Below are 81,082 nucleotides of genomic sequence, written 5' to 3' on the forward strand. Positions count from 1 at the left end.
GAGCTGATCGGGTACCACGAACGTGCCGGGACCGAGTTCCGGCCGCAGGCCACCGACGGCGCACGGCGCGAGTATCTGGCGTACCCCGAGCGACCGCAGCGCCCACAGGTTGGCCCGGTAGGGAATCCGGTGCGCAGGATGCCGGTGGTCGCGGCCGTGTCGAGGGAGGAACGCCACCCTACGGCCGCCGACGTCGGCGATCGTCACCGCGTCGGATGGCGCACCGTACGGCGTCTGGACAACGTGTTCGGTGGCGCCGTCGAGCAACGCGTAGAGACCCGAGCCACCGATGACGGCAAGGTCGGCGGACGGGGACACGGTCTGCGGATTCACGAGCAGTCCCGGCCCTTGTTGATGCAGGTGACGATGTGTTTCATCGTGCGGGTGGAGTTGACGTTGATGAAGTCGTCGTGGTCGGAGAAGGGATTGTGGTTCTCCTCCGGGAAGGAGTCCAGCGCGTACTGACCCTTCTCCTGCACGTCCCGGGGGATGTCGTAGGAAATGGTGATCCGCAGCTGCGGGATCGCTCGGAAGCCCTGCGGGCAGGCGCCGGTGGCCGGGTCGGTGAAGGCGACGTGGCTACGGTGGTTGTCGCTGTCGATGTTCCGGCCGTCCCAGCAGCCCGGAAAGTCGTGCACGCGCTGCACCTGGCTGCCGACCGGGCAGATCGGGTACTTGTCGGCGAGCCGGTCGGCGAAGCCGGAGCACGTCCAGGACGGGCGGGCGTTGGCCGGGCCACGGCTGGTGGGCTTGGCGTCGCCGGTGAGCGCCCGCAGGAACCTGGGCATCGGCACGACCTTGCTGACCGGGTTGCCCCGGTACTCGATGAGCACCTGGGCGGGGCGGACAATGCCACCGGTGTTGCCGGGCAGTTCGAAATCGGGCCCCTGGGGTTCGGGCAGCGCGGACGCCGTCGGGCTGGGTGCGCTGCCGGGCGTGGTGGGCCCCGGGTCGCCGGCCGCCTGGTCGACGGTGCAGGCGGCGAGCGCTTCCAGACCCTGCGGCCGGGCGGTGTGACGTCCGATGGCGATGCCGATCCGGTCGAGCACGGCGATCCGCTTGGCCGTCAGCGGGCCGACGATCGCGTTGTCCACGAAATTGGGGCCGCCCTGACCTCGACTGGTGGCGATCCGTTCGGTGGCCTCGGAGATCTGCCGGTCGAGCTCGTCGAGGTTACGGTTGACCTCGGCGACGGCTGGGGCCGGCACTCCGGGCAGCCTGCCGCGCACGGTGGGGCAGCGGAGCCGCGGGTTCGCGACGCGGTCCGCCGTGGCGCTGGCAGCATGGCTGGGGCCGTGCATCGAGGCGTGCATACCGTCGTAGCTCACATCGCAGTCGACAAGCGACACCAGGCCGGCCGGCCGAGCCGTGCCGGCGGAGCGCAGGGCGTTGCTGATGTTCTTGATCACGATGGCGCGGCGGGTCCGCAGCGCGTCGAGGACCTGCCTGTTGAGGGCGGCGTCGACCCGACCTCGGCTGGCGGTCATCCGCCGGCCGGCCTGGGCGTTCAGGCGGTCCAGTTCCGCGAGTCGACGGTCGACCGTGTCGCGGACCCGGAGGGGTACGGCGGGCAGCCGGTCCCGCACGGAAGGGCAGACGATCATCGGTTGGGTCCGGGCGAGGGCCTGCGCGACCCGGTCACCGCTACGGACCGTCCGGTCGATGCGCACGACCGGCCAGAAGTACGACGACCTGTCGCCGTTCTTGCAGGTGGTGCCGGACGCGGCGAGGTCGGCGTTGGACGAGTCCGCGGTGATGGCCAGGTTGCCGACGAAGTCGTGCACATGTTCGGCGCCGTTCTTGACACCGGGCTGTGCGACCGGGTTGTCCGGGCTGAACTTGCCGTTCTCGTTGGTGCCGCAGTCCACAGTGAACCGACCGGTGGCGGCGCCGACGGTCGGCTTCGGGTTCGACACGTTCGGCCGTACGTCCTCGATCGCCACGAACTGCGCGAGGTTTGTCGCCGCGTCCGCGGTGCCGTTGCCGCCGCCGGAGACGAAGGTGACGGTGAGCGCGCCGGTGGCGGCGAGCACCACCGCCGCCATGGCGATCCGGACCTGTCTGGTCTGCGTCGGCCGGAAGCGCCGCTGTCGGTTTGTCATGGCTTCTCCTGAACGTCACTGGCACGTCGGCTGCCGTGGTGCGCCGACGCCTCGGGATACGGCCCTTGTGTGATGAAGGGTCAGCATCGAGCGGGTATGTCATCGTTCGGTAAGAAGTGCCCTACCACGTCGTCAGGAGCAGGTGATTGATCGCGAGGGCCACCGCTGCCTGCCCGGCGAGCCAGGTACGGCGGCCGGTGGCGGGAATCAGGGCGGCGCCCGCCATGAGCCACCAGGTGAAGGGCAGCCAGATGCGTTCGACCTCGGCCTTGCTGTAGCCGGACAGGTCCGCGGCGACGATCGCCGCCGCCGCGGCGACGGGCAGCAGCCAGGCGGCGTACCCGACGGTGCCCTGCTGCGGTCGCGGCAGACCGCGGCCGGGCCGCAGCGACGAGACCGCCTGCCATCCGGCGACCGCCGCGCGGCGGAGGATGACGGCAGCTGCCGGGCCGGCGGCGACAGTGAGGATCGCCAGGTTGGCCCAGACCCAGTAGCCGTAGGCGCGCCGACTGGCGATGCCCTGGTAGTAGCGCTCGATGACCAGGTGATAGCCGGTCAGCCAGTCGAAGCCGGCGACTGTGAACGCGCCCACCACGAGTGCCGCACCACCGAGCGCCCACCAGGCGGCGGGCCGGCGCCGGTGGCCCAGCATCACCACGGCCAGCACGATCGGGACCATCAGCACCAGCCCGTAGGAGAGGTAACAGCCGAAACCCAGCAGCGCGCCGCCGCCGAGCGCGCCGACCGCGCTGCCCCGGGTGAGGCCGTACGCCAGCAGGGCGACCCCGGTGGCGGTCACCCCGGCGAACAGGCCGTCGGCGGACACTCCGGACCAGACCGCTCCCGGGAACAACGCCGCGAACGGCAGCACGGCCCGCGCCGCGTCGTCGGTGCCGAGCAGCCGCACGGTGTGCGGCACGGCGACGGCGGTGAGCGCCGCCGTCAGGATGCACAGCACCCCCGCCCAGCCGCCCCCGCCCAACCCGACCCGGTCCAGCCAGACGAACACCAGCAGCGCTCCCGGCGGGTGGCCGGACACGTGGGTGGTCCAGGAATCCGGCTGGAAGTCGAGGATCCGGGAGGTGAAGGCGCCCAGCATCGCGGAGATGTCGGTGACGCCGGGAACCTCGTGCAGATACTCGTGGTGGGTGGTCAGCCGGCCGGCGATGCCGCGTTGCCAGCCGTCGACAAGTGCCAGTGACAGCGTCCAGGCCACCGCGGTGGCGTAGGACAGGACGAGCAGCCGCCGCCACGGCAGCCGGCCGGCCAGGGCGGATCCGCGCCAGCAGACGAGTACGGCCACCGCCACCGCCAGCGGGGTGCCGGGGCCGAGGTGCGGCCGCCACTGCGCGAACAACGGTGCCGCACTGGCGTGCACCGGACGTCCCAGCAGGTGAAGCAGACCGCCGACACCGGCGGCGGCGGCGAACAGCCCGACGGCGACCCCGACGGCGATCAGGTCGGCCCGTGCGGTGGTGCGCCGCAGCCGGGCGAGGAGCGTCGTGCTCATCCGCGCAGTGGTGCGTGGGCGAACTGCCGGACTCCGTCGGCGAGGCGGACCGCCGCGCGGAATCCGAGTTCGGCCCGGGCACGGGCCGGTGAGGCGACCACGTGGCGTACGTCGCCGAGCCGGAACTCGCCGGTGACCACCGGCCTGGGACCGCCGGCGGCCCGGGCGAGTTCGGCGGCCATCTCCCCGATGCTTGCCGGATGCCCGGAGGCGACGTTGTAGGCCCGCCAGCCGGTCCGGCTCCCGGTGGCCGTCACCGCCGCGAGGTTGGCCGCCGCCACGTCGTCGACGTGGACGAAGTCGCGTCGCTGGCAGCCGTCCTCGAACACGCGCGGAGCCCGGCCCGCCGCCAGCGCGGACCGGAAGATCGCCGCGACACCGCTGTACGGCGTGTCGCGCGGCATGCCGGGCCCGTAGACGTTGTGGTATCGCAACGCCACCACGGTGCCACCGGTCTGCCGGCACCAGACCGCCGTCAGGTGTTCCTGGGCGACCTTCGTGGCGGCGTACACGCTGCGCGGGTCCAGTGGTGCGTCCTCGTCGATGAGTCCCGGCTCCAGGGCCGTGCCGCAGTCGGAGCAGGCGGGCTCGAATCGCCGGGCGGCCAGCTCGGTGGCAGCGCGTGGGGCGGGGCGTACCGCACCATGCCGGGCGCAGGTGTAGGCGCCCTCGCCGTAGACGACCATCGAGCTGGCCAGCACGAGCCGGTGGATACCCGCGCGGGCCATCTCGGCCAGGAGCACGGCGGTGCCGAGATCGTTGCAGCCGACGTACTCGGGCAGGTCGTCGAGGTCCACGCCGAGCCCGACCATGGCCGCCTGGTGCACGACCACGTCCACGCCGGTCAGGGCTGCGGCGACGGCGGCCCGGTCACGCAGGTCGACCCGGCACAGCGGGGCGCCGGCCACGGCGTCCGGTAAGGGCGCGCGATGCGCGCCCGGATGGCCGGCGTCCACGACGGACACCTGATGACCGACCCGGTGCAGCGCGGCGACGACATGGGTACCGATGAAACCGGCTCCGCCGGTGACGAGTACGTGGGTCACGGGCCGACGCTAGAACCAGCCGGGCGCCGGAGGCGGCCCTGACGGGCAGCCGTCAGCGTCTCGTAAGACTTCATCATCGGCTGGTAATACCTGCTCCGCTCGATCCTGATTAGCGTCCGCGACATGACCGATGTGGTTCTTCCCTGCCGGAACGAGGCACCGGCACTGCCCGGCCTGCTGGCCCGGATACCGGCCGGCTACCGGCCGATCGTGGTGGACAACGGCTCGACCGACGGCTCGGCCGAGGTGGCCCGCGCCCACGGCGCGGAGGTGATCAGCGTCGCCGAGCCCGGCTACGGCGCCGCCGTGCACGCCGGTGTCGTGGCGGCCGACCCCGCCGACGGGGTGGTGTGCGTGATGGACGCCGACGGCTCCTTCGACCCGGCACAACTGCCCCGGCTGGCCGCGTACGTGCGCACCGGTCAGGCGCAGTTGGCCACCGGCCGACGCCGCCCGGTCGGACGGGGCGTGTGGCCGCTGCACGCCCGGGCAGCCAACGCCGTCCTCGCCCACCGGCTGCGCCGCAGCACCGGCCTGGACGTTCACGACATCGGCCCGATGCGGGCGGTACGCCGCGACGACCTGCTGGCGCTGGGGCTGCGCGACCGGCGGTTCGGCTACCCGTTGGAGCTGCTGATCTCGGCGGACCGGGCCGGTTGGCGGGTCATCGAGATCGACGTCGACTACCGCCCGAGGGCGGCCGGCACCCGCTCGAAGGTGACCGGCACCGTGCTCGGCACCGCCCGTGCCATCCGCGACATGAGCGCGGTGCTGGCCCGGTGAGCGCCGCCCAGATCCTGGTGCTGGCCAAGGCGCCGACACCCGGGCGGGTCAAGACGCGGCTCTGCCCGCCCTGCACCCCCGAGCAGGCCGCCCGGGTCGCCGCCGCCGCCCTGGCCGACACCCTCGACACCGTCACCACCGCGGCGGCAGGTTCCCGCGTTCTCGTCCTCGACGGCGAGCACCCCGCCCCGCCAGGTTGGGCGACACTCCCCCAACGGGGCGACTCGCTCGGCGACCGCCTCGCCAACGCGTTCGCCGACGCCCGCACATTCGGCACACCCGCCGTGCTTATCGGCATGGACACCCCACAGCTCCTCGTCGATCACCTCGACGAGGCCCGAGAGCTGCTCGCCACAGCGGGCGGCCCGGACGCGGTGCTCGGCCCGGCCACCGACGGCGGATGGTGGATATTGGGGCTGCGCGACCCGGGCCACGCCATCGTGCTGCGTACCATCGCCACCTCCACGGCGACCACCGGCCGATCCACCGAGGTGGCGTTGCGTCGGCGCGGCCTGCGGATACGCCTGCTGCCCCGCCTGTCCGACGTGGACACCGCCGCCGACGCCCGCGCCGTGGCGAGCTTGTGCCCGCCGGACAGCCGGTTCGCCCACGCCGTCGCCGCCGAGGTGCCGCGTCCCGCACCGGTCGCCCGGTGAACGCCGTCGCGGTCTTCGACACCGCGATCGACCGGGCCGCGGCGGGCATCCCGGCCGCCTTCACGGCCCGGCATCCCAGCGGCGGTGTCTACCGATTCGACCCGGCCGCCTGGTGCCGGGACGTGATCGACGGAGACGATGCGCTGATCGAGTGCTGCACCGGCCACACCCTTGACGTCGGCTGCGGCCCCGGCCGGCTCACCAGCGCCCTCGTCCACGCCGGCCGGCCGGCCCTCGGCATCGACGTCAGCGCCAGCGCGGTTCGGCTGGCCCGCCGTCGTGGCGCACCCGCCCTGCACCGCGACGTCTTCGGTCCGGTGCCCGGTGCCGGCCGCTGGCGGCACCTGCTGCTGGCCGACGGCAACATCGGCATCGGCGGTGACCCGTACCGGCTGCTTCGCCGTTGCCGTCAACTGCTGGCCGCCGACGGGCACCTCCATGCGGAGCTGGCACCGGCCGGCACACCGGCCTGGTCCGGGACCGCGACGGTGCAGACCCCGGACGGCGCCGACCGCGTGCTGCCCTGGGCCTGCGTACCCGTCGACGAGCTTCCCGAGCTGGCCGACGCCACCGCGATGCGCGTGCTCGACACCTGGATGGAGGCGGGTCGGTGGTTCGCCACCCTGACACCCCGGTGACCGGCCGCGCGGCGGTGCTGCGCCGCCTCGCCCGGTGGTGCCTGACGCCGTTGCCGGCACCACCGGTGGCGCTGCGGCGCGGACCGCTGCGCCCCGGGCGGTTCCGGTCCCGGCTACGGTCTACCCGGCTGGCCAGTCAGCTCGGCGTCGCGCTCGGCGTGGCCTTCGGCATCTGCTTCGCCACCGGTCTGCTCAGCCACCTGATCCAGCACCCGCCGGGTTGGTTCTGGTGGCCGGCCCGCCCGGTCGGGCTCTACCGCTTCACCCAGGGTCTGCACGTGGCGACCGGGCTCGCCTCGGTTCCGCTGCTCGGCGCCAAGCTGTGGTCGGTGTACCCGCGCCTGTTCAGCTGGCCGCCGGCCCGCTCGATCGCGCACGCCGCCGAACGCGCGAGCACCGGCCTACTGGTCGCCGCCGCACTGTTCCTGCTGGTCAGCGGCGTCCTCAACATCTCCCGCTGGTACGCGCCGATGCCGTTCTTCTTCACCGCCGGGCACTACTGGGTGGCCTGGCTGGCGGTCGGCGGTCTCCTGGTGCACATCGGCGTACACCTGCCGGCGGTCCGCGCCGCGCTCGCCCGTCCGATGGCCCCTGAGCCACGGCAGGACGGCCTGGACCGGCGTGCTCTGCTCGGAGGCGTCGCCGCCGCCTCCGGACTGATCACCCTGACCACGGTCGGGCAGACGATCCGGCCGTTGGCCGGTCTCGCGGTGCTCGCCCCACGCCACCCCGACGTGGGACCGCAGGGCCTTCCGGTGAACCGGACCGCGGCCGGCGCCGGAGTGCGCGCCGCGGCCCTCGACCCGGCGTACCGGCTGTGGGTTACCGGACCGGTCCGCAGCGTCAGCCTGGACCTCGCCGCCCTCTATCGACTTCCGCAGTACCGCGCGGACCTGCCGATCGCCTGCGTGGAGGGCTGGAGCGCCGTCGGCACGTGGACCGGCGTGCGGCTGGGCGATCTGGTCGCGCTCGTGGGTGCCGATCCGCGACGCTCGACGGCACTTGTCGAATCACTGCAGGTGGGCGGGCGATACCGGGCCTGCACGGTGCCACCGGAATATGTGGGAGATCCGCTGACCCTGGTCGCGCTGCGGTTGGGCGGCGAGCCCCTGCACATCGACCACGGCTATCCGGCGCGGCTGATCGCGCCCAACCGGCCCGGGGTGCTGCAGACCAAGTGGATCAGCCGGATCACCGTTGCGGGGACACCGTGAAGACCCGGGCCGGGTTGGTCGCCGGCGGTTGCCTGCTCATGGCGTACGCCGTCGGCGGCGCCCTCACCGACGCCGACGTTGCGCCGGGCGGGGTGCTGCTCTTCCTGGCCGCCGTGCTGGTGGGCCACGACGTCGTCTGGATGGCGACGGTGCTCGCCGTCGGCGCCGCGCTGACCCGCGTTCCGCCACGGTGCCGGTCGACCCTCCGCGCTGCGGCGATCACCGCCGCAGCGGTCACCGTGGTGGGACTGCCCCTCGCCCTGGGGTTCGGCCGCTCGGCCGACAACGCCTCGGTGTTGCCGCTGCCGTACGGCCGCAATCTGGTCGCCGTCCTGCTCGCCGTCGCCGGCACGACGCTGTTGGCCTGCGTGGTACGGCGACGCGCGACGGCGGACCGTAAGGAATCCGAAAGACCCGCCGAGGATCGCCCGTGATCCCCGGTCGATAGCCTGGTCAGGATGGGACACCGGGTGTTAGTGGTCGACGACGACCCCACGGTCAGTGACGTCGTCCGACGTTACCTGGAGCAGGCCGGCTGCGAGGTCCAGCTGGCCGCCGACGGCGCCGACGGCCTTGCCGCGATCGCTGCCCAGCGACCCGACCTCGTCGTACTCGACCTGATGATGCCCGGCATCGACGGCCTCGAAGTCTGCCGCCGGATCCGGCGGCAGCTGCCCGACCTGCCGGTGGTCATGCTCACCGCGCTCGGCGAGGAGGCCGACCGGGTCCTCGGGCTCGAGGTCGGCGCCGACGACTACGTCACCAAGCCCTTCTCCCCCCGCGAACTGGTGCTGCGGATCCGCTCCGTGCTGCGCCGCACCGCCGCGCACACCGCCCACCCCACCGTCTCGGCGAAGCTGACCGACGCGGCGCTGACCGTGGACGCCGCCCGCCGCGTCGCCACCATGGGTGGGACACCGCTGTCGTTGACCGCCCGGGAAATAGATCTTCTGATCTTCTTCATGCGACATCCGGGCCGAGCGTGGTCGCGCAGCGACCTGCTGGACAAGGTCTGGGGATGGCAGTTCGGCGACCAGTCGACGGTCACCGTCCACGTCCGTCGGTTGCGCGAGAAGATCGAGCACGACCCCGCCGACCCGCAGCGGATCCGCACCGTCTGGGGCGTCGGATACCGTTACGACCCGCTCGACGAGGAAACCGGGCAGTGAGCGACACGCTGCTCATCGGGCTCTACGCCCTCGCCGCCGGAGGCGTCGTCGGCCTGGCCGGCGCCGCAGCGCTACGGCTGCTGCGCGGCCGGTCGATTCTCGTGCACATCCTGGTGCTGCTCACGGTCACCGTCCTCGCCGTGGTCGCCGGAGTCGCCACGGTCGCGCAGGCGATGTTCCTGTCCGCGCACGACCTGTGGGTCGTTCTCGTCACGGTCAGCGCCTCCGCGGTGATCAGCCTCGCCGTCGGCGCCACCTTCGGCAGCCGGCTGGCCGCCGCCGCGGTCTGGGCCCGGGCTGCCCGGGAACGCGAACGGCGGCTGGAGGCCGGCCGCCGTGAACTCGTCGCCTGGGTGTCGCATGACCTGCGTACCCCGCTGGCCGGGCTGCGAGCCATGGCCGAGGCCCTGGAGGACGGCATCATCCACGATCCGGCCGTCATCGACGAGTACCACCGGCGGATCCGGGTGGAGACCGACCGGATGGCCCAGCTCGTCGACGACCTGTTCGAGCTGTCCCGGATCAACGCCGGCGCGCTACGGCTCATGCCCACCACCGTGCCGTTGCGCGACGTGGTGTCCGACGCGATCGCCGGCGTCGCGCCGCTGGCCGCCCGCCGCCGGATCCACCTGGTGGCAGCCGACAGCGGCTGGCCAAACGTGCGGGCCGGCGAACGTGAACTCGCCCGGATCGTCAGCAACCTGCTGATCAATTCCGTCCGTTACACACCGGAGGACGGCAGCGTGCACATCGCCGCCGGCCACGAGACCGACAACGTGTGGCTGGCCGTCTCCGACACCTGCGGGGGCATCCCCGGCGAAGACCTGGACCGGGTCTTCGACGTCGCGTTCCGAGGTGAACGGGCCCGCACCCCGGGAGCTGCCGACTCGGGCGGTGGCGGCGGACTCGGCCTGGCCATCGTGCGCGGACTCGTCGAGGCGCACGGTGGCCGGGTCAACGTACGCAACACCGACCGCGGCTGCCGGTTCGAGGTACGCCTGCCCGCCACCTGAGGCGAGCCCGCGCCAAGGCCCCGACCGCCCGCCGATCGACGGAACCGCCCTACCACCGGGCCGGCTGCGGAATCCCGAACAGCGGCACCAGCCGGTCGGCGTCGAGGTACGTGACGATGCCGGTGATCAGATCGTCGGTCACATCGAGCAGCACGAGCGCGAACGGCCGGTGGTCCCCGGCCGGGTCGGGGCGCGTCTGCCAGAACGCCGGTGATCCGTTCGCCCGCACCGGCCACAGCCGAGCCCCCGCGCACGACGCCTGCGGGTCCAGCAACGCCAGACGGATCTCGTCCCGGCCACGCAGCCACCACGCGAACGGCGGCATCGACATCGTGGCGTCCTGGTGCAGCAGCGACACCAGCGTGTGAATGTCATGGCGTTCGAACGCGGTGCAGTAGCGGTCGAGCAGATCCTGGTGGGCCGGATCGGCGGGCCGCCACGGATCGCTGGGTGTGGGTTCGTTCGCCCGCAGCGTCGCCCGGGCCCGTTGCAGCGAGCTGTTGACCGCGGCCACGGTGGTCTCCAGCAGCTGTGCCACCTCCCCTCCCGGCCAGCACAACACGTCGCGCAGGATCAGTACGGCGCGTTGCCGGGGCGGCAGGTGTTGGAGCACGGCGACGAACGCCAGCCGGATGGTCTCGCGTTGAACGGCCAGTTCCTCCGGGCTGTCGGTCGCCGGTAGGGCACGCCCGTCCGGAATCGGATGGATCCACCGCTGGTCCGCCACCGGCGCGCCGAGGGGGGCGCCGGCCCGGGCAGCGGGGCCCAGGTCCATGGCCAGAACCCGGCGCTGCGCGCTGCGGAGCATGTCGAGGCAGACGTTCGTGGCGATCCGGTACAGCCAGGTGCGCAGCGATGCTCGTCGCTCGTCGTAACGGTCGTGGGACCGCCACGCCCGCACCAGCGTCTCCTGCACCGCGTCCTCGGCCTCGAAACCGGAGCCGAGCATCCGGTAGCAGTAGCCGGTGAGTTCCGTCCGGAACCGCTCCAGCTCGGCACCCTCGTCGGTCGACGTCTCGAACATCCTCCCGACCCTACGCATCGGGAACGACAAGGGCCGACCGATGAGTTCGCCGCGCCCCGTCCGTACGTCATGCAGCACGTCCCTCCGCAGACGTACCGCGACGATGAAGGGCTGACAGTGACTGAAGAAGACATCCGGGCGGCGGTGACCGCGGAACGGAGCGAACAGGTGGACCTGCTCGCCACCCTCCGACCAGACCAGTGGGACGCGCCGACCCTGTGCGCCGGCTGGCGGGTCCGCGAGGTCGTCGCCCACACCACGATGCCGTTCCGCACCTCGCCCGGCCGGACGCTCGTGGAGCTGGTGAAGGCAGGCGGCCGTTTCAACCGGATGGCCGACCGGTGCGCACGACGTGACGCGGCGCGCATGACCAGCGCAGAACTCCTGGCGACGCTCCGCGACAACGTCGCCCATCCCTGGAGACCGCCGGGCGGTGGTGCGCTCGGAGCCCTGTCCCACGACGTCATCCACGGGCTCGACATCACCGTCAGCCTCGGGTTGGGCCGGAGGATTCCGCCGGACCGGATGGCTATGGTCCTCGCTGGGCTGGCGCCCAGGAACATCGCGTTCTTCGGCACGGACCTGACCGGGGTGACGCTGCGGGCAACCGACCTCGACTGGTGCCACGGCAGCGGAACGACGGTGCGCGGGCTGGCCCAGGATCTCCTGCTCGTGATCTGCGGACGCCGCCTCCCACCAGGCCATCTGGAAGGTGAGGCCGCCAACCGGTTCACCCGATGATTCGCCGGCTGGGCCGAGCGTGGGTAGCTCGGCCCAGCCCGGTCGGGTCACCCGCTCCGCGCTGGTCGAGGCACCTCCGCCGCCCCTGACCCCGACACCTGCCGCCAGGTCTCCGCGAGAAGGGCGTACGTGTAGCCGTCCACCCAGCCCAACTCGGCGTGCCAGGAGTCACCGACACCGTGCTGCTCACGACGCATGCCGACCTTCTCGAGGATCCGCACCGAGGCCAGGTTGTCCGCGAAGCAGCCGGCGGTGATCCTTCGCACGCCCAGCCGGTCGAACGCGTACGCCACCATCGCGGTGACCGCCTCGGTGGCGTAACCCTGGCCGCCGTACGCCGGGTCGAAGATGTAGCCGAGCTCGGCTTCGGTCCGCGCCGGCATGCCGGGCTGCCCCATGCCGTCGATCACGTCGAGCGAGACGGTCCCGATCACCACGCCGCCGAGCACCACCGCCTTGCTGTGGTCGTCAGGATCCTTCGCCGCGCGCTGCCACGCCGCCCGGAAGGACGCCGGGTCGACCTCGGTGCGCACCAGCCAGCGGGTGACCTCCGGCAGGTTGCGGTACTCCAGGATGCGGTCGATGTCCTCGTCCTGCACGGGACGAAGCTCAAGACGCTCGGTGCGGAGGTTCGTGCTGCCCACGAGGTGGCACGCTAGCGACGTACACCGCCGCGACGCCTCCGATTTATCGGGTCGACGCCGTCACGCCGGTCGGCCGCCCGGCGATCGTCGTGGGTCACGGCCTGCGACGTAGCTCGCGCAGCATGCCGTGTCGGCGCAGGGCCCAGGCAAGACGTCGTACGCTCGAGTGCCGCACGAACAGCAGCGCCGCCCGCCGGATCAGTCCGAGCCGGTCGTGGCTGACCTGGTTGTCGATCGCCTGCCAGATCAGCTCGCGCACCCGGGCACTGTCCAGCACCGCCCGCACCTCACGTCGCACCACCGGATCCTCGGCCGCCGAGGCGATGGCCGAGGCCTGACCCGGTCGGTCCACAAGTGGCCCCACCGCGGCGACGAGCGGCCGGCGTACCTCGTCCCGCTCCAGCAGCAGCAACACCGCCTCACGAACCTCGACCGCGTCCAGGCCGGACCGCAGCAGCGTCAACACGCTGCGTTCCACCCCGCGGTCATGTTCCGGACCGGAGAGCGTGGCCAGCAGCACCGACACCTCGTCGAGATCGATGAGATGTCGCAACCCACTGCGAAACTCCGGCAGACCCCACGCAACCTGCAGCCCCTTCGCGAGATTGCGGTTCATGCGCCCTGCGCTACCCGGATGCGACGGTCAGCGAAACCTGCGGCCTGTCCGGTGCGGTCGAGTGTTCAGTCGGTGCCGTCGGCCGGCAGACGTTCCGGTAGCCCGAGCCTCGGGAACTGATCGTCGTGGAAGGTGATGATCTCGCTGATCGTCCCGCCGGTGACCCGCAGCACGTCGATCGTCAGCGGCAGGTACGCGCCCTCGCGCTTCCGCCAGTGGTAGAAGGCGACTGCGGGCTGCCGATTCACCCGGGTCTCGACGGCACGCAGGCCGGTCATGCCCACGAAGCCGCTGCCGACCCAGTCGGTCACCACCGCGTCGCGGCCGACGTGCAGGCCCGGGGTGGGCGGCATTGAGCAGCGGACGTCGTCGCGCAGCAGTGCGGCGAGCCGGTCGATGTCCGTGGCCACGCTGGCGTCGGTGTAGCGGCGCACCAGTTCCCGTGTCCCGGCGTCCTCCTCGCCGCCGGTCCAGTCCTGCCGCTCGGCGGGCAGATGCTCCCGCATGCCCGCGCGGGCCCGCTGCAACGCGCTGTTCACGGAGTTGACCGAGTCGCCGAGCAGTTCCGCGACGTCCTTCGCCGGCCAACCGAGGACGTCCCGCAGGATCAGCACCGCCCGCGGGCGCGGCGCCAGGTGCTGGACCGCGACCAGGTACGCCAACTCGATCGTCTCCCGCGCGACGGCGACGACCTCCGGCTCGTCCGCGACGGCCGCGGCCAGCTCGTCGAGCAGCCGGTCCGGGTAGGGCTGCAACCACCGCACCTCACCGCCGGTCGCCGGTTCCGGGCGGCACTTGGCCAGCAGATCCAGGCAGGCGTTGGTGGCGATCCGATACAGCCAGGCCCGGAACGACGAGCGCCCCGCGAAGGTCTCCCGCCGCCGCCAGGCACGCAGGAACGTCTCCTGGACGGTGTCCTCGGCATCCTCGAACGACCCGAGCATCCGGTAACAATGCACGTGCAGCTCGCGCCGGTGCCGCTGCGCCAGCCCCGAGAACTCCGACTCGTCGATCTCATCCAGCCCGCACACACCCAGCTCCTTCGGCCGCGTGTTCGCACCCATCACGTCATCCTTCCGTCGGTGTTCCGTCGTAGGTATGACGGATGCGGGCGCGACAACTCATCATCAGGGTCGGTCGGCACCTCCGAAGCGGGTCAGCGTCCCAGCGTGCGTACCGCTGTCGAGGACAGCCTGGTCAGCTCGGGCTGCGCTGGCAGCAACACCGTGGGGACACCGAGCGACTGGTTCATCGCGGCAAGTCGGTACTCGGCCTGAAGGTCGGTGGTGTCCCGCACGCCCCGCACGATCACCGCCACGTCATGGCTACGGCAGTAGTCGGAGGTCAACCCGCTCCAGGCCACCACGGTGACAGAGGTCCACTCGACCGGCAGGGCAGCCCGGACGGCGGCGGCCCGCTCCTCCTCGTCGACGCCTGGGCGCTTGTCGCTGTTGACGGCGACCAGCACGACCACTTCGTCGAAGAGGCCACGTGCACGGTGCACGACGTTCACATGCCCGGCGGTGAAGGGATGAAAGCTGCCGGGGTAGACGGCGCGTACGGGACCGGCGGGGGCTGCTGTCGCTCCTGACCCTGCTGACGTTGCGGGTGTCACGACCGCGGCCGAGGCAATCGGAGCCGCATTCCGGCGTCGGTGCTCATGGTCCGACTGTAGGCTGCCGGCTCCGCTGTCCCCTGGTGGGACGGGCTTGACGCGCCAACCTCCGTGAAGCATGGTCGATTGACCGTCTCGAATGCCTTGCTTCGGGGAGAACTGATGAAGGTCCTCGTCACCACCACACTCGCTGCGGCTCTGCTGCTCCTGACCACGGGCAGCGCGCCCGCCGGCCAGCCGGCAGCCGACCCGCCCTGCACCGGGCAGATCCATCCCAACCCCGGGTTCGAGCGGGGCACCACCGGCTGGGAGGCCGGCCCCCGCATTGTCGTGCTCGGCGACACGACCCGGCCAGCGCGCACCGGCCGCGCGTACGCCACCTTCGCCGGGTTGGACGTCACCCGCACCGACCTGCTGCGCACCACCGTCACGGTCCCGGCCAACTGCGACCTGACGGTCCGCTTCTGGGTCCGGACCACCACCACCGAAACCCGCCGTGGCGATTACCTGAACGTCGGGCTGGCAGTAACCGGCATCCCCCCGAAGACCCGGTTCTCCCTGGCCTTCGACGGAGGAGCAGAGTGGCGGCAGTACACCATGTCGTCCGGGACCGCGACGACCGAACGCGCCGCGACGGTCAGCTTCCTCGCCAGCGAGACGGCCGGCAACGGCGTCACGACCTTCGACGTCGACAACGTGGCCTTCAGGTTGAGCTGACGCGTCCACCCCGGCCCGCACCACCGCGCTCGGTGTCGCCAGGTGCGGTGTCCAGAAGCGTTGCGAACGTCGCTGGACACCGCACTACGTGCAGATCAGGAGCGCTTCGGCTCCCACCGGCCGGAAGCCAGCCGCCTGGAAAGCGCGGACGCTGCGTGCGTTGCCGGCGGCCTGCTGCGCCCAGACAGGCTGGCCGTCGGGCACCAGGTGCCGGGCGGCGGTCGCCAGTGCCCGCCCGAGGCCCCGGCTTCGATGACCTTCGTCGACCTCGATCGCCGTCTCCCAGCGGCCTGCCACACCGCGGCCGAGGATGACGATTCCGCCGTCGGCCGCCCAGACGCGCAGCCCGTCACGGCGCTTACCGGCCCTGATCCGACGTGGATGATCCGCGTTGGCCACCTCTGCCAGGTCCAGCGGAGGCTTACCGGCCAGCGGGCTCGCCACGGTCAGGAGGTCGATCGTGTCCATGGCGCGCCGGGTGCGGTCGAGCAGCGCGTGCAGAAAGGCCGGATTCATCGTGGCCGCCAGGGGGTCGCAGTCGAGCGACGCGAGGATGCGGCGCACCCACAACGGGTCCTCATCGGTGAAGACCACCGAGTGGGCGGTGAAGGCGACCACTCCGGCATCACGACTGCTCGGCTGTGGCACCACGGTGACGCCGCCGTCCGGCGCCGGGAAGTGCCCCTGGGCTGCCGCATCCAGGATGTCGGCCAACTCGGTGCCCATGGTGGTCCCTTCCCGGCGCCCGGCGGTTCCCCCGATCAGTCCCGACACTTCCCAGAGCATGCCAGCTCGACAGTCACCGTGGTGTCCGCGAGCTCACCACCAGCACCAGGTCAGCGCGGGACGGTCCCGGTGGCTCCGGTCACCTCGGCCGGTGGTGCGGGGCGGCGCTTGGGGCCGCCGGCCAGGACGACGAGGAACATGACAGCCATGACGGCGGCGCCTACCACCATGGCCTGCCGCCACCCGTCCACGAACGCCTGCTGCGCGGCGTGGATCACCTGCGGGCCGTGGGAGCTGGATTCCCCGGCCACGTCCAGGGCGTTGGCGACACCCTCACGGGCGGTACTGGCGGTGTCGGCGGGAATGCCGTGCAGCTTGTCGTCGATGGAAACGCGGTAGCCGGCGGACAGTAGTGCGCCGAGCATGGCGACGCCGAGCGCGGTGCCGAACTCACGGGTGATGTCGTTGAGGGCGGAGGCGACACCCTGCTTGGCAACGGGCAGGGAGCTGGTGATCGCCTCGGTGGAGGGAGCCATCGAGAAGCCCATGCCGATGCCCATGGCGAGCATGCCGGGCAGGACGGAGCGGTAGCCGCCGTCCACGGAGACGACCATGGCCATGAGGGTGAGACCGACGCCACCCAGAGCGACACCGAGGGCCACGGTGGATCGGGAGCCGATGCGGGCGGCAAGGTGCGGGGCCAGCGCGGACGTGATCATCATCAGTACCGCCATGGGCATCATCGCGAGGGTGGACAGCAGTCCGGACCAGCCGAGCACGGCCTGGAAGAACGGAAAGAGGACCACGGCGATGCCTGCCTGGACGCCGAAGACGACCAGGAGCGTGAGCGAACCACCGGCCAGATCCCACTCGCGGAACAGGCGGACGTCCAACAGCGAGGCGTCCCGACGCCACAGTTCCCAGGTCACGAACGCGATGAGTGCGGCCAGGCCGACGACGAGGCTGATCATGGTGACGCGGTCGCTCCAGCCGCGTTCCGGTGCCTCGTGCAGCACGTAGATGAGCCCCACCACGGCCACGCTGGAGGTCAACGCGCCGAGGAGGTCGAAGGGGTGGGCGGAGAACTCGCGGGAGTTGGGCACCGACCGCACCGCCATGGCCAGGGCCACGATGCTCAGGGCCACGGGCAGGACGAACAGCCAGCGCCAGGAGGCCACGTCGACGAGCAGGGCGGAGAGAAACATGCCGAGGATGCCACCGCCACCGGCGACGCCCGTCCAGACGCCGATCGCCTTGCCGCGTTCGCGCTCGGGGAAGGTGGAGGTGATCACCGCCAGGGTGATCGGCATGATCATCGCGGCGCTGACACCACTGAGCACCCGTGCCGCGATCATGATCTCGGCGTTCGGCGCAAGGCCCGCTGCGACGCTCGCCGCAACGAACACGACCAGCCCGGCGATCAGCATGGGCTTGCGACCCAACCGGTCGCCCAGGGCACCGAGCGGGAGCAGCAGCGCAGCCAGGGTGAGGGTGTAGCTGTTGATGATCCAGAGGACGGTGGTCTGTGCGGCGCCGAAGTCGACTGCGAGATGGGTCTGGGCCACGTTCAGGCCCGAGACGGAAGCGATCACGGCCATCAGGGCGACGGAGACCGCGATCAGGATCAAGCGAAGCTGACGGGCATCTGGCGCGCTTCCGCTGACCACAGCATCGTCCCGCGCCGCTGTGCTCAGCTCCGCCGGCTGGTACGTACTCATGAATTCCTTTCGGCAAGGGGGCGCGGTATCGATCGGCGAACCGAGGGCAGGCCCCGGAGCGGGTCAAGGGCCTGCGGAGTGCGGCGTAGGGTGCGCCGTACGAAGGTCATCGGTCTTTCCCTCTGCGAACGGCCCGAATGGTCCGGGCCTGGTACGCACGACGCTAACCACGCACTGCCCCAGGGGCATACGATGTTGCTTATGACGCAAGATGATGGTGACCTGGACAGCCTCGTACGCAAACGGATCCGCGCTCTGCGGGTCGCCCAGGGCTGGTCCCTGGAAGAACTGGCCACCCGGGCCCGGCTCAGTCAGTCCTCGCTCAGCCGCATCGAGAACGGCCAGCGCCGCCTCGCCCTGGACCAGCTCGTCACGCTCGCCCGCGCCCTCGACACCACTCTGGACCAGCTCGTGGAGACCGCCTCAGACGACATCGTCACCAGCCCGATGATCGATGGCGCCCACGGGTTGATGCGCTGGCCCATAAAGGCCGATCCGGGCATGTCCGTCGTCCGTCAACGGATGACCGAGCCGCCACCGGACAATCCGGCCCGCATGCGCGCCCACCCTGGCCGCGAATGGCTCGTGGTCCTGTCCGGCACTGCGGTCCTGCTGCTCGGCCACCGGCGTTTCCGCCTCGAGACCAACCAGGCCGCCGAGTTCCCCACCATGCTGCCGCACGCCATCGGCGCCGACGGTCGCCCCTGCGAGATCCTGGGCATCTTCGACCGCGACGCCCGCCGCGGACACCAGCAGCGCGAGAACGAGAACCCGCGACGGTGACGGCTCGTCCCACCACCACAGGCGCCGCGCAGACGATCGTTCTTGCGTGTCAGGCCACTCTCTCGCCCACCGTCTTGCGTAATCGGGAAGCGATCGTGCCGCGTGCGCATGACCGTCTTAACGTCGGGGTATGACCCACGCAGCCCACCGCGCATGCCACGATGCCGGACAGGCGGAGATCCTCGACCTGGACGCGGAAGTCCTCGCGGCGCACCTCACCGAGATCACGGCCTGGCTACCTGTCGACACTCCCCCGCGCCAGATCGTGGATCTGGGCAGCGGCACCGGAGCGGGAACCTTCGCCCTCCTCGACCGCTTCCCCGAAGCGCACGTGACCGCTGTCGACTCCTCGGCCGGGCACCTCCAGCGGCTGCGGGACAAGGCGTACGGCCGAGGTGAGACGAAGCGGGTGCGGACCGTCCAGACCAACCTCGACGAGCCCGGCTGGCCCGACCTCGGCACCCCGGACCTGGTGTGGGCCTCCGCTTCGCTGCACCACATGACCCACCCCGACCAGGTCCTGCGCGCGGTCCACGGCCTGTTGCCCCCGGGCGGCCTGTTCGCCGTCGTGGAACTGGCCGGCTTCCCGCGATTCCTCCCCGAGAGCGCCCCGGACGACCGCCCCGGCCTGGAAGAGCGCTGCCACGCCGCCGGCGCCCGCGTCCACGCCGCGCACCTTCCCCACCGCGGCGCCGACTGGGGGCCGCTGCTCACCGCCGCCGGATTCACAGTCGAAGCTGAGCGCCGGCTGACCGTGCGGGTCAACGGCTCGAACGACACGCGGGTCGGCGTCTACGCCCAGACCAGCCTCCAGCGCATCCGCCACAGCGTCGCCGACGCCCTCGCCCCCGAGGATCTTGCCGCACTCGACCGGCTGCTGGACACCGACAGCCAGCACAGCATTCTGCGCCGCAGCGATCTCGCCGTCCGAACCGAGCGCAGCGTCTGGGCCGCCCGCCGACCGACACGGTGAGTCCACCACCCCACCCGCTGCGTGCACCACAGGCGGCGACAACGGCAGGAGCCCTGCCACAGCGACGGCAGGGCTCCTCGGACGAGCACGGTTGGGTTCTTCCTAACCGGTGATCGCCGGCCAGGCGTAGGCCAGCAGGGCGCACGCCGCGCCGAGCAGCGCGAGCGAGACGCCCCGGGTAGGCAGGGGCAACGCGGCGAGCACGAGCAGGATGACCGCGACGACATAGAGGAACGCCTGCACCGACATGACCGTCTCCTTCGGGGGTTGGCTGACGAGCGGACGCTCTCTACCCCCGTCGCCGCAGTCGCCAAACCCCGCCTGCCTGGCATGACGACGGCACGACGCACCCCGAGAGTTGCCGCTCGAACCGGAAAGTCGAACATCGACAGCCCGGCCGTGCGTCGATCGGTTGACTCTCCTTCGTACCGCAGCGGGAGCCGGATCTCCCGCCTGAGCAGGATGTGACCAGGGTCGGACCCGGTGAGCATGTCTGTATGTCACGTACATTTCGGACACTGAAGATCGTGGCGTCCAGCGTGGCGCTGGCAACCGCGATCGCTGTCGTACCCGCATCCGCCGCAGCGCAGCCGCGTCCGCCAGCCGGGCCAACCGCCGGCGGGCTGGACCGCGCCGAACTGCGCAACGCACTCGCCGCGGTACCCGAAGCCGGCGCCCCAGGCGTCCTGGTCGCCGTGCGCGATGGCCGGCGCGACTGGCGTGACGCCGCCGGCCAGGCGTTCCTGACCAGACCTCGGCCGATGCAGCCGCACCTGCGGCACCGGATCGGCAGCATCACCAAGACCTTCGTCGCCACCACCGTGCTCCAACTCGTCGACGAGGACCGGTTGGGCCTCGACGACCCGATCGGACAGTGGCTGCCCGACGTCGTGCCGGGTGAGCTCGGCGACCAGGTCACCGTCCGGATGCTGCTGAACCACACCAGCGGCATCGGCAACTACACCAACGCCATGCTCGACTCGTACGCGGCGATCAACCAGATGCAGGTCACCACGTACGCTCCGGCGGACCTGGTCACCATCGGCCTGGCCATGCCGCCGACAAACGCACCCGGCGCCCGGTTCAGCTACTCGAACACCAACTACGTCCTGGCCGGCCTGCTGATCGAGAAGATCACCGGCAAGGATGCGGCAGCCGAGGTGCAGCGGCGCATCCTGCGTCCGCTGAAGCTCACCGGCACATCCTTCCCCGGCGTCGACCCGAGGATCCGCGGCCCGCACAGTGGTGCCTACTTCGCCCCGTTCGGCGTACGCGACCTCAGCGATTTCAACATGAGCTGGGCATGGACGGCCGGCGAGATGATCGCCACCACGGCAGACCTGAACACCTTCTTCCGGGCGCTGCTCGGCGGTGACCTGCTCAGCCCGACCACCCTCGACGAGATGCTCACCGGGGTGCCGATGCTGCCGGAGCAACCCGAAGCCGGCAGCTACGGGCTCGGCATCTACTCACTGCCCACGCCGTGCGGCGAGTTCTGGGGCCATGACGGCGCGGTCATCGGTCACCTGACGTACTCGATGCACAGCCGCGACGGTGCCCGCCAGGTGTCCTCCGGGATCAACCTCAGCCACTACCAGATCGGCCTGCCCGATCCACACCCGATCGACATTGCCTGGTACACGTTGCTGCAAACCGCGATCTGCCCGACCGACGAGGCGAGTCGACGATCGGCAGTGACCGATCCGCTCCTGCCCAGCGTGACCCGGATGCCGGGCAATGACGACGCGGCGGTGGCGGTGCTCTGACCCGACTCCGCGGTGATCCCCTGACGGCCTGTCGATCCCGTCAGGGGATCACGCCGTTCCACCGCCGCCGACCAGTCGGGATGGCGGCGGCAGGAAGTGAGGTGAGCCACGCCAGTCACACCTGGGGCTCTGCCGGTGTCTCGGGGGTTGAACCGTCCGCGAAGGGAGTCAGACATGGCAGGGAACACCAGGGTGGTAGTGGTCGGCGGCGGATTCGCCGGCGTGATGGCGGCCAATCGCCTGATGCAGCGCGACGACGTCACCGTGACCGTGGTGAATCCGCGACCGGACTTCGTCATCCGGCTCCGGCTGCACCACGTGGTCGCCGGTGTCCACGGTGCGGTCGTGCCTTACCGGCAGGTGCTGGCCGAAGACGTGCGGCTGATCCAGGACACCGTCACCGCAATCGACGCGGCTCAGCGCAGTGTGACTCTGCTGGGGGCCGGCACACTCGGCTACGACTACCTTGTCTACGCGGCGGGCAGCGCGAGCGCCGAATCGCGCGTTCCCGGCGCGGCCGAGTTCGCCTACCCGATGGCCACCCTCGAGGCAGCGCAGCGGCTGCGCTCGATCCTCGACGACCAGGGCCCCGCGACTCCGGTGACGGTCGTGGGCGCCGGGCCGACCGGCATCGAGACCGCCGCCGAGTTGGCCGAGCGGGGGCACCGGGTCAGTCTGGTCTGCGGGGGTACGCTCGGCGCGTACCTGCACCCACGGGCCCGACGCGCCGCCGCCAGGTCGCTCACCAGGATCGGCGTGGACGTCCTGGCCGGTCCCGGCACCGAGGTCACCGAGGTCACGCGGGACGCCGTGCGGCTCGGTGACGGTCGTACGCTGCCGAGCACGATCACCATCTGGACCGCAGGCTTCGGGGTACCGGATCTGGCCACGCGCAGCGGGTTGCGGACCGACGCCCTCGGGCGCCTGATCACCGACGAGACGCTGACCAGCGTCGACGACGAACGCATCGTCGCGGCCGGAGACTCGGTGGCGCCGTCGGGCGTGCCGTACCGAATGAGCGCGTACACGGCGAGTTGCCTCGGCGCGCACGCCGCGGACACGGTGCTACGGCACATCGCGGGTACGCCCGCCGAGCCGGCGAGTGTCTTCTTCGGTGCCATGTGTGTCGGCTTGGGCACCCAGGCCGGCATCTACCAACTGGCGGGCCGGGACGACACCGCGAACAGGATGTACGTCGGCGGCCGCTTCGGCGCGAAACTGAAGGCTCTCACCTACCGGTTCGCCGTTGCCCACCTCACGAACGAGGCCCGCAAGCCCGGATCGCACCGGTGGCTCAGCAACAACAAGCGCCGCCAACTGGTGGAGGCGGAATCGGGCCCGGCACGGGCTGCCGCCGAACGCTCGGCGTAGCGCGACGAGGTCTGCCCGGTCGCTAACGGGGGCGGCCGGGCAACGCGATCTCGAAGTGGACGGTCTGGTAAATGTCGTCGCCGCCGTCACGCGGGTCGTGGATCGACGTGGCCAGGCTCCGCCAGAACGGCTCGGCACCATCGATGCGCGGATCCGTGTGCAGGTAGAGCGCCTGGTAGTGCGGTTGCCGGGTGACGAAGTCTATGGCGAGGCCGACGAGTGCCCGGGCGAGGCCGTAGCGTCGGTGTTCCGGCCGGACGTAGACCCGGAACAGCTGCGCGGTGGTCACGTCCGGGTAGCGCTGGGCGAGGAAACGCGGGTGTGGTGGGCTCTTGGGCCCACCGGCCCGCACCCCGGTGGTGCCGACGACCTCGTCGCCCTTGGTCGCGACGAACAGGGCGTGGTGCTGCGGCGTGAGGTAGGTGCCGTCGAGGTCGATGACGTCCCGGTGCCAGTCGGGCCGGTAGCCGTAGCCGAAGTCGCGGTAGAAGGTGTCGAGCATGACGCTTCGCGCTCCGTCGAGGTGCTGTTGGTCGGCCGGCTGGACGTCGTACGGGCCGACGTTGCGTCGGTACTGCTGCATGGTGCCTCCGGTCATGGGTTCGACGGTGCCGCGGCGGTCGCCGGGTGGATGTGCAGAAGCGCGCGGGTCAGCGGGTGGTGTGCGTGGTTGAGCAGAGCGTCGGCCGGTCCGCTGTCGACGACGGTTCCGTCGTCGAGAACGACGATGTGGTCGGCGAGGTGGGCCACGACGTCGCGGTCGTGGCTGATCATGACCACGGTCAGTCCGAGAGTGCGTCGCAGCTCGTCGAGAAGCGTGAGGATGCCGTGCCGGGTGACGCTGTCGAGTCCGGCGGTCGTCTCGTCGCAGATGAGGACGCGGGGCTCGCTGGCGAGGGCACGAGCGAGCGCCGCGCGGTGCAGTTCGCCGCCGGAGAGCCGGTCGGGACGTTGGATCACGGTGTGTTCGGCGAGACCCACCCGTTCGAGCAGGTGCAGGGCGGTGTGACGGGCCTGGTCCGGCGCGGCGTACCGCAGGCGTCGCGCGGGCCCGGCGATCTGGTCGAGGACCGGCCGGTAGGGGTTGAAGCTGGCACGGGCGTCCTGGAACACGTACTGGACCGCCCCGAGTTCGTGGGGCTGGCGCTGGTCGAGCTGTGCCGCGAGGCGGTGCTCGGCGAGGATCACCTGGCCGGTGCGGGCGGGGTGCAGGCCGGCGATGCAGCGGGCGAGCGTGGTCTTGCCACTGCCGGACCGGCCGACCACCGCCAGGCACTGCCCGGCGGAGACGGACAGGCTGACGTCGCGGAGCACGTCGCGGTGTCGACCGCCGTCGCGGTGGGCGGCGCTCAGGCCGGTGACGCGCAGCAGCGGCCGGTCCTCGCCGGCCACCGCCGGTGGCCCGGCCGGTGGCGTCGCGAGCAGTTGCCGGGTGTGTCGGTGCTGCGGCACGGCGAGCACCTCGGTGGCCGGGCCGGATTCGACGGCGGCACCTCGGTGCAGCACGAGGATCTGGTCGGCAACGGCTCGTACGAGGTGCAGGTCGTGGCTGAGCAGGATGACGGCGATACCGTCGCGGGCGAGTTTCGTCAGTTCCCGGGCGACGGCGTTGCGGGTGATCGCGTCCTGGCCGGTGGTGGGTTCGTCGGCGATGAGCAGCACGGCGTGGGCCAGCAGGGCGTGGGCGATGACGAGACGTTGTTGCTGACCGCCGGAAAGCTGGTGTGGGAAGCGGCGCAGGAACCGGCGATCGGTCGGCAGGCTGACGTGTTCGAGGGTCGCCGTCACCGCGCTCCGATGGGCGCTGCGGCTGTCTTCGGGTGCCTGGTGCCGGGCAATCTCATGGAGCACCGCGCCGATGCGGCGTACGGGGTTGAGTGCGGTGCCGGGTTGCTGGGGCACGTAGCCGACGGTGCCGGGCCGGGGCGGGCTGACGGTCGTGACCGGCTGGCCGGCCAGGGTGATGCTGCCGGTGAGAGTGACGCCGGGGGCTACCTCGCCGAGCAGGGCCCGGGCGGTGGTGGTCTTGCCGCTGCCGGATGCGCCGATCACGGCGAGGATCTCCCCGGCCGGCAGGCTGAACGAGACGCCGTCGACAAGCGTCCGGTCGACGGCCAGGGCCGTCAGCTCCCGCACCTGAAGGAGGGCGTTCTGCGCGTGCGGGCGGTCGCCGGTCGTGGCTGGTACGGGCGGTGGTGCGGGGCTGGGCACGGCAGGGGTGACCAGCATCCGGTCGGTGACCAGGTTGAGACCGACGGCCAGGCAGATGATCAGCGCGGCCGGCACGGCGACGGCCCAGGGTTGGAGGACCAGGCCGGTGCGATTGCGGTCCACCATGACGGCCCAGTCCGCGGCGTCGGGTGCCACGCCGATGCCCAGGAAACTCGCGGTGGCCACCAGGTAGATGGCGCCGATGAACCGGACCCCGGCGTCGGCCAGCAGGATCCGCCGGATGCCGGTACCGATGTAGCCGGGACCGCGCCGCCACCAGGTCTCCCGGTAGAGGCGCATCGCCTCCATGGCCGTCCCGTGGGCCAGCGGCAGCGCGGCGGCCCGGGTGATCCGGGCGATCTCCGGCAGCCCGATCAGCGCGACGATCCCGACCAGGGTGAGGGGCCCGGGCGGCGCGGTGGCGGCCAGCAGGATCAGCAGCAGCAGCGACGGCACCGCCAGCATCAGGTCGAGGGGGCGCATGAGCAGCTCGTCGACCCACCGGCGGCGGGTGGCGGCGGCCAGCAGCCCGACCGGCACACCGACGAGGTACGCCAGCAGCGTCGCGCAGACGGCCACCACGACGACGGACCGGCCGCCGAGCAGGACCTGCTGCCCCACGTCGCGGCCGACAAAGTCGGTGCCCAGCGGACCGTCGCCGGAGAACGGGAACGTGCGGTCGCCCGCCTCGCCGGCCAGCAGCGGGCCGAACACGGCCAGCGCGAGCGGCACCGCGAGCAGCAGTGCCCCGGTGAGGGTGCGCAGCCGCCTCATCGGACAGCCCCGATCCGGGGTGCGAGGCGGAACGCCACCAGGTCGGCGGCCAGGTTCACCACCACGGTGGTGACGGCTACCAGGACGCACAACGCCTGCACGGTCGGGATGTCCCGGGTGGACACGGCGTCGACCAGAGCGGTGCCGAGGCCGGGGATGACGAACACCGCCTCGACGACGATCACGCCGCCGAGCAGCCAGTCTGTGGTGCGGGCGAGTTGCTGCACCACGGGTGCCAACGCACCAGGCAGGGCGTGGCGAAGCCAGAGCCGGCTGCCGGTGATGCCGAGCCGTCGGGCATGGCGCACGTGCTCGCCGCGCAGGGCGTCGAGCATGCCGGCGCGGGTGAGCCGGCTGATGGTGCAGATCGGCCGAGCGAGCAGCACCAGCAGCGGCAGCACGAGCACGGACGGACGGGCGAGCAGGTCCGCGCCGAACGCGGTGGGCGGCAGCCAACCGAGTTGGACGCCGAAGACGGCGATGAGCAGGATCGCCAGGGCGAATTCGGGTACCGCGTACAGCGCGACCGACACCGCCGACACCATCCGGTCCAGTCGTCCCCCTTCCCGGCGGGCCGCCAGCATGCCCAACGCGATGGCAAGTGGTACCAGCACGAGGAGGGTCACCGCCGCCAACAGCAGAGTGGCCGCCGCGCTGTCGGCGAGGCGTTCGACGATCGGCCGCTGCGAGATCAGCGAGACGCCGAGGTCACCGCGGATCAGGTCGGTCAGCCAGTCGAGGTAGCGCTGCCAGGCCGGTCGGTCGAGGTCCAGTTGTGCCCGGATCGCGGCGATGCGGGCCGGGTCGGGCTGGTCGCCGGCGATCACCACGGCGGCGTCACCGGGCAACGCCTCGGTGAGCACGAACACGATTGTGGTGATCCCGGCGACCTGCCCGAGGCCGAGCAGCAGCCGACCGGCCGCGTAGCGGGGCAGACTCACCCCAGCCAGACCTTGTCGAAACGGGCCCAGTCGAGGGTGTTGGCCGGGGCGTCGGAGGAGACCCCGCCGACGCGAGGCGCGGTGGCGACGAGGAAGTCCGCGAAACCCCAGATCAGGAATCCGCCCTCGGCGTGCAGGGTGCGCTGCATGTCACCGTACGCCTGCCGGCGGGTCGCCTCATCGGCGCTGGAGATGGCCTTGGCGTAAAGGGCGTCGAACTCGGGGCGGGCCCATCTGGTGGCGTTGGTGGTGGAGTTGGTCAGCAGCCGCTGCGAGATGTGCGTTTCGATCGGCATGGCACCGGAGCGGTACGAGGCCAGCACACCGGAGTTGAGGATGTCCTTCCAGTAGGTGTCCTTGTTGCCCATCGCCGTTTCGATGACGAGCCCGGCCTGCTTGGCCTGTTCGGCGAAGACGCTGGCGGCCTCGACGAAACCGCTGGCCACCGACGCGGTGTCGAGCGGGATCCGCAGCCCCTTGGCGCCGGCCTTGTCGATGAGGAACCGGGACCGGTCGAGGTCGCGGGTGCGCTGGGCGATGTCGTCGGCGTAGTACTGGTAGCCCTTGCCGAACAGGTCGTTGCCGACCTGGCCGGAACCGGCCAGGACAGTGTCGACCAACTGTTGGCGGTCGGTGAGCAGGAACATGGCTTCGCGCAGGTCGCGGTTGTCGAACGGTGGCCGGTCGACCTTCATGGCGAACGACTGCATGGTGCTGTTCGGCATCCGGGTGACGGTCATCCGGCCGCCGTCGGAGTGGGTACGGGCGGTGGTGGGGGTGATGTCGTGCGCGTAGTCGACCTGGCCGGCGAGCAGGGCGTTGACTCGGGCCGACTCCTCGTTGCTGATCAGATACTCCAGCTCGTCGAGGTGCGCGGCGCCCTCCCAGTAGCCGTCGTACCGCTTGAGCAGCAGCGACCGGCCGGGTTGCCAGGAGTCGAAGGTGAACGGCCCGGAACCGACGGGCCGCTCGAAGCTGTCGGCGCCCTCGGGGACGATGTACGCGCCGAACGCGGCCAGGGCGTTGGGGAACTCCGCGAAGGGCTGCTTGAGGGCAAACTCCAGGGTGCGGTCGTCGACGGCCCGGCTGTTGGGCAGGTCGAGCAGGCCGAGGCTGGCCTTGGCGCGGAACGCCCGCTTCGGGTCGGTGATCCTGGTGTAGCTGTAGAGCACGTCGGCGGAGCGGACCGGCCTGCCGTCGTGGAAGGTGGCCTGGCGCAGGGTGATCCGCCAGCGGGTGAGGTCGCCGCTGGGCTCCCAGCGTTCGGCGAGGCGGGGCTGGATGGAGACGTCCGGGCCGTAGTCGGCGAGCTTGTCGAACATCGCCTTGGCGCGTGATGCCTCGTTGAACAGGTTCGCCAGGTGCGGGTCCAACGTCTCGTTGACACCACCGCCGGCGAACGCCACCCGCAGCCGGCCGCCGCGCTGGGGCTGCCCGGACGAGGTGGTGGCCGGGTCCTGACCCGGGCCACAGCCGGTGAGCAGGGCGGCGGAGACGGCGGCGGCGCCGCCGAGCAGGCCACGGCGAGATACTCGCGGCGCGGTGACGGGAGGGTGAATCATGGGGATGTCCTTTCGATACGCAGGTGCGAGTTACGCCGCCTCGTTGCGGCGGCGGGCGACCAGGTGCAGACGGTCGCCGGACAGGGCGTCAGACAGCGCGGCCGCCGGATGCCAGGGCGGGTCGGTCCGTGGCCCGGGGGTGTCGAACAGGGCCACCACGTCGAACCCGGCGGTGTCGAGCAGGTGCCGCAGTTCGGCGGGGAACAGCAGCCGCCACGCCGAGGTCTGTACCAGCGGTTGCGGGCAGTTCGGCCAGGTCCAGACGCGTTCACGGCGCAGCAGTTGCTCGCGGTGGTCGATCCACAGCCGCGTAGCGGAGGTGTACGTGACGTCGCGCCAGGTCACGCTGCGGGTGCGGGCACCGTCGAGGAGTTCGGTGCTGCCGAGGAAGAAGGCGCCGTTGCGCATTTCCGCCACCAGCAGCCCACCGGGCCGCAGGTGCCGGCGGCAGCGCTGCAGGAACGCGGTCAGGTCGGCGTTGTGGTGGCAGTACAGCAACGCGCTGTCCAGGCAGGTGATCACGTCGAAGTGGCCGGTCAGGTCGAAGGTGCGCAGGTCGGCGTGCACGAACCGGACTCCGGGATGGCGGCGCTGCGCGTAGGTCAACATCGGCACCGAAATGTCCAACCCGGTGGCGGTGTAACCGAGGGTGGCGAGGTGCCCGGCGTCGCGACCGGTGCCACAACCGACGTCGAGCAGCCGGGGCGCGGCGACGGCGCGGTCGGCGAATCGGCGTACGAGGTCGTGGACGAACCGGGCGGCGATGTGGCCCGGGTCGGGAAACTGTTGTTCGTACAGCTCCGGGTTGTCGGTGAGCAGGTTCTCTCCGCTCATGACACGCCCGCCGACGCCGCCGCCGGTGTCGCCGGTGCCGGGGTGAGCAGGCCGCCACGGCGCAGCAGCCACACCGCGCCTGCCGATGCCAGCCCGACACCGGCGGTGAGCAGCCACGCCGCCGCGGGCACACCGGCGCCTCCGGAGCCGCCCACCGCCGCGCCGACGGCGGTGGTGCAGCCGGCGGCGAGAATCCCGGACACCAGGTAGAACAGGCCGAAATAGGTGCCGGTCAGTCCCGGCCCGGCGAAGGTGGGGATCAGCTCCAGAACGAACGGCTGGGTGATCATCACCCCGACGGTGAGCAGAACGGCAGCGGCCAGTACGGGCAGCAGCCGCAGCGCCGGAGGCGCCGACTCCACCCGCAGCAGCGGCAGCAGGAAACCGGCTCCCATCACGGCCATGCCTGCGGTGATGCTCGTACCGCGGCTGACCCGGCGATGTAGCCAGCCGGTCAGGGGCAGTTGCAGGGTGAGCGTCACGACGGTGGAGACGACGAACAGCACCGCGACCGCGACCGGCTGCCCGGTGACGTGTTCCGCCTGCACCGGCAGGATCAGATACAGCTGGGTCTGCAATGCGAACATGCCGGCCAGCGCCACACTGAAGGCCAGGAACCGGCGGTCGGCGATGCCGGTGCGCCAGTCCTGCCAGACGGTGGCCGCGCTGGACGTCACCGGTTGGGCGGGCAGCCAGACCGCCTGCGCCACGGTGAGCGCGGCGAACACCGCCGCGGCGGTCAACGCGGCGACCCGGAAGTCGACAAGCAGCAGTGCCGAGCCCAGCAGTGGGCCGAGTAGCGCGCCCGCGCTGGCGAACACGTTGAACAACGCGAACGCCTCGGCGCGCCGGTCGGCGGCGGCCTGCGCCACATAGGTGCGCACCGCCGGGTTGAACAGCGCCCCGGCCAACCCGGACAGGATCGACGCGGCAAGCAGCAGCGGCAACGAGGTGCTGAGGGCGAACAGTCCGAAGCCGACGGCGCGCAGGGCGCAGCCGGCGATGATGACGCCGCGGGCACCGAGCCGGTCGGCGGCCGAGCCGCCCAGCAGGAACAGGCCCTGCTGGCTGAGGTTCCGCACGCCGAGCACGACGCCGATCACGGCGGCGGACAGGCCGACGTCGTCGGCCAGATAGCCGGCGAGGTAGGGCAGCAGCAGGTAGAAGCCGATGTTGACGCCGAGTTGGTTGACCACCAGCAGTCGGATCGGCAGCGGAAAGCTGCGCAGTGTGGCCCACGTGTTCATCGGGCCGCCCGCACGCCGAGACCGGGTTCGTCGGTCAGCCGCAGGACACCGTCGTGGCCGCCGATACCGGTCCACGGATCGTCGGCGAGCAGCAGATGCCCGTCCAGGTCGATCCAGCGGGCGTCGCCGGTGAGGTGCACCGCTGGTGCGATCCCCAGCGAGCTGGCCACCAGGCAGCCCAGCATCAGATCCATGCCGTACGCGCGGGCGGTGGCCGCGATCTGCTGTGCGGCGTGGATGCCGCCACACTTCGCGAGTTTGATGTTGATGCCGGCGACCGTGCCCGCGAGCGCGTCGAGGTGCGCCACCGTGGCGGCGTCCTCGTCGGCGATGACCGGCACCTCGGTGCGCGCGCTGATCCAGGCGAGCAGCTGCGGTGTTCCGGGCGCGATGGGTTGCTCGACGGCGTCGATGCGGTACGGGCGCATCGTGTCGAGCAGCCGCACGGTCTGCTCGGCTGTCCAGGCGCCGTTCGGGTCGAGCAGGAGCCGGGCCTGCGGCGCGGCAACGCGTACGGCGGCGATGCGGGCCAGGTCAGCGGCGTCGCCGCACTTGACCTTGACGAACTGGAAGCCGCGCCGCCCGAGCGCCCGAGCGGTGGTGGCCGCGTCCCCGGGGGCGACCAGGCCGATGGTGTGAGCCGTGGGCACCGGGGCGAAATCCGGCCGGCCGAGCCACCGATGCACCGGCATCCCGGCGCTCCGGCCCACCAGATCGTGGACGGCGGCGTCCAGGGCCGCCAGCACCCCGGCGGGCAGCTCAGCGGCGAGCGCGGGCAGGTCCGCCACCAGCGTCTCGGGTTCGCCGTAGCCGCGCACCCGGTCCCTGAGCCCGGCGAGCAGGTCGAGGATGGCGGCCAGGTCGAGGCTGTAGTAGACGCTCGTGACGACCTCGCCGTGGCCGGTGAAGCCGTCGTGGGACAGCTCGACCTGCACGGCGTCGCGGCCCGGCATCGTCGAGCGGGAGATCCGCAGCGGCTCGCGGAGCCGCAGCGGGTAGCTGCGCCAGCCGAGCCTCATGCCGGCACCGCCAGGCGGCGCAGCGGGTCGCGGACGGTCCGGCAGCGACTCCACCGGGTGACCTCGACGGCGTCCGGGTACGGAATCTCGATCGGGTGGCCCGGTGCGGGGGCGAACAGCCCGTGGGCGGCGCAGAACGCGTCGTCGAAGATCGAGTCGAGGTAGCGGTGCGGACCGTCCGGGAAGATCGTGACCACCCGCGCGCCGGGCTGCATGCGGCTGATCCACGCGGCGACCCGGGCCACGGCGCCGGTGCTCCAACCGCCGGTGACGAACGCCGAGCGTGCCAGCCGGCGGCAGGTGTCCACCGCCTCCACCGGGCCGATCCAGTGCACCTCGTCGAAGGCGGTGTAGTCGACATTGCGGGGGAAGATGCTGCTGCCCAGACCGCGCATCAGCCGTGGCCGCGCGGGCTGACCGAAGATCGTCGAGCCGACGGTGTCGACGCCGACGAGCCGCATCCGGGGCCAGTGCCGCCGCAACGCCCGGGCCAGGCCGGCGCTGTGCCCGCCGGTGCCGACGCTGCACACCAGCACGTCGACGGCCTCGACCTGCCCGGTCAGCTCGGCGGCGAGAGTGCGGTAACCGGCGGCGTTGTCCGGGTTGTGGTACTGATCAGGCCAGTAGGCGTCCGGGATGCGCGCCAGGATCTCGTGCAGTCGGTCCAGGCGGGCCTGCTGCCAACCGCCGACCGGGTGCGGCTGCTCGACCACCTCGACCACCGTCCCGTAGGCGGTCAGCAGCGCCCGCATCGGTCGTTCGATGTCGCGGTCCACCACGAGGATGACCGGGTGGCCCAGGGCCTGCCCGGCGAACGCCAGCCCGATCCCGAGGGTGCCGCTTGTGGACTCCACCACCGTGGCTCCCGGTCGAAGGTCACCGCGCTGCCGGGCGGCCTGGAGCATGGCCACGGCGGCGCGTGCTTTCATGCCGCCGGGGTTCAGATACTCCACCTTGGCGTGGAAGCCGCCGTGCGGGTGCGGCAGCGGGGTGTCGACGTACGCCACCGGGGAGCGCCCCAGCAGGTCCAGCAGGTGTGGTGCGCACGTTCCCGGCGCGGCGCCGGTCAGCATGGCGACCCGGCGGCGGCGCGGTAGCGGTAGACCGTCGTCGGCCCGCCGTCGAGCCAGAAGAACGGGTACGGTTCGGCGGACACGGCGCTGAGCCCGGCGCCGAGGAAGCACGGCAGGACGGCGCTGCCGGTCTGCGCGAAGGCCACCATCGGTTTGCCGGTGGCCCGGGCATGCCGCAGCAGTGGCTCGAAGGTGCCGTTGCCCAGCGTCATTCCGGACACCAGCAGAGCGTCACAGCGTTCCAGCAGCGCGTCGGCGTCCGGCAGACACGGCTCGTCCCACTCGGTGCTGCCGCCCGCCAGATCGCAGGGCAGGTAGCCGATGCCGCGGCGGCGCAGTTGGCCGAGCAGGGAGTTGACCACGCCGACCACCAGGACCTGCTGCCCCCGGGCCACCGGCAGCAGGTCCACCACCGCGGCGGCTCTGGCGGTCGACTTGGCCAGCGAGGTGCCGGCGGGGATGGTGACCGCGTCGTCGGCAGCGTGCGCGTGCGGACGGGCCGCGGCGAGGTAGGCGTCCAGGGCCGCGACGCGGATCGCCGGCACCGGGTGGGTGAGCAGTTCCGCGACGCTGCGACCCACGCAGTCGTACGCGACGTCGTCGGTCAGTTCAGCCGGCTCCGTCGAGCAGGAACCGACGGTGGCGCCCACCCGCAGACTCAGTACGTGGTTGCGGTAGCTGCGGCCGCGTCCGGCGTGCCGGGCACCCTGCCGGGTGGTGAACGCGACGCTGACCTGCTCGGTGGCCGGATCGGGACCGAATCGGGCCGCGTTGACGGCGTCGATCAGGTCCGTCACCGACATGAACGGCTCACCGGTCTCCACCGGCGTCGGTGTCGTCACGCCAGCGCCCCGGCCAGCTCGTCGGCGTACCGCACACGCAGGCCGGCGATGAGTTCCTCGGCGCGAGCGCGGGCGCCGAGGCCGGTGGTGTCCACAGTCATGACATGGCCGAGGTAGGTGTTGTTGCTCACCGCGTCGCCGGTGCGGTGCCCAACGGGTTTCACCGCCCAGTCGACGACGTCGGGCGCTGCGGCCACCGTGGCCGAGCCGTCGATCCCGGCGACGGTCCCGGCGCGGGGCGGCAACAGAAACGAGATGGCCGCGCTGCGCACGCCCGTGTCGGTCACTGTGACGTCCGGTTGTTCACCGAGGGCGAGCTGCGCGTACACCATGGGCAGATCCACCCCGGTCGCCCGCCGCACCAACTCGGTGATCTGGTTGCCCGCCGGGCGTGGGTTGATCTCCACCACCCGCGGCCCGGCGGCCGTCAGCCGCAGCTCGGTGTGCGCCACTCCTCGGTCGAACCCGACCGCGGCGAGGGCGGCGACCGCCGTGTCGCCCACCGCGGTGACCGTCGCGGCGTCGAGGGCGGCGGGGAACATGTGCCCCGTCTCGACGAACCACGGCTCGCCGGCCAGGCTCTTGTCCGTCACGCCGAGCACCGTCGTCGTGCCGTCGATGGTGACGGTCTCGACGCTGACCTCCGGCCCGACCAGCACCTCTTCCAGCAGCACCTGTGGTGCGCGCTGCTGGCCACGGGCGTTGACCGGGAACGCGTCGAGGGCGTCGAAGGCCTCGCGCAGTTCGGTCCGGTCGGCCACCAGCCGGACGAACATTCCGGCGCACAGGTCGACCGGCTTGATCACCAGCGGGAAGCCCAGCGTACGCGCGGCGGCCTCGGCACCCGGCCAGTCCTCGGTGATCGCGAAACCCGGGCCGGGCAGGCCGGCCGCCTGCATCCGTTGCCGCGCCAGGTCCTTGCGGCAGGCGTACTCGACGGCTTGCGGCCGGGCACCCGGCAGACCCAGGTGTGCGGCCAGCCGGGCGACGGTGCCGAGGTAGTAGTCGCAGGAGGTGACGACACCGTCGAAGCGCAGTACCTCGTGCAGCCGCTGGACCTGGGGCAGCAGCAGGTCCGGGTCGTTGGTCTCGGCGGTGATCACATTGTCCGCGGTGAGCAGCGGGTGCACCCCGTCGCCGCTGCCCCGGCCCAGGTAGTGGTGCAGGTTCCTGGTCAGGAAGGTGAACCGATGTCCGGCTTCCCGGATCGCCCGGGGCAGCAGGGTGCTCATCGCACCGACCCAGCTCTCGACCACCAGCACATGTCCCACCGCGCACTCCCGATGTTCAGGGGATCCCCGACCACCAGACGATAACGGTTGTCATTTGCGATGGCTAGCCGGGGTCTCCTCGGTCACCACCGCGAACCCACCCGCCGCGACCGGCGCCGTGGTCACGTGCCGTGGTACGCGGCTCGCATCAGCTCCTGCATGTCGTCGAGCATGGGCATCCTCGGGTTGGCCGGAGCGCACTGGTCCTCGTACGCGTTGAGTGCCTGTTGCGGCAACGCGGCGAGGAAAGCCTCCTCGTCGACACCGACAGCCTGGAAGGACGGCTCGATGCCGACGGCGTCGCGCAGCCGCTCCACCGCGGCGGCGTACGACTCGACCCCCTCCTGCGCGGTGGCCGCCGGCAGGCCCAGCATCCGGGCGATGTCCTGGAACCGCTCCGGCGCCCGGTAGTCCTCGTACCTGGGCCATCCGGTCAGCTTGGTCGGTGTGGTGCCGTTGTAGCGGATGACGTGCGGCATCAGGATCGCGTTGGTGCGTCCGTGCGCCACGTGGAAGGTGGCACCCAGGGTGTGCGACATGGCGTGCACGATGCCCAGGAAGGCGCTGCCGAAGGCCATGCCGGCGATGGTTCCCGCGTTGTGCATCTTCTCCCGGGCCTCGGCGTCGGCCGCGCCGTTGCGCACCGCGCGCTCCAGGTAGGTGAAGATCAGCTTGATGGCCTGCAACGCGAGACCGTCGGTGAAGTCGTTGGCGTAGACGGAGACGTACGACTCGGTCGCGTGGGTCAGCGCGTCGAAGCCGCTGTCCGCCGTGATGGTGGGCGGCAGGTCGGCGGCGAGCACCGGGTCGACGATGGCCACGCTCGGCGTCAGGGCGTAGTCGGCGAGGGGAAACTTCTTGCCGGTGGCGGTGTCGGTGATGACCGCGAACGGCGTCACCTCGGCGCCCGTGCCGGAGGTGGTGGGGATGCAGACCAGGCGGGCCCGCTCCCCCAGCGTCGGGAACTTGAAGGCCCGTTTGCGGATGTCGAAGAACTTCTCCCGCATGTCGGCGAAGACCACCTCCGGGTGCTCGTAGCGCAGCCACATCACCTTGGCGGCGTCCATCGCCGAGCCGCCGCCCAACGCGACGATCGTGTCGGGTCGGAAGGACCGCATCAGCTCCGCGCCCCGGTCGACCGTGCCGACGCTCGGCTCCGGTTCGACATCGTCGATGATCTGCAACGCCACCCGCTCGGGCCGCCGCTGCAGGACGGTGATCAGTCGGTCGACGTACCCCAGCCGGGTCATGGTGTGGTCGGTGACCACCGTGACCCGGTGCACGTCGGGCAGGTCGGCCAGGTAGCGGATCGCGTTCGGCTCGAAGTAGATCTTCGGTGGAACCTTGAACCACTGCAGGTTGTTGGTCCGACGGCCGATCCGCTTGACGTTGAGCAGGTCGACCGCGGTGACGTTGTTCGACACCGAGTTTCGTCCGTAGCTGCCGCAGCCCAGCGTCAACGACGGCAGGAACGCGTTGTACATGTCGCCGATGCCGCCCTGCGACGCGGGAGCGTTCCAGATGATGCGCACCGCCTTGACCCGCCGCCCGTACTCCTCCACGAGGTGCGCGTCCTCGGTGTGGATGACCGCGCTGTGCCCGAGGCCGTTCAGCTCGACCATCTGCTCGGCGTGCCGGATGCCGTCCTCGGTGGACTCGGCGCGCAGCACCGCCAGGACGGGGCAGAGCTTCTCCCGGGTGAGTGGTTCGGCCGGGCCGACCCGGTCCACCTCCACCAGGATCACCGACGTGTCGGCCGGCACCGTCAGGCCGGCGCGCTCGGCGATCCACACCGCGCTCTGGCCGACGACCTCCGGGTTGAGCCGCGCACCCGCGCAATCGGTGCCACCGGCGGCGGCCCCGAAGATCAGCTCCTCGATCCGGCGCTTCTCGTCGGGAGCGGCAACATAGGCGTGCAGTCGCTGGAACTCGGCCATCACCGCCGGATACACCTCGGCATCGATGATCACCGCCTGCTCGGAGGCGCAGATCATGCCGTTGTCGAACGACTTCGAAAGCACGATGTCATGCACCGCCCGGCGCAGCTTCGCACCGCGATGGACGTACGCCGGCACGTTGCCGGCACCCACGCCAAGGGCCGGCTTTCCGGACGAGTACGCCGCCCGCACCATCCCGTTGCCACCGGTGGCCAGGATCGTGGCGACCCCGGGGTGCTTCATCAGCGCGCCGGTGGCCTCCACGGAAGGCTGCTCGATCCACTGGATGCAGTGCTCGGGTGCGCCCGCCGCGACGGCGGCGTCCCGGACCACCCGGGCCGCCTCGACACTGCACCGCTGGGCGGCCGGATGAAAGGCGAAGATCATCGGGTTGCGGGTCTTCAGCCCGAGCAGCGCCTTGAAGATGGTCGTCGACGTGGGATTGGTGACCGGAGTGACGGCGCAGACCACGCCGACCGGCTCGGCGATCTCGACGATGCCGTTGATCTCGTCACGGGAGATGACCCCGACCGTCTTCAGGGCCGCCATGTGATTGGTGACGTGCTCACACGCGAAGATGTTCTTGACCGCCTTGTCCTCGAAAACGCCCCGGCCGGTCTCGGTCACCGCCATCCGAGCCAGCTCGGCGTGCCGGCTCAGCGCCGCCACAGAGGCCTTCGCCACGATCCGGTCGACGCGCTCCTGGTCGAACGCGGCGTAGTCGTCAAGCGCCTTGAGTCCATTGCCGACCAAGGTGTCGATGGCGGTCCCGGGCGTGCTGGCCGCCCCGCGCTGCGGCGGCGGGGCCGAGGTTGGCAGGAGGCTCGTCGCGGTGGCGGCGGTCATGCGGATCACTCCGATCGTCGATGCCGGTCACGTCGTCCGGTCACACCCTGATCGTCGCCGCCGCACCGGGGCCCACGCCGGTGTCCAGCGGCCCGGACCGCCCGGGCCTTTCGCCCCTGACCGCCCGGCCACCCCCGCGAGAGGCTCGAAGAGAGCTTCCAGGAGGAGACATGGCCCAGCAGCACAGCCCGGCGGCCCGGTCCGAGCAGCGCCCGACGGCGCGGCCCGACCCGTGGCGCGGCTTCCACGGCGACGCCTGGCGCGACACCGTCGACGTCGCCGCGTTCGTCCGCGACAACGTCACCCCGTACCACGGGGACGCCCGGTTCCTCGCCGGCCCGACCGCTCGCACCACACAACTGTGGGACCGACTGCGTGACCTGTTCATCGCCGAACGGGAGCGCGGGATCTACGACGTGGACCCGCACACCCCCGCCACGATCACCTCGCACGCGCCCGGCTGGATCGACCGGGATCACGAGCTGATCGTCGGGCTGCAGACCGACGCGCCGCTGCGCCGGGCGATCATGCCCAACGGTGGGCTCCGGATGGTGGAGAACGGGCTCGCCGCGTACGGCTTCGAGCTGGACCCGCAGGTGCGCCGCGTCTTCACCGCGTACCGCAAGACCCACAACGCCGGGGTCTTCGACGCCTACCCCGCCGACGTGCTGGCGGCGCGGCGCTCGCACATCGTCACCGGACTGCCCGACGCCTACGGTCGCGGCCGGATCATCGGCGACTACCGGCGGGTCGCGCTCTACGGCGTCGACCGCCTCGTCGCCGAACGCCAGGCGATCAAGGCGTCCCTCGACGACCGTCCCTGCTCCGAGGACGTCATCCGCGACCGTGAGGAGCTGGCCGAGCAGATCCGCGCCCTCGGCGAACTCAAGGAGATGGCCGCCGGTTACGGCTGCGACATCAGCGCACCCGCCGCCACCGGCCGCGAGGCGGTCCAGTGGCTCTACTTCGCCTACCTGGCCGCCACCAAGGAACAGAACGGCGCCGCCATGTCGCTGGGTCGCACGTCGACCTTCATCGACGTGTACCTGGACCGCGACCTCGCCGAGGGCCGGCTCACCGAGTCCGCCGCCCAGGAGCTGATCGACGACTTCGTGATCAAGCTGCGGATCATCCGCTTCCTGCGTACGCCCGAGTACGACGAGCTGTTCTCCGGCGACCCCACCTGGGTCACCGAGGCCATCGGTGGGGTCGGCACGGACGGTAGGCCGCTGGTGACCCGCACCAGCTTCCGGTACCTGCAGACGCTGTACAACCTCGGTCCGGCACCCGAGCCGAACCTGACCGTCCTCTGGTCGGCCGACCTGCCCACCGGTTTCAAACGCTTCTGCGCGCAGGTGTCGCTGGACACCAGCGCCATCCAGTACGAGAACGACGACCTGATCCGGCCGGTGTACTCCGACGACACCGCGATCGCCTGCTGCGTGTCGGCGATGCGCGTCGGCAAGGACATGCAGTACTTCGGCGCCCGCGCCAATCTCGCCAAGGCCCTGCTCTACGCGATCAACGGCGGTCGGGACGAGATCAGCGGCGAGCAGGTCGCGCCCGCCACGCCGCCCGTCACCGACGACGTGCTGGACTACGACACCGTCCTGGCCGCGTTCGACCGGACCCTCGACTGGCTCGCCCGCACCTACGTACGCGCGCTCAACGTCATCCACTACATGCACGACAAGTACGCCTACGAGCGGCTGGAGATGGCGCTGCACGACCACCCGGTGCACCGCTTCCTCGCCACCGGCATCGCCGGGCTCTCCGTCGCCGTGGACAGCCTGTCGGCGATCCGGCACGCCCAGGTCAAGGTGCTGCGCGACGACACCGGCCTGGTCACCGACTACACCGTCGACGGCGACTATCCGGCGTTCGGCAACAACGACGACCGGGCCGACGCCATCGCCGTCGACCTGGTGCAGCGCTTCATGGACAAGGTACGGGCGCAGCCGACGTACCGGGGTGCCGAGCCGAGCCTGTCGGTGCTCACCATCACCTCGAACGTGGTCTACGGCAAACACACCGGCAACACCCCGGACGGTCGTCGAGCCGGCGAGCCGTTCGCGCCCGGCGCGAACCCGATGAACGGCCGGGACACGCACGGCCTCGTCGCGGCGGCGCTGTCAGTGGCGAAGCTGCCCTACGCCAGCGCCCGCGACGGCATCTCGCTCACCACCACTGTCACCCCGGACGGGCTCGGCCGCACCCGCGACGAGCAGGTCGACAATCTCGTGGGAGTGCTCGACGGTTACGCCGACGCGGGCGGCTTCCACCTCAACGTCAACGTCCTCGACCGGGCCACCCTCGAAGACGCCATGGCGCACCCGGAGCGGTACCCGCAGCTCACCATCCGGGTCTCCGGGTACGCGGTGAACTTCGTCCGGTTGACCCGCGAGCAGCAGCGCGACGTCATCTCCCGCACCTTCCACGGCCGGCTGTGATGACGCCGCAGGTCTGGCCGTCGCGCCCGCACCTCGTGCCCGCGGGTGCGGTGGTCGGGTCCGTCCACTCCTTCGACATCTCGACCGGAGTGGACGGGCCCGGTACCCGCTTCGTCGCATTCCTCGCCGGCTGCCCCTTGCGCTGCCGCTTCTGCCACAGCCCCGACACCTGGTACCAGCGCAGCGGACGGGCCATGACCGTCGACGACCTGGTCACCGAGATCCGGCGGTACGAACGTTTCATCAAGGTGGCCGGTGGTGGCGTCACGCTCAGCGGCGGTGAGCCACTGCAACAGGCGCGGTTCACCGCGGCCGTGCTGCGCCGGTGCAGGGAGCTGGGTCTGCACACCGCCCTGGACACCAGCGGTTTCCTGGGCGACCGCGCCACCCCGGAGTTGCTCGACGCGACCGACCTGGTGCTGTTGGACATCAAGAGCTGGGATCCGGCGACCTACCGCCGGGTCACCCGGACCGGTACGGTCGCGCCGACGCTGCGCTTCGCCCGCCGCCTCGCCGAGCGGGGCACCCCGATCTGGATCCGCTTCGTCCTGGTGCCCGGCCTCACCGACGACCCGGCCAACGTGGCCGGCGTCGCCGACTTCGTCGCCACGCTGCCCACCGTGCAGCGGGTGGAGGTGCTGCCGTTCCACCGGCTCGGCGCGCACAAGTACCGCGAGTTGGGGCTGCCGTTTGCCTGTGCCGACACCGAGCCACCCACGCCCGAACTGCTCGACCGGGTCCGCGCCCAGTTCACCGACCGGGGTTTGCTGGCCCTGTGACCACTCCTTCGAGAAGGGGAGGATCCGATGTACGTCCTGGTCGTCGAGTTCGCGCTCAGGCGGCCCTGAACTGGACGGGCAGGCCGGCCACTCGCCATTCCAGGATGCCGTCGGTGGCGCACCGTGCCTGCCGGCCGTGGGCGCTGAGGAGCCGGACCGCGTCGTGAGCGAGGGCGCAGTAGGCACCGCGACAGTAGGCGATGACCTCCCGGTCTTCGGGCAGTTCGGCGAGCCTGTCCTCGAGTTCGTCAAGTGGTATGGATACCGCGCCGGGCAGATGCCCGGCGGCGTACTCCGGTGCCGGTCGCACGTCGAGGACGACGACGTCGCCGGCTTCGGCCCGGCGGAGCAGCTCGGCCAGATCGATTTGTTCGGTGTCGTCGGGACCAAGGTAGGCGCGGCGGGCCTGCTCGGTGTGCGGTCGGTGCCGCTGCGCCACGCTGCGGAGGTTCGCGAACAGGGCGGCGACGTCGTCGCCGGCCAGGGAGTACCAGATCCGGGTGCCGTCGCGGCGGGTGGCGACGAGCCCGGCTGCGAGGAGACGTTGCAGGTGCGCCGAGCAGGTGGACAGCCCGAGGTCGGCGGCGTTGGCGAGGTCCTCGACGCTGCGCGGGCCCTGGGCGAGCAGGTCGAGCAGTTCCAGGCGCTTCGGGCTGCCGAGGGCTTTGCCGACGGCGGCGAACTCGGCGAACAGCGCGTCCTTGGCGGCTCGGTCACCCATTGGTGCCTCCCTGGGGTGCTGACGAGGCCGGGATCCGGCGTCGGTGGGTCTCGTACATTCTGGCGGCGACGACCAGCCCGGACGCGGCGGTGAGGGCGGCGACGGTCCAAATCGCCGCCCGGATTCCGAAGGCGTCGGCGACGACACCGGCGAGCAGGGCGCCTACCGCGAAGCCGCCGTCGCGCCAGAGCCGGTAGACGCCGACGGAGCGGGCCCGCCACGCCGGGTGGGCGACGTCACCGATGGACGCCAGCAGCGTCGGGTAGACCATCGCGGTGCCGGCGCCGAGCAGGACCGCCGCGACCGCCCACCAGGTGAAGGCGTCGGCGAGGGCGATCAGCGCCAGGCCGAGGGCCTGGGCCCACATGCCGGCAGCGATCAACCACTTGCGCCCCCACCGGTCCGACAGCGCGCCGGTGAACAGTTGCCCGAGGCCCCAGACCGCCGGGTAGAGCGCCGCCAGGATGCCGATGCGTCCGACGGACAGACCTGCGGCGGCGAACAGCACGGGAAACAGCCCCCACGCGAGACCGTCGTTGAGGTTGTTCACCAGACCGGCCTGGCTGGCCGACGACAGCGCGGGCTCGCGGAAGCTGGTCTGGGTGAACACCTGCCGGTTGCTCAGCTCCGGATGCAGGTGATCGTGGCGGCCGTCGGCACGGGCTACGTGGTTCGCTGCCTCCAGGCGGGCGTGCCCGCGGGTTTCCCGCACCAGGAGCGTCGACAGACCCAGCCCGAGCGCCGCGTACGCGATCCCGAGCAGGAACGGTGCCGGGCGCAGCCCGTACGCCTCGGCTAGGTACCCGGTAGCGAGCGCGGTCGCGGCGACGGCCAGGTAGCCGGCGGCCTCGTTGAACCCCATCGCGAACCCACGCCGGGCCGGCCCGACCAGGTCGATCTTCATGATCACTGTGGTGGACCAGGTGAGCCCCTGGCTGACGCCGAGCAGCACGTTGGCGGCGACGACCCACCCCCAGGTCGGTGCCCAGATCAGCAGCAGCGGTACCGGGACGGCGATCAGCCAGCCCGCGACCAGCACCGGCTTGCGGCCGTAGCGGTCCGACCAGGTGCCGGCGAAGTAGTTCGTCGCGGCCTTGGCCAGGCCGAACGCCAGGATATAGGTCAGTGCGACGGTGTACGCCTGCTGACCGAACCCGGACTCCGCCAGCAGCGGCAGCACCGTCCGCTCCTGGCCGAGCATCCCGCCGACAAGGGCATTGACCGCGACGAGCAGGGAAAACTGGGCTGCGTTCTGCCGCAGGCCCAGGGCGATCGGGCGTTGAGTCGCGCGCAGACTCATGCTCCCACCTCCAGCTTCGCGCCAGTCGCGGTGGACCAGTCCGACGGGCCGCCGGCGAGCACGGCGAGATCGGTGCGGTCGGCCCGGGCGAGCAGGCTGGCGGCCGTCATAGCCCGTTCTCCGTGGCCGCACATCAACACGGTGCGGCCGACTGGCGCTGCCCCGGCACGAGCGGCAAGGCCGCCGAGTTCGATGTGCCGGGCGCCCGGGACATGACCGGTGGTGTACTCGCTGATCTGCCGAACGTCCAGGATGGAGGCGTCGGCCAGCGCCGCGCCGTCGACCAGCGGAATCGACCTGAGCTGCCCACCGGCCGCGGTCCAGGTGGCCATGCCCCCGGTGAACTCACCAGCGAGCCGGTCGTAGCCGATCTTCAATGCCTGCCAGATCACCTCGTCCCGGTCCTGGTCGGCGTTGCGAACCACGACCAAGGGGCGGTCGGGGTCGACGAGCCATCCCAGCCACGTGGCGAACACCCCGCGCAGCGGAATGGACAGCGAGCCGGGGATGTGTCCGGCGGCGAAGTCGGCAACCGGCCGGACGTCGACAACCTCGGCGTCGGCCTCGCGCAGGCGCCGAACGTCCTCGACCCTCAGGTCGGGCAGGACGGCTGCGCTCCCGACCAGCGCCGGCCCGAGACGGTTCAGCTCCGGCAGTCGCAGGAAGTACGGCGGGAACGTGCCCAGCGAACCCAGCAGCGCCGTCACGAACGCGTCCTCGGACTCGGCGCGCAACAGCGCGTTCGTCGCCCTCTGAGCCCCGATGGTCGAGGTCCGTTCCGCGCTGGGCGGTGCCGAGCAGAACGACCCCGCGCCATGTGTCGGCCACACCGCCACCGCGTCGCCAAGCGTCGCGAGACGGCGCAGCGACCGGTACTGGGCCCGGGCCAGTTCCTCGGTGCGCTCCGGCGCCACCAGGTCGGTACGCGCGGCAGCTCCGACCAGCAGCGATCCCCCGGTGAACACCCCGACGGTCCACGGGCCGTCCAGCACCTCGAAGGCGATGTGCTCGTGCGTGTGCCCCGGGGTCGCCAGGACCCGAAGGGTCAACCCACCCAGGTCCACCTCGTCCCCGTCGGCCAGCGCGACGTGTCCGAACTCGCGCTGGCCCGCCGCCGAGGCCAGCACCCGCGCACCGTCGCTGGCCGCCAGGTCACGGGCACCGGACAGGAAATCCGCGTGCAGATGCGTGTCAGCGGCGTAAGCGATCCGCAGGCCACGACGCTCGGCGACCGCCCGCAGCGTCCGCAGGTCACGGCTCGCGTCCACCGCCAGCGCCCGACCATCACCAAGATCCAGCAGATACGCCGTGTTCCCCAGACCCTCGTCGACCAGCGGAACCACATTCACCTCAGCCATCACATCCTCCTCGCCTGGCCGCCCACGTCGGCAAACCACACCTTAAATACAGTATTCCAACGAATATTGGAGAAGGGCAAGAGCCGACGTCCTCAATCCATCGCGAGGCGAGCCTGGTTGACAGCTGGCACATCCGGTGTGCAACATATTGCATGCCTGTTCCACGGGGGCCGGGACTCGCTCCCAGGTCACTTCTCCGCGACGAGGCCTACCGGGCGATCCGCGACGCCATCGTCGGCGGCACGCTGGCCCCCGGTGAACGCCTCAACGACAACGACCTGGTCGAGTGGCTCGGCGTGAGCCGCACCCCGGTCCGGGAGGCCCTGGCCCGCCTGGAGCAGGCAGGTCTGGTGCAGACCAGACCCGGCCGATACACGATGGTCAGCCCGCTGGACGTCCGCGCCGCCCGAAACGCCCAGTCGGTCACGGCCGCCATGCACGAACTGGCCGTCCGCGAGGCGCTGCCCAACCTCTCCGCCGACGAGATCGACGTCATGCGCGCGGCCAACGCCCGGTTCGCCGAGGCGCTGCGGCATGACGACGTGGACGCGGCCATCGCCGCCGACGACGACTTCCACGCAGTTGCCGTCCAGGCCAGCGCCAACCAGGCCCTACGCGACGTGCTCGAACAGTTCACCCCGGTGCTGCGTCGCCTGGAGCGACTGCGTTTCTCCTCTCTCAGCGGCCGAGAGTCGGTCGCTCAGCACGAGCTGATCATCGCGCGGTGCGAGGCCGGAGATGTCGCAGGTGCGGCGGAGGCCACCCGCGCCAACTGGGAGACCCTCGCTCCCCTGCTCGACACCGACGCCCCCGAGTCAACCGGCTGAGCTGGGACGTCCCCCACTCGGGCAGGTCGGGCCGGGACGTACGCTTGCGGCATGGCTGAGGAACCTCGGTGGTTGACCGACCACGAGCGCGACGCCTGGCTTGCCCTGGCCAAACTCATGTTCAACCTGCCGAGCGCCCTCGACGCCCAGCTCCTGCGCGACAACCACCTCACGCTGTTCGACTACTTCGTGCTCAGCGGCCTGTCCATGGCACCCGCACGCACCCTGCGGCTCAGTGATCTGGCCAGCCAGATCAGCTGCTCGCTGTCCCGACTGTCGAACGTCGTGAAGCGGCTCGAACAGCGGGGACTGCTGCGCCGCGCACCCGACCCGGAGAGCCCCCGCTACACCGTGGCCACGCTCACCGAGGACGGGTGGGATCTTGTGGTCGCCGCAGCTCCCGGACACGTCGCCGCCGTCCGTCACTACGTCATCGACGGCCTCACCGCGAGTCAGATCGACGTCCTGCGCGAGGTCGCCTGCCACGTGACGCGGCAGATCGCCGAGACCCCGGAGACCGCTGCGCGCCCCCGTTGACACCGGCCGGTCAGCTCTCGTTCCACACGTCCCGTACGCCCTCCCCGGTCAGGCGTCGCCGGAGACCGACGCGAGCGTCGACGCAGCCGGTCGCGGGCTCGTCCCGACCGGCAGCCGGACGGCGAACCGGGCGCCCCGACCGGGATGGCTGCGGGCGTCGATGCTGCCTCCGTGCCCGGTGACCACCTCCCGAAGCAGTGCCAGGCCGAGCCCGGTGTGGCGCTTCTCCGGGCCCGCGCCGCTGTAGAACCGGTCGAAGATGCGGTCGGCCGGGTCGAAGCCGTTGCCGGTGTCGGCGACGATCAACTCCGCCACGTCGGGGGCGGGCAGGCGCACCGTCACGTCGATCCGTCCGCCGGCCGGGGTGTGGGTGAGGGCGTTGGTCAGCAGTTCGCTGATCACCCGCCGCAGCGCCGATTCCACCCCGGCGACCGGGACCGGCACGTCCGGACGGCTGAGGGTGAGCGCCACACCCTGTTCGCCGGCCCGGTCGTTCTCAGCGAGCACGGCGGCCTCGGCGAGAGTGGCCAGGTCCACCGGGTCGGCGGCCGGCCGGTCACCCGGGGCGGCGGCCAGCCGGGCGGAGAGCAGCAGGTCGTTGACGACCTCGCCGAGTCGTCTGGTGGTGCCGGTCAGGCGATTCAGCTCCGACTGGTACTCGACGGGGATGCCGGCGGCGCCGGCCCGCCGCGCCAGCAGTTGTGCCCGGGTGTGCACCTGCGCGATGGGCGTACGCAGTTCGTGGCTGACGTCGGCGATGAATCGGCGCTGCCGGGCGAGGGAGTCGGCCAGCGGCGCGACGGCGAGCCGGCCCACCACGCAACCGCTGGCGACGGCGACGACCAGCCCGAGCAGTTCCGCGACGGCGAGCGCGACGAGCAGGTGACGCCGGTCGGCGAGTTGGTACCGGGCGTCGAAGATCGCCTGCACGACGTCCTCGCCACGGGTCTCGGTCAGGACGAAGTAGACCGTGCCGTTGCGCGTGATCGTGGTTTCCGCCGGGACTCCGGTGCTGGCCGTGGTGGTCATCGCCGTCGCCAGCGGGAACCCGGGCGGTGCCGGCACCGTACCGCCGCTGATCTCACCGTCGCGGAGCAGGAACAGCCAGGTGCAGCCGGGTGGACCGGACGGGTCGCTACGGCTGGCGGTGTAGGCGAGTTCGCGTTTGATCTGGCGCTCCTGGTCACGGACCAGCATGCCGTAGGCGAGCACGCCGACCGCCGTGACCAGGACGGTCACCGCGAGCCCGACCAGCACGCCGACCCGGCGACGGGCCCTGGCCACCACGATGCGCTCGGCCGCCATCCAGGAGAGGCCGGCCGGCGCCGGCCGGCGCAGCCTCCGCCACGGCGTCACAGCTCACCGATCCGGTAGCCGAGGCCGTGCACGGTGCGGACCGCCGTCCGGCCGAGCTTGCGTCGCAGGTAGTACACATAGGTGTCGACGATGGAGGTCGCCGCCGCCTCGTCGAAGACCCGGCGGCGCAGCTCGGCGCGGGTGTGCACCGCTCGGGGGCGTACGGCGAGCACGCGGAGCAGTTCGAACTCCCGGGCGGAGAGCGCCACCCGGGTGCCGTCCGCCAGCACCACGTCTCGCAGGCCGAGGTCGAGCCGACCGGTGCCGATCGGCAGCGCCTCGGCGCCGTCCGAGGTACGTCTGCAGAGCGCCCGGAGCCTGGCACTCAGTTCGTCCAGGTCGAACGGCTTGATCAGGTAGTCGTCGGCGCCCGCGTTCAGGCCGGCCACCCGGTCGTCGACCGTGCCGAGCGCGGTGAGCAGCAACGCACGGGCACCGATCGCGCGCGAGCGCAGCCGGGTCAGCAGGTTGAGCCCGTCGAGCGCCGGCAGCAGCCGATCGATCACCATCACGTCGTAGGGTCGGGTGAGCCCGAGGTGCAACCCCCGTTGTCCGTCCCGAGCCACGTCGACCTGGTATCCCTCGTCGGCAAGTACCTCGGTGAGCATGTCCGCGAGTTCCGCGTCGTCCTCGACCAGGAGCAGCCGGTGTACGTCTGGTGATACCCCGCTTACCTGTAGCACACGTCGAGAATCCCACACCGATCCCTCGACATCGATTGTGACCAATGTCTCTATGTTGTCTCGATCGGCGATCGCCGCCAGCCCGATCGACCATCCGTGGTCATCGCCGGACCTGCTCGAAGTAGCTCGCGCAGAGGCGCTGACGTCGGGCGTCGAGCACCATCCAGGTGCCGAGCGCCAGTTGGACGAGGCTGCGCCCCACGTCGGACCAGCGGTCGCCCCACCGCATCACCGAAAGTCGGGCCCGGGCCGGCGGTCGAGCGTCGGTCGGGACGAGGAAGCAGGGTCCGCGGTTCGGCAGCGACCGGGTGTGCCGCACGGTGGAGACCAGGGCGTACCGGCGCAGCACCTCCCGGGTCACCGCGCGCATCATCACCGGCGCGACGCCGCGGGCCGGGCAGGCCCGGTTGGCGGTGACACCGAACGGGACGAAGTGCACGTCGCCCCGGTCCTGGGTGAGCCAGCGTTCCGGCTCGAAGGTGTCGTCGGCCGCCGGTCCGCTGCGCTGGTAGGCCAGGTAGTTGAAGAGCAGCACCGAGCCGGTCGGGATGGTCAGCCCGGCGTCGACCTCGATCGGGCCGGACGTGATCCGGTGCGCCACCCCGAACAGCGGATGCACCCGCAGCGTCTCGTCGATCACCCGGTCCAGGGCGGCGTCGCCGTCGGGGTCGTCGAGGGTGGCGACCAGTTCCCGCTGCACCGTCGGGTGTTGCGCCACGGCGAGCAGGAGGTGCGCCATCGCCTCCGACATCTGCACCACGGCGGTGTTGAAGAAGGTGCCCTGGAGATACCACGCTGTCTCCTCGGCGGTGAAGGGCTCCGGCAGCGTCACCGGCGCCGTACCGGCCTCGACCCGGGCTCGCAGATAGCGGGTGAGCCGATCGCGCCGGTCCAGGTGCCGAAGCCCGCAGCACTTGAGCGCGGTGACCACGTCGTCGGCGTTGGCCACGATCAGCGCCCGGACGTCCGGCGGGCACGCGGCGCCGAAGACGAGTTCGTAGTAGACCTCCGCCCAGATCGGCATCATCAGGTCCCGCAGCCGGACGTGGCGGGTCCGGCCGGCCGGCAGCTCGTCGAGGATCCGTCGGGTCGCCGCGCCGGCCAGCTCGGTCGAACGTCGATGCGACACCGCGACCACCCGCCTGGTCGTCCGGGCCACCGTGCGGTAGCGCTCGCCCGGCTCCAGGTGTTCCTGGTGCATCTGCGGCCCCGGCGCCAGCCAGTACCAGAAGAGGTCGGAGATGCCGGCGCCCCGGCTACGCCCGCTGGCCGCCGGATGGGAGTAGATCCGGGTGAAGTGCTCGGGACCGATCCGGGGGCCGGGCACCGGAATCCCCTCGGCGCCGTTCACCCGCCTGAAGATCCACTCGCGGAGCCGGATCACCGCCGGTGGCAACCGGCGCGGCAGCAGCCAACCCACCGCCAGCAGGCCGGCCAGGCAGCACAGCAGCACCAGCGGGTAGGTCATCCCGGCACCCGGTCGAGGATCATTTCGCGGGTGAGATCGGCGGGACGGACCGCACCGGCGAGCGTCATGGCCCGGGCCAGCTCGGCGCGGAGCAGGTCGAGCAACTGACTGACGCCGCGCTCGCCCCGGGCCGCCAGCGCCCAGAGCACCGGTCGACCGACCCCGACCGCGACCGCCCCGAGCGCCAGCGCGGTGAGGATGTCGGTCCCCCGGCGGATCCCGCCGTCGAGCAGGACGGGAATGCGACCCCCGACCGCCGCCACGACCGCCGGCAGGGCGTCGATGCTCGCCGGCACCCCGTCGAGCTGCCGCCCGCCATGGTTGGAGACCAGCACGGCGTCCACGCCGTGCGCGACCGCGAGGCGGGCGTCGGCCGGGTGCAGGATCCCCTTCAGCACGATCGGCAGCCGCGTCGTCGCGCGCAGCCACTCGATTCGGGCCCAGTCGAGGGTGGCGTCCATGACGATGTCCCGGACCCGGCCGGTCTCCGGGTCGCGCATGTTCTCGCAACAGTAGCCGGGCGGCAGGTCGAGGAAACCGTTGCGCAGGTCGCGGTCGCGGCGGCCGAAGACCGGCGAGTCGACAGTGACCACCAGGGCGCGGCAGCCGGCCGCCTCCGCCCGGCTGACCACCGAGGCGGTGAAGCCGAGATCCGGCTGTGGATAGAGCTGGAACCACAGCCGCGCCGACCGGTCCGACGGCTCGATCGCCTCGGCCACCGCCTCGATCGGCGTGGTGGAGGCCATGCTCACCACCAGTACGGTGCCGACCGCCCCCACCGCCCGGGCCGTCGCCACTTCCCCCTCCGGGTGCGCCAGCCGGTGAAAGGCGGTCGGAGAGACCAGCACCGGCATGGGCAGGGTCTCGCCGAGCAGTTCGGTCCGCAGGTCGCGCTCACCCCCGCCCCGCAGCACCCGGGGCAGGATCCGGTACGCGTCGAAGGCAGTCTCGTTGGCCCGTAGCGTCCGCTCGTCCCCGGCACCGCCGGCGAAGAAGTCCCGATGCACCGGATCGAGCCGAAGCCGCGCCTCGGCTTCCAGATCGTCGAGACGGTGCAGGGGCCCCGGGTCGGCCATTGCGGTGCGCGACGGGGTCACCTGCGCAGGCACCGATGGCATCGCGTCAGCCCACAGTGCTCGTCAGGCAGCGGCGCAGGAAGGCGACCAGCGGCGCCCGGTGCACCTGCGGCTTGTCCCACTGGTTCTCCAGGTTCTCCGCCAGGTGGTGCACCGCCGTCAGCTGACCACCGCGGTGGTGGCGCACCACCGGATGCAGGTACGCCGCGTCGTGGGCCTGGCCGGGCACGTCCTGGGCGATCCGGCTCACCGAGATGTCGAAAGGGTCGACCTGGTCGTGGTCGGGGCCGTACTCAAGGGTGACGACGAAGGCGTGCTCCACCGGATGATCGGCGGTGGCCAGCCCGGCCTGCCCGATGTAGTCGACGGGCAGTTCCTCGTGGTAGCGGGCACCCGATTCGGCCACGGTGAGCACGTCGGCGAGCACCGCGAACTGCTGCCAGAGGCCGGAGGAACGGTTGACCCGCTCGATGATCGCGTCGGCCGCCGCCTCGGCGGTCGCGTCGAGCTTCTCCGCCGGCCACGGATTGTCGTGGTACCGCTGTTCCAGGATGCGGTGCAGTGCCCGGACGCCGTACCGGAAACCGTGGATGAAGCCGTTCGTCGACTTCTTGAAGTCGCGCTGCTGAGTCAGCGTGCCGGCGAAGAACAGACCCGGAACGTTGACCGACTCGAAGGCGGGGGTCTGGGCCGGGAAGCGGTCGTTGATCACCAGCGTCGGTCGGCAGTCGTCGGCGAAGATCGACGCGTCGAAGCGGAAACCGGTGCAGGCCAGCACCCGGTCGTAGCGCAGCTCCTTGGTGACCTCGTTGGCTCGGGAGAAGCCGAAGGTCACCCGGTAGCCGTCACCGTCCCGCTCGATGGCGCGCACGTGCCCGTCCAGGATCGCATTTGCCGACTTGAGCTGGTAGGTGTCCAGGAAGTTGTTGTTCACCGCCCGCAGGTGCCCGACGTAGTGGGTCCGCCACGCCATCCGGACCGGACTCGGCCCGGCCACGTGGACCAGGGTGGTGGTCTCCATCAGGCTGTCCGCGGTCTCGAAAGCGGAGTTGCCCTTGCCGATGATCAGCACCCGCTGGTCGAGGAAGTCGCGTGGATCGACCGGCATCTCGTCGTACCGCTCCACCAGTTCGATGCCGGGAATCGGCGCGACGTACGGCTTCGAGACACCGGTCGCCACGACGACCCGACGCGCCCGGTGGGTCGTACCCTCCTGGTCGGTGACCGCGAAGCCACCGTCGGCGAACCGGGCGACCCGGACCACCCGGCTGCGGTAGCGGACCCGGACCCCGGTGGCCGCCGCGAAATCCGCCAGGTAGCGGACCATCACCTCGGCGTCCGGGAAGTAGCGCTCGGTGTAGCGGGTGAACCGCAACGCCGGGTCGTCGCTGAGCAGCGAGTTCCAGTCCAGCCGCAGGTTCAGCTCCGGATCGTCGGATCCGGTGTGCGGCTTGTTGATCGAGATGAGTTGACGGTGTCGGGGAAACCGGGTGAAGAAGGCACCGGGGATGTCGGCTGACTCCAGTACCAGGTAGTCCCGCAGGCCGTCCCGTTCGAGGAGCGCCCCGAGCTGAAGTCCGGCCGGCCCCGCCCCGATGATCAGATAGTCGAGCATCTCTGCGGTCACCAGGCGACGGTACGAAGGCGAACTCAGAGAAAAATCAGCCAGCCGAGGCCGGTAATTGTGGTGGCTCGGTCAGCAGGTCGAGCAGGTCGGCGGCGCGGCGGACATCGGCGTCGAGCGGCCGGTCCGGGTCGATCGCCGGCACGATCTCCGCGAGCCGCTCCAGCACCGCACCGCAGGCCGGTGCGGTCGGGGTACGCGCACCGACGTGCACCGCCTGACGCAGCCCGACCGCAAGCGTTCCGCAGATCAGCCGCAGCAACCGCGCCTGGTCCACGGCGCGCAGCGCGGCCTGGGTACCGAACGGCACGACGTCCTGATTGTGCAGATTCGTCGGCAGGCTCTGCATCCCGGCCGGGGTGGCCTGCCGGCGGATCTCCGCGACCATCGCGGTCGAGGCGAGCTGGGCGCCCTGCAGCCCGTGCTGCCGTCCCGGCCCGGCCGCGAGCATCGGCGGCAGCCCACCGTTGCGGACCGGGTCGACCAGGAGGTCGAGCTGGCGCTCCACGAGGTTGCCGAGCTGGGCCGCCACGGTCGCCAGCACGTCGGCGGCGAAGGCCGCCGGCTGGCCGAAGAAGTTGCCGCCGTGCAGCACCAGATCGTCGTCCGGGAAGAACAGCGGGTTGTCGCTGACGCTGCGCAGATCCGACTCCACCACGCCGTCGACGTACCGCAACGCGTCCTCGGCCGCGCCGAGCAGCTGCGGAGTGCAGCGGATGCTGTACGCCTCCTGGAGCGGGCGCCCACCCGACGGCACCGCGCCGGCAAGGCACTCCCGCATCCGGGCGCCGACGTCGGCCGCGCCGGGATGCCCGTACGCGGCCAGCAGCCGGGGATGCAGGAACTGGCCGGGGTCGCAGCCGAGCACGTCGACGAGGAGGCAGCTCAGCAGTTGGGCGGCCCGGTGCGCGCGGCGGATGTCGTCCAGCGCGAGCGCGGTGGCGGCGGTGGTAAGCGAGGTGCCGTTCACCAGCGCGAGCGCGTCGCGTCCGTCGAGGCGGAGCGGTGTCAGCCCGGCCGTGGCGAGCGCCTCGGCGGCGGGCCTCCGGTCACCGTCCAGATAGGCCCAGCCCCGGCCCCGCAGCGACTGGGTGGCATAGGCGAGCGGGATGAGGTCACCGCTGGCCCCGACCGACCCGAGGCGGGGCATCGCCGGCACGAACGTCGTGCCGAACATCGCGGCGAGCCCCTCGACGACCCGCAGCGAGACGCCGGAGGTGCCCTGACCCAGCGACCACACCCGGACCAGCATCGCCGCCCGGACCACCTCCGGGTCGATGTCCGGGCCCTGGCCGGCGCCGAGGTGCGCGAGGGTGTTGTCGCACTGGTCCGCGTCGTCGTCCCGGCCGGCGAACCCGACGAGCGCGCCGAACCCGGTGGTCGCACCGTAGACCTGACGGTTGTCGCCGAGGACCGCGCGCAGGTGGTCGCGGGAGCGCCGTACCCGGTCGCGTACCTCGGCGGCGATGTAGACGGTGACCTCGGTGGCGGCCCGGCGCAGGTCGGCCACCCGCAGCGGGCAGGCCAGGTCGATCGGGCTGACCGCGTCGGGCGCGGTGTGGGTCGTCATCGGGCCGACCGTAGCCGGGGATTCTCAGAGCGGTCTGAGTTATCTCTGATGACCCGCCGCTACCGTCCGGGCACATGACGCACGACTACCTGATCATCGGTGCGGGGCCGGCGGGACTGCAACTCGGCGCGTCGCTCGAACGCGACGGTCACGACTACGTCGTCCTGGAAGCCGGTGCCGAGCCCGGCTCCTTCTTCCGCAGCTATCCGCGACACCGCAAGCTGATCTCCATCAACAAGGTTCACACCGGCTCCGACGATCCGGAGTTCAACCTGCGGATGGACTGGAACTCGCTGCTCAGTGACGATCCGGACCTGCTGTTCAGCCGGTACAGCCAGCGGTACTTCCCGGCCGCCGACGACCTGCTGCGCTACCTCGCCGACTTCGCCAGGGCGACCGGGGTGCGGGTCCGCTACCAGACCCGGGTGGTCCGCATCGGCCGCGACAGCGGCGGCTTCCACGCCCTCGACGCCGACGGCCACACCTGGCGGGGACGCCGGCTGGTCGTCGCAACCGGTGTCTCGCAGATGCACGTGCCGGCCATCGACGGGATCGAGAACGCCGAACGGTACGACACGGTCAGCGTCGACCCGGCCGACTTCGTCAACCAACGCGTCATGATCATCGGCAAGGGAAACTCCGGCTTCGAGACCGCCGACGCGCTGATGGAGACCGCCGCCGTGGTGCACCTGGCCGGGCCCCGCTCGGTCCGGTTCGCCTGGCAGTCACACTATGTCGGGCACCTGCGGGCGGTGAACAACAACTTCCTCGACACCTACCAGTTGAAGTCGCAGAACGCCGTGCTGGACGGCACGGTGGAGAGCATCCACCGCCAGCCCGAGGGCGGTTACCTCGTCCGCTTCCGGTACGCCCGCTCCGTCGAGGCGATCCGGGAGATCCGCTACGACCGGGTCATCGCCTGCACCGGATTCCGATTCGACGCGAGCATCTTCGACGAGAGCTGCCGGCCCCGGCTGGTGATCGACGACCGCTTCCCGGAGCAGACCCCGGCGTACGAGTCGACCACGGTCCCCGACCTCTACTTCGCCGGCACCCTCACCCAGCAACGCGACTTCAAGCGATCGACAAGCGGCTTCATCCACGGCTTCCGGTACGGGGTACGGGCGCTGCACCGCATCCTCGCCTCCCGCTACCACGACACGCAGTGGCCGACCGCCCGGCTGGAGGCGACCCCCGAGGCGATCACCGACGCGATCATCGCCCGGGTCAACCGTTCCTCGGCGCTCTGGCAGCAGTTCGGGGTGCTCGGCGACGTGGTCACGGTACGCGACGACACCGCCTACTACCACGAGGAGGTGCCGATGGCGTACCTCGCCGACGGCGGGCTGGGCGGCGGCTGGGCGCTCGCCGTCACCCTTGAGTACGGGCCGGACCACGATTCCGTCGACCCGTTCGACATCTCGGTGCCCCGGGTGGCGGAGAACGACGCGCATGGCGCGCACCGGGCCACGTACCTGCACCCGGTCGTGCGGCACCACCGGGACGGGCAGGTGGTGGCCGTGCACCACCTGGCGGAAAACCTGGAGAACGAGTGGAACCTGCCCACCGTGCACCAGCAGCCGCTGGCGGTCTTCGTCAAGGAGTCCCTGGCCGGCGTCGCCCCGGTCGCAGGAGCAGCCGGGTGACGGCGGGAGGCGAACCGGGCTTTCCGCAGGCGATCCTCGACCTGCTGGGCAGCGGGCGGGCCCGGCCGGTCTTCGAACACGGTTCGCGGAGCGTCGGCGCCGACGAGATGTCCGAGCTGATCGCCCGGATCACGGCTGGTCTCCAGGCGGCGGGAATCGGCCCGGGCGCTGGGGTGGCGGTGGCACTCGGCGTGTCTCCGGAGGCGTTCGCCGCCATCGTCGCGGCCCAGGTGGTCGGCGCCCGGGTCGCCGGGGTACGCCCCGGACTGCCCGCCGATCACCTCCGGCACCTGCTCGGCCACCGGATCGCGGCGGTGCTCGTCGACCGCTCGACCGCGACACCGCAGCTGCGGTCGGCCAGCGCCGACCTTGCCCTGCTCGGCATCGGCCCGGTCGACGGGACACCCGACCTGACCGCCACCCGGGCCGACGTCACACCACCGGTCCCCGCCGGGCATCCGGACGACGTCGCCCGGGTCGTCTACACCAGCGGCAGCACCGGCAACCCCAAGGGCTGCCTCCAGACGTACGGGTCCCTCGACGCCGCCTGGGCGGCGCACCCGGACCGGTGGCCGCCGGCGGTCCGCGACCTTGCCGGCCACCTCGACCGCTACCTGGTCTTCGGCTCGCTCAACAGTCAGGTGATGCTGGAGTACGGCGTCCTCACCCTGGCCGCCGGCGGCACCATGGTGATCGCCGAGCCACCTCGTGCCGGTGCACCGTTCTTCCCCGACGCGCTGGTCCGGCACCGGGCGACCGCCAGCGTGATCACCGTCCCCAGGCTGGCGAAGCTGGTCGCCGCCCAGCGCGCCGCGGCGGCCGACCTCGGCACGCTACGCGCCCTGCTGGTCTCCGGCGCGCCCCTGCATCCGGCCCGGCTCGCCGAGGCGCTCTCCGTCCTCGGGCCGGTCGTCTACCACGGCTACGGCCAGACCGAGACCGGCATGATCTCCATGCTGACCCCGACGGAGATGCTCGCCGCACCGGCCCTGCTCGCCTCGGTGGGTCGTCCACCCACCGCGGTCGAGGTGCAGGTCCGCGACACCGACGGCCGGCCGGTCACGGCCGGGGTCGAAGGGGAGGTCTTCGTCCGCACTCCGTCACAGGCCAGCGGTTACTGGAACGAACCGGCAGAGACCGCCGAGGTCTTCACCGACGGTTGGGTACGCACCCGGGACCTCGGCCGGCTGGACGGCGACGGCTACCTGTACCTGCTGGGACGGGCCCGGGACGTCATCATCGTCAACGCCGACCTCCAGTACGCCGGCCCGATCGAACGTGTCCTGGCCAGCTGCGACGACGTCGCCGAGGCGTACGTGGTGGCCGCACCCGACGAGGAGACCGGCGAGGCGGTGCACGCCTTCGTGGTCCCCGCCACCCAGGGCCGGCAGCCGGATCCGGACGTGCTGCGCGAGCTGGTCCGCAAGCAGCTCGGCGAGCCCAGCACCCCCCGGAAGATCAGTTTCATCGCCGAGGCGCCGGTCACGGCCGCCGGCAAGCCCGACAAGCGACGCCTGGCCGGCCTGGCCGACGAGCGCGACGCCAGCGAGTGACGGATGCCACCCAAGCGCGCCGCCTGACGCTCACTGGATGGTGGTCTCGACCTCGGACAGCAGCCTCTGCACGGCGACACCGTGCGCAGCGGCATGGTCGTGCAGACGGGCGGCAGGCCCGGGCCCCCACAGGCGGGCGGCCAACTGCTGGTATTCCGAGAGTTTGGGCATCTTGCTGTCCAGGCGGAACAGGATGGCCAGCGGGCGGCGGCGCCACCAGCGGCTGATCCAGTCGATCGGTTGCGTCACCAGCAGCGCGCCGTAACTTGTCGGCACGGCCGGCGCGGCGGCCACCGCGACCGCCTTTTCGGTCAGGTTGAGCATCTCGGTCACGGAGACCGCCTCGCGTCCCGGGCCGCTCGCCTCCTCCAGCAGGGTTCGGTAGCGGGCCAGTAGTTTGCGGCGTTCGCGGATCGTGTCGGCGGCCTGCAACTCGGCCTTGAAGTCAGCGAAGTAGCGGCGGAATCCACTGAACTCGTCGCGGACTCGGAGCACTTGCTCGGGAATGTCGTCGAGACCGGACGCGCGGGACAGCACGAGCGCGGCGATCGGCGGGATCGGGATCGTCGACATGGCCGTCCACTCGGCGACGACGTCGCCTCCGGTGAGCGGTTCCTGGAGCGATTCGGCGATCCTGTCGTACAGCTGACGCGGCAGCGACCGGTAGGTCTTCTGCAGGGTGCCGGCGACGAACGGCACGCGGTCGAAGTCGGGAAAGTAGTCGAGGCCGTGTGCGGCGGCCACCACCAGGTAGCCGTTGCCCCGGTACATCCGCTCCTTGACCACGGCCTCGCCCGCGCTGGCGAAGCTGCCGAGCCCGTCGACCTGGGCGAGGAGATTGTTCAGCCCGGCCGCGTAGTCCAGACCGGCCACCGCGCCGGTCTCGCTGGCCGCGGACGGGTCGTCGCCGCTGCCTTCGGCGACCCGCATCGCGAGTTCGTCGGGCAGTCGCAGCGCCATCCGGCGCAGTTCGTCGCGCGGCAGAGTCGGCACAAACGTCCGGTACAGCCCCTCGCGGGCGAGTTGGCTGCTGAGGCCACTGACGTACTCGTTCGAGGCCCCCAGTGCCTCCATCCGGTCGAGCAGCACCGCAGCCTCGCAGAGCGAGCAGAGATCGAGGAACCTGGGGAGAGTCAGCGCCTCTGGGCGGGACAGGACGCTGCTGGCGTTGGCCATCAGTGTCTGCGTCACCAGCGCCACATTCTGTCCGTTTGCGGCCACGACGTGCATTCTAGGATCGGCCCCATGATGCTGGGCTCGACGGGCGTCGAAGCGACCGAGTTCACCGGAACAGACCTTTGCGCCGTACGCGACCTGGTGGCGGGCGGCCAGATCGTCCTGCTCCGCGACGAGGTGCCCGCAGACCGCCAGACGGATCAGTGGCCGCAGTACATCGTCGAGTCGGTCGGTGAGTGTGCTGCGGTGCCGCTGTCCGCCCTGACCGGCGCGGGCGGGCCGCGCTATCCGCTGGTGATCGGCCCACGCGAGAACATCCGCTACCTGTGCTCCTACGTCGACCGCATGCCACCGCCGCCATTTCCGTACGAGGCCCGGCCGGTGGTGACCGACTACCGGGAGTTCCGGGATCTGTGGGTGGCCGAGCCGGGCCGGTTCACGCCGGACACCGACGGCTACGCCATTGGCCACACGCTGGCGCTTCTGCATTCCCGCAACGTCCTGCACGGCGACGCGCATCGCGGTAACTGGCTGTTCGACCACGAAGGTCGGGCGCTGGTGGCCGACCCGAAGCCGGTTTTCCTTCGTTGTCCGCCGAGCCCGGAGCAGTGCGCGACCGACATCCGTCCACTGCTGCCCGCCCTGGACCCGAACGGCTGGATGAGCTTCCGGCTCAGTTACCGCAGGACCTGGCCGGAGGAGGGCCGGGTGATCGACCTGATCCAGCTCACCGACCGCACCGGCTGGGCAGCGGCGTTCCGCAACCGGGAATACCAGCGCGCCGCCGAGTTGATGGGCCGCCAGCTCACCGACGAGTGCACCCCGATCGTGCGGGTCATGCTGCTCGCCAACCGGGCGATCGCGCACAGCCGCACCGGCCGCCACGACGACGCGTGGCGGGACATCGCCGACGCCGCCCGGCTGGCGCAGGAGCGCAGCCCACACGTGGCCAGCGGACTCGCCATCGCCGTGGCCGTCGTGTCGGCCGACCAGGGCGACCGGGCGGCGGCACTGAACGCGCTGTCGATGGTGACCGGACAGCCCGAGCAGTTGCTCACCCGGCTTGAGCCGAGCGACGCTCAACTACCGATCATGAACATGTAGACCGGCGGCCGACGCGCCCAGGTCATTCGCCACGACCAGTGACGCTGTGTCACATGCAGTCATGACACCGCGGCACTGACAGGTTGGCTGCGTCCGCGCTGTCATGGGTACATGTCCATCACCCCTGCCGACGAGTCCGCGATGAATGCCGACGCCGATTCTCGTCGTCCCCGGCGGCGGTGGCTGGGGATCGTCTCCAGCATCTTCGTCACCGTCGTGGCCGTCGTCAGTCTCGGCGTCGCCGCTCTCCAACTCGGCCTGCCCTGGCAGATGGGCGCGGGCGACCGCAACCATGTCTACCAGGGCCCTGCTGGTTCGCAGCGTTACCAGGTTCATCTCCCGCCCCAGCAGGACGGGACCGCCCGGCTGCCGGTCGTCATGGCGATCCACGGTTGCGCGATGACCGGCTACGGGTGGAACTCGATGAAGGCCACCACGCAGTTCAACAGCCTGGCCGACCGGGAAGGCTTCATCGTCGTCTACCCCACGCAGTTGATCTCCCGCAACGTGATCGCCTGCTGGAACTCGGCCGACCCTCGCCAGCAGCAGCGGCACACCGGAGAACCCGCGCTGCTGGCCGGTGTCGCCCGCGAGGTGGTCGAGAAGTACGACGCGGATCCGGCGCAGGTGCACGTGGCCGGCGCGTCCTCGGGGGCGGGCACCGCCGTCATCCTCGGCGCGACCTATCCCGACGTCTTCGCCACGGTGACCTCGGTCGCCGGCGGTGAGTACGGCCTCGACCAGGTCGACCCGGACGACCCGGACTCGACCTCACCGCTGGACACGGCGCGGCAGGCGTGGGCGCAGATGGGCGAACGGGCCCGGCGGGTGCCGCTGCTGATCATCCAGGGCGAGCAGGACGATGTCGTGCCGCCTCTGGTCGCCACCCGACTCGCCGCGCACTGGACCGCGGTGGGTGACCTCATCGACGACGGGCAGCCCAACGACAGCCTCGGCCGGACCGAGGAGACCACGTCCGTGCCAGCCGCCGCGGGACGACACGCGTACACGCATACGACGATCACCGCGTCGGACGGCTCGTCGATCGTCGAGTCGTACCTCGTCCAGGGCATGGGGCACGCCTGGCCGGGCCCGGACGGCGACGGCAGGTACACCGATCACGCGGGTCCCGACGCCAGCGAGATCGTGTGGCGGTTCGCCGAACGCCACCCGATGCGGTGAGGACGGGTGTCGCCGCAGCCGCCCGTCAGGGGGACATGTGGCGTGGCGTCGCCTTTCCCCGATCACGGACAGGTTTGGTGCGGTCTGCGCTCGGGCAGATCGCCGACATGTCCTTTTGGAGCTGGTTCAAGAAGAGGCGGCGCAGGAAGATCGAATAACAGCGCACCGAGGCCGTGGCCAGGGCGATGGCCCGTGGCGCCACCCCGGATGAGGCGATGGCCGCCGGAGAACGCGCGGCGCGGGGTAACACCCGCGCCGCGATGATGGGTGCCATCAACACCTGATCCGTGCGTGGCGTGCGGCCGGGACGAGACGTCCCGGCCGCACCGTGGCCGGAACGGAACCTCAGCCGGCCGTACCCGGCGACGGCCGCGAGTCGCACGCGGTCGAACGGCGCTGTCGGTCCCGGGTGTGATGATGGGCGTCGTGATCGTGGAGTTCGACAGCGAGTTGTGGCTCTGGGCTGCCCGGCGCAATGAAAGCTGGACCTTCGTGAGCCTGCCGGCCGATGCTTCCGAGGACATCCGGGACCACTGCGGCGGGGCACGGCGTGGATTCGGCGCGGTGCGGGTCCGAGCGACCATCGGTGGCAGCTGCTGGACGACCTCGATCTTTCCCGACCGCACCCGCGGCTGTTACGTGCTGCCGGTCAAGCGTGCCGTCCGCGCCGCCGAGGATCTCGAACCGGGCGACACCGCCATCGTCACCGTCGAGCTGATCGATCAATGACGCAGGGGGCATCGCAGGCCGGCAGCCCTTGCCCAAATTATCTTAGTCATTAAGATAACGCTCATGAGCGTATCGACTGACTTCTCGGTGGCGATCGCCGGCGGCGGCCTCTCCGGCCTCTGCCTCGCCCAGTACCTGATGCGCGCCGGCATCGACGTGCACGTCTACGAACGGGACTCGGGCCCCTTCGTCCGGCGGCAGGGCTACCGGATCATCCTCGACCGGTACGGGCTGGCGGCCCTGCGCGAGAGCCTGCCCCGCCCGCTGTACCGCCTGGCGCTGTCCACCGGCGACGAGCCCGGCGGGCAGCTGCGCTTCACCGACAGCCGGCTGCGCGACGCGTTCACCATCACCTTCAAGGACGAGCCGTACGCGACCCGCCAGGTCGACCGGCTGACCCTGCGGTCGATCCTGCAGTCCGGGCTGGACGGGCGCATCCACTACGGCAAGACGGCCGTCGCGGTGGACAGCGACGACCCGGCCCGGCTGCGGCTGCGGTTCTCCGACGGCGGGACCGCCCCGGCGAACGTCGTCGTCGGCGCGGACGGCGTCGGCTCGGCGCTGCGCGCGCAGCTCATGCCGGACGCGCACCCGACCGACACCCCGATGGTGGGCATCTACGGCCGGTCTCCCCTGCGGCACCACGGCGAGAGCGTCATCCCGGACACGCTGCGCACCAGCGGGGTCCTGGCCATCGCCGACCGGCCCGGCCGCGCCTTCTTCTTCACCCCCATGCGGTTCGGCCAGCGCCCGCGCGAGGCATTCGCCCGTCTGGCCCCGGGCAGCTACGCGCCCACCGGCGACGACTACGTCATGTGGGCACTGCTGCTGCGACGGGAGGAGGTGCCCATCGGCGTGCGCGGGCACCTGCTGACACTGTGGGAACTGGCCGCCCGGATGAGTGCCGACTTCCACCCGCTCGTCCGGCGGCTGGTCGACACGGCCGAGTTGGACGCCACGGTGCTCAACCTCTTCGCCACCGGCCAGCGCCCGCACCGGTGGGCGGTACCCCGGGCGACGATGATGGGCGACGCGGTGCACGCCATGCCGCCGTTCGGTGCGCAGGGCGGCAACACCGCGCTGCGCGACGCTGCCCTGCTCGGTAAGCGGCTGGTCGAGGCTCGGACGAACGGCACCCCGGTGGAGGTGGCGATCGCCAGGTACCAGAACGAGATGGTGCCGTACGCCTTCCGCGCCGTCGACACCGCCGCTCGGCTGATGCGCCGCCTGACCGGGGGCGCTGCCGCACCGCACTGGGTGCTGACCCGGGTGTTACCTCGGTTGCACCGGGTCACCGTGCCGGAGGCATGATGGCGGTCATGTCCCACGAGCCGGCCCGTGCCTCCGCGACCGTCGATCTCATGCGCGCCGGGCGGGAGACGTCGCGGCTGTCCATGGTGTTCCGGTACGCCATCGCGGAACGGCTGGGCCTCACCGTGAGCGACCTGGAGTGCCTGGACTACCTGGCGGACGTCGGCTCCGCCACCGCAGGTCAGGTCGCCGAACGGACCAACCTCACCACCGGGGCGGTGACCAGCATGCTCCGCCGGCTCCAGCAGGCAGGCTACGTGACGGCCGAGCGCGATCCGGCGGACCGGCGGCGGGTGATCGTCGCCCTGCGGCCCGAGCGGATCGCCGAGCTGGCGCGACCGTACGAGCGGTTCGCCGAGCGGGCGGAGCGGCTCGTCGAGGGCTACAGCGTCGAGGAGATCTCCCTACTGGTTCGGCACTACGACCGGATGCAGGCGATGTACCTCGCCGAGTTGGACCGCCTCCGCAGCACCCCCGACGAAGGTGGGAATCGCGGGAACACGGGGCGGAACCGCCCGGTGGGGTGATCAATTTCGGTCGGGTGCCGGCCCGTTGTCGTTGAACCGGAAGCTGCTCGTCGGTGGCCCGTCACCCAACTCCTCCAGAATCAACCCGGACTCCCGCGACGTCCGCAGGTACGCCGAGTTGTTGCTGATCAGGAAACCCTCGTCCGCGTCGGCGGCGGAGATGGTGAACTGCTGTCGCGGCTCGTCCTCACGGCAGGCGGCACCCTCCACCACCAGCGGTTGGCTGCCGCCCGGGTTGCGGACCTGCCAGCAGACCGGTTCGCCGGTGCCGCCGCTCGCTCCCCGATAGGACCGGATCAGAAAGTTCTGCCCGCTCAGTGGGGTCGGCACGAACAGCTGCCGCCCGCTGTCGTCGTCCACCTCGGTCAAGCGGCCGTCGTCGGTCAACGACAGTCCCGCCTCGAAGCCGTCGACCCGGGTGATGGTGACCTGGCGGGTACCGGACAACACCGCCGGGGTAGCGGTCGGCGCCGGGCTGGCCGACACCGACGCCGTGGGCGCCGGCACCTCCCCGGTGGTGGCCTCGGCAATCGGCGTCCGGGTAGCCGTCGGCGACGCGGACACCTCGTCGCTGGCACTGGTGCCACCGCAACCTGCGACCCCCACGGCCAGCGCCGCCAGCCCCACTCCGGCAGACCACTTTCGCATCGACATTCCTCGCTCCCCATCGGGGCCGTAGGGCCGGCGCACCGCCCCCCGGCCGTCCTCGTTGATCGACGTACCCGGCAGGCCACGCGGGTATGCGGTCGCACCCTGGGTTGCTACTCAGGTCGTAAGTCGAATGCCGTCCTGCGCCAGATGTCGCGCCGACGGCGCTCACGCAGGCTGGCACCAGGCCCCGGGTGACGCCGTACGGAAGCATTCCGGACACCCGTGCGGCCCGAAAGGTGGCTGCGGACCATGATCCACAAGACCGTGACCCGACCTCGCGCAACCCGATCCCCCTCGCGCCGCGTACGAATCGGCGCTGCCCTGGCCACGGCGGTCGCGGTCGCCGCGACGGTGGTGGGGTGCGGCACGCCGCAGAGCGCCCCGGCACCGCCGGGCTCGGCACCGCCCGCCCCGGCCGAGCCCGCCGCCTTGACCGGCGCGAACGTCAACGCCTGGCTCGACGGGCTGCTGCCGGCCGCGCTGGCGCGTACCGGCGTCGCCGGCGCGAGCGTCGCCGTGGTCCGGGACGGCGAAACCCTCACCGCCCGGGGCTATGGCCACGCCGACACCGGTGTCGGTGACGCGGCTGCGGTCCCGGTCGATCCCGACCGGCACCTGTTCCGGGTGGGATCGGTATCCAAGCTGGTCACCGCCACCGCGGCACTGCAACTCGTGCAGAGCGGCAAGCTCCAGCTGGACGCCGACATCGGCGAGTACCTCGACTTCACCGTGCCCCGCCGCTATCCGCAGGACGTCACGCTGCGGCACCTGCTCACCCACACCGCCGGGTTCGAGGAGCGGATCGCCGGCCTCATCGGCACCACCGGGACCGACGTCGACCTGCGGGCCGCCCTGGTCAACGACCCGCCGGAGCAGATCTACGAGCCGGGCACGGTGCCGGCCTACTCCAACTACGGCAACGCGCTGGCCGGCTACCTCGTCGAGCGGGCCAGCGGCCTCCGTTTCGAGGAGTACGTCGCCAGCAACGTGCTGGCCCGCGCCGGCATGGCCTCGTCCACCTTCGAGCAGCCGTTGCCCCCGCACCTCAGCGGTCGGATGTCCAACGGGTACGAACGCGCCGGCGCGCCCGCAGCGCCGTTCGAGATCGTGAGCACTCCCCCGGCCGGCGCGCTCAGTGCCCCGGCGACGGACATGGCCCGGTTCATGCTCGCCCAACTGGGCGAGCAGGTGGGTGATGCACCGCTGCTCGACGCGCCGACGCGGGAACTCATGCAGCGCCCGGCACTCGACGCCACGTCACTCGGCACGCTCGCCGAGGGCCCTCGGATGACCCTCGGCTACTTCGACGAGAGCCGCAACGGGCACCGCATCCTCGGCCACGGCGGCGACACCCGCTACTTCCACTCCCACCTCCAGCTCTACCCCGACGACCGGACCGGCGTCTACCTCTCGCTGAACAGCACCGGGGAGGGTGCGCTGGACAGTCACGAACTCCGGCAGGCCGTGTTGAACGGCTTCGCCGACCGCTACTTCCCCGCCGGGGCCACGCGACAGGTCGCGGGCACGCAACCGGTCGCAGACGTCGACCCGGCCACCGCCGCCGAGCACGCCGCGCTGGCCGCCGGGACGTACGAGAGTTCGCGGGCGGTGCGGAGCAACTTCTTGACCATGATGGGTCTGGTCGGACGTACCACGGTCAGCGTCGCCGACGGCGACCGGTTGCTGTTCGAGCCCGCGCCACTGTCCGACTCCCCCGCGCTGTACGAGGAGGTCTCGCCGTGGGTGTGGCGCGAGGTCGGCGGGCAGCGCACCGTGGCGATGCGGGTGACCGACGGACAGGTGGAGGCGATCAGCTTCGACTCCGCGTTCGCGCTGCTGCCGGTGCCGGCCGAACGCGACTCGGCACTGGTGCTGACGGTGCTCGCCGCATCCACAGTGGTCCTGCTGCTCGTGGCCCTCTCGTGGCCGGTACGCGCCATCGTCCGCCGTCGCCTCGGCCGCGCGCCCCGGGACCGGGCCGGCCGAACCGCGCGGATCCTCACCCGGGTCGCCGTCGCCGGCACGCTGCTCGCCCTCGCCGGCTGGGCGGTGAGCCTGGTCAGCATCATGGGCTTGCAGGATGTCTCCGCGACCAGCCTGCGGGTGGTGCAGCTGATGCAGCTGATCGGCCTGCTCGGGGTGCTGCCGGCCGCCGTCCGGCTGGTCGACGACATCCGACGCCGGACCGGCTGGCACCGGATCACCGGCGGCGTGGCGGTGCTGCTCGCGCTGGCCGGCACGGGTTGGTTCGCCGTCGAGTTCATGCTGCTGGCCCCTAGCATCTCCTACTGACCGAAACGAACCGGAACGAGGACGACAATCGCATGTCCGACCACAGCGGCACCGTCACGGACGCCGTCAACGTCCCGGGTCCACCCCGGCTGACCCGCTGGTTCGACGATCGGCTGACCCGGGTCGGGGTGACCGGTCGGTTCGCGCGGGACTGCCTGCTCGCGGCGCTGCTCACCGTGCTGACGTTCCTGGTCATGACGCTGTTGTTCCGGTTCGTGGCACCGGCGCAGGGGCTCACCTTCGGCCCGGCGCGGGTCTGGCTGGTCGTCGCCCTGTGCAGCGGGCAGGCGATGCTGCTGTGCCTGCGTCGGGTCCGGCCACGGCTCTGCCTCGCGCTCGTCGTCGGCGTCCAGGTGCCGGTCATCGTCCTCTCGGTACCCGAGGCGACGATCCGCGGTATCGCACCGTTCGTCGCGGCGTACACCGTCGGCACGCTGCTCCCGCTCCGCTCGGCGCTGCTGGCTGCCGGCGCGGCCGTGGTGGTGGAGACGGCCGGCGTGGCCGTGGCGGCACGAGCTGCCGACGCGGCTGACTTCGCCATCGGCGGCCCGGGCCCCGGGCCGCTCGTCACGACCGTCGGACATCTGGCCACCAGCGCCCTGGTCTACGCCGGTCTCGTCTTCGTCGGCAGCTACGTGGCCACCTACCGGCGGTACCTGCAACTGGTGCGGGCCCGGGCGGACGAGGCGGTGCGGGCACAGCAGGCCACGGTGCGCGCCGCCATCGGCGCGGAACGCGCCCGGATGGCGCGCGAGTTGCACGACGTCGCCGCCCATCACCTGTCCGGCATGGTGGTGCAGGCGGCTGCGGCCGAGCGACTGATCGACCCGGATCCGTCCGCGGCGAAGGCCGCGGTGGCATGGATCCGATCCCAGGGCAAGGAGACCCTCGACAATCTCCGACTCGTGGTGGGGGTGCTGCGTGGTCGGCCCGGGGACAGCGACGGCAACGCTCCGGTGCCCGGGTTGGCCATGCTCGACGATCTCGTGAGCGACGCCCGGCAGCTCGGCAGCCCGGTCGAGTTCGTCCGGCACGGGCAGCACCGGGACGTGCCGCCGATCGCCGACGTCGCGCTGTACCGGATCGTCCAGGAGTCCCTGTCCAACGCCCGCCAGCACGCGCCGGGGGCGCCGGTCCGCGTGCAACTGCGCTTCCTGCCGCGGCAGGTCTCGCTTGAGGTGAGCAACGACCGGCCGACCCGCCGGGCCGAGCCGAGATCGTCGGCGACCGGTGGGTCGGGCTGGTGTGCATGCGCGAGCGGGCACATCTGATCGGCGCGCAGTTCACCGCCGGCCCGACGACGACCGGCGGATGGTCGGTCACCGTGACGGTGCCGACGACCGGAGACGATGCCCGCGCCACCGGGGCGACGGCGACCGTGAACGGAGACGACCAGAGATGATCACAGTGATGCTCGTCGACGACCAGTCCGTCGTCCGGGCCGGCTTCCGCGTCATCCTCGAACAGGCCGGCGACATCGAGGTGGTGGGTGAGGCGTCGAGCGGGTCCACCGCCGTCGAGCTGGCCCGCCGGCTCCGGCCCGAGGTCATCTGCATGGACGTACGCATGCCCGGCGGCGACGGCCTCACCGCGACCCGCCGGATCATCACCGAGGCGATCGGGTCGCCGCCGGCCGTGCTGGTGGTCACCACCTTCGACCTCGACGAGTACGTCTTCGGCGCGCTGGAGTCCGGCGCCAGCGGTTTCATCCTCAAGGACTGTGAGCCGGAGGAACTGATCGAGGCGGTCCGGCGCCTCGCCGACGGTCAGGGGCTCGTCGACCAGGCCGTCACCCGACGCGTGATCGCCGAGTTCGCCCGCCGCACCCCGGCACCAGCGACCGACGCCGCCGCCGCGCATCAGCTCACCGCGCGGGAGGTCGAGATCATCGGCCTGCTCGCCCGAGGGCTGTCGAACGTCGAGATCGCCGACGAGCTGTTCATCGAGACCAGCACGGTCAAGTCGCACCTCGGCCGCGCCATGGCCAAGATCGGCGTACGGGACCGGCTCCAGACTGTCGTCTGGGCCTACCGCAACGGCGTCGCACCGCGTTGACCCACGACGCGCGGCCTCGGTGCATACCCGGTATGCTCGCAGCCCATGCGACCTGAACCCGACAACCGGCGGGTGGCGCTCGCGGCGACCCTGGGCGGACTGCTGCTCGGCTGCCTCGACTTCATCTGGATCAAGTACGTGCCGTACCCCGTCGGCAACCTCGGCAACTCCAGCGCGGTGTGGGCGGTCGCCGCCTACCTCTTCGGCTTCTGGGTGCGGTCGGGCAAGCTGCGCGCGGCGGCCGGCGCCGCTGTCGCACTCGTGGTCGCGGTCCCCGGTTACTACGCCACGGCGGCCCTTGTGCAGGGAGACGACTGGGCCGTGCTGTGGGCAACGACCTCGCTGCTCTGGATGTGCTTCGGCGTCCTCGCCGGGGTGATCTTCGGCATCGCCGGAACATGGACACACGGGGCAGGTTGGCGACAGGTGGTCGGGCCGGCGCTGCCGGCCGCGGTGCTGTTCGCCGAGGCGGGGCTGGAGATCCGCCGGATCGGCGACCCCAGCTACGGCAACGACCCGATCTGGGACGCCCTGATCAGGATCGCGCTCGGCCTGCTGGTCCTCGCCCTGGCCGGGCGGACGAACCGGCAACGCGCGCTGGCTCTCGTCGCGGCGTTGCCGCTGGCGCTCGCGGGCCTGGCGGCGTTTCTGATCGCCGGCTTCCGCTGACCGCGGCCCCGACTCCACCGGGGCGCGACTGTTCGGCGACGAACCTCAGGCCAGCGACAGGAAGAGCTTCTCCATCTGTTCGAGGTTGGCCTTGCGGTCGTCCCCGGCGGAGCCGCTGACGCACTGCTCCAGGCCACTCGCGATGATCTTGAAGCCGGCGCGGTCCAGCGCGCGCGAGACCGCCGCGAGTTGGGTCACCACCTCGGCGCAGTCCCGGCCGTCTTCGAGCATGCCGATGACGCCGCGAATCTGGCCCTCGGCACGGCGAAGTCGCTTGACCACGTCACCGACCGCGTCCTCGTCGACCTGCATCCCCCACCCCTCTCCACTCGTCGAACAACAGTACACCGGGGGGTATTTCCGGGCGGCTGACCGCGAGCGACCGGGAGCCATTTGCGGTTCGCCGATCCTTGGTCAATACTCGGATCCAGATACCCCCGGGGGTATGAAGCCGAGCCTGAGGATGGAGTGTCCCGTGACCGCCAGGAACAGTTCCCCGACCATCGACGTGCCCGCCGCACGAGCCCTGATCGCCGACAACCCCGACGTGCTGATCGTCGACGTACGCACCCCGGGCGAGTTCGAGACCGCGCACGTCCCCGCCTCGATCAACCTGCCGCTCGACCAGGTCGACGCGCACCTCGGTCGGATCGTCAACGACGCGGGCGGTCGGATCCTGCTGATGTGCCAGTCCGGCAACCGGGCCACGACGGCCTGCACCCGGCTGGCGAACGCCGGCCTGACCGACGCCACCGTCATCACCGGCGGCATGAACGCCTGGGTCGCCGCGGGCGGACCGGTCGAGCGTGGCCGGCAGCGGTGGAGCCTGGAACGCCAGGTCCGCCTCGTCGCCGGCGGGGTGGTGCTGCTCGCCGTCGTCGCCAGCGTCTGGGTGCCCGCCGCCCGCTTCGTGGCCGGCTTCATCGGCGCCGGGCTGACGTTCGCCGCCCTGACCGACACCTGCGCGATGGGAGCGATGCTGTCCCGGCTGCCCTACAACCGCGGCGCCGGTTGCGACGTCGACCGGTCCCTGGCGCGGCTGCGCAACGATCGGCAACAGGCGTGAACGGTACGGAGTACGTCCGGCAGGACCGCTCCGGCCCGGCCCGGGTGGTGCCCCTGCTCGGATGGTTGCGCCACTACGACCGTCGCACCCTGCGCCACGACCTGATCGCCGGTCTGACCGTGGCGGTCATGCTGGTGCCGCAGAGCATGGCCTATGCCGCGCTGGCCGGTATGCCCCCGGTCACCGGGCTCTACGCCTCGGTCGTGCCGCTGCTGGTCTACGCGCTGCTGGGTAGTTCCGGATCGTTGGCGGTCGGGCCGGTGGCCATCACCGCGTTGATGACCGGCACCGCGCTCGCTCCGCTCGCCGACGGCGACCCGGCCCGCTACGCCGCTCTCGCCGGCCTGCTCGCCCTGCTGGTCGGCGCGATCCAGGTGCTGATGGGTGTGCTCCGGCTCGGCGCCCTGGTCAACTTCATGTCCCACTCGGTGCTGTCCGGCTTCACCTCCGCCGCCGCGATCGTGATCGCGGCCAGCCAGGTGAAGGACCTGCTCGGACTCGACGCGGGGCGGGCGGAGACCTTTCCGCAGATCGCCGCGTCGCTCTGGCGTTCGGCCACCACCGTCCACCCGCTGACGGTCCTCGTCTCGGCGACCAGCGTCGCCGGTCTGCTACTGGTTCGTCGCTACCTGCCGAAACTGCCCGGCGCCCTGCTCGTGGTGGCGGGCGTCACCGTGGCCAGCGCCGCCTTATCCCTCGGCACGCACGGCGTGCGGATCCTCACCGAGGTCCCCGGCGGGCTTCCCGCCCCAGCCGTCCCCGCGCTCGGCGGCTCGGACGTGGCGGCGTTGCTGCCGGCCGCCGTGGCGATCGCCCTGGTCGCCTACATGGAGGGCATCGCCGTGGCCAAGTCCCTCGCGGCGCGGAGCCGCCAGCAGATCAGCCCCAACCAGGAACTCGCGGCGGTCGGTTCGGCAAACGTCGCGGCCGGCCTGTTCCAGGCGTTTCCGGTGGCCGGCGGCTTCTCCCGCAGCGCGGTGAACTACTCGGCCGGGGCACGCACCCCCTTGGCCAGTGTGGTCACCGCCCTGATGGTGGCCCTGACCGCGGTGTTCCTCACGCCAGCCTTCCACCACCTGCCCAAGGCGGTGCTCGCCGCCATCGTGGTGGTGGCGGTGCTCGGGCTTGTCGACCGCCGGTCGGCGGTGACCGCGTGGCGGACCCGCCGCTCGGACGGGCTGACCCTCGCGCTCACCTTCATGGTCACCCTGCTGTTCGGGGTCGAACCCGGTCTCGCCGCCGGCGTGACCTTCGCTCTGGCGGTCTTCCTGTGGCGTTCGGCCCGGCCGCATCTGGCCGAACTCGGCCGGGTGCCGGGCACGCAGACGTACCGCAACGTGGCGCGCTACGCGGGCCTGATCACCGACCCCCGGGTCGCGATCGTCCGGGTGGACGGGCCGCTGTACTTCGCCAACGCCCAGTTCCTGGAGGACCGACTGCTCAGCCTGGCCGAGCAACGGCCGGAACTGACGGCACTGGTGCTCGACGCCAGCGCGATAAGCGACGCCGATGCCGACGGTGCCCACGCCGTCGCCGAGTTGCACAAACGTCTCGCGTCCCGGGGCGTGGCGCTGCACCTGGCCACGGTCCGTGGGCCGGTGCGCGACCTGCTCGGGCGGGCGGGCGTGTGGCAGACGGTGCACAGCGTCGGTCAGGTGCACCCCGACCTGACCGCCGCGGTGGCGGCCAGCGGCGGCGGGGCGACGCAGCCGGTGGTCGACACACCTGCCCGGCCGCCGTCGCCACAGGAGGTGTTCTAGCCGTGCCCGACCGGTTCGCCACGTTGCTGAGCTGCATCGACGGCCGCATCCAGCGTCCCCTCGACGAGTGGGTGAGACGGCATCTCGACGTCGAGTACCTCGACACCATCACCGAGCCCGGGCCGGAGGCGCTGCTGGCCACGACGGGTGGGTCCCGACTGGACACTCTGCTGGAAAAGGTGCGGGTCTCCCAGCGGGCACACGGCAGCGCGACCCTGGTCGTCGCCGCGCACTCGGACTGCGCGGGAAACCCGGTGAGCGTGGCCGAGCATCATCGTCAACTGCGCGCCGGCCTGTCCCGGTTGGCCACCCGGCTGCCGGGCACCCGCATCCTGGCCGTGCACGCCGGCCGCTGCGGCCACCGGTGCTGGGCACCCGAACTCGTCGCGGAGGTGACCCCGCCGAAGACCGGACCGTAGCACTGTGCCCATCGCATACCCCCAGGGGTATGTGGGGAAGTCCCGTCGACCGTTCTCGTCATAAAGGAGTTTGACCATGCTGTTCACCCAGTACTACCTGGACTGCCTCTCCCAGGCGTCGTACCTGATCGCCGACGACACCACCGGTCGGGCGGTTCTGGTCGACCCGCGCCGCGACATCGAGGAGTACCTCACCGACTCCCGGGCCCGGGGGCTGACCATCGAGGGCGTGATCAACACCCATTTCCACGCCGATTTCCTCGCCGGGCATCTGGAGGTGGCGGCGGCGACCGGCGCCTGGATCGGGTACGGCCGACGCGCCGAGACCGAGTACCCGATCCGCAAGCTGACCGACGGCGACCGGATCAGCCTCGGCGAGGTCACTCTGCAGATCATGGAAACGCCCGGCCACACCCCGGAGTCGGTGAGCGTGCTGGTGTACGAGCACGCCGAGGACACCGTGCCGTACGGCGTGCTGACCGGCGACGCGCTGTTCATCGGCGACGTGGGCCGGCCCGACCTGCTCGCCTCGCTCGGCGTCACCGCCGACGAGCTGGGCAGCATGCTCTACCACAGCGTGCACCGCAAGCTGATGGCCCTGCCCGATGCGGTGCGGGTCTTCCCGGCCCACGGCGCGGGCTCGGCCTGCGGCAAGAACCTGTCGACCGAGCGGCAGTCCACCATCGGCGAGCAACGCCGCACCAACTACGCCTGCGCGCCGATGAGCGAGGACCAGTTCGTCGCGCTGGTCACCGGCGGTCAGCCGGCGGCACCCGGATACTTCGCCTTCGACGCGGTGCTCAACCGCAAGGCCCGCGAGCTGTTCGACCACGCCCGCGCCGCCCGGCCGCTCACCCCCGCCGAGTTCCTCGCCGCCCGGGCCGACGGCGCCATCGTCGTCGACACCCGCGACCCGCACGAGTACGCCGCCGGGCACCTCCGTGGCGCGATCAACATCCCCGCCGACGGCCGCTTCGCCGAGACCGCGGGTAGCGTCGTCGCGCCCGAGCGCACCATCCTCGTCGTCGCCCACCAGGGCCGCGAGGAGGAGATCGTGACCCGCCTCGCCCGGATCGGCTTCGACCATGTCGCCGGCTACCTGCGCGATCCCGAGGACGCGTTCCGCGAGATGGTCGCCGAGCTGACCCCGGCCAGCCGGGTCACCGCCACCGAGCTGCGCGAGTCCCTCGACCGGACCGAGCCGCCGCGCGTGCTCGACGTGCGCAACGCCGGCGAGCGCGAGCAGGGCGCCATCGCCGGATCGCTGCACATCCCGCTGGCCGAACTGCCCCGGCGACTCGACGAGGTGCCCGACGACCGGCCCGTCGTCGTGCACTGCGCCGGTGGCTACCGCTCCTCGGTCGCGGCCAGCCTGCTGCGCGAGGCCGGCCGTACCGACGTCGCCGACCTGCTCGGCGGCTACGGCGCCTGGCAGGCGCTGCGGCAACCCACCGCAGCCTGAGCCCGGCCGGTGCGGGCGTGACCGCTCCTGTCGCGGTCACGCCCGCACGCTACCCGGCCGCGCGCCGGCCGGTTCCACGCCGCGACCGGGCCGACGGGAACGGCTCAGCCGTGCAGCTTGAGAGCCTGGAGCAGCTCGTCGTTCTCCTCGGGAGTGCCGATCGACAGCCGGACGCCACCGTCGATCGCGCTGCTGCGGTCCCGCAGCCGGATTCCCTGCGCGGCCAGGGCGCCGCACAGCCGCTGCGGATCCTCGGTACGCAGCAGCAGGAAGTTCGCGTCCGACGGGAACACCTCGATCACCGCCGGCAGCTGCGCCAGGGCGTTGCGCACCCGGTCCCGCTCGGCGACGATGCGCTCGATGTTGCGCCGACCGTGCGCGATGCCCGCGGGTGAGATCGCCGCGCCGATCGCGCGGATCGCCGTGACGGTGAGCGGGTACGGCGGCATGATGCGACGGAGGACCCCGACGACCTCCGGGTGGGCGAGGGTGATGCCGCAGCGCTCACCGGCGAGGCTGTACTCCTTGGACAGCGAGCGCACGACGACGAGATTGGGATGGCCGACGATGTCGCCCGCGAGTGACGGCTGTCCCGAGTAATCGAGGTAGAGCTCGTCGACCACCACCATCGCCCGGCCGCGTAGCCGCTCGGCAAGCCACAGCACAGACGCCCGGTCCATCAGGTTGGCGGTCGGGTTGTTGGGTGAGCAGACGAAGACGAGCTTGATCCCGGGATCGGCGTCGCAGGCCGCCAGCATCGCGTCGGTGTCGAGCTGGTACACCCCGGGCACGAGGGGCACCCGGCACACCGACGCACCCTGGATGGCCGCAGCCGTCTCGTACATGACGAAGGTCGGCGGTGTGATCAGGATGCCGTCCCGGCCGGCCGCACAGAACGCGCGGACCAACAGGTCGATGGACTCGTCCGCGCCGCGCGACAGGAAGAGCTGCTCCACCGGCAGGCCGTAGATCTCGGTGAAGCGGCTCAGCAGCGACGGCGGCTGCGGTTCCGGGTACCGGTTGAGGCCCTCCTGCTCGGGCCCGCCCGGGTACGGCGGGTAGGGGTTCTCGTTCGCGTCGAGGTGGACCCGGGCGACCTGCTCCGCCTCGACGCGCGCCGAACTGTAGGGCCGCATCGCGTAGATCTCGGGCCGGACCAGCGAAACGATGTCATCCACGAGCTGCGCGATCCTCTCCGGCCGGGCCGGGGCCGCCCCCGGTAGGCGCAGGGTACCGTCCCCGGCCGGTCGGCCGGCCCGTTGGTGGCGCTTGTCGATCCCGCGGTGCGGTACGGTCGGTCAACCTGTCGCCGGGCGTGACCGCAGCAGCGTGAGCGTCCGGTCTGCCGCGCCCTGCGGCCCGGCGAGCGGAACCAGGTAGGTCTGCCCCCGGGCATGGACCGGCGTCTGGTCGTCGTAGTGCACGGAGCCGGGCAGTCCCGAGCTGCCGTGGCGCAGGACGTCCCGCAGCACCGGCCCGGCGGGGTCGACCTCGGCCACGAAGCGCCAGGGTGCTCCCTCGATCGCGGCGCCGCTGCGATCCGGGGTCATGAGGCAGACCGAGTGGCCGCTGCCTCCGACCGGGGTCTCGTCGCCGCCGAAGAGTCCGCGCAGCCCGGGAAGCGCCTTGGCGATCGGATGCCTGTCATTGACACGGTGCACCGCGTCGTAACGCCAACCTGCCGGGTCCGTGCCGTGTGCGGTGACGATTCTCGCGATCGCCGTCTCCAGCGCTTCGGCGACGACGACCGGAAGTGGCTCGGTCTCGCCGAGTTGCCGTCGGGCCTCCGGGTCGAGAATGAGATGGTCGACTTGCAGGGTCAGATCCGGCATGCTGGTGGCCAGATCCGCACCCAGTGGTTCGGTCACCCATCGGTCCACCAGGGCCTGTAGCAGCCGGAGAAAGACAAGTGGCGCCGGCTGATCGCCTCGGGCGTGGCCGTCCCACTCGCTGAGCAGGCGGTGCCCGGTCCGTGCGAGCGGATCCGTGGGCGGGCGGGCAGCCAGCGCGTCCAGCAGCACCGGCAGCACCCGGGCCGCCCGTCCGTCAGCCAGGTCGTTCTGCCAGCGCGCGCACTCCTCAGCCGAGATCGACCCGTCGCGGATCAGCTGCTCGATGCGTTCGGCCCGGTACGGGGCGACCCAGTCGACGCCGACGTGGACTTTCGCGTCGTCCGGCACCAGTTTGTGGTTCGCGGAGATGAGGTAGCCCTCGGCGGGGTTGACCGTCTCCGGCAGCTCGTCGAAGGAGAGCAGATCCTGCCACGACTCGGCGACGTCGCCGAACGATGCTGGGGCAAGCCCGCTGCCCGGCCGTCGCCGCGGCACGTTCCCGGCGGTCTTGAGCGCTATGACGTCGTCGGCGGTGGCCACCACCACGTTGAGCACCGGCACGCCGAAGTCCCGCAGGGCCGCCCGGAAGCGGGGATAGGTCTCCGCCCGCCACATCCGCATACAACCGACGATCTCGGTGGAGGGCACGAAGCCGCTCCAGAAGAGGCCGAGCCGAGCGGCGCCGTCCGGACCCGGCGCGTCGAACTCGACGTGCCGCTGCCCGCCCGCGGCCCGGACCGCGACGTCCGCGCCGCCCCGGACCGAGATGACGCTCTCCTGCCGCCAGGTCGGCCGCGCTGCCGGGCCGTCGAGCAGGCAGAGATCCTGGGTGTCGACAGTGGCGTTGGTGATGCCCCAGGCCAGCCGGCTGTTGCTGCCGGCGATGAGTCCGGGCAGTCCAGGGACGGTGATGCCGTACGCCTTCGCCCGCTCCGCCGGCAGCAGCAGACCCATCTGGTACCAGATGCTCGGTTGGGTGAACAGCACATGCGGATCGTTGGCCAGCAGGGGCGCGCCCGAGCGGGTCAGTCGTCCCGAGATCGCCCAGGCGTTGGATCCGGGGGACGTCTCCCCGTCCAGCAGCCCCCGCAGCCAGGCACGGGACTGCTCGGGCAACTCGACGACCGGGGCGGACTCGGACGCTCCCGGGCGGCCGAGGCGCTTGTCGACGCCCTGCCCCGGACGCCTGATGGTCACCGCGCCGTCGATCGGGTAGCGCGGCGCGGAGAAGGAGGTCGCGTAGCGGGGCCGCTCCGCCGCGAGTCGCATGCGGAAGACCTCCTGCCGGAGGTTGGTGCCGAGGTCGAACCCCAGGTGCTTGACGATGAGCACGGAGTCGAGCGGTGTCCAGGGTTCGGGTCGGTAGCGGAGCAGCAGAAACTCCACCGGCAGACCGACCCGCCGCCGGAGCCGGCGGATCGCCGCGTTGACGCCGTCGCTGAAGGCCACCAGGCAGGCGTACGACGCACGGTCCACCAGTTCCAGCGACTGGCGGGCCACCCGTTCCAGAGCGAGCCTGCGGGCCCGTACGTCCTCGGGCACGACCGTCTCGCCCAGCACCTCCGCCAGTCGGCCGCGGGCTCGTCGCCGGAGCACGTCCATCTGCCACAGCCGGTCGCTGGCCTGCGCGAAGCCGCTGGCGAAGTAGAGGTCGCGCTCGTCGTGGGCGATGATCCACGGCACCCCACGGTCGTCGCGGCGCACCATGGCCCGGTCGGTCAGGCCGCTCAGCCGCACCGAGCCACGATCGGCGTGTGCCCGCACGGCCGGCGTGCGCAGCAGCCGCAGCGCCCCGTCGCGTACCCGGTCACGTCGCGCCATCGCCGACCGCCGTCCGAGCCCGAGGGGTGGCCTTGCCCATCTGAAGACCGGGCAGGTTACGTCCCACCAGGAGGTAGATCAGGACACTGATCACCGCGAAGACGCTCACCCCGAGGAACATCGCCGTGCCGCCGTAGTGCGCCAGGATCAGTCCACCCGTGAAGGGTCCGATGAAGCCACCGAGCTGCGCGAAGGTCTGTGCCCCGAAGTAGCTGCCCCGCCGGTCCGGGGGTGCGATCCGGTCGATGACGGCGAACTCAGCCGGGATGATGAAGGTCTCCCCGATCGTGAAGATCACCATTGCCGCCACGAACTGCCAACCCGGACCGGCGAAGGCGAAGCCCACCATGCCCGCGACGAGGAGCACCCCGCCGATGACGATCGACCGCACCGGGTCACGCTTGCGCGCGTACCGCGAGACGAAGAGTTGGACGACGACCACGGTGACGGCGTTTGTGGTCAGCACGTAGCCGAGGATCTTCGTGCCGTCGGCGAATCCGGCGGAGAGATGCTGCGCCAGCAGCGCCGAGATCTTGCTGTGTACCGCCTCCAGCAGCAGACCCGCGGCGATGAAGCAAAGCAACCGGAAGTCCCGGACGACCACCCGGAAGCTGTCCCGCAGCCCTTCGAGGTGGGTTCGGAAGCCGGTGCTGGGCTCCTGCTCCAGCACCGCAGGTGTCATCGGTGGCAGGAACAGCAGCGTCAGCCCGAACAGGCAGAGATAGACCGCGTAGACCGCCGCGCCGACCAAGAAGGCCACCCGGCCGCCGGAGAGGCCGGCGTACGCGCCCAGCAACGGCCCCACGGCGAACCCGACGTTGACCGCCATGTACTGGTACGAGAACCATCTCAGCCGGTCCTCCGCCGGCAGCAGATCACTCAGCAGCGCCTTCGCCACCGGGTTGAAGGTGCTGCTGCTGAGGGCCAGGGCGGCGTTGATGAAGAAGACCGCCAGCACCCCGTTGCTGAAGTAAAAGGCCACGAAGGAGGCGATGACCCCGGACAACGCGAGCAGCAGCAGCCTGGTGCGGCCCAGCGCGTCGGAGAGTGAGCCACCGACGAAGCCGGCGAAGATCGAGAAGAAGACCGACGACCCGATGATGAAGCCGATCGTGGTCGGGGTGAGTCCCAGCTCCCGATGGAGGAAGATCGCGAGGAAGGGGATCGCCACCGAGTTCGCCAGACTCATGATCCCGGCCCCGGCGATCAGTAGTCGGGCCAACATCATGGGGCGGGTTGTCGTCGTCATCGGGAGGCCGACCCTGCCCCGTCCGTGGCGACGGGCCCGCGCTGACCGAGGAAGCGGCGCATCAGCTCGGCCACCTCGGTGACGTGCGGACGGTAGAGCATCGCCTCGTGTCCGGCCGCGACCGAGGCGTACGTCAACGTCTCCCCGGCGATCCGCTGCCAACCCGATCTCGGCTGTTCGCCCTGGTCATGGCGAGTCTGCGCGGCCTCGATCAGCATGATCGAAAGGTCCGGCGGGACCGTGACCGGCGGCCAGCGCAACGACGACATCCCGCTGAACGCGTCGAACACCTCGGTGAGGTCACCGTTGAGCAGTTCTGGCGCGTCCGCCCCGATCAGCTCCTGGACCTCGGCGAGAATCTGCTCCTCGGGCGTGGTTCGCAGCAGGCTCGGCAGGTCCGAGGGGGCGTGCTCGCGCACCACCGGGAACATCTCCGCCAGGATCGCCAGGAACGAGACGAACTGCTCGACGCGGCTGGTCCCCAGGCGACGCCCCACCGCTTCCGGGTCCACCGAATCCAGCGCCACCAGGCGGGTGACCGGAACGTCTCGGGCCCGCAGCTCGTGCGCGACGTAGAGGCCGAGCGCGCCGCCGAAGGAGTGGCCCACGAGATCGACAGGTCCGGTGCCCGCCGCCGCGGCGATCACCTCGGCGCATCTGCTGGCCAGCGCGGTGACGGTGCCGTCGCCCCTCTCCTGGAACAGCTCTCTGGTCGACACCGCGAAGAACGAACGATTGTCGAACATGGCGCTCAGCTGGGCGAAGGAGGTACCAAGACCGAGCACCCCGGGAAGCGCGAAGATCGGCGTGGCGCCCTCGGGCCGCCGACGCAGCGCCAGCAGCCGCCGGGTGCCGCGTGTTTCCCGGCCAAGCAGGGCCGCCACGCTGGACTGCGGCTCCGCCAGGGCACGTCGCAGCAGGTCGACGTACTCGTCGGCGCAGGACTGGATGGTCGGTCGGTCGAACAGGTCGGGGTTGAAGTGCCAGCGCAGTTCGAGGTTCCGGCCGATGTCGAAAACATCGAGCATCAGCTCCGCCTGGGTGTCCTGACTCGGTGACGGAAGCAGGTCGACAGCAAGTCCGTCCAGCTCGATGCCGCCGCGTTGGTCGTCCTGGTAGGCGAACATGATCTGGAAAAGCGGTGAGTGGGCGGTCGAGCGGGCCGGATTGAGCCGGTTCACCACCATGTCCAGCGGCACATGCTGATGGTCGAGGTCGAGCAGTGCCTCCTCCCGGACGTGCTGCATGTAGCTCAGGAACGTGGGGGCGTCGTCCACCCGGGTCCGGCGTACCAGGGTGTTGACGAACATTCCGATGAGTCCGTCGAGTTCGGTGCCGTTCCGGTTGGCGACCGGAGTACCGACGACCACGTCACCGCTGCCCGACCGCTTCGCCAGCAGCATCGCGAAGACCGCGTGCAGCAGCACGAACGGGGTCCCCCCAGAGGTTCGGGCCAGCGCTCGTACCGCCTCGGTGAGCCGCGGGTCGAGCCGCTGGATGATGCTCTCACCCGCATGGGTCGCCTCGATGGGGCGGGGCCGGTCGAGTGGAAGGCCGTGCACGAGTGGCAGATCCCGCAGACGTTCCTCCCAGTAGCCGAGGTCACGAGTCGCCTGCGGGCTGTCGGCCCAGCGCGTCACGCTGTAGGAGTAGTCGGCGTAGGTCGCCGGCAACGGCGGTAGCTCGGCCTGATCGGCTGCGAGGTCCTGGTGGAAGGCGCGGTACAGATGGCCGACCTCGCGGGCGAGGATGCCGATCGACCAGCCGTCGGAGGCGACGTGGTGCATGCTGATCAGCAGTGCGTGCGTGTGGGGCATCAGCCTGATCAGGCGTACCCGCAGCATGTCGTCGTGTTCCAGGTCGAACGGACGGCGTAGTTCCTGCTCGGACAACCGCTCGGCCACTGCCTTCAGGTCCACGCCAGGCGGCACCTCCGCCGTCTCGACCGCCATCCGGAACTGGCCGGCGGGACGGACGACCTGCACGATGCCGCTGTCGGTCAGGCGCAGGACCGTGCGGAGGGCGGCATGCCGGTCGACGATGGCCCGGAAGGCCCGTTCCAGCGCGTCGACATCCAGCTCACCCTCGATCAGGGCGGTCTGGTGCAGGTTGTACGCGGCGCTGTCCCGCTGCAGCTGGGCCAGGTAGTACAACCGTCCCTGGGGGTCGGTCACCGGCACCGGCTCGCCCGGTGGCACGCGGTACAGCGGAATGCCGCCACCGCCCGAGGTACGCCCGTCGGCGCCGCCGCGCCGGACGAGTTGGGTGAGCCCGCGTACGGTCGGGTCGCGCAGGAAGAGACGCAGCGGTATGTCGACGCCGAACTCGCTCCCGATCCGGGCGACCAGCCGGATGGCGAGGATGGAGTGACCGCCGAACTCGAAGAAGCTGGTCTGCGGATCGACCCGCTCGATGCCGAGCAGGTCGGCCACCACCTGTGCCACCCGGTCCTCGTCGACGTCACCGCTCGACGCGGTCGACACCGGCGCGGCGATCGGCGCCGGGCCGTGCTCGGTGTCGGGTAGGAGCGTCGCTTGGGCGGGATCCGGCAGCGCCCGCCGGTCCACCTTGTCGTTCTGGTTGAGCGGGAGGGCGTCCAGGGTGACGAAGACACTCGGGATCATGTACGCCGGCAGCGACGCGGCCAGCGCACGCCGCAGGGCGACGGCGGTAAGTCCTGGCTGGCTCGGCACCAGGTAGGCCACCAGCGCGGTGCCGCGTTGTGGTAGGTCACGGGCGACAACGGCGACCGCGGAGACCGAGCCGAGAGCGCGCAGGGCGGTTTCCACCTCGCCGAGTTCGATCCGGAATCCGCGGATCTTGACCTGGTCGTCCTGCCGGCCCCGGTACTCGTACTCGCCGGTCTCCATCAGCACGGCCTGGTCGCCCGAGCGGTAGCCGCGCTCCCCCGTCGCCGGCAGGCTCACGAAACGCGCCCGATTCAGTCTCGGGCTGCCGAGATATCCGCTGCTCAGCGCGGGACCGGTGATGACGATCTCGCCCGGCTGGCCGGCCGGCACCTCGTTGAGGTCGGCGTCGACGAGGGTGAACCGCAGGTCCGCCAGCGGCACCCCGATCAGCGACCGCCCCTGATCCAGGTCCTCCCGCCGCACCCGCCGGTAGCTGGCGTAGACGGTGGTCTCGGTCGGACCGTACATGTTGATCAGTTGTGGTTGCTCGTCGCCGTACCGGGCCACCCACGGCCGCAGGTCGGCGAAGTGCAGCGCCTCACCTGCGCTGATGACGTAGCGCAACGGCAGCCGACGGTCGCGGGTGGCGTCCTCGGCGATGAGCTGGTTGAGCGCGGTGGGCGTCTGGCACAGCACCGTGACCCGCTCCCGTTCCAGCAGGTCCCAGAGGGCTTGGGGGTCCTGGGCGGTCTCTCGCGGCACGATCACCAGGCAGCCGCCGTACAACAGCGGCCCCCACATCTCCCACACGGACACG

The 81,082-nt window shown here is 71.3% G+C and carries 72 protein-coding genes (1 of these 72 only partly in view); 32 read left to right on the top strand and 40 right to left on the bottom strand.

From position 1 onward, the window contains the following. The 4 genes from Vse01_RS18445 to Vse01_RS18460 all read right to left on the bottom strand — a co-directional run. Positions 1-318: the 5' portion of an S-methyl-5'-thioadenosine phosphorylase gene (locus Vse01_RS18445; RefSeq protein WP_093409058.1), read on the bottom strand. 486 nt of this gene lie to the left of the window's left edge; only the first 318 of its 804 coding nucleotides appear in the window; it begins with the start codon at positions 316-318; its stop codon lies off the left edge, out of view. 11 nt (positions 319-329) lie between these two features. Then, complete coding sequence (locus tag Vse01_RS18450) at positions 330-2,102, bottom strand: DUF1996 domain-containing protein (protein WP_093408764.1); 1,773 nt, start codon at positions 2,100-2,102, stop codon at positions 330-332. A 121-nt stretch (positions 2,103-2,223) separates the two neighbouring features. Further along, positions 2,224-3,612, bottom strand: coding sequence for a hypothetical protein (locus tag Vse01_RS18455; protein WP_093408766.1), 1,389 nt, complete (start codon positions 3,610-3,612; stop codon positions 2,224-2,226). After that, complete coding sequence (locus Vse01_RS18460; protein WP_093408768.1) at positions 3,609-4,658, bottom strand: NAD-dependent epimerase/dehydratase family protein; 1,050 nt, start codon at positions 4,656-4,658, stop codon at positions 3,609-3,611. Before Vse01_RS18460 ends, Vse01_RS18455 begins: the two co-directional genes overlap by 4 nt. A gap of 123 nt (positions 4,659-4,781) precedes the next feature. Between Vse01_RS18460 and Vse01_RS18465 the strand changes: the two genes are divergently transcribed. From Vse01_RS18465 to Vse01_RS18490, 7 genes are read left to right on the top strand one after another with little or no spacing between them, the layout of a single operon-like run. After that, positions 4,782-5,441 carry a glycosyltransferase family 2 protein gene (locus Vse01_RS18465; RefSeq protein ID WP_093408771.1) on the top strand — a complete coding sequence of 220 codons (660 nt, stop codon included), beginning with the start codon at positions 4,782-4,784 and terminating at the stop codon, positions 5,439-5,441. Continuing rightward, the gene (locus Vse01_RS29380) at positions 5,438-6,097 is read left to right on the top strand and encodes a TIGR04282 family arsenosugar biosynthesis glycosyltransferase (RefSeq protein WP_093408773.1); all 660 of its coding nucleotides are present in this window, start codon (positions 5,438-5,440) and stop codon (positions 6,095-6,097) included. Before Vse01_RS18465 ends, Vse01_RS29380 begins: the two co-directional genes overlap by 4 nt. Beyond that, complete coding sequence (locus Vse01_RS18470; protein ID WP_232511385.1) at positions 6,094-6,735, top strand: methyltransferase domain-containing protein; 642 nt, start codon at positions 6,094-6,096, stop codon at positions 6,733-6,735. Before Vse01_RS29380 ends, Vse01_RS18470 begins: the two co-directional genes overlap by 4 nt. Beyond that, positions 6,708-7,949: a molybdopterin-dependent oxidoreductase gene (locus tag Vse01_RS18475; protein ID WP_232511386.1), complete on the top strand. Its 1,242-nt coding sequence runs from the start codon at positions 6,708-6,710 to the stop codon at positions 7,947-7,949. The genes Vse01_RS18470 and Vse01_RS18475 overlap by 28 nt, the downstream gene beginning before the upstream one ends. Next, entirely contained in the window at positions 7,946-8,383 is a 438-nt protein-coding gene (locus tag Vse01_RS18480; RefSeq protein WP_093408780.1) for a hypothetical protein, read from the top strand. The genes Vse01_RS18475 and Vse01_RS18480 overlap by 4 nt, the downstream gene beginning before the upstream one ends. 24 nt (positions 8,384-8,407) lie before the next feature. Further along, positions 8,408-9,118 carry a response regulator transcription factor gene (locus tag Vse01_RS18485; RefSeq protein ID WP_093408783.1) on the top strand — a complete coding sequence of 237 codons (711 nt, stop codon included), beginning with the start codon at positions 8,408-8,410 and terminating at the stop codon, positions 9,116-9,118. Further along, positions 9,115-10,131, top strand: a complete 1,017-nt coding sequence (locus Vse01_RS18490) for a sensor histidine kinase (RefSeq protein WP_093408785.1) — start codon at positions 9,115-9,117, stop codon at positions 10,129-10,131. Before Vse01_RS18485 ends, Vse01_RS18490 begins: the two co-directional genes overlap by 4 nt. Before the next feature lie 49 nt (positions 10,132-10,180). Here the strand turns inward: Vse01_RS18490 and Vse01_RS18495 are convergent, their stop codons facing one another. Then, complete coding sequence (locus Vse01_RS18495) at positions 10,181-11,155, bottom strand: sigma-70 family RNA polymerase sigma factor (protein WP_093408788.1); 975 nt, start codon at positions 11,153-11,155, stop codon at positions 10,181-10,183. 117 nt (positions 11,156-11,272) lie between these two features. Here Vse01_RS18495 and Vse01_RS18500 point away from each other — a divergent pair, with 117 nt between their 5' ends. Continuing rightward, the gene (locus tag Vse01_RS18500) at positions 11,273-11,896 is read left to right on the top strand and encodes a maleylpyruvate isomerase family mycothiol-dependent enzyme (RefSeq protein ID WP_232511387.1); all 624 of its coding nucleotides are present in this window, start codon (positions 11,273-11,275) and stop codon (positions 11,894-11,896) included. Positions 11,897-11,943: 47 nt separating this feature from the next. Here the strand turns inward: Vse01_RS18500 and Vse01_RS18505 are convergent, their stop codons facing one another. From Vse01_RS18505 to coaD, 4 genes are all read right to left on the bottom strand, one after another. Then, on the bottom strand, positions 11,944-12,540 hold the full coding sequence (locus Vse01_RS18505; RefSeq protein WP_093408793.1) for a GNAT family N-acetyltransferase: 597 nt from the start codon (positions 12,538-12,540) through the stop codon (positions 11,944-11,946). Positions 12,541-12,634: 94 nt separating this feature from the next. Further along, on the bottom strand, positions 12,635-13,156 hold the full coding sequence (locus Vse01_RS18510; RefSeq protein ID WP_093408795.1) for a hypothetical protein: 522 nt from the start codon (positions 13,154-13,156) through the stop codon (positions 12,635-12,637). A 65-nt stretch (positions 13,157-13,221) separates the two neighbouring features. Continuing rightward, a complete protein-coding gene (locus tag Vse01_RS18515) occupies positions 13,222-14,223 on the bottom strand; it encodes an RNA polymerase subunit sigma-70 (protein WP_421462737.1) in 1,002 nt (333 codons plus the stop codon). 89 nt (positions 14,224-14,312) lie between these two features. Then, the gene (gene coaD, locus Vse01_RS29385; protein WP_275415507.1) at positions 14,313-14,771 is read right to left on the bottom strand and encodes a pantetheine-phosphate adenylyltransferase; all 459 of its coding nucleotides are present in this window, start codon (positions 14,769-14,771) and stop codon (positions 14,313-14,315) included. Positions 14,772-14,933: 162 nt separating this feature from the next. Here coaD and Vse01_RS18525 point away from each other — a divergent pair, with 162 nt between their 5' ends. After that, entirely contained in the window at positions 14,934-15,488 is a 555-nt protein-coding gene (locus tag Vse01_RS18525; RefSeq protein WP_093408804.1) for a hypothetical protein, read from the top strand. 84 nt (positions 15,489-15,572) lie between these two features. On the opposite strand, the gene Vse01_RS18530 is transcribed toward Vse01_RS18525, so the two are convergent. Both Vse01_RS18530 and Vse01_RS18535 read right to left on the bottom strand, forming a co-directional pair. Beyond that, entirely contained in the window at positions 15,573-16,214 is a 642-nt protein-coding gene (locus Vse01_RS18530; RefSeq protein WP_093408807.1) for a GNAT family N-acetyltransferase, read from the bottom strand. A 110-nt stretch (positions 16,215-16,324) separates the two neighbouring features. Beyond that, positions 16,325-17,932, bottom strand: coding sequence for a DHA2 family efflux MFS transporter permease subunit (locus tag Vse01_RS18535; RefSeq protein ID WP_093408809.1), 1,608 nt, complete (start codon positions 17,930-17,932; stop codon positions 16,325-16,327). Positions 17,933-18,133: 201 nt separating this feature from the next. Here Vse01_RS18535 and Vse01_RS18540 point away from each other — a divergent pair, with 201 nt between their 5' ends. Then, a complete protein-coding gene (locus Vse01_RS18540; RefSeq protein ID WP_170863565.1) occupies positions 18,134-18,715 on the top strand; it encodes a helix-turn-helix domain-containing protein in 582 nt (193 codons plus the stop codon). Between the two features lie 130 nt (positions 18,716-18,845). Then, a complete protein-coding gene (locus Vse01_RS18545) occupies positions 18,846-19,688 on the top strand; it encodes a class I SAM-dependent methyltransferase (RefSeq protein ID WP_093408814.1) in 843 nt (280 codons plus the stop codon). Positions 19,689-19,790: 102 nt separating this feature from the next. Here the strand turns inward: Vse01_RS18545 and Vse01_RS18550 are convergent, their stop codons facing one another. Beyond that, positions 19,791-19,937 (bottom strand): hypothetical protein, encoded by a 147-nt coding sequence (locus tag Vse01_RS18550; protein WP_170863566.1) that lies wholly within the window; start codon positions 19,935-19,937, stop codon positions 19,791-19,793. 278 nt (positions 19,938-20,215) lie between these two features. On the opposite strand from Vse01_RS18550, the gene Vse01_RS18555 reads away from it, so the two are divergent. Continuing rightward, the gene (locus Vse01_RS18555; RefSeq protein ID WP_232511397.1) at positions 20,216-21,454 is read left to right on the top strand and encodes a serine hydrolase domain-containing protein; all 1,239 of its coding nucleotides are present in this window, start codon (positions 20,216-20,218) and stop codon (positions 21,452-21,454) included. Positions 21,455-21,628: 174 nt separating this feature from the next. Beyond that, positions 21,629-22,825, top strand: coding sequence for an NAD(P)/FAD-dependent oxidoreductase (locus Vse01_RS18560; protein WP_093408819.1), 1,197 nt, complete (start codon positions 21,629-21,631; stop codon positions 22,823-22,825). A gap of 22 nt (positions 22,826-22,847) precedes the next feature. Here Vse01_RS18560 and Vse01_RS18565 read toward each other — a convergent pair whose 3' ends face one another. From Vse01_RS18565 to adhE, 11 genes are all read right to left on the bottom strand, one after another. Beyond that, complete coding sequence (locus Vse01_RS18565; protein WP_204019255.1) at positions 22,848-23,423, bottom strand: GNAT family N-acetyltransferase; 576 nt, start codon at positions 23,421-23,423, stop codon at positions 22,848-22,850. Next, positions 23,420-25,810 carry an ABC transporter ATP-binding protein/permease gene (locus Vse01_RS18570; protein WP_093408822.1) on the bottom strand — a complete coding sequence of 797 codons (2,391 nt, stop codon included), beginning with the start codon at positions 25,808-25,810 and terminating at the stop codon, positions 23,420-23,422. The genes Vse01_RS18565 and Vse01_RS18570 overlap by 4 nt, the downstream gene beginning before the upstream one ends. Next, positions 25,807-26,751, bottom strand: coding sequence for an ABC transporter permease (locus Vse01_RS18580; protein WP_198413234.1), 945 nt, complete (start codon positions 26,749-26,751; stop codon positions 25,807-25,809). The genes Vse01_RS18570 and Vse01_RS18580 overlap by 4 nt, the downstream gene beginning before the upstream one ends. After that, the gene (locus Vse01_RS18585; RefSeq protein WP_093408827.1) at positions 26,748-28,313 is read right to left on the bottom strand and encodes an ABC transporter substrate-binding protein; all 1,566 of its coding nucleotides are present in this window, start codon (positions 28,311-28,313) and stop codon (positions 26,748-26,750) included. The genes Vse01_RS18580 and Vse01_RS18585 overlap by 4 nt, the downstream gene beginning before the upstream one ends. 30 nt (positions 28,314-28,343) lie before the next feature. After that, positions 28,344-29,147, bottom strand: coding sequence for a class I SAM-dependent methyltransferase (locus Vse01_RS18590; RefSeq protein WP_093409067.1), 804 nt, complete (start codon positions 29,145-29,147; stop codon positions 28,344-28,346). Further along, positions 29,144-30,394 (bottom strand): MFS transporter, encoded by a 1,251-nt coding sequence (locus tag Vse01_RS18595; protein WP_093408830.1) that lies wholly within the window; start codon positions 30,392-30,394, stop codon positions 29,144-29,146. Before Vse01_RS18595 ends, Vse01_RS18590 begins: the two co-directional genes overlap by 4 nt. Next, positions 30,391-31,413, bottom strand: coding sequence for an enolase C-terminal domain-like protein (locus Vse01_RS18600; RefSeq protein ID WP_093409070.1), 1,023 nt, complete (start codon positions 31,411-31,413; stop codon positions 30,391-30,393). Before Vse01_RS18600 ends, Vse01_RS18595 begins: the two co-directional genes overlap by 4 nt. After that, positions 31,410-32,486, bottom strand: a complete 1,077-nt coding sequence (locus tag Vse01_RS18605; protein WP_093408832.1) for a PLP-dependent cysteine synthase family protein — start codon at positions 32,484-32,486, stop codon at positions 31,410-31,412. Before Vse01_RS18605 ends, Vse01_RS18600 begins: the two co-directional genes overlap by 4 nt. After that, the gene (locus tag Vse01_RS18610) at positions 32,480-33,328 is read right to left on the bottom strand and encodes a Rossmann-like domain-containing protein (protein ID WP_232511389.1); all 849 of its coding nucleotides are present in this window, start codon (positions 33,326-33,328) and stop codon (positions 32,480-32,482) included. The genes Vse01_RS18605 and Vse01_RS18610 overlap by 7 nt, the downstream gene beginning before the upstream one ends. Beyond that, positions 33,325-34,599, bottom strand: coding sequence for an ATP-grasp domain-containing protein (locus Vse01_RS18615; protein ID WP_093408835.1), 1,275 nt, complete (start codon positions 34,597-34,599; stop codon positions 33,325-33,327). The genes Vse01_RS18610 and Vse01_RS18615 overlap by 4 nt, the downstream gene beginning before the upstream one ends. A gap of 122 nt (positions 34,600-34,721) precedes the next feature. After that, positions 34,722-37,382 carry a bifunctional acetaldehyde-CoA/alcohol dehydrogenase gene (gene adhE, locus Vse01_RS18620; protein WP_093408838.1) on the bottom strand — a complete coding sequence of 887 codons (2,661 nt, stop codon included), beginning with the start codon at positions 37,380-37,382 and terminating at the stop codon, positions 34,722-34,724. Positions 37,383-37,552: 170 nt separating this feature from the next. Between adhE and pflB the strand changes: the two genes are divergently transcribed. Together pflB and pflA are read left to right on the top strand one after the other, a co-directional pair. After that, positions 37,553-39,832: a formate C-acetyltransferase gene (gene pflB / locus Vse01_RS18625; RefSeq protein ID WP_093408841.1), complete on the top strand. Its 2,280-nt coding sequence runs from the start codon at positions 37,553-37,555 to the stop codon at positions 39,830-39,832. Further along, on the top strand, positions 39,832-40,611 hold the full coding sequence (pflA, locus tag Vse01_RS18630) for a pyruvate formate-lyase-activating protein (RefSeq protein WP_093408843.1): 780 nt from the start codon (positions 39,832-39,834) through the stop codon (positions 40,609-40,611). The genes pflB and pflA overlap by 1 nt, the downstream gene beginning before the upstream one ends. Before the next feature lie 55 nt (positions 40,612-40,666). Here pflA and Vse01_RS18635 read toward each other — a convergent pair whose 3' ends face one another. The 3 genes from Vse01_RS18635 to Vse01_RS18645 are packed head-to-tail and all read right to left on the bottom strand — an operon-like array spanning position 40,667 to position 43,990. After that, positions 40,667-41,332: an ArsR/SmtB family transcription factor gene (locus Vse01_RS18635; RefSeq protein ID WP_093408846.1), complete on the bottom strand. Its 666-nt coding sequence runs from the start codon at positions 41,330-41,332 to the stop codon at positions 40,667-40,669. After that, the gene (locus Vse01_RS18640; RefSeq protein WP_093408848.1) at positions 41,325-42,632 is read right to left on the bottom strand and encodes an MFS transporter; all 1,308 of its coding nucleotides are present in this window, start codon (positions 42,630-42,632) and stop codon (positions 41,325-41,327) included. The genes Vse01_RS18635 and Vse01_RS18640 overlap by 8 nt, the downstream gene beginning before the upstream one ends. After that, entirely contained in the window at positions 42,629-43,990 is a 1,362-nt protein-coding gene (locus tag Vse01_RS18645; protein ID WP_093408851.1) for an MBL fold metallo-hydrolase, read from the bottom strand. The genes Vse01_RS18640 and Vse01_RS18645 overlap by 4 nt, the downstream gene beginning before the upstream one ends. Positions 43,991-44,142: 152 nt before the next feature. On the opposite strand from Vse01_RS18645, the gene Vse01_RS18650 reads away from it, so the two are divergent. Both Vse01_RS18650 and Vse01_RS18655 read left to right on the top strand, forming a co-directional pair. Continuing rightward, positions 44,143-44,817: a GntR family transcriptional regulator gene (locus Vse01_RS18650; protein WP_093408853.1), complete on the top strand. Its 675-nt coding sequence runs from the start codon at positions 44,143-44,145 to the stop codon at positions 44,815-44,817. A 51-nt stretch (positions 44,818-44,868) separates the two neighbouring features. Beyond that, on the top strand, positions 44,869-45,354 hold the full coding sequence (locus tag Vse01_RS18655) for a MarR family winged helix-turn-helix transcriptional regulator (protein WP_170863567.1): 486 nt from the start codon (positions 44,869-44,871) through the stop codon (positions 45,352-45,354). A 48-nt stretch (positions 45,355-45,402) separates the two neighbouring features. Here Vse01_RS18655 and Vse01_RS18660 read toward each other — a convergent pair whose 3' ends face one another. The 6 genes from Vse01_RS18660 to Vse01_RS18685 all read right to left on the bottom strand — a co-directional run bounded on the left by Vse01_RS18660 (position 45,403) and on the right by Vse01_RS18685 (position 53,131). Then, complete coding sequence (locus Vse01_RS18660; protein WP_198413235.1) at positions 45,403-46,659, bottom strand: sensor histidine kinase; 1,257 nt, start codon at positions 46,657-46,659, stop codon at positions 45,403-45,405. A gap of 47 nt (positions 46,660-46,706) precedes the next feature. Further along, positions 46,707-47,393, bottom strand: a complete 687-nt coding sequence (locus tag Vse01_RS18665) for a response regulator transcription factor (protein ID WP_232511390.1) — start codon at positions 47,391-47,393, stop codon at positions 46,707-46,709. 100 nt (positions 47,394-47,493) lie between these two features. After that, positions 47,494-48,861 carry a cytochrome P450 gene (locus Vse01_RS18670; RefSeq protein WP_093408855.1) on the bottom strand — a complete coding sequence of 456 codons (1,368 nt, stop codon included), beginning with the start codon at positions 48,859-48,861 and terminating at the stop codon, positions 47,494-47,496. Then, positions 48,858-49,979, bottom strand: a complete 1,122-nt coding sequence (locus Vse01_RS18675; protein WP_232511391.1) for an alpha-hydroxy acid oxidase — start codon at positions 49,977-49,979, stop codon at positions 48,858-48,860. The genes Vse01_RS18670 and Vse01_RS18675 overlap by 4 nt, the downstream gene beginning before the upstream one ends. A 4-nt stretch (positions 49,980-49,983) precedes the next feature. After that, positions 49,984-51,564, bottom strand: coding sequence for an FAD-dependent oxidoreductase (locus Vse01_RS18680; RefSeq protein ID WP_232511392.1), 1,581 nt, complete (start codon positions 51,562-51,564; stop codon positions 49,984-49,986). A gap of 34 nt (positions 51,565-51,598) precedes the next feature. Beyond that, positions 51,599-53,131, bottom strand: coding sequence for an aromatic amino acid ammonia-lyase (locus tag Vse01_RS18685; protein ID WP_093408860.1), 1,533 nt, complete (start codon positions 53,129-53,131; stop codon positions 51,599-51,601). A gap of 74 nt (positions 53,132-53,205) precedes the next feature. On the opposite strand from Vse01_RS18685, the gene Vse01_RS18690 reads away from it, so the two are divergent. Both Vse01_RS18690 and Vse01_RS18695 read left to right on the top strand, forming a co-directional pair. After that, complete coding sequence (locus tag Vse01_RS18690) at positions 53,206-54,777, top strand: NAD(P)-binding domain-containing protein (RefSeq protein ID WP_093408863.1); 1,572 nt, start codon at positions 53,206-53,208, stop codon at positions 54,775-54,777. Beyond that, the gene (locus tag Vse01_RS18695; RefSeq protein ID WP_093408865.1) at positions 54,774-56,330 is read left to right on the top strand and encodes a class I adenylate-forming enzyme family protein; all 1,557 of its coding nucleotides are present in this window, start codon (positions 54,774-54,776) and stop codon (positions 56,328-56,330) included. The genes Vse01_RS18690 and Vse01_RS18695 overlap by 4 nt, the downstream gene beginning before the upstream one ends. 30 nt (positions 56,331-56,360) lie before the next feature. Here Vse01_RS18695 and Vse01_RS18700 read toward each other — a convergent pair whose 3' ends face one another. Further along, positions 56,361-57,551, bottom strand: a complete 1,191-nt coding sequence (locus Vse01_RS18700) for a hypothetical protein (protein ID WP_139233217.1) — start codon at positions 57,549-57,551, stop codon at positions 56,361-56,363. Positions 57,552-57,575: 24 nt separating this feature from the next. On the opposite strand from Vse01_RS18700, the gene Vse01_RS18705 reads away from it, so the two are divergent. Together Vse01_RS18705 and Vse01_RS18710 are read left to right on the top strand one after the other, a co-directional pair. Beyond that, entirely contained in the window at positions 57,576-58,610 is a 1,035-nt protein-coding gene (locus Vse01_RS18705; protein WP_093408870.1) for an SRPBCC family protein, read from the top strand. Positions 58,611-58,721: 111 nt separating this feature from the next. Beyond that, the gene (locus Vse01_RS18710; protein ID WP_093408873.1) at positions 58,722-59,792 is read left to right on the top strand and encodes an extracellular catalytic domain type 1 short-chain-length polyhydroxyalkanoate depolymerase; all 1,071 of its coding nucleotides are present in this window, start codon (positions 58,722-58,724) and stop codon (positions 59,790-59,792) included. A 25-nt stretch (positions 59,793-59,817) separates the two neighbouring features. Here Vse01_RS18710 and Vse01_RS18715 read toward each other — a convergent pair whose 3' ends face one another. Continuing rightward, positions 59,818-60,066 carry a hypothetical protein gene (locus Vse01_RS18715; RefSeq protein ID WP_139233218.1) on the bottom strand — a complete coding sequence of 83 codons (249 nt, stop codon included), beginning with the start codon at positions 60,064-60,066 and terminating at the stop codon, positions 59,818-59,820. 152 nt (positions 60,067-60,218) lie between these two features. Here Vse01_RS18715 and Vse01_RS18720 point away from each other — a divergent pair, with 152 nt between their 5' ends. From Vse01_RS18720 to Vse01_RS18730, 3 genes are all read left to right on the top strand, one after another. Continuing rightward, complete coding sequence (locus Vse01_RS18720) at positions 60,219-60,521, top strand: DUF1905 domain-containing protein (protein ID WP_093409085.1); 303 nt, start codon at positions 60,219-60,221, stop codon at positions 60,519-60,521. Positions 60,522-60,584: 63 nt separating this feature from the next. After that, the gene (locus tag Vse01_RS18725; protein ID WP_093408875.1) at positions 60,585-61,832 is read left to right on the top strand and encodes an FAD-dependent oxidoreductase; all 1,248 of its coding nucleotides are present in this window, start codon (positions 60,585-60,587) and stop codon (positions 61,830-61,832) included. Between the two features lie 8 nt (positions 61,833-61,840). Then, on the top strand, positions 61,841-62,359 hold the full coding sequence (locus tag Vse01_RS18730; RefSeq protein WP_232511393.1) for a MarR family winged helix-turn-helix transcriptional regulator: 519 nt from the start codon (positions 61,841-61,843) through the stop codon (positions 62,357-62,359). On the opposite strand, the gene Vse01_RS18735 is transcribed toward Vse01_RS18730, so the two are convergent. Further along, on the bottom strand, positions 62,360-63,007 hold the full coding sequence (locus tag Vse01_RS18735) for a hypothetical protein (RefSeq protein ID WP_232511394.1): 648 nt from the start codon (positions 63,005-63,007) through the stop codon (positions 62,360-62,362). It abuts the gene before it with no gap. A 252-nt stretch (positions 63,008-63,259) separates the two neighbouring features. Between Vse01_RS18735 and Vse01_RS18740 the strand changes: the two genes are divergently transcribed. From Vse01_RS18740 to Vse01_RS18755, 4 genes are all read left to right on the top strand, one after another. Beyond that, the gene (locus tag Vse01_RS18740) at positions 63,260-65,302 is read left to right on the top strand and encodes a serine hydrolase domain-containing protein (RefSeq protein WP_093408882.1); all 2,043 of its coding nucleotides are present in this window, start codon (positions 63,260-63,262) and stop codon (positions 65,300-65,302) included. A 32-nt stretch (positions 65,303-65,334) separates the two neighbouring features. Then, complete coding sequence (locus Vse01_RS18745) at positions 65,335-66,573, top strand: sensor histidine kinase (RefSeq protein ID WP_093408884.1); 1,239 nt, start codon at positions 65,335-65,337, stop codon at positions 66,571-66,573. A gap of 127 nt (positions 66,574-66,700) precedes the next feature. Beyond that, on the top strand, positions 66,701-67,357 hold the full coding sequence (locus Vse01_RS18750) for a response regulator (RefSeq protein ID WP_093408886.1): 657 nt from the start codon (positions 66,701-66,703) through the stop codon (positions 67,355-67,357). 45 nt (positions 67,358-67,402) lie between these two features. Continuing rightward, positions 67,403-68,026, top strand: a complete 624-nt coding sequence (locus tag Vse01_RS18755) for a DUF6518 family protein (RefSeq protein ID WP_093408888.1) — start codon at positions 67,403-67,405, stop codon at positions 68,024-68,026. A gap of 45 nt (positions 68,027-68,071) precedes the next feature. Here the strand turns inward: Vse01_RS18755 and Vse01_RS18760 are convergent, their stop codons facing one another. Next, positions 68,072-68,338: a metal-sensitive transcriptional regulator gene (locus Vse01_RS18760; RefSeq protein ID WP_093408891.1), complete on the bottom strand. Its 267-nt coding sequence runs from the start codon at positions 68,336-68,338 to the stop codon at positions 68,072-68,074. Positions 68,339-68,489: 151 nt separating this feature from the next. Here Vse01_RS18760 and Vse01_RS18765 point away from each other — a divergent pair, with 151 nt between their 5' ends. From Vse01_RS18765 to Vse01_RS18780, 4 genes are all read left to right on the top strand, one after another. After that, positions 68,490-69,092 (top strand): rhodanese-like domain-containing protein, encoded by a 603-nt coding sequence (locus Vse01_RS18765; protein WP_093408894.1) that lies wholly within the window; start codon positions 68,490-68,492, stop codon positions 69,090-69,092. After that, positions 69,089-70,852: a SulP family inorganic anion transporter gene (locus Vse01_RS18770; RefSeq protein ID WP_170863568.1), complete on the top strand. Its 1,764-nt coding sequence runs from the start codon at positions 69,089-69,091 to the stop codon at positions 70,850-70,852. Before Vse01_RS18765 ends, Vse01_RS18770 begins: the two co-directional genes overlap by 4 nt. Positions 70,853-70,854: 2 nt before the next feature. Beyond that, the gene (locus Vse01_RS18775; RefSeq protein WP_093408899.1) at positions 70,855-71,271 is read left to right on the top strand and encodes a carbonic anhydrase; all 417 of its coding nucleotides are present in this window, start codon (positions 70,855-70,857) and stop codon (positions 71,269-71,271) included. 76 nt (positions 71,272-71,347) lie between these two features. Then, positions 71,348-72,733 carry an MBL fold metallo-hydrolase gene (locus Vse01_RS18780; RefSeq protein ID WP_093408901.1) on the top strand — a complete coding sequence of 462 codons (1,386 nt, stop codon included), beginning with the start codon at positions 71,348-71,350 and terminating at the stop codon, positions 72,731-72,733. A 104-nt stretch (positions 72,734-72,837) separates the two neighbouring features. On the opposite strand, the gene hisC is transcribed toward Vse01_RS18780, so the two are convergent. The 4 genes from hisC to Vse01_RS18800 form a co-directional block, all read right to left on the bottom strand. Continuing rightward, a complete protein-coding gene (hisC, locus tag Vse01_RS18785; protein ID WP_093408904.1) occupies positions 72,838-73,911 on the bottom strand; it encodes a histidinol-phosphate transaminase in 1,074 nt (357 codons plus the stop codon). A 120-nt stretch (positions 73,912-74,031) separates the two neighbouring features. Continuing rightward, complete coding sequence (locus Vse01_RS18790) at positions 74,032-76,386, bottom strand: penicillin acylase family protein (RefSeq protein ID WP_093408906.1); 2,355 nt, start codon at positions 76,384-76,386, stop codon at positions 74,032-74,034. Then, the gene (locus Vse01_RS18795) at positions 76,373-77,635 is read right to left on the bottom strand and encodes an MFS transporter (RefSeq protein WP_198413237.1); all 1,263 of its coding nucleotides are present in this window, start codon (positions 77,633-77,635) and stop codon (positions 76,373-76,375) included. The genes Vse01_RS18790 and Vse01_RS18795 overlap by 14 nt, the downstream gene beginning before the upstream one ends. Next, the coding region (locus Vse01_RS18800; protein WP_204019256.1) for an alpha/beta fold hydrolase at positions 77,632-81,082 on the bottom strand (3,451 nt) is incomplete at its 5' end. The genes Vse01_RS18800 and Vse01_RS18795, both read right to left, overlap by 4 nt.

Origin of the sequence: Micromonospora sediminimaris (genome assembly GCF_016863575.1) — a bacterium.
Classification (GTDB): domain Bacteria; phylum Actinomycetota; class Actinomycetes; order Mycobacteriales; family Micromonosporaceae; genus Micromonospora; species Micromonospora sediminimaris.

Bases quoted from the DNA above. Each gene is read 5' to 3' on its own strand.
- Vse01_RS18755 (WP_093408888.1), top strand. From the start codon at position 67,403: ATGCGACCTGAACCCGACAACCGGCGGGTGGCGCTCGCGGCGACCCTG.
- Vse01_RS18790 (WP_093408906.1), bottom strand. From the start codon at position 76,386: ATGGCGCGACGTGACCGGGTACGCGACGGGGCGCTGCGGCTGCTGCGC.
- Vse01_RS18655 (WP_170863567.1), top strand. From the start codon at position 44,869: ATGGCTGAGGAACCTCGGTGGTTGACCGACCACGAGCGCGACGCCTGG.
- Vse01_RS18715 (WP_139233218.1), bottom strand. From the start codon at position 60,066: ATGGCACCCATCATCGCGGCGCGGGTGTTACCCCGCGCCGCGCGTTCT.
- Vse01_RS18585 (WP_093408827.1), bottom strand. From the start codon at position 28,313: ATGATTCACCCTCCCGTCACCGCGCCGCGAGTATCTCGCCGTGGCCTG.
- Vse01_RS18740 (WP_093408882.1), top strand. From the start codon at position 63,260: ATGATCCACAAGACCGTGACCCGACCTCGCGCAACCCGATCCCCCTCG.
- Vse01_RS18675 (WP_232511391.1), bottom strand. From the start codon at position 49,979: ATGCCATCGGTGCCTGCGCAGGTGACCCCGTCGCGCACCGCAATGGCC.
- Vse01_RS18670 (WP_093408855.1), bottom strand. From the start codon at position 48,861: ATGACCTACCCGCTGGTGCTGCTGTGCTGCCTGGCCGGCCTGCTGGCG.
- Vse01_RS18565 (WP_204019255.1), bottom strand. From the start codon at position 23,423: ATGACCGGAGGCACCATGCAGCAGTACCGACGCAACGTCGGCCCGTAC.
- Vse01_RS18710 (WP_093408873.1), top strand. From the start codon at position 58,722: ATGTCCATCACCCCTGCCGACGAGTCCGCGATGAATGCCGACGCCGAT.
- Vse01_RS18640 (WP_093408848.1), bottom strand. From the start codon at position 42,632: ATGAGTCTGCGCGCGACTCAACGCCCGATCGCCCTGGGCCTGCGGCAG.
- Vse01_RS18765 (WP_093408894.1), top strand. From the start codon at position 68,490: ATGGAGTGTCCCGTGACCGCCAGGAACAGTTCCCCGACCATCGACGTG.
- Vse01_RS18595 (WP_093408830.1), bottom strand. From the start codon at position 30,394: ATGAACACGTGGGCCACACTGCGCAGCTTTCCGCTGCCGATCCGACTG.
- Vse01_RS18600 (WP_093409070.1), bottom strand. From the start codon at position 31,413: ATGAGGCTCGGCTGGCGCAGCTACCCGCTGCGGCTCCGCGAGCCGCTG.
- pflB (WP_093408841.1), top strand. From the start codon at position 37,553: ATGGCCCAGCAGCACAGCCCGGCGGCCCGGTCCGAGCAGCGCCCGACG.
- Vse01_RS18645 (WP_093408851.1), bottom strand. From the start codon at position 43,990: ATGGCTGAGGTGAATGTGGTTCCGCTGGTCGACGAGGGTCTGGGGAAC.
- pflA (WP_093408843.1), top strand. From the start codon at position 39,832: ATGACGCCGCAGGTCTGGCCGTCGCGCCCGCACCTCGTGCCCGCGGGT.
- Vse01_RS18495 (WP_093408788.1), bottom strand. From the start codon at position 11,155: ATGTTCGAGACGTCGACCGACGAGGGTGCCGAGCTGGAGCGGTTCCGG.
- Vse01_RS18605 (WP_093408832.1), bottom strand. From the start codon at position 32,486: ATGCTGACCGGCGCCGCGCCGGGAACGTGCGCACCACACCTGCTGGAC.
- Vse01_RS18795 (WP_198413237.1), bottom strand. From the start codon at position 77,635: ATGACGACGACAACCCGCCCCATGATGTTGGCCCGACTACTGATCGCC.
- Vse01_RS18455 (WP_093408766.1), bottom strand. From the start codon at position 3,612: ATGAGCACGACGCTCCTCGCCCGGCTGCGGCGCACCACCGCACGGGCC.
- Vse01_RS18570 (WP_093408822.1), bottom strand. From the start codon at position 25,810: ATGAGGCGGCTGCGCACCCTCACCGGGGCACTGCTGCTCGCGGTGCCG.
- Vse01_RS18590 (WP_093409067.1), bottom strand. From the start codon at position 29,147: ATGAGCGGAGAGAACCTGCTCACCGACAACCCGGAGCTGTACGAACAA.
- Vse01_RS18525 (WP_093408804.1), top strand. From the start codon at position 14,934: ATGAAGGTCCTCGTCACCACCACACTCGCTGCGGCTCTGCTGCTCCTG.
- Vse01_RS18730 (WP_232511393.1), top strand. From the start codon at position 61,841: ATGTCCCACGAGCCGGCCCGTGCCTCCGCGACCGTCGATCTCATGCGC.
- Vse01_RS18485 (WP_093408783.1), top strand. From the start codon at position 8,408: ATGGGACACCGGGTGTTAGTGGTCGACGACGACCCCACGGTCAGTGAC.
- Vse01_RS18660 (WP_198413235.1), bottom strand. From the start codon at position 46,659: ATGGCGGCCGAGCGCATCGTGGTGGCCAGGGCCCGTCGCCGGGTCGGC.
- Vse01_RS18650 (WP_093408853.1), top strand. From the start codon at position 44,143: ATGCCTGTTCCACGGGGGCCGGGACTCGCTCCCAGGTCACTTCTCCGC.
- Vse01_RS18705 (WP_093408870.1), top strand. From the start codon at position 57,576: ATGATGCTGGGCTCGACGGGCGTCGAAGCGACCGAGTTCACCGGAACA.
- Vse01_RS18635 (WP_093408846.1), bottom strand. From the start codon at position 41,332: ATGGGTGACCGAGCCGCCAAGGACGCGCTGTTCGCCGAGTTCGCCGCC.
- Vse01_RS18780 (WP_093408901.1), top strand. From the start codon at position 71,348: ATGCTGTTCACCCAGTACTACCTGGACTGCCTCTCCCAGGCGTCGTAC.
- Vse01_RS18685 (WP_093408860.1), bottom strand. From the start codon at position 53,131: ATGACGACCCACACCGCGCCCGACGCGGTCAGCCCGATCGACCTGGCC.
- Vse01_RS18750 (WP_093408886.1), top strand. From the start codon at position 66,701: ATGATCACAGTGATGCTCGTCGACGACCAGTCCGTCGTCCGGGCCGGC.
- Vse01_RS18560 (WP_093408819.1), top strand. From the start codon at position 21,629: ATGGCAGGGAACACCAGGGTGGTAGTGGTCGGCGGCGGATTCGCCGGC.
- Vse01_RS18725 (WP_093408875.1), top strand. From the start codon at position 60,585: ATGAGCGTATCGACTGACTTCTCGGTGGCGATCGCCGGCGGCGGCCTC.
- Vse01_RS18465 (WP_093408771.1), top strand. From the start codon at position 4,782: ATGACCGATGTGGTTCTTCCCTGCCGGAACGAGGCACCGGCACTGCCC.
- Vse01_RS18550 (WP_170863566.1), bottom strand. From the start codon at position 19,937: ATGTCGGTGCAGGCGTTCCTCTATGTCGTCGCGGTCATCCTGCTCGTG.
- Vse01_RS18540 (WP_170863565.1), top strand. From the start codon at position 18,134: ATGACGCAAGATGATGGTGACCTGGACAGCCTCGTACGCAAACGGATC.
- Vse01_RS18690 (WP_093408863.1), top strand. From the start codon at position 53,206: ATGACGCACGACTACCTGATCATCGGTGCGGGGCCGGCGGGACTGCAA.
- Vse01_RS18545 (WP_093408814.1), top strand. From the start codon at position 18,846: ATGACCCACGCAGCCCACCGCGCATGCCACGATGCCGGACAGGCGGAG.
- Vse01_RS18510 (WP_093408795.1), bottom strand. From the start codon at position 13,156: ATGAACCGCAATCTCGCGAAGGGGCTGCAGGTTGCGTGGGGTCTGCCG.
- Vse01_RS18450 (WP_093408764.1), bottom strand. From the start codon at position 2,102: ATGACAAACCGACAGCGGCGCTTCCGGCCGACGCAGACCAGACAGGTC.
- adhE (WP_093408838.1), bottom strand. From the start codon at position 37,382: ATGACCGCCGCCACCGCGACGAGCCTCCTGCCAACCTCGGCCCCGCCG.
- Vse01_RS18760 (WP_093408891.1), bottom strand. From the start codon at position 68,338: ATGCAGGTCGACGAGGACGCGGTCGGTGACGTGGTCAAGCGACTTCGC.
- Vse01_RS18735 (WP_232511394.1), bottom strand. From the start codon at position 63,007: ATGCGAAAGTGGTCTGCCGGAGTGGGGCTGGCGGCGCTGGCCGTGGGG.
- Vse01_RS18530 (WP_093408807.1), bottom strand. From the start codon at position 16,214: ATGGGCACCGAGTTGGCCGACATCCTGGATGCGGCAGCCCAGGGGCAC.
- Vse01_RS18745 (WP_093408884.1), top strand. From the start codon at position 65,335: ATGTCCGACCACAGCGGCACCGTCACGGACGCCGTCAACGTCCCGGGT.
- Vse01_RS18535 (WP_093408809.1), bottom strand. From the start codon at position 17,932: ATGAGTACGTACCAGCCGGCGGAGCTGAGCACAGCGGCGCGGGACGAT.